The sequence below is a fragment of the Candidatus Thiodiazotropha sp. AKAK3 genome (assembly GCF_058244645.1).
This window is the reverse complement of sequence record NZ_JBSYOQ010000026.1, coordinates 1-95515: the sequence shown is the minus strand read 5'-3', so window position 1 is coordinate 95515 and position 95515 is coordinate 1. Positions and strand designations below refer to the sequence as shown.

Genomic DNA, 95515 nt, shown 5'->3' with positions numbered 1-95515 from the left:
CTTACCAAGGGGTGCAACGCCGCAATCGCGGCTTGAGTGGCTTCCCGCAGGGCGAGGCAGGTGATTTAAACGCAAACTGAGATAGGCCTTGTCTAAATATAGGGTTTATATGACGCACCACACTAGGGTTATCCCCAGTGCTCTAAACGATCAAAATCATATAGTCTCCTAGTAGATCAAGGAAATGAGAGACAGGAGATTTGACCATGAATGGTTCAAGCGTCGCCCCAGGTGGCCAACAGACATCAGCTTCAAGCTATCTGCCTGGTGCATTTCGTACTACTCCTCACAGTTCAAGCCGAAACAATTGCGACGCGACTCAAGAGGTCGCTGATCTATTTAGCCAGGGCAGGCAGGGAGAGGCGGTTGCCCTTCTGAACAGTATGAAAGATGGACAACCCATGGTCATGCAGCAAGCCTTTGATCGGATGGTCAGCGCAAAACTGCAATACTCGATATCAACCTATGATACTCAGGCCATGCAGACCTTAACCCCCTCTCCAGCTGAAGTAGGAACAGCAATTCGACTGATCAACGCGGCGGGCAACAATCCTCCAGAGATGCCAAACACAACCGGCCTGACTGAACAACAGAAGTTTGAAGTCTATTCCAGTATTGTCCAGACTCGTGGTGACACTACCGCCCTGAATGATCTAAAGAGTGGAAACAGTGTGGTTGTTGGTCTACGTTCGGAAAACAGCACCTTGGAAAATAGTGGTAGAGGAGTCTATGACGACCGCATTGCTGTCATCTCCAGAGAAGCCAATGGCACGGTACATGTAGAAGAGTTTTTTCGTGTATCAACAGAACCTACAGCACAATACGATGCTAATTTGGCGAACCATCCTGACAACCGCTACAGGCGAGCAGAAGGTGATGATGTGACAGGGGACGGTGTACCTGATCAAGGCAGACTTGCCTCACCACAAACTATACAGATGTACGAGGACACGCATAGAAATCCAGCCTCTGCAGGAGGCACTGACTTTGCCCTAAGACCGACGCAACAGGCAGTCAGTCAAGGGCAAGGTGGCGTAGAAAGATTCACTGCGGGAAATGGTTATATCGATAATAGCGATCCAGCAGCGATCAGTGATCTGAATCGCACATTCAAGATCCACTCCGGAAGCCGGACCAATACTGACTCGGCAGGTTGCACGACCATACACCCAGATGACTATATGCGTTTTGAAAACAGCGTCACCAGCAATAGCTCACAAGGCACATGGAACTACGTATTAACAGAGGTTTCACCATAATCACACAGCATAAATACACCATCGACGCTCAAAGACTTAAGCATGTGCTTGTCGTGCTGCTCTGCTCTCTACAAGCAACTGCCACCCTGGCAGAAGAGGCCTGGTTACCAGCTTCTGAAACAGATTGTCGGCTTGAGGGCTGGTCAAAGGATACTCATCAGGATGGTTTAGAGGTTCGCTCATCAGCAACTGCCCATGCAGAGGTGCTCGGAACCTTACCCGCCTATGTGAAAAATTTTAGCAGCCACAACTTTGGTATTGAGTTCCAGATTATCGGATCGCACAACGGCTGGATGAAGATTACCGGTGCAAAAGACGATCCGAATCGAAGCAACCTGCCGCTTAGGTCTACCTATAGCGGAACGGGCTGGATTCCTGGAGACAGGGTGGATTTTATCGTGCAGTCAGGTAGTGGTTATCTACTTCCGGATGCTGCGAGTCGAAAAGCACTCGACCTTCATGGTGATTGGTTAACCTCAATGGGGGATATAGAGCTTATTGTGGCCTGCGATGGTGAATGGGTACTGCTCGACTATTCCCTTAAAAAGAGACGCAATCAGCAAACCTTATCACTGAGAAAACTATCTATTGATGAACAGAAGGCCTCTAAAGGCCGCGCTTGGTTTCGTGGTATCTGTGCGAACCAGGAAACCACATGTGAAACTGAGACTGCTCTAGACGCTAAAATCGAGTAACAAGCCAATAAACACCACCATGCCGAACAGATTGTTATTCATAAAGGCTTTAAAGCAGGCCCTGGACTCCCGCTCTCGAGTCAACCACTGTTGATAAATGAACAGGATCGCGGCAGCAGCAATCCCAAGATAGTAGAGTTCACCGCGATCACTCAAAAAACCGATCAGAACCAGTAAGCCGATCATCACAGCCTGCAGCACTCCCATAATAAAATTATCATGCCTGCCAAAGAGTATCGCGCTGGATTTGACTCCGATTTTAAGATCATCATCCCGATCCACCATGGCATACTGGGTATCGTAGATCAGAGCCCATAGGATGGCACTGAGGAACAGTAACCAGGCCAATAGAGGCAGGCTTCCGGTGAGGGCCATAAAAACCATCGGCACTGCCCAGCCAAACGCGGCACCCAGTACCACCTGTGGCAGGTGAGTGAAGCGCTTCATAAATGGATAGAGTGTTGCCAGCCCCAATGCCACAAGAGACATGAAACGGGTGGGCCAATTTAGAAAAATAAGCAGGCTGGCTGCGAGAAGTGAAAGTGCGACAAAAACTGCGATTGCTTCACCAGGTTTCACAAGTCCGGCGGCGATGGGACGGCTCTCAGTTCTGGCCACATGACCATCAAAATCCCGATCTGCATAGTCATTAATTGCGCAGCCCGCAGAGCGCATGATCGCCACCCCCAGACTGAACACCAGAACCATTCCCCAGGGTGGTGAGCCCTCTCCCGCTATCCACAGTGACCACAAGGTTGGCCAAAGCAGTAGTAAAATACCGATAGGTCGATGCAACCTCACTAGCAGAACATAGTTTCTCAAACGTTCTCGCCACTCCCAAGATGGCGACATGGCCATATTCTGAGCACGCCTCGTCATTGTTTGCCACACCTCTGCATCGGCAAATCTGGAAGAAAGAGTTCGTTAATCAAAATCGGCCTGGAATCAACGTAAAATAGAGTTCGCCTGCCCCAGAGTTGCTCTGGCATCTGTTCAAGCTGCGAACTTGCGGCATCAAATAGGGTATGGCCTGGAGTAAGCCGGGCGATCAGTGTAGAACCGCGAGATACTTTCGGGTCAGAGAAGAGCACGGCACCCAGCGGACGCTCTCCGAGCTGCATTAGACGTCTTGCTGACCCTTTCAGGGTCTTTACGGGTATCCAGGTTCTGGCAAATACCCATGGTGCATCCTCGCACAGCAGAACCACATCACGGATCAGCGCCAAACGCCCCTGTCTGATATGTAGCGCCTGGCGTTCGCTGTTTAGCGGTATATCCCACCCCTGCTGAAGCAGACGCACCCTGAACCTGCCTTCTCCACAATGCTCTATAACCCGCTTGGTCAAAGAACCCGTGTCGCGCAACCAGGCCTGAGCATCAATAGGAACACCGCCATAACGACGCTGTGACCAATCGCTCCAATTGGGTTCCCGTTGTGACCTCTTACTGCTTCGCTGATTCAAGCTATGTTCCTTGAAAAATCTAGATTATCGCACAGCAGACGAGCACTTGACGAACATCTCTAAATAGCAGGAGATCCTGGATGGCTCGATTGATTTCAGGCATCTCAAACCCGCCCATAATCAACACGATCACCCAACCACCTTTTGACCAGGTTTGAAGCGCCAGGTGGATCAAGTTTCAACATCATTTCTGCGGCCTCACGTACATCATCCAGAATATCCTGGTCCCTGATCAGATCGGCAATACGCAACTGCATCTCTCCCGTCTGACGGGTACCAAGCACCTCTCCTGGCCCCCGCATTTCCAGATCTTTCTGGGCAATCAGGAAACCATCTCCTGTTTCACGCAGTATCGCCAAGCGCTCCTTCGCCTGGAGAGACAAGGGCGACTGATACATCAGAACACAGTGGCTCTCTGCACTGCCACGCCCTACCCTGCCACGTAATTGATGTAGCTGCGCCAAGCCCAACCTTTCCGGATTTTCAATGATCATCAGGCTTGCGTTGGGTACATCCACGCCGACTTCAATCACGGTCGTAGCTACCAGCAAGTCGAGTTCTCCCGACTTGAAGGCCGCCATCATCCGCTCTTTTTCATCCTGCTTGATACGTCCATGAACCAATCCAACATTGAGATCAGGCAAGGCCTCTGACAATAACTTCTCTGTCTCTTCCGCCGCCTGACACTGCAGGACCTCAGACTCCTCGATCAAAGTGCAGACCCAATAGGCCTGACGACCCTCTGCGCATGCTGCCTGCACACGGGCAACCACTTCATCGCGACGCCCGCTTGAAATCACTGCAGTAGCCACCGGCTTACGACCGGGAGGTAAACCATCGATTACTGAGAGATCGAGATCCGCATAGGCTGTCATCGCCAGCGTACGCGGGATTGGGGTTGCGGTCATAATCAGCTGGTGTGGTATATGGTTTTGTCGCTGACCTTTTTCCCGCAATGCAAGTCGTTGATGAACGCCAAATCGGTGTTGCTCGTCAATAACTATCAATCCAAGGTCACTGAATGTTACATCATCCTGAAACAGGGCTTGAGTTCCGACAACCATCTGCACCTGACCTGAGGCTATGTGTTGCAAAACCTGTTCTCTGGAGCGCCCTTTGAGTCGTCCGGTAAGCCAGGCTATCTCTACCCCCAAGGGCTGTAGCCATTGACTGAAATTGCGCAAATGCTGCTCTGCAAGCAATTCAGTAGGGGCCATCAATGCAACCTGACTCCCGGCACCTATCACCTGAAGCGCTGCCAGTGCACTGACCACTGTTTTACCTGATCCAACATCACCCTGCACCAAACGCTGCATCGGTTTGGCTGAGGCCAGATCCTCTTCTATTTCACCAACAACTTTAACCTGGGCCTCAGTCAGACTAAAGGGCAAAGCCTCTATTAAATCCTGCTGCAGAGGGTTCTTAACGGGGTAAACAGTAGTCTCAATACTTTGGTGCCTGGCGCGGACAATCAAGAGGCTGATCTGATGCGCCAACAGCTCCTCAAATGCGAGCCGTTGCTGGGCTGGGTGTTGACCGGACAACAACAGCTGCAGATCCACATCCGGAGGTGGTCGATGCAGAAAACAGACGGCTTGAAGCAGATTTGGTAACTGAAAACGACCCAGCAGGGTAGCTGGCAGTAATTCAGGCAGAGAGGTGGGCTGCAGCTCTAAAATATCTAGTAGCTGCCGCATCAACCCCCTTAAGGTCAACTGGTGTACGCCTTCTGTTGTCGGGTAGACCGATGTCAACGCTTCATCTACAGCCATCGGTTCACCAACATTGACTGCCTGATACTCAGGATGAACCATCTCCAGGCTGTTAGGGCCGCTACGGACTTCACCGAAGCATCGTAGACGCACACCCCGAGCCAAGGCCTGACGCTGAGCATTACTGAAATAGAAGAATCGTAAAAACAGGCTCCCGGTGCCATCAGACAAATGCACCATCAACGAGCGTCGTCGTCCAAACTTAATCTCCGACAGATCCACCTCACCTTCGATAACCACCTGATCCCCCCGACGCAAACTGCCAATGGGGTGAACCCGGGTACGATCCTGATAGCGCAAAGGGAGATGGAACAGAAGATCCTGAAGCGAACTGATCCCCAGTTTGGCGAGTTTTTCGGCATTCCTTGCCCCGACCCCTTTCAACAGTGTGACAGGCTGATCGGCCAGACTTTTAGACGAAGTATCCTTGATCAATGTCGACTCGTTTTCACTCTTTTAGATGTAAACTACCCTTCCTACTCAGACAGCAGTCAAGGTAGATCGCTCATAATGAAAATCGGCAGCTAGCTATAAGCCTGGGCCAAACATATGTCGGAACATGGCATGATTGACAGGTTGCCTTAATGATTAGCATGCCAGAACAGGCGGGAGTAAAGCAAAAATGGTGTTTCAGGAAACACTAAACATTCAAACACAGGGCAGGAAGACATATGACATTACCCACCAGGTAGCAGAAATAGTCGCGCAATCGGGTATCAGAACCGGTATCTGCCAACTCTTTATACAGCACACCAGTGCCTCATTGATCCTGTGTGAAAATGCTGATCCCGATGTCCGCTCAGACCTGGAAAGATTCATCTCCAGACTGGTACCTGACGGCGATCCGATCTTTGATCATATCCAGGAAGGAGCTGATGATATGCCTGCCCATGTTCGCTCCATCCTGACCCATCTGGATCTAAGCATACCAATTACTAATAGAGATCTTACACTAGGCACCTGGCAAGGGATCTATCTTTGGGAGCATCGAACCCATCCACACAGGCGTCGAATAATGGTGACACTATTTGGAGAAGCGTAAACAGCCGTCTATTCGAAGACTGCAGCTAAGCTACGTGTTAGGTGTTTTCACTTAAGCATGGTGCGGCAGGGCCGCACCCTACATTAGTGAATCCATCCAAACAGTAGTGGCTATTTGCCGCATCTGAAGATGCTTCTATTAATCCAGCTTTACCCGTCCGCCAAACAAGCGACCAACCAGACTTTTTTTGGATTTCCGCACCCACTCTTCCCTTTCACTAAGTAGCATCTTTGAAAGGTTGACCAAGGCTTGAAGGGACTTGGTCTTGGCTATCTGCATCCTTATTTCAGTCTGCTCAGTGGCACTGTTCCAGGGCCCGCCATTGTTTTTACGAATAAAACTGACGACATGCTGATGCAGAGCATTACGTAACTCAGCAACCAGATCTGCTTCTGCTTTTTTCGGATCTCTGCCCACCAATCCCTGAACATATTTCTTGGCTTGTTTCGGAGTCACCAATTTCAATGTCACACAATCATTGGCTAAAAGATGTTCCATTTCAGCACGCCGATCCTTAAGACGTTCCGGCATCGACTTGGCGTCTGGTACATAGCCTGATTCTTTCTTATGATCGCGCTCAGGTTTGGGTTGTTTTTCCTGCTTCTCTTCGCCATCATCAATTGGATTATCGGAGGTTGAGGAAGCCTCGTCTACGGCTGGACCAGCCTCATTCAGCTGGTCAATTTCCCGCTCAAGCCAAGCCGCTTGTTCATTCAGGGCTGCATGAAAATCTGTGATAGAGCTATCATCCGATAGCATTGCCATAGTTGCTTCTTCGAGTATCTGTACATAGTAAGAAATTATACTGGGATCAGAAACACCACGGGATTGGCAGATAACAAAGGCCCTGCCCTTTATATTTACCTGCATCATCTGCTGAAGTTTGTTGCTCATCACGCTCCGATATCTGTTGACATCAAAATGTGGGCTTTTTTACAGCTAACCCATTATGAATCGATTTCCATAACTGCATCCATCTCTACTTCTGCACCTTTTGGAAGTGCGGCCACACCAATAGCTGCCCTTGCCGGGTAGGGTTGTGAAAAGTAATCGGCCATCACCTCATTTACTACAGGAAAATGGACTAAATCGGTAAGAAAAACGTTCAGTTTAACGACATCAGAAAGGTTTCCGCCAGCCGCTCTCGCAACTGCATGCAGGTTATCGAACACCCTTCTGATTTGCTGTTCAATACCACCCTCAACCATCTCCATAGTCTCGGGAACCAAGGGAATCTGACCCGACAAATAGACTGTCTGACCAACTTTAACCGCTTGGGAATAGGTTCCTATAGCTTGCGGAGCCTGGTCAGTTCGGATGATTTCTCGACTCATTATGAAATTCCTCTTTTTTTATTGGACCTGCCATATGATCCTATACTATTTATCTGTCAAAGAGATAAATAAAAGCACATTGCAAGAACTCAAAGCTCAACACTTAGTGACTGAATCCTCTACTTGACTCGATTGATGCGCATCACAGATGGCAACGATCTTACCTGACGCATAATCCTCGCCAGATGACGACGACTCTTCACGGTAATGATGAATACCAATGTTGACGAGAGACCATCCCGCTCTTCTGAGCCAACATGCTCGATGTTGGATTCCTGCTGAGAAATCACCGAAGCCACAGAAGCCAATACCCCACGCTGGTTACCAGACTCAACCCTGATCTTGGTCGCGAATTCACCTTTTACATCGGTTTCCCATTCAGCCTCAATCCACTTATGACCATGCTTCTTGTAGTCTCCCAGGTTGGGGCAGCCCTGACGGTGAATTACGATCCCCTTACCCGGATTGAAGACACCAACAATGGCATCACCTGGTATCGGCCAGCAACACTTTGCGAAGTTGACGACCATGCCTTCAGTGCCCCTGATCGCCAATCCACCCGAAGGCTGCTCTATCTCTTGTGGACTGGTTTCATTCACAGCGGGAGCCATCTCTTCTCCTGCCATACGCCGGGCAATCAACATTGGCATATGATTACCCAGGGCTATGCCGGCAAGCAGCTTATCCAAGCTCTCCAGCCGGAACTCTTCCAATACCTTTTCCACCTGCTCTTTATCTATCTCATCCAACTTCAGTGAAATCAGGTTCAACTCTCTTTCCAGCAATCGCTTACCCAAATTTACCGCTTCCTGATCCTGAAGATTCTTCAGATAGGAGCGGATATTGGCTCTGGCCTTGCCGGTAACGACAAAATTCAGCCAGGCAGGACTGGGGCCAGCAGTTTCAGAATTGATGATTTCCACTGTCTGGCCATTATGCAATCGGGTTCGCAATGGCACCAGGCGGCGATCAACCCGTGCCGCAACACAGGTATTACCAACATCGGTATGGACGCTGTAGGCGAAATCTACAACCGTAGCGCCTTTAGGAAGCACCATGATGCGTCCTCTGGGAGTGAACACATAGACCTCATCAGGGAACAGGTCGACTTTGACGTGCTCCAGAAACTCCATTGAGTCACCAACGCCTTGCTGCATTTCCAGTAGGTTTTGCAGCCAGTCAGAGGCTCTGGACTTAACCCACTGCCCACTGGCCTCGCCGGTTTTATACATCCAATGTGCAGCAATACCGGATTCAGCCAGCTTGTCCATCTCTTCTGTACGGATCTGAATTTCAATCGGGATGCCCTGGGGGCCGAACAACACGGTATGCAAAGATTGATAGCCATTCGCTTTGGGTATCGCGATATAGTCTTTGAACCTGCCAGGCATTGGTTTATAGAGATTGTGCACCACACCGAGTACCCGATAGCAGGTATCAACCCGTTCGACCACGATACGAAAGGCAAATACATCGACGACTTCAGAAAAGCTGAGCTTCTTCTCTACCATTTTTAAATAGATACTGTAGAGATGCTTTTGGCGGCCGTAGACCTGCCCCTGGAAATCCTCTTGCTCGAGACGGGCGCCCAAAGCCTTCTCAACATTCTCCACCAACTCCCTGTGATGCCCTCTGGCATCGGCCACCGCCTTTTTCAGAGCGCGATATCGCATTGGCCAATAGGCGGCAAAACCCAGCTCTTCCAATTCGAGTCGCATGCTGTTGATGCCTAAACGATTGGCAATCGGCGCAAAGATATCCAGTGTCTCCTTGGCGATTCGGCGAGACTTGTCCGGGCGCATAACCCCAAGTGTGCGCATATTGTGCAGTCGATCTGACAGCTTGATAAGGATCACACGAATATCCTTGGTCATCGCCAACAGCATCTTACGCAGACTTGCAGCCTGGGCCTCGGCCTGAGAATTAAAATCGATTTTTGAGAGCTTGCTGACCCCATCCACCAGTTCAGCAATCTCTGAATCAAAGGTATCGGCCAGCTGCTCCTTGGCAGTTGGTGTATCCTCGATCACATCGTGCAGTATGGCAGCCATCAGGCATTTATAGTCCATGCGCATGGTAGCCAGGATGCGGGCCACAGCAACAGGATGATAGATATAGGGTTCGCCTGTCTTCCGATGCTGCCCTACATGAGCTTCAGCCCCAAACAGGTAGGCACGATAGACTTCGCGTATATGATCCGAAGAGAGATACTCTTCCAGGTAGGCGCACAGATCACTGATCAGGAAACGCGGCGTATCCTGATCATTATCTATAAGGCCTAAAGGGTTGCTCATCCGGGCACTCCACAATCGCTGTTATAGCGATTCTGTGCTGATTCAGCCCTATGTTGCAAGTCGATAAGCGGGAAAAATGTTATGCGCGGTCATTTTGACCGCGAATGAAGGGAGCTGGTTATTGATTTGATCCCATTGGGGAGATATCCACATCCATAATTGCCTCATCCGTAACCGATTCCTGGCTAGCTATCTGTGCATCCACATCCTTATGATTGATCAAGCCCTCAGCAATTTCACGTAGTGCCATGACGGTAGGCTTGTCATTTTCCCAGGGTAGCAGCGGCTCAACGCCATTCACCAGCTGGCGGGCACGTTTCGTGGCAAGCAATACCAGATCAAAACGGTTATCAACATATGCCATACAATCTTCAACTGTCACGCGTGCCATGGTTTATCCCCAGAGGAATTGATACTTGATCGGCCCACAAGGCCGGGAAAAGATGGAGATCATAAACTATGTTTACATCAAAGCCAATTTCATGAGGTAAAAATAGCCTTGAAACAACACCATTCAGTTAAAAAACCTCGCAGGAGGGACCCCCAGATTTTGCCGGAACATGGCAATAAATGCACTGGGGCTAGCATATCCAAGCTCGTATGAGACCTCTGTAACTGAAGCACCATTACCAAGCCTGTCTATCGACTCCAAGAGTCGCAGACGTCGTCTCCAGGCCCCGAAGCTCATCCCCAAATGACGCAAAAAGAGTCTCCCAAGGGTGCGCTCACTTGCACCGATCAGTTTTGACCACTCTGCCAGAGTCCTGTTATCTGCTGGATTTTGAAGCATTGCATCTGTCACCTTTGAGACCTTTGGCTCATCGGAAAAAGGCAGATAGAAGTGAAACTGCTCAATTTTTTTCAGCTGATCTATGATCACCAACATTAAGCGGGCTTCGGCAGTATCGGGCAGATACTCATTTCCGATCGCTGTGGCTTCAAGTATTAAAGCCTGCAACAGCGGTGACACCCTCAAAACAGAACACTCCACAGGCAGATCTGTCGTGTGGCTGGGATCGATATAGATCGACCGAAGAGAAACAGCCTGGGCCATTTCAACCTCATGCATTACCCCACCAGGAATCCATACCGCCTGTGATGGCGGTACAAGCCAGGCGCCATCGTCTGTGGTCGCTTTCATCGCTCCGCGAATGGCAAACAGCAACTGCCCCCGAAGATGAGCATGCCTGGATACCTGCTCAGATGCCTTCCGCTCACCGGAAATGGACAACACAGGCCGCTCGGGATCAACGATATATCCCACGTGAACAAGCGAGTCCACTGTCTGTTTTTCACTATTCATTGTCATATTATAGCTATTACGCCAAATAAAAATGGCCGCATAATATATTCATGCCAAACATTCTGACCAAAATTCAACACCGCCCCGAAATTCTGCTGCTTCTGCTGGCGATAGCAGTGCCACTCAGTTTTGCCACCTGGCAGACCCTGTTGAACAATTTCGCGATCGAACGAGCGGTTTTTTCAGGAAGGGAGATGGGCATACTCCAAAGTCTTCGTGAGATACCGGGCTTTCTCGCTTTTGGCGTGGTTTTTCTGCTGCTGTTGGTACGTGAGCAAAAACTGGCCTATATCTCGTTGGCTCTGCTCGGAGTAGGCACTGCGCTGACAGGTTTCTTCCCATCTGCTTTAGGGCTATATATCACTACCGTCATTATGTCTGTCGGTTTCCACTATTACGAAACACTGCAGACTTCCCTGGCCCTGCAGTGGACCGACACATCCAATTCTGCCGAAGTTCTGGGTCGATTGATCGCTGCAGGCTCATTTGCATCGATAATAACCTTCGGACTGATCTGGCTTGGGGATAATCTGCTGCAACTGGATTACCGCTGGATCTATCTGGTTATGGGTAGCCTGACACTGCTGATTGCTCTGGGCGCCTGGTTCATCTTCCCCCTGTTCCCCCAAAAAACAGAGCAGCACAAGCATATGGTATTGCGAAAACGATATTGGCTATTCTATCTGCTGACCTTCATGTCAGGGGCCCGTCGTCAGATCTTTGTGGTATTTGCAGGATTCTTAATGGTGGAGAAGTTCGGATATAGCGTCTCCCAGATTGCCATGCTGTTTCTGATCAATGCTTCAATCAATGTTTTTCTTGCCCCTCGCATCGGACGAATGATTGGCAGAATCGGTGAACACAAGGCACTGCTTATTGAATATGCCGGATTGGTGTTGGTATTTTGTGGCTATGCCCTGGTCGAAAATGTCATCATGGCAGGCGCGCTCTATATTGTTGACCATCTCTTCTTTGCCATGGCAATTGCTCTGAAAACCTACTTTCAGAAAATAGCCGCCAAAGAGGATATTGCCTCGACAGCCGGGGTCAGTTTCTCTATCAACCATATCGCTGCGGTTATCATTCCGGCACTATTCGGCCTGATCTGGCTTAGCTCACCAGCCCTGGTGTTCTATGCTGGCGCGGCTATGGCAGCCATCTCTTTTGCCCTCTCCCTACTGGTTCCTGAAGCACCCACACAAGGCAGAGAGAGTCGTCTTGCCTACTCCACCGCAGTTGGAAATTGACGATAACCAGCTGCGGAATATGCATTTAATCTCATAGGGTTAGGGCTACAGCTCTATGTTGCGGCGCTTGAGCCATAACTTGCGAACCGTGCCTTGTTCTGAGCCACTCTTGTAGACCTGAGTGTCGGGATACTTATCGTCAGGGACTAATAATCCATGGGAGATAGTGCATTTTTACAGAATTTCGAATACCCTCACCGAACTTTGCATCTATCTGCAACCCGGCACTCCAGGGATAATACCCAGGCCTGAGCTTGAATCGCACCACGCGACGCTTCGTCTATGTTGCTAGATATAAACAGACTGGGCATGCCATCCTAATTAGTCTCCTAAGCTGGATATCATTCCCCGAATTAGAAGTTCGATGAAGATAAAAGTCAGTGAATTAATCGTAAGATATTTAGAGCGTTTAGGCGTTGATACAATATTCGGTATGCCCGGCGCTCACGTTCTACCCATCTACGACGCACTCTACGATTCTAAGATTGAAGCCGTACTTGCCAAACACGAGCAGGGTGCAGCCTTCATGGCAGGTGGCTATGCAAAATCATCTGAAAAAGTCTCAGCCTGCATCGCAACGGCCGGACCAGGGGCAACCAACCTGATAACCGGCATTGCCAATGCCTACGCCGACAAACAGCCTGTATTAGTGATCACAGGGGAGGCCCCCACCTATATCTTTGGAAAAGGAGGTCTTCAGGAGAGTTCAGGTGAAGGCGGCAGCCTCGATCAGGTTGCACTATTCAAACATATCACCCGCTACAGCAAATCCATCGAACGAGTCGACTATCTACCGCAGGTTTTAACCCAAACCACCAAGGCGTTGTTGGAGAGTAATCCTGGCCCGGTTCTATTGAGCATCCCGTTCAATGTTCAGAGCGAACTTGTTGATGAAGAGATATTGGACGAGCTCTCATTCAACCTGCCACATGCACCAGTCAGTCTAACCAGTGACTTGGTCAGTAGTATCCTGGAACTATTGAATGAAGCCAATCATCCGGTAATTGTTGCTGGATACGGCACCATTCGATCAGGTGCACAGCAAGCTTTATCAGAGCTCAGTAACTTGTTAAACATCCCTGTCGCCTCAAGCTTAAAGGCCAAAGGGGTGATCAATGAGCGGTCGGATCTCTCCCTGGGAAGCCTCGGCGTAACCTCGAATGGGGTCGCCTATCAATACATTAGGGAGAATGCTGATCTGTTGATTGTACTTGGGGCCAGTTTTAATGAAAGAACAAGTTATGTTTGGGACAAGTCGCTGCTTGGTAATCTGAAAATCATCCAAATTGATCAGGCAGCCCACCAACTGGGAAAAGTCTTAAATACCGACCTTGCAATATGTGGCGATATCAGTCAGATCCTTGAAACATTGCTGAACGTTCTCAAGGATCAGAAAAGCGGACATTCAGGCACTCCAAAGATTGAGCAATCGATCAATCAGTTAAAAAGTACTTCCGATAATGGTTATACCATTTTTAAATCCGGATTCTCCCTGATCGAAACCTTCTACAAAGAGTTGAGCGCACGATTCTCTGATGAAATACGGGTATTTGATGACAATATTATTTTTGCCCAGAACTTCTACGATGTCGCTAACCACCATCACTACCACCCGAACGCAGGTATCTCATCCCTGGGACATGCAATACCTGCTGCGATTGGTGCACAATTCACTGAAATCCTACCGAGCTTTGCGATTCTTGGAGATGGTGGTTTTCAGATGTGCTGCATGGAAATCATGACAGCGGTCAACTACAACAAACCTCTGAATATCGTCATGTTTAATAATGGCACCATGGGTTTAATACGAAAGAACCAACATCAACTTTATGACAAGCGCTTTATAAACTGTGACTTCGTCAACCCTGACTACCACCATTTAGCCCAATCATTCGGTATACAATATAAACAGATAACCAATATTGACCAACTGGCAGATCTGTTCGAAAACCAGGATCTCCGTCAATCCATCAACTTGATAGATATCGCGATTGATAAGAACGCCTTCCCCAACTACTCTTCAAAACGTTGAGTGAATAATGGCACACCTGAAACCAGTGGTGCTCAACCAGCTAATCGATTCTACCAATATCGAAGTAGATAATCAGAGTCTCATTAAGAGACTCAATGAGCACAAACTTAAGCCGGAGAGCCAACTCACAGCAGAAAATCTGCTTGAACTATACAACAGCGCAGCAATAACTTTAGAGAGACGATTATCCGAAAGCGGCTACCCCGATAGCTTACTGAAACAGCAACAGCTTCTTTTCCATGAAATGGAGTCTCAGCTATCCCAGCTTGCTGGTGATGATCGTCATAACTTTATCATTGTTATACCGATCGCAGACAGACCACAACATCTGAAAAACTGCCTGAATTCACTACTGACACTATGCCAACGATTCTACTATGGCGGCAGAGAGGGCGACCGATATAAAAAAATCAATGTTTTGGTCGCAGATGATAGTCAGAGTGAGCAGAATAGAGAGGCTATTAAACTGACTGTTGAGACATTCGATCGCTTAGGATTGTCCAGTACATATTTCGGACTGGAAGAGCAACAGTCACAAATTGCCAAACTTGACCGCCAACAAAGATCAAAGATTAAAAGGATTATAGGTGATCAGCCAACTGATACCTTCTACCATAAAGGCGCCTCCATCACGCGTAACATCTGTTATCTGAAACTGAATGAACTGATCAATAAAAAAAATAATACACTAACCTGGTTCGTAGATAGCGACCAGGAGTTCCAGGTTAACTTTGGAAGCGATAGTAAATCTGTCTATGGAATAAACTACTTCCACCAGATCGACCATATCTTTTCTCATACCAGTACCCAGGTACTTACTGGTAAGGTTGTAGGAGACCCACCCGTCTCTCCAGCTGTAATGGGCGGTAACTTTCTGGACGACGTTGCCGGCTTTATATCCAAAGTTAAAAACCTGGACCCTCACCATGCCTGTGAATTTCACCAGCAAGACTCTCCTACTGTAGAAGATGCGGCATATCATGACATGGCCGACCTTTTTGGCTTCAAAACCAAACATAGCACCTATAACTACTGCTGCACCTTAGATGGCGACCATAGCAACAAGGTGTGTTTAACTGACTTTGCTGCAAAGCTGAACGCCTTCTTTGACGGACAGCACCCAACACGTCAATCCCATTACATCCATTCAGCTTTGCACTCGAGTATCACCCCTGCCCGTACCGTCTACACCGGCAACTACATAATCAATGGTAGTGCGCTTCACCATTTTATACCCTTTGCCACTTTAAGCCTCAGAATGGCTGGCCCAGTACTTGGACGTCTTCTTAAATCTGAATTAGATGGCGCTTTCATCTCAGCAAACCTACCCATGATGCATAAACGCACCCTGATAGAGACCAATGAATCTGAATTCAGATCCGGTGTAGAACGGCAACACAATTGTGTCGACCTTAGTGGTGAATTTGAAAAACAGTTCTTTGGTGACGTGATGTTGTTTACCATACAACGACTGACTGAGCTTGGGTTTCCAAAAACAGTACCCAATGACAAGGTAGTTGAACAAACCATTGCGCACATCACCAAGAATATGCTTGATAAATATTTGCTAAAACAAGACCAGATCAGTAACAAAATTGATGCGCTCAGATCTGCAATAGATCAACCTGACAGGTGGTGGCATACGCTACTCAATTACAATCAAGTAAGTGATAATTTGCACGATTTCCTGAATAACATGGAGAATAATTTTGGTAACCGGTCTAACAGCTATCGTCTGATCAATGACACTGCTCACCGACAATCCAGATGCAATGAAATAAAAGATGCAATTTTCAACTACCCCTTGGATCGAATTAACTGGATTGAGGCACTCGGAAGAGAACCATGAATATTTTTATTCTTAACTCTGGCAGGTGCGGCTCTACAACCTTCATCAGGGCTTGTGAACATATCACCAATTACACAACTGGCCACGAAACAAGAGCCCATCTAACAGGTGATAAACGTATCGACTATCCTGACAACCACATAGAAGCTGACAACCGACTGAGTTGGATTTTAGGGCGGATTGATAATAAATTTGGCGCTGCCGCCCACTATGTTCACCTGAGTCGCAACCGGGAGGACACTATTGCCAGCTTTGTTAAAAGGTCACACTTCGGCATCATGAAGGCTTACAAAGAAGGCATACTTTTAGGTGGCAACAATCAACGACCTGAACAGATCGCAGAGGATTATCTCGATACCATCGAAACCAATATCTCCCTATTTCTAAAAGATAAGCCATTAAAGTCACTATTTAGACTTGAGCATGCTGAAAAAGACTTTATAAATTTTTGGGATCAAATTAATGCGCAAGGAGAGCTGAAAATGGCGCTACAAGAGTGGCAGTTTCACCACAATGCCTCAATCCAGAGTTAGAACTGAACAACCTCGACTGGTTTCAATATATTGATGTTTTAAATCAGGAAACTTTTCGCACCACATGGAAACAATCTCACGCTCCTCCCGACGAGCTGCATCATCGAGATAGACCCTACTTTGAGACCTCAAACTTGAATAGCAGACCGGCAATGCCGGATAGCGGGCATGACTGCAGATAAATCCGGGAGGCCCATCAATAACCAACATATCTATTTTTTCTTCAGGCAGTTTTTCTAGTGAGTACCAGGAATATTCGCTACCATCATGCTTCTGCGCAATGAGTGGCGCAGTAATAACTGTAGCAAACTCTTGTAATTCATATCTTACAATATAACTACGGGTAGCATCAGCATATTCCTCACCATTCTCCAGACTGACCACACGTCCACCACCATTGATCTGACAACAGCGCGCTAACATCAGAGTAGTCAATCCACTACTACACTCAAGCACCAATGCAGGCTTAGCCTCTAGACAGGCATCTACAATTATCTGAAGAAAGTCTGCACCGGCCGTCCAATTTTCTGTATAGGGTATTCCTTGACTAAGTCCCAGCTGTTGCTGAAGTAAGCTGTACTCTTTCATGATTTTACTAACCAGATCACTTATCCATTCAGATCACGATACAGTGCCGCCATCATTTCCAGTCGTCTCTCTGAATCGAAACTCTCTTTGATGCGTTGTTCTGCTCTATCCAGTTTAAGGTGATAATATTCCGGTCTATCCAGGAATGACTTCAAGGTAGAGACCAGTACACTTTCATTTTCAGGGGGAATCAGTGTTGCCACTTCAGAACTGTCTACTATTTCAGATGTTCCACCCACATCAGTTGCAATCACCGGCACTCTCATCAACATCGCTTCGAGGATCACATTCGGCAAGCCTTCAGTGGATGAGGTTTGAATAACCAGGTCAATTTCGCTGTAGACCGGAAGCATATCCTCGATAAATCCCGAAAATATAATGGCATCAGCTATTCCAAGTTGTTCCGACAGCTGGCGTAATCGACTCTCTTCAGGCCCTACACCAATAAATACAATCTTAAAATCATACCCATCTTCGAGCAACTGCGCAGCTGCCTGAATGAGATCCTCCTGCCTCTTCTCTGGACTCAGTCTGCCTATTTTCGCCAGCAGCGGTGTCTCTTTAGGGATATTGAGAGAGCGCCTGAAGGAATCACCTTCAATTTTCTTATAATTCTTGGTATCCAGCGTGTTATGAACAGTCAGCACGCGAGCGGAGGGAAGATAACTATCAAGCCTCTGCTTTGCAGCATTCGATACGGTTATCACCGCATCAAACAGGTATGACAACATCAGATTGCCTAAAACCATAATCGCTTTTCTTTTAAAACTATTTGCAACCCAACCATGCATCGTTGAGATGATGGGTAATTTCAACCTGTGGGCAGCCAACAATCCATATACATTCGATCTCAGATCGTGGGTATGAATGATGGTGAATGGAATCTTTTGATGGAGCGCGACAATCTGATCGACAATTGCAGATTCGAAGGTTTTAGTCTCTCTGATTTCTATACACTCAAGCCCTCTCTCTCTCGCCTTCTTGAGATAGTCCGAATCCGCCGAATTATCGGATACGAAACTGGCGATCGTAATCTCAATACCTTGAGTCTTCAGCCCCGATGCAACTTCAATAATCGTACGTCCGGGTCCGTCATGCCATGGTGAGTCACGAATATCGAGAATTTGAATTGGCTGATCAACACCAGTCGAGGTCATATTTTCAGTAAACTTCTGTTGATGCTCGATTTTTTTTGCAGCTCTTAGATACCACCTATAAAATCCTAATAACGACCTGCACATGATCATTGGTTGCAGCAATAACCTCATACTCCCTCATATAGGCAGAAGCATAGTCCTCTAAAGCCCTGAACTCATCGAGCACGCTATAAAATTCATCAAATATAATGACGCTACCTGGCACGAGATATTGATTCATATAGGTCAACACATAGAGGGTGGCCGAGTAGAGATCCGAATCATTATGGATCACAAGCTGTTTGTCAGGCTTAAACGTCTCAAGGAAGCCTGGCAAACTATCCTGGAACAGTCCCTTTACAAAGCTTACCCTGTCATCGTCTATAGACGGCATATTTCCTTCTGTTGTGAAGGTCTCTTTTTTAACGGTACGGGAGAACTCAATCCAGTCTTCAGGTAGACCCTCGAAGGTATCAAAACCAACGAAACGGGAATCACCCTGCTTATTCAATCCTGAAAAATATTTGATGCTATCGCCCTTGAAAACCCCGAACTCCAGATAATCTATCTCGCAGCCCTTCAAAATCTCATTATTGACGTAGTCATACATTTTAAAACGCTGGTCAAAAAATGGATACTGGCCTGACTTCTTCTTCCAATCTTCCATTACCGGTTTATGAAGCAGGTACCTCAGTCGGCCTGAGTTAGGTATCATGCTCAGGATAAACTTTCGTATCCTGTCACTTGCTGACTTATCCACTTGATCAACTCCGGTTGCAAATAATCTTAAAACTCAATCTATATATAATCAGTCCAGGATACCCTGTTTCAGGCAACGACATGAGCCATAACCGGCAGTAAACCACCCATTTACAGCCCAAGGTAGACCACCTGAACAATCTCTGTAATTACCTGATCTGTATATTGTTTTTTCTGTGGTTCAACTATTTTGGCCTGACAGGTATACCCAGATAGCTTTTGGCTGGGTAAGTCACATCAGAACCGTAAATATAGATCCTGTGATCTTCGTTGCAGAGATAATGACAGTAATCCAAAGTGAACTCAATATTGCATCTCTCTCTTGTGGGCCGCTGGGTTAATCAGACAACTCACAAGCGCCATTGGCCTGATATGCTTCAGATTGTTATGCGGAGTTGATATTCAGAACTCCATTCGATGGGGCGACCAAAATAGATACAGCTCCAGAAATCGGTAATATTTCATAGAGTTATTGAGCAGAACCTCAATAGAGGTACTCGATCTCGTCATTAACGAATGTGTATCGCGGCTGCTTATACCAGCCATATAGAAAGGACCAGCGTGGCTCCTTATGAACCTTGGACTGATAGATTTTTAACATCCCTGTTTTATCATTCATCCAAAAATCAAGATCGTAGAGCTTATCCGGCTCCCCCACCACATGAAAATCGGTACATGCAAAATAGATATCGCTACCGATCTGTCGCACAGGATCGTGGATACGCACAAACTTTAATGCCAGCTCTTCTCCTGTCTTATCATCACGAAGGTGAAATATACCTTCATCATCAACACTATCCTCAATATGTTTAACCATCGTGGACTTTATGTCTTCGACATAATATTTACGACTATCAGTGGGCGCATTACCCGACTCTTGATCCACTCCATAGGCGGTGCCCACTGAGATTGCGATAGTGCTGGACAGTCCGAATATGCCAAGCAGTATTCCAAGGTATCTCGACATTGTGACAAAATCCTATTTTAAAGCTTTTCCTGCATGTTCAGCGGCCTTACCCCCATGCTCTTTCTTCATCTCATCCATTGCTGCCTCTCCCTCTTCTACAGCCTCTTCAGCCTTCTCCTTAACCTCCATTGCCTTACCCCCATGCTCGGCGGATTTTTCAGCAACTGCCTTCTTCTGCATCGCTTTACCACCATGCTCAGCAGCCTTACCTGCATGTTCAGCAGCGATTGAAGTTAAGGGAATTAATAACAAGCTTAAAATCTTTTTCATGTCACTCCTCCTCGGAGTCTTTATCTTTTTGGTGTGAAAATTATCGTTAGTTGTCACTCGGCCAACCCCATATTTCGGCGACTAAAGGGTTCTGTAAGCCATGCACGGAATGAAAATGACAATTCCCGAGCTTCGGGTAATCCAATACTGTCAGTTTGTGCTGAAGTTTCGCCTGGCACCTGGTTGTAACTGCGAAACAGAGGATCCCAAAAGCTGAAAATGGTCGAAAAATTGGCATCGCCAAACGCTCTATCGACCATGTGGTGCGATGTATGAAATCTTGGTGTCACAATAACACGAGACAGTTTTCGCTCAATTGAATCCGGCAGATCGATATTGCTGTGATGAAATTGGGCACAAAGGCTGATCAGACCTTCAAACACAAACCAGGCAATGGCTGTTGGCCCCCACACAAGAACCCACAACGCCTTGGCAAATGATGAAAGAAATAGCTCACCAGGGTGAAAACGCAGGGCAGTGGTTACATCCATTTCGGTATCGGCGTGATGTGCCTTGTGAAACCGCCAGAGAAAAGGGATACGGTGATTCGCGCGATGCCAAAAGTAGTCGAACATATCAAGCATGATAAGAGAGAGTACAATCTCAACCCAGCCGTTAAGACCCAACCAACGTGAAACGCCCCAGCCTTGCTGCTCAACATAGACAACCCAGAGCAAAAAGGGGACATAGATCAAAACCCGTACCAGCACGGTATTGAGGGCTGCTACTGCCGAGTGAAACAGCATGCGATTGAGCCGTTTTCCTCGCCAGCTACGCGCCGGAAACAGTGACTCGATGAGGATAAAAAAAGAGAGCCCGCCTAAAAAAATGACCAAGCGCCCACCATCAAGGTTCAGTTCCATATCATTTCAGCTCTTATGTCTCTGTTCTCAGGTAGTTTGGTCTATGGCCCACTTATCAGTGATCAAATCTTACCTTTTTTAGCAACAGCATTTGCAATAGTGTTAGTGTTGTTTTTGTAAATTATATCGAGATATTTGATTGTAGACTCAGCTTGGGCAGAGAAAAGCATATGATAAACGTTGAAGATGCAGGCAGAAACCTCAAACCATTGAGTTTTATATCTCTTTGTTTACTGATATAACACCATGAATAACAAGCATATTTACAGAATAAACCATTGAATTATCGTCCAGAAAAAGGTTCAGCCAGAATCATTCCCTTATTGATTAACCGAAATCCGCCGTGACCAGGGCGAAAATATCGATTAGTCTGAAGAGTGGCATATTTCGTGGGCTACAAAGGCGGACACGCAAGGCACTCACTCTCTAATGCTGATGAAATATGACCTCTGGCAATTGAGGCGCCTAGAGAAAAAAGCTCCATTTCAGTTCTATAGATACGATCAAGAGCATCCAGGTAACCCTCAAAGAACATTGTGTGCTCCGGTACTGAGATGTCCACTTCAAAGCCTTACAGCTTTATTAACAAGCCCCTTTATCTCGTGATGCATTTTTATACGGTTCACCATGTATTGCCATCAATAATATAAGCCTTGTAGGATGCGTAACCTTCTAAGTTAACTTTTGAACACTTAGAACAAGATAGTTTGAAGTTAACCTCTGTGCCAGGAAATATTTTCTGATCTACCCTCTCAGTACACTCATCAATAAAGTTACCTTCTTTATCAAATAGTTCAGCTTTTACCTTTGCTGAGGTCCATTTAATAACCCCAGAGTTTGTTAGTTTACCTAACAGGATAAAATCTTCCTCATTGATTCTTTCTTTTGTGATCTTTAACTTCAAGCCAGAAGTTTCTTCGCATTGTTTAAAATTACGACACTCATCGCCATCAACTTCACCATAGAACGTTTCGTCTACTTTATTCTCAAAATACAAGGAGCTACCACCGGCAATTGCTATCATAATTATTCCAAAACCAATTCCGTAGGCTAACCCGGTTCCGATTTTTTCTAGAATTTTCTTTAAAAACACCATTTACTCTCCTTTTTCGAATAACTGCTTTATTAACGATTCCCTTTGTCTCGTTATATATTTTTAGACGAATTTTTTTTGTAGCTCTCGAACATTTCTCCACCATGTTCGACTTTGTTCATATTCATCCCAGTCTACTTCTTCAGTTTCTCTGTTATCCTTAGCCAGATAATGGCATCCATAGACGGTGCTTTTTTCTTTCCAGTAAATAAATGCATATGAAGTAGTTTGCATATATTCCAACTTAGAAATAGGTTTTCCCAGAAAACCTGTTTCTATATAGTATTTTATGCAAGCAGCTAATGCACCTTCTGAATATGAATGGACTTTTGTTTCCCATTTACCTTCTTGTTTCGACATCACCTGGCAGTCTCCAACAAAACGTTTCCATATAGGACTTCGTTCGGCCTCCCATAATTTTCCACCTGTTGCGGTAAGCCCAAAAGACTGGGCTTGCTTGCCTCTATAAATAACACCTTCAGCAAATATCAGCCCTTGATTCACAAACCTGTTTAAAACATTACTTAGCTCCTGTGTATTGAAGCCATGTGAATAAGTTGTATTGTGATGAATTGGGAACACGTCATCTTCGAGCATTGGCCGAGGGGCTGGAGTCTCGAACATGAAATCCAAGAGAATGAGCTCTCTATTTGTCAAATCGCTTACACGCGCTCGTTTTGGTAGTTCCATTATTTGCCTAACACCGCCATAATTTGCCACCTGATTGACATAGTTCCAATCTGTATCATCAGAACCAGACTTAACCTCATACTCAAAATTAAAGCAATCATCCGTAAACTTGATAGTATGCTCATTGTAATTATTTTCTGTATTACTTCTATATTTCTTTTAGTATTTATTGATTTACCAATAGCTTTATTAACGAGCCCCACTTGTTGCATTATACATTTATTACAAGACCTCTATCTAACACCTAATTCGACAGAACTTTGATGACTTAGATTTCTACTCTCACGGTATACATTCTCAGCATGTCGTGACGTGGCAAACTATGCTTTTTGGAGGAAGCCAGCCCACTGAAACATGCAGGTCACGCCTGATCAAAAAGCAGGTGCAGGCTGGTATTGCGTAGGTTGTGGGTGAGCGGTGCGAACCCTAATATCTCCACGTCGTCATTTCTTTGTTGGTGTTCGCACCGCTCACCCCAAATACCAACAGCCATTCCATGAAAAGTATTTTTCAGAAAAAACCATTTCAATTTTCTCAGACTTGCTTTTCTCTTCTGATTTCCTAAGCGACTGGTTTTAGTGGATAATCCCAAGCATTCTTCTTTTCTAACGTATTGAGATAATTCTATTTCTAATGGGTAATCCCACACCACACAGGGCCAGAAAAAGGTTTGGCCAGAATTTCCTGCATGATCCAGGCATCATTCAACGTATAGTTCAGAGCATCAATCCTAAACCTGGGGATAATCTGGTTGAGATAGGCCCAGGCCAGGGAGCTATTACCACTGAGCTTCTGCCTCTGGTCAATCAGATGTATGCAATAGAACTTGACCGGGATCTGGTTGAGCCCCTTGCACAGCAGTGCGCCTCACTTGGTGAACTCCTGATCCACAATACAGATGCCCTGAAGTTCGACTTCTCCTCCCTGGCAGAAGCGCAGCGCCCCCTACGGGTGGTGGGCAATCTACCCTACAACATCTCGACTCCACTGCTGTTTCACCTGCTGGACTATTCGCCCTATATCAAGGATATGCACTTCATGCTGCAGAAGGAGGTGGTTGATCGGATGGGTGCAGATCCTGGCTCAAAGAGTTATGGCCGTCTTTCAGTGATGCTACAGGCCAGGGCTGAGGTGACACCGCTGTTCAACATTGGCCCAGGCGCTTTCAATCCACCACCCAAAGTCGATTCTGCCTTTGTGCGTCTCAATCCCTATGATGTCTCCCCATATCATATCGACAACTGGGAGGAGTTCAGCCTTGTGGTCAGAGAGGCCTTTTCACAGCGACGCAAGACGCTGCGCAACTGCCTGAAGAAGAGTTTATCCGCCGAAGCTATCGAGTCTGCTGGCATAGACCCAGGGGCACGAGCCGAAACGCTCTCAATAGAGGATTTCGCTACCCTGACCGGCCAGCTCAAGCATGGTTGAACAACATTGAAATACCTGACCTGATTATTCGTCAGCCTCAATATGTGGAGTGCGCTGACGTAACTGGCTGAATAGACCTATTGAACTAAAAATCAAAGTCTATATAAACACGCTACTCTCCCCAAAAACAGTTCGTGTTGCATATTCCGGTTTTGAGTAATTGCCATTTTATAGAGACCCATAGACGGGACAGGGCATACGATCACTTTTCCATCCCTTTAGGAATGTAGGTTAGGGCCTTGCCCCAACATATATGCTGTAAATTAGTCTGAAGTTGTCAACATTATCACCATTAATCATCCACTATCAGTCTTTTTTAACCCTATTTTGGTGGGGCATGGCCCCACCCTACCTGGGATGGATAACTTGTTTTCAACCTCATCTTGAAACAGGGAGGATGTGTCACAGTAGTAGCAGATATATTTGTTCCATATGACCATAAATCTGTAGTAACAATGAGCAGCAGAATTGAGAAAATCGGGGATATTTGCCTTATGGTGAACATAGACGTTTTCTCTAAGTTGAAAATCTTGGCAGGCATATTACATTGCAAATAAAACAGCAACAGATGAGATAACTAAATAACAGAATATAAAACCCCAGGTCGTCAGTTGGTAGAGATCATCAGATACAAGCCAACCCTTACATAAATGCGAGTTCCAAATAACACCTGAATTTGTTTTTTCAGCATACAGAGCCGGGCAAGCTCTGGATGTTCAGGGAAACCTTATGTTCATCTTCCTACCTGAGTGACTACAATATCAAATAGGTCAGTATGGTGTGATCAAGTTATTAGATATCCCTGAGTGTTAGCAAGGTAAAGACCCAACATGGCAATTAGTAAAATAGACTGCTGCCACTCTACTCGTGGCTTTATATCAAATTTATTGTCTGCACTCTGCCTGATAATTGTGTTCTCCTTCTCTGCCTTAGCCGAGACCGGCTTTGAGGATCCTAACGATCCCGGCTTATTTATCCCCTCCCAAAAACCAAACAGCAGTTGGTTGGAGGCTATCGGTCCAGGACAGGGCCCAGTGCGCCGTAACTCTGTAAATTCAGATGCACATGAAAAGGTTAAATCGTTCTATCACGCTCGTTATTGCCTCAGCTGTCATGAGGGACAGCAGAAAAACCTGCATTATGCTCGCACTAACCTGGTATGCCGGGACTGTCATATTTCGAAACCAGTAGCCGGTATAAACAATCCCAACGCTGCAGCTTATGCTAAACATCGCTATGAGAAAGTGTGCGCTAAATGTCATGAAGGGGCCGGCCCTGGTATGGGTAGCTATGTGATTCATGAGAAGCGCCCGTGGTCAGATCAGACTCGTGAAGACTTTCCTGCCCTCTATTGGTCAACAATGTTGATATTCGCTCTAGCTACAGCGGTATTTCTCTTTTTCATGCCCTATACCTCTGCCTGGGCATGGCGCGAGATCAAACTCTATTTAGAAAGCCGGCGTGAAGAAGATCAACCGCTTGAGAGCTCTTTACTGATTGAGCGTTTCACCCGCGGTGAACGTTGGTTACACACCATTCTAATCATCTGCTTCATGGCTCTTTCGGTGACCGGAGTGTCATGGATGTACATAGAAACCGGACTGGGTAAGGCATTGGCGTGGCCTCTTGGTGGGGCTGAAGGTGCTGTATGGGTGCACCGCTTGTTTGGCTTGATCCTGATGACTGTTTTTGTCGCCCACATTGCCTACCTGATCCGCTCTACACTGAGCGGCAAAGCTGGCCTCCTAAGCGGCCCGGACAGCCTGGTCTGGAGCTGGAATGATTTCAAGGCTGTACACCAGCATATGGCATGGCTGTTTGGACGCAGGGAACACCCGGTGTTCGACCGTTGGTCATGGTGGCAGAAATTCGACTACTGGGCAGTTTGGTGGGGGTTGGTTATCGTTGGCACCACCGGCCTGGTAATGTTCGATTCAGTCGTTACCACGACTATACTGCCGGGGTGGATGATGAATGTGGCCCGCTGGGTGCACAAAGTGGAAGCAATATTGGCCATGGCTCACATCTTCATTGTCCATTTTTTCATCGAGAGTTATCGCCCCAAGGCCTTCCCATTGAACGCCCACATATTCCATGGTGCTGCAGAACTTGAGGCACTGGAGCAAGAACATCCCGCATGGATCGAGCGAATGCGGGCCGAAGGTAGATTAGAGGAGCGTATCATCACTCAACCGCCCCGTAGTGTACAAATCGTCTTCTTCAGCTTTGGCCTTGCAATGGTAAGTCTGGGTCTACTGTTGCTGTTGGGTATGATGCTCTTTGCGCTGGATTTAAGCTTTTAGGGAAGTCCAGGATCATAACTTGGGACAACGGGTAAAAGTGAAGTTGTAGGTTTTATCTTTCCAGGCCCCACCCCAGATACGGGTAAGCTTCATCTCATTCCCATCCAATTGCATTATTTCAGTCACTGGTGACCCCCAACCCCGTACTGTCTTGGCCTCACACTCTGTATAGCCATCATTGCAGGTGAGATCCGCCTCGAAAGTTCGCCCACTGCGACCACCACGGATAAACAGCTTCCCTCTCTTAATGCTGTAGTGGGTGATCATACGCTTCTTCACACGACACCATTCCCCTATGAGATCCGTAGGCACTACGATCGGCTCTGATACAGCAGGCTCCAGCTTAGCGGTTGAGCACCCATGCACTGCAAAAACAGTAACCAGGACCGACAGCCAGGATCGGTGAACCGATGGTTTTTCAAACAGAATCACACCACGCCTCCTGATCAGTAATTTACAGTTGGGCCACCCGTGGTGGGTACTCCCATAAGATGGATAAGGATCATACGCCGTCTCCTCCAGTGGGTAAAATTGGGGTCGGTCAGCAATGCTGCCCCATAAACTTTCAATCTTCTCAGAACAACTCTGAAAGCCCCTCTCCCTTTACGGGAGAGGGGTTGGGGAGAGGGTGTACGCGAAGCGTTTCATGTGGTTGAAAAATAAACCGCACTGATCGTTCATATTTATCTTGCTGATTGTTGGGGAAAATAGGGTGTTTATTCCTGGTATTGGAGTAACATTGCCTGGGCAGAACATAATCTCACTACAGCTCACATATCCTTTCAGCAATTGACTGGAACGGTCTGTTCACACCAATCGGGATCAATGGAACGAATCGTTCAATGCTTTACCCGTAACAGATGCTCATATGCAACTTCTACAATCTCAGCAGAGCAAAAAACATCCAGCTATCCGCTCTTGTAAAACCTTGTGATTCCCCGATATTCCACACTAAGAAGCACTTTGGCGCTGCCGATACACTTGGCTTTATTACTCTCTTCCTCTTTTGGCCTTACACCGGCATAAATATTGCGTTCATATTAGTTTGATCGGAGTCCACATCTCTTTTTTCGATTGGGGTGAATAGTTACCAAAAGAGATCTTTTTCTCTATCTCAACACATTATTGCTTTAGGAGTTTTTAATGAAGAAGTTTGCTCTTGTTGCGTTAGCTGCTGCTCTCGCTCTACCTATAGTTAACGTTCTCGCAATGGATAGCGGTATGGCAGAGGGTGACGCCAAAATGATAAAAAAGATGGTTAAAAGAGGTAAGAAAGTTGCCATCAAACAGTGTTTCGCCTGTCATGACATAACCAAAGAGAAGCAAAACAGAGTCGGACCGCCTTTGTGGGGCGTCTATGGCAGGGCTGCCGGTGTGGTTGAAGGCTATCCATATTCCGAAGCACATTTGAGCAAAGCGGATTCTATCGTTTGGGATGAGGCTACTCTCAACGCCTATCTGCAGGATCCAAAGGCACTCGTTCCCGGTAATAAAATGGCATATCCGGTCGCCGGCCTGCCTGTTATGAGTGAAAAGCAACGTAACAATGTAATCCTATTCTTAAAGTCACTAAAGTAATCATTCCTCATCTATTAACCCGGCAATCGAATAGTTTATTTCAGCCACAGTGAGTCAGCCTGAAGAGAGGAATCATGAACCATTTTAACACCCGGCTTTTTGTAATTGCTTTGCTCACCCTGCTTATGGCCTCGCCGCTATCGGCCGCTGATGGCAGTGTCATTAAAATCGAAGTTAAAAGCTCCGCTACTGAGACCGTGGAAAGCCTGAAAAAGCTGATTACGGAAAAGCGTTTTAAAATAGTTTCTTTACATAATCATGGAGATGAAAAAACTGTAAAGCAGGTCATTTCATTCGAAAAAACAGATCATAATGCGCGCATTATGTGGCATGATCCTGCCGCCATTCTGGAGCTGCCCCTCAAGATTGCTGTTTTTCAGGATGACGTCGGCACTCAAGTGGTCTATCGTAAACCTTCAGCTTTTAGAAACAGCTATAGCTTACAAAACTGTAACCTGTTGGATGAACTTGACCTGGTGATGGCGGAGTTGGCTCAGAATGCAAGCCAGTGACTCGATTTAACCTTCACCTCATCTCCCCCATCCTGCTTGGACTTCTTGCACTTCCGTCGACTGTGGTCTCTGCGCCGCAGTCACCTGAAGTGTGTGAGAGCCGCGCTTTCGATAGCGGTATGTTTCGCGCTTACACCAATCCGAAACCGGTATCAAAACATGCGTTTTCCACCAATGGCGGTCGGCAGATCAAGCTTTCCACTCTTCCCGGCCCTCGTGCACTGCTTGTCAATTTCTGGACTACATGGTGTACGCCCTGTAAAGAGGAGATGCCATCCATGGATCGGCTTCAGGGACGCATTTCTCCTGCCCAGTTATTGATTCTACCTCTGGTTCGGGATGGCAAAGGGTTGTCGGAAGCGAAGCGTTTTTATAAATCCTTTGATATCACCAATCTTCCTGTTGCAGCGGATCGATTTGGAAAGATCTCCTACGACCACAATATTGGTGCACTACCTCAAACTCTCTTTGTCGATCAAGGAGGACTGGTAAAAGGGATTTTGACTGGTGCTGTAGATTGGGAGAGCAAGCCAGTGTTGGAATTATTGGATAGTTGTTTGAATATAAAAATTGAACAAGATACGGCCATATAACAATCTCTGATTAAAAAGGCACTTACCATGTCAGTCGATAGTACAAGTTAGATGCTACACATCAATGGGATCAGATATAGCCAGTCCAGTAAACAGTAACTTCAGCCTACTTTCAGGTCGCCACATTGACTAATGAATAGAAATTTAATATCACCAATCAGCAGACTGCTGAGTGAATTCAACCCATCAAATATTTAAAAATACAAAATGAAATATTTTAGAATTTTTAGCTTGAGTTTATGCCTCCTCCTGCCATCAATACTCCTGGCCGATGATAATGTGGAGGAGACCTACCTCTATCGAACCAACATGATGGAGATCTCTGCTAACCACCTCAAGGCATTGAAAGGTTATGTGAATGGGTCATTGGCAATCAAAAATCATATCCCGACCCACGTGGACGCACTATTGACCCTGAACAATATATACCAGGATCTATTCCCAGAAGGGGAACAGCACCCTGAGTCTGAGGCTATGGGTGTAATCTGGAGTGATCCACGAGGATTTCAGAGCGCCATTCAACATAATCGCAAGAGGATCATGGCCCTCAAACAGGTTGACCCCAATGACATGCAGACAATGAAACGCGCCGTTAACGAAGTTCGCATGAGTTGCGGGGATTGCCACTCTTATTTCAGGGAGCGTTAACAAAAAGGCAGCCATATAAACCAGCTGCGGCTACTCTGCGGCAGCACTCCTGCTGTTACACTTCAGCAGGGTTATCATCTCCTGGTTTTCCAGTTTGCCGGCAAAATCACAGGCATCCACTTCTGTTTTATCCATTTTCAGATAATCTGCCGCCTTCATTGTCTGAGTGGTGTCCGCACCGTTATCAAGAAGCAGTGTAACCAACGGCCTATTCCCGCTATTGATGGCGTACATGAGCGGCGTAAGGTCCTCTTCACTCACCCTGTAGTTGACGTCAGCTCCATTCTCAAGCAAAAGCTTAACCGCTTCGATTTTCTCCTCACTGACAGCCTCTTGCAGCAGTGTTCTACTGAACATAGTCGTGACATTCAGATCCAGCCCGAGTTTAATTGCCTCTTTCAACTGTGCATCCCGATTCTCAACGCCCGGCTCATATAACACATGCTGAAGTAGCTCACCTTTCTCTGTTGCCCCTTTATAGGCTTCACACCCCGCTTCAGAGCCATTGTCGCAGGCAAGCTTAGTATATTTATAAGCTTCAATAACGTCTTTGGAGTTAATACCGAAATTAGGCTCCCCATCGAAATAGGCTGAGGCCAATACGAGGCAGAGCTCGCCGTTCCCCCTTGCAACGCAGTACTCTTTTAACTTTTCACCCGCTTCTTCGAAGCGCTGCTGTGAAACAAGGGAGACAATCTCACTTTGCCAGCCAGACGGATTGCCTGTCGCTGATGATGCGGTAATTAGAACCAATAGCGCAATAAATGCAATAACACCTTCTTTCATGGTTTTCCTTCTCAAACTTTAACTAGGTTGCTATGTAACAAGTCTAAAACACTAACCAATCGGACCACCCATATCATCGGTGCTGTCGTGCATCTCCCCACCCCAATCGATCCACTCCACCAGGGAGCCGTCGTATAGTCGGGCCATTGGATTTTCTAATATCCGATGCAATACAAACCAACCCAAAGCTGCCCAGACACCAGTATCACTGAATGTGGCGACCGCACCTTTGGTGGGAATATCATAACGTTCAAACTCCCGTTGAATGATTTCCGGGGACAAGAACCGCCCTGTGTCACTATCCAACAACCGTTTAGGTGGAATTCCAACACTGTCGTAAATCGTACCGCCTTCTGCCACCTGTGGATCTCGCTTATAACCGTCAAAATAGAGAGTGGGCCGAAAATCAATCACAGGTTTGTTATCACTCAACAACTCTTCCACGCGGCTGGAGTCGGCCAATAGATCATGCTGAAAGCTGATGTTGCATACCTTTGGCTCTATAGATGAAACATCTTTAACCAGGTCATGAGCAATCAGCGACTCAATACCGCCATCCAGCAGAGCGACCTGTTGAAAGCCGGCCACCATCAGACTCCAGAGAACACGAGTCGCTTCTGCAACCTGTTTGGATTCTCTTGCGGAACCGATCACGACAATCGATTCGGAACCCTCTAATCCCAGGCTGCCCAATAACTTTGCCAGTTGTTTCTCGTTCGCCAAATAGCCGGGCAGCCCGTGTCGCTCAACCTGCCAATCAAGTGCTTTAAAACCAGCCCAACGCGCATCCGGCCAGTGACCATGCATGAACTCTGCACGGGATCTGACATCCAAAACAACAACCTGATGACTGTTTTTGGAGAGCCAATCACCATCAACCAATGCAGGGAACAGAGCAGCATAAAGGTGGAAAGGCCAGAGCCCCCCCAGCAGAACCAGGGTACGGAACAGCAAAGACATTACGTACGTTTCATACAGCTATTCAGCTTGGATGCCAAATCGCCAAACCACTTAAAGTAACCTCCCGTGGTAATAGGCATCTCCTGACCGGCAGGATCCAGAACAACACTATTCAAACCGGCTTTATCCAATACAGACTTTAACTGTTGGTCCAATGGTTCCGCAGCAACCACACAATTAGCGCCCCGGGTTTTGGCCTTATCAACTATATCCTGGGCACTTCCACCCGCTGGAACTGTTGTTAGCTTATAGCGCTGCTCAAGGTATTGAAATTCATCCTGTAAGACCACAAATGGATCTTTACTGACATCATGCAACAGCTTGTTAACCCGAATATCCAGTTCCCATAGGGCCTGAACAATCTGATCCGAATTACCCTGGTATGCCCAGTGGTTACGTTGATCCAGCCCCTGAAAAACCATCGTTACAGCCTCCAGGGTTGCCATTGCATTCAAAGGGTCAAGCCAGTAGTAGGTGTCTATCTCCCCTTCGGGTCGAATGGTTTGTACCATGCCATATCCCTTCCCCAAAGACTCCATGTGTGGATCTTCATCTTCATTCGGTCCTCTCCAGTCTACCGGAGTTCGTTTGGCCAACTGGTGTACACCAGCAGCGTCAATCAAGGAAACAGCCGCCTGGCCGGACTCCACCAGCTGTTTCCCGAGTTCGGGCTCTAATGTCCCACCAGTCCAGAAAAGAACTGTAAGATCGTTTGGGATTTGCCAACGCTGCTTCTCATCTTTCGACACCAACAGGACTTCCACTGGGCTTCCCCAAGCCAGAGCAGACGCCAGTGTGAACATCGGGGGCTGTGTAACGCCCACTCGGAATTTAGCTTTTGGCGTCTCCTTTTCAGGCATATCAGCGGCGACTACCGATTGAGTAAACCCCAAACAGAAGAACGCAATACTTAGTACAATCAATCTAGTCATAACCACTCCAAACCAACTGCCCACTATTTGCTCGCCGGGTCAATAGCACTTGCCGCCTGGCTATTTTTTGCCATCTGGCCTTTCACTTTTACCAGCAGCTCTTTGTATGGTCCCAACTCGGCTAACGCGAGGTGGCGAACCCCGCTGTGAGAGTTAAAAGTAAGAACAATTTTGTTTCCACTCTCCATCTGCTGGAGGATGGTCTCTGTGACCTCAGGGCTGATCATCAGGTTATTGCCTTTTGGGGCGGTAATCTCATGACGACTCTGTTTATCAATGCCGATAGAGACTGTCGTTCCTTCTTTGAATCCCAGGTAGGTTGCAACCACAAATCCAACAGCATCGGGGGAGAAAGCTGGCCCCAACTGAACAAAGTTCTTGGTTTTCCACTCGCCAAACTGCTCGATATGAAACATGCGGCAGTAGACCTTGCCATCATCCATCTCGTCGCAAGTCGCTTTCCATGTACCTGCCCGCGCTTCAAACAGATGATCCCGCCTGGTCATCGAGATGGGCATCTGTTGCTGCGCAAGAGCGTCTTGTTGCATCGCTCTCTCATCTGCCTCTTTTGCTAAAGCAGTGGTAACGGCTCCGATCAGAGAAACCAATAGAGCCGAGATAAAAAACGTCCTCATCAATCCGCCTCCGCATCATTGCGTGCACCACGTAACACCCAGTTGCTGACCAGTTGCAACTGCTCTGGACTCAACTTGGTGTAACGGCGCATCTCTTTCAGATTATTTCGCCAATCGAACATGATCCAGTTGTCCCTTGGAAAGGTTTTGTGACAGAGGTTACAGTCCAGACCGTGGAGATCGGTGACATAGTTCCAGAACTTATCTTCATCAGGCCCGAGTGCTGAGCGGGGTACCCAGCCGGTGAGCTTGACATGGTTCCATGTCAGCTCATACTCCGGTTCAAGCTTACTGCCTATCTTTTCCACACGATCCATGCCATCAAAGCTCATCTTGGCTAGAATCACAGCACGGTTGAAATCGATAAAGATCTGACTGCCCTCCTCCCGATCCCAACCTTCGCTGAAAACCTGAACCCACTCTCCTTCCTGTTTGACAACGATTACGGGCGTACCACCATAGACGGTAGCCAGAAGCTCTTCTCCGCCTGGGGTAGCCTTCATTTCCACTTCATTCAGAATCACAACTGCCTTTTCGGCCAGTTGTGCACTAAGGGCGTCAGCCAGATATGCGCTCTCCATCTCCCCATAGAGCTTCTCCATGTCAGGCAGATTATGTGCGATCCCTTTATGACAATTGATGCAGGTGGCCTCCCCACTCATCAAATGTTTGTGCATTTTTTGCGCCTTTGCAGTCTGTTTTTCTGTAACCATAGTCTCGTTGGTATGGCAGTTGCGGCACTCACGGGAATCACTCTCTTCCATGGTGCGCCAGACGTTCTGTGCAAGCTGTAGTCGCTGCGCCTCAAACTCTTCAGGGGTATCAATGGAACCTAAGGCCCAATGGTACAACTCTTTGGTAGCCATGATTTTGCGCATCAATTTTTGAGGCCATGGTTTCGGTACATGGCAGTCTGAACAGATTGCAGGAACCCCCGAGGCATTATGTGCATGAGCCGATTGCTGATACTCCTCTTTCACCACACTCATTTCGTGGCAGGAAGTACAGAATTCATAGCTGTTGGTGTATTCCATAAAGGTATTGAAACCGCCCCAGAGAATAATGCCGGCAACGATACCAACAGCAAGAACCGACCAACTGAAAGCTTTCTTAACCATCACATTCCTACCGATTAAAGGTTTGAGTTTCGTTTGAAGAAAAGAATCATCACTCCATGCCTGATCGATGATTCATTCGGGCAAAATATATCTTGTACAAATAGACCAATTCTCTGACCAGCAGCATGATAGAAGCTGTTCATAATCCTAGAAGCCATATCAAAATCGTTGCGTTCGTTAATTTTGATATGGAGTCTAATAAAAACCAGAGAGGGGTGAAAAAATGGAGCCAGCCCAGAGGACTGGCCCCACACAATCAGGTGATAATCACCTGTTACAATCTGCCCTTACTTCTTCTGTGCAGCAATCGCCTTCAGAGCTTTCTTCATGAACTGCTGGTGTTCAAAGCTATCCATAACGCCAGGTTGGGATACCTTATTCCAGAATTCAGGATTGAAGCGCTCTTCATGACAGCCGAGGCAGACACCAGTCTTCTCAATGGCGTCACGCTTCTCATCAGGCAGAGGACCGGTCAGCGGCCAGTGAGAGCCTACGGAGCTCAACTGCTCACCATCCTCAGTTACGATTGCGGACCAATCGTAGGTCAGGCCGGGAATACCGGGAATCTGAACCTGGGTTCTCTGAGGAATGATATTGCCAGTGGCTGAGTCCTTCAGATCGAGGACGAAGTCCTTGTCAGCCCCCAACAGGAAGCGACCACCTTCAACACCATAGCCCAGGGCCTTGGGGTTGTCGTGACAGGACTCACAGCTACGGGCACTGCGGCCAGCGGTGTGAGGCTGTACGGCTGCGGTGTCGATACCCGGGCCTTCAGGAGTTTCCCAGATCTTGTTGTTAACCAGAGTCTTGCCATCTTTGTCGATAACCGTGGTGGTTACCTGACAACCAGGCATCATAGGGCTAACACGGCCTTCACCGTTGATACCGAGAACCGGAGTCTCCCAACGCAGGTAGGAGCGGGTCTCCATGACTTTACCTGGGCTCTTCATACCATTAGTGCCCGGAGGCGCATCAGGCGTCAAACCGGTCTTGGGATCACGATTGCTGGCATTGACGAGCCAGTCAGTACCCTTATTGTCTTTCGAGTAGTCGACCGTGACGTGACAACCATAGCACTGTGGAACCCAGTCGGCGTGACAAGCGTAACACTCCATATTGTTTTGGTGCTGAGGAATCAGAAACATGGAGACCTTGGCCAGCGTCGACTTGAAGGTACCTTCATCGCCAATACGTTTCAGCAGAGGTGCTTTGAAGTCGAGACCGTTCGCAGAGTGAACAATAACGTCTTTGCCCTTCTTGACTACGTTACCCAGTGGATTGCCGCGTGCAGAGAGCAGGAAACCGTCCTCGGGCTCGTACTGAGTCGCGTCTTTCATATACTCGGGCCACTTATTGGCTAGACCACGTGCTTTGGTGTTGGCGGTCGGCAGACCATCTTTCATCTCACCGAACTCTTCACCACGACCCAAGGGAAGATCCCAGGGTAGCTTGTTGAAGGTACCATGGCAGTCTTCACATTCGACCTCAACCTGAGCCAGGGTGGTGCCGGGGATGTTGCCATCGCCATGAAGGTCGATAGTGGTATGACAGTCCTGACAGAGCATGCCACCCTTCGGGTTACCTGCAAGGGAGTTCATCTCGTGGTGGAGATCCTCTTTGATAAACAGGTAACGCTTGGTGTGCATCTTGGGCTGCTTCTTACCCTTCTCATTGAAAGGAGAGCCGTAAGGCGCTTCCATGATGCCCTGATAACTCACACCAACACGCTTACCGCGGTTGTGACAAGAGACACAGGTTTCAACTGGAATACCAGAGTATTCAACCTCACCAACCTTAACTTTGGTCTTACGGGTGCCCTGCATGCGATGAGTCAGTACATGACCGGCTTCATCCTTCTTGATGGTCGGGTCACCACCTTCGTAAAAGCCATCATTTGAGTAAGGTACGTGACAGGCAGAACAACCGGAACCCCGGTAGTCACCACGCTTATCGCGACCAGTAACACCAACGTGACAACGCTGACAGTCATGACGGGAGTAGGTAAGACCAGCATGGTTGGGATTGTCGGTCAGCTTTTCCAGATCTACCTGAGGCAGCTGTTTCAGACGCTTCGGCATCTGATCAGGATGCTTCTTGACGAAGTCTTTCATGTACTTCTTATAGGCTTTGGTACCGACCAGAGGCACAGGACCATCTTCGTCCATGATGTCATAGTTACCCCAGACAACCTTCATGTCTTTCTGATAGCCCCAGGACCACATGTTACCTTGCAGCTTACCCGCTTCAGTATTCATCAGGGATTTGTTCAAACGATCAAAGTAGCCGGAGTGACACTGACCACAAGCCTGGTCGTTGACAGGCATCGCACCAGGATCTGGTAGGAAGTTTTTGGGACCGCCCTTTTTTGCGAGGTCGGCGGGGGAGCCCATATGAGCCTTCATTTTGTCTGCTTCTTCAGCTGGGTTGCCACCATGGCAGACCACGCAACCTGCGGGATCACCCATTTCAGCTCCCATCTTCTCAATGTCCTCCTGCATGACACCGTCACTAAAGCGCTCAACGCCTTCATGACAAGCCAAGCAAGCTTTACCTTTGGCCTCAGCGATGGGGACGAAAGAGTTTCCTCCGCTCCCCCATGCGACTAACGCCACTACAGCTAGTAGTGCTAGGCGTTTCATTATTTGACTCCCGATTAAGTAAAAAACATCTGCTTCCTAGCGAGTGGAAGCGGCGACAAGGGGCTTTTACCCTTTCAATCTTTTCTAAGTTGAGTACGGACTGCGTGCAAATAACACACACGCTGTAATCGCAAGATCTATACCAATACTTTTTTCAGGGGTTTGGGAGAGTCGGAATCCAACAAAAAAACATCTGAAAAATTGTGCTAAATACAGGGTGGCCGGGGGTCAGAGAAGGACAAAGAATCTACCTATTTAGGGTAAATCGACCTACTTCAAAAGAGAACGATTCGTATCAGGGGAGAGCGTGATTCAAAAACATTGAACGAATCGTTCAACCCCGCATAATATAAGTGAATGAACTGTTCCAGATAATCATCCGATTAACCTGACGGGTAGATGCTGACTGAACTGTATAATTGGGGGATATATCCACTCCCAAAGAGCAATTCCACCTCTGCCCGCTTGCAACCGGCAAATCCGCCCCCATATCAGTTCGATAGCTTTTCTTAATTCAAAAATTAAACGGCTAGTGGGTCGTATGATGATAAATGCGATAACTGCCAGACCAGCCAGACATAGAGTAGGACTAACCAGTAGGTAGCATGATGTCAGAAGAAGAAAACAGTGTAGATGAGGGTGTTGAAGTCATTACCGGCCATACCCTGGCCCGCTCGAATGAAGTATTGCCTAACCTGATCCATATACTGCCCGTATCTGCACGCCCATTCTTTCCTGGCCAGGCAGTTCCCCTGTTGATGGAGCAGGAGCACTGGGAAAGCACCATGGATGAGGTTGCTAACTCATCACACATGCTTCTGGGTGTTGTGCTCTCATCCGCTGACTCAGCGGAGTCGGCCACCCCCGACTCCTTCAAGAAGATCGGTACCGTTTGCCGGGTCCACCGGATTCAGCGCTCTGAAGGGAGACTGCAGGTCCTGGTTGAATGCCTGCAACGCTTCAGATTCGTGAAGATGGTAAAAAAGGGCGCGCCATTCACCGCCCGTATTGAGTATATTCCAGAACCATCCAGCGACAGCAAGGAGATCAAACCCTATGCTGTGGCCATCATCAATACAATCAAAGAGCTTTTACCTCTCAATCCGCTCTATGCCGAGGAACTACGCATGTTCCTCGATAGATTTGGACCGGACGACCCTTCACACCTAACCGATTTTGCGGCCAGCCTGACCACCTCAGATAAGTTTCAACTCCAGGCGGTTCTGGAGACTGTAGAGCTGCTGCCGAGAATGGAGAAAGTACTAGAGTTGCTCCATCGTGAGCTTGAAGTGGTAAAGGCTCAGGCCTCGATTCGTAAAACCGTCGAAGAGCGCATGGAGAAGCAGCAGCGTGAATTCCTGTTACGAGAGCAGCTGAAGGCGATCCAACAGGAACTTGGCATTGAAAAAGATGACCGTACTGCAGAACTCGATAAATTCCATGAACGACTGGAAAAGCTGAATCTCTCTGAACAGGCACAAACCCGTGTCGACGAGGAGATGGACAAACTGGCTGTGCTCGAACCGGGGTCACCGGAATATTCAGTCACCCGAAACTACCTGGACTGGATTACCCTGCTGCCATGGGGCATAGATTCAGAAGATAAACTTGAACTGCAATCTGCACGAAAAACTCTGGATAAAGACCACTATGGATTGGAAGATGTCAAAGAGCGTATTCTCGAGTTTCTCGCACTAGGCATCATGAAGGGTAAGATTGCCGGTTCAATCATTCTGCTGGTTGGTCCACCTGGCGTGGGTAAAACCTCTATCGGACACTCCATAGCAGAAGCTATGGGCAGGAAGTTTTATCGCTTTTCAGTTGGCGGCATACGTGATGAAGCCGAGATCAAAGGCCATCGACGCACCTACATAGGTGCTATGCCTGGTAAGTTCATCCAGGCCATGAAAGACGCTGGAACCGAGAATCCGGTGATCATGCTTGATGAGATCGATAAAATCGGTGCCTCCTACCATGGTGACCCGGCATCAGCCCTGCTTGAAGTTCTCGATCCTGAACAGAACAGTGACTTTCTTGATCACTATCTGGATCTGCGTTTTGACCTTTCCAAGGTGCTCTTCATCTGTACCGCGAATCAACTCGATACTATCCCCCGCCCCTTGCTGGATCGCATGGAGACGATTGCACTTTCTGGCTATATCGCCAGCGAGAAGTTACAGATAGCTCGAAAATATCTGGTACCCCGTCAACTCGAAAGAGCAGGTCTGAAACGTCGCGACATCAAACTCAACAGCCCGGTTCTGCGTGCCATTATAGAGGGCTATGCACGAGATGCTGGAGTTCGAAGACTTGAGAAACAGATCGGGAAAATAGTACGCAAAGCTGTTGTAAAATTTCTTGAAGGGGTCAAAAAGCCAATCGAAGTAACCCTGGAGAACCTCGAAAGTTATCTTGGCGGCCCAGTATTCAAAGATGAACGCAATCTCAGTGGAGCTGGTGTCGTGACTGGCCTTGCATGGACAGCGATGGGTGGTGCGACACTCAATATTGAAGCGGTTGCAACCCACGAATTCAATCGTGGTTTTAAACTTACTGGCCAACTTGGCGATGTGATGCGTGAATCTGCCGAAATAGCTTATGGCTACATCGTCAGCCACGCAGAGGAGTTCGGCGTTGACCAATCCTTCTTCAAAAAGGCCTTTATCCACCTACATGTTCCTGCTGGTGCAACACCAAAGGATGGACCTTCGGCAGGTATCACAATGGCATCCGCACTACTCTCTCTTGCCAAGCAGAAGCCAGTACGCAACATTGCAATGACTGGTGAGTTGACCTTGACGGGACAGGTTTTTCCAGTTGGGGGTATCCGGGAAAAAGTAATTGCTGCAAGACGTGCCGGCATCAAGGAGCTGATCCTTCCTGAAGATAATCGAAGCGACTTTGAAGAGGTGCCTGAACATATACGCAAAGGACTTAAGGTTCACTTCGCCTCAGTCTATGAAGATGTGATACCAAAACTATTTCGCAGCAGTTAGCAATTGTGGTTTAGTCTAAAGTCACATTTCTAATGTAGCGCCATCGCCGTTCAGATACGATCTGTCGGAAAGCGTATCATTAACGGAAAACACTCTATTTCAGGATGGGTTTCTAGCACAATCAGAATCATCACAGATAGAGTCAAAGCGGGTAATTTTGAGCCAACTTTGTATACGACAGGCTATACACTGGCCCAACTCGTTAATCATACTGATCATGATCCCGGTTATGATCAAAGACCAGAAGACGGTATCAATCCATGCATAATGGGTAAGGCCTTCCAGGCCGTAGACCATATATGACATCAGGCCAAAGAACATAGCCAATATCAGTCCAAGAAGTATTGGTAACATGTCAAACTCCATATAAGCAGAAATTAATTAGTATATTAGCAGAGACTAAAATTAATAATATATTCTGATATCAACTACATGGACAAGTTCATGAAAATTTACAATATCCTGGCAATTCAATCAGATAGCTCCTTTCCACTTTGATGTAAACCACTCAGCGGCTTGAGTATCGCAAAGACGCAGCGAACGCTAAAGGAAAAGCATATAGTCCCTTTTGATTATCAGCAAAACCTCAGCAAGCATTTGCAACCGATATGGTTGTTTGGTTTGATTTCTAATCTCAGCTCCGTAAATCAAGCACAGACCATTGAGGTTAATCAGCAAGATAAAACAGCTTTCCTTCACCCAGGTATATTATTGACAAAGTATTACCTGTATACCCACACAAACATCCATCAGCCAAACTATAAATAGAGAAAAACCATTCTCTATTTACTAAAAAATACCTACATAAACAGATCGCCTCACGCAGGCTGTCGAATGCGATGTGACATGTTGAATAAGATTAATGTGCAATATTTCCTATCTCACTTTTTGATCTGCATTTAGATTAATGACCAACACAGTAAGTAGCACTTTTTTGAAGGGTACTGACAAAGGACGATCCAAAAAAAAATTTAAAAATCAGGTAGCAGACAGGATTTCTCTGACTTTCTGAATTATTGAAACAGCGTTGTTATTTTAATACTGATTGGAGATTAACATGATCAAGGGTAAGAACTTATTTTTCAGCATTGTACTACTGAGTATTCTGAATCCATTAACTACTTCAGCACAAGCAGGAGAACTATTTCTCACAATTGAGTTTGACGACGGAAGTATACAAAGAGCAACCATTGATGAATTCAAGCTTGGCCTTGAAGGTGATGAACCAAAGATGGCCCTTCTTTTACCTGCTGTGCAGGCTGCAAGAGAAGCCGCCAGACGCATGGAGGACGCAGTCACAAAGAATGAAAAAATCCCAACAATCATCTTACAGACCACTGCAGAAAATACCCTGTACCAATGGAGACTACAAAATGCAATGGTGAAAAGTTACTCAATTCATGGAAGCAGTTCTGCAGGAAACACAGCGCCAGTTGAAAGCTTTTCATTTTATTATGATAAAGTTGAAGTCTCCTATAACGGCGAATCCAAACACTACGATTGCAGTTCCAAAACCTGCATTCTAGAAAAGAACACAAGTGGTAGAACGATCTATTGATCCTAACTGCTAATCCTAGTGTGGTGCGTCATTTTAGAAACTAATATCGTTCACCATCGAGCATGGATGCTCGATCATCCTCCTTAAGGCGTAGATATTAACCCGTCCCCCCTTTACAGGTAGATTCAACCTAAGGCTTCCTCACCTTTGATATGCATCAAGGCCATTGGCCGTAACTGGCCCTAAGGTTGGACGGACTATCATCACCGGTAATCAACTTGGCCCTCATACCCTTGGGTGAAACCCCCGCACCATCCAAACCACCCCAGGGATTTGTCCCCTTCGCCCTGGGGTTTCGTCCTTTTTTTGCATTGGCTGCAATTTCCGGACTGTTGCTGATGCTACTCTGGCTCTGGTTCAGGTTGAGCACTTCTGCACCGAACTACTACAGCTCTATTGGCTGGCACAGTCATGAGATGTTGTTCGGCTTTAGCATGGCCATAATAGCCGGCTTTTTGCTTACTGCTGTACGCAACTGGACAGGCATCAATACACCAACGGGTAAACCACTGGCCCTGCTTGCACTGTTATGGGTTGCGGGCAGAGTGCTCCCCTTTATCCCATCTTTACCAACCTGGCTGGTTGTTTGTGTCGATTGGTTATTCATCCCTGCACTGATCATCGCCCTCACCAATCCCCTGATAAAAGCTGAAAACCGGGTCAACCGGCTCTTCATTCCTCTGTTGGGCGTAATGGCCATAGCCAACCTGCTATATCATCTGGAGGGTTTGGGGTTTACCCAAACGGGCCAGGATGGTATCTCACTGATGCGCAATATGGTGCTGCTATTATTGATCTTCGTCGGTGGTAGAGTTCTACCATTTTTCACAGAGAAAGCGATTCAGGGCGCTGCACCTCAGTTCAGCAAACAACGGGAACAGATCATCTACACCCTGTTCACCCTCTGGATAGTTGCTGAGTTATTGTTACCGCAAAGCTGGCTTATCGCCCCACTGGCCCTAGGCGTTGCATTCACTCAGGCTTGGCGCCTCTACGACTGGTACCATCCGGGTATATGGCAACAACCGATGCTGTGGGTACTTTTTTGTGGACTGGCCTGGTTGATCCTAGGTTTTCTGCTGAAAGCAATGGCACTATACGATCTCTTTCCGAACAACCTGGCAACACATGCGTTCACTGTTGGCGCCATTGGAATCTTTACCCTGGGCATGATGGCCAGAGTCTCCCTCGGGCATACTGGGCGTAACATTCAAGCCGGTAAATCCATTACCATAGCCTTCATCCTGATCAATATTGCTGTGGCCATACGAGTATTGCTGCCTGTCACTGGCCTACTCAGCTATCAGGCCTGCATCACGTTGTCCGGGTCTATCTGGTCACTCAGCTATCTCTTGTTTGTTATCGGCTACATCCCCTTACTATTGAGACCTCGTATTGATAGTCGCCCCGGTTGAGCCCCTCTAACTAGCTCTAAAACCCTGCCTATAGAGACAGGCTATAAGATTTAATAGCCCGATAGATAATTAGTTGTTGAATATTTAAGTAAATACTAATATTCTTTCGCTCCATGAGTAAGCAGTAACTACTTGTACATTTTTTAAAACTAATTTTTGAGGAATAACTCATGTCCAAAATCGTAAAAATCGCAGCTGCTGCTGCTTTGATCGCCGCTTCTGCTTCTGCTTCTGCTTGGTGGGGCAACCCTTGGAACAACGGCTGGGGCAACAACGGCAACAATGACTTCATGGGCGACGGCTTCGGTGACGGTGATTTCTCTTTCAACATGAGCGGAAATGCTCGTGGCGCTGGCAACGGTTATGGCCGTGGCAACAACAGCTACTACAACCGTCCTTACTACGGTTATGCTCCTTATGGTGCTCCTTATGGCGCTCCTTACGGTGCTCCTTACGGCGCTCCAGTAGCTCCTTATGGCGCTCCAGTAGCTCCAGCTCCTCAGCAGGCTCCTGCTGCTCAGTAATCACTTTCCAGTGATCACTGTGGAGTCCGTATAACCGGACTCACTAGAAAAAGGCGGGCTTGATGCCCGCCTTTTTTACTTTCAAAAGAAGAGTAATTTTAAGATAAAAGCAGATAGCGCAATATAGAGCACACGTCGTATCAGTGTCTCACCATGAGAGATAGTTGTATGAGCACCCAACCAGCCTCCAATCGAGTTACCGATTGCGAGTCCAAGCCCAGTCCACCACAGCAGTTCCAGGTTTGTAGCAAATACGCTTAATGCCACTACGGTATAGACCAGCACAATAAGCACTTTATGCATATTGACCCTAACCAGGTCCAATCCGAGTACCTTGTGCAGAATCGGCATCAGAATAAAACCTACACCGATTTGAATAAATCCTCCCCAAAAACCAGCCCCGACCATCAGGATATGGCCAGCTAGCAGGTTTTTTGCTTTTTCATCACCTCCGCTTGGTTTCACCTTGTCATGACCAGTGGCCATTAGCAGCATGACACCGACCATTACCAAGGCAAGTACGCGATCAAACCAGACACCTTCGAGGTGAACGCCAAGAGAAGCGCCACCAATTGCCCCTACCGAAGCGGCACCCGCAAGACTGAAACCCAACTTGAAATCGGAGTACCCAAGACGCCTGAAGGCCGTCACTGCTGTGATATTCTGGGCTAGAATAGCGATGCGATTGGTACCATTTGCAACGGGCGCTGGAACGCCCATGAACAACATAACCGGAACAGTCAATAGTGACCCGCCACCGGCCATAACATTGAGCCAACCCGCCGCTATGCCTACCAAGGCAAGCACAAGAATCTGCCAGATTTCCAAATCTTCTACCCTACCTGTAATCCTCAATGGGCTATCAGACTAGCAGAGTTGATATTAAAGCGGGTAATGACGGTTAAAAAAGATCTAAATCTGCCGCTACAGTCTAGAGTAGCTACTATTTCCCCTTTTGCAGCTCTGTTAGGGCATTGGTAGATTCAAATGCTCCTTGAATGCCAACAGGATCGATGAGTAAGAGACGCCACCCATTAACAGCTCTTTATCTTATTCTTCTACTGACGATATCTATCGATCTTCGAGGGTGGGTTGCTCTGGCTGACAGTGCTACCCCAGTCACACACTCCAGCCATCTGATTGCTGCAATTCCCAGCTCATTTCCACCTCAATATGCCATTGATGATCAAGGCAAACCTTATGGGTTTGCAATTGATATTATGAATGCAGTCGCCGAAGAGGCCGGTTTGACTGTGGAGTACCGGGTCTATGAATCGTGGCAGGAAGTCCATCAGGCCATAAAAGAGGGTCAGGTTCAGCTGATACCCAACATGGGGATAACCCCTGATCGACAGACATACGTCAACTTTACCTCCCCAGTTGAGACCTTCTCAGTGTCACTTTTTGTACGCGCTGAAACAGAGTCTCTCAATTCAATCCAGGATCTGACAGGACATCATGTAGGGGTGATAAAAGGCAATGTGGCAATAAAATTACTCCAAGACAAACAGCTGAATCTAAAGAAATACAATCAATTATCAGAGGCCCTGATTGAGTTGTTAAGCGGCCAAATTGACGCCCTCGCTTACCCTGATCCAGTGGTCTGGCGCTATACCCAACATCTTGGATTGGACGATCATATTCGCAAACTGCAGCCATCGCTGATAGAGATAAAACGCGCTATTGCTGTAGATAAAGGGGAGATTGATCTACTAAAACGCTTAAACCAGGCTCTCAACTCGGTTATCCAAAGCGACAGGTTTGAAAATATCTATTCTCAGTGGTACGCCACACCTGCTCCCTACTGGAATATACTAAGAACCATCACAGCAATGTCGGTAGTTGTGATGTTGGTCGCCATGGGGATGCTGCTCTGGCGCTATCGCAGTCTGCAGAAGCTCTACCATCGCCTTACCTCTGAAACTGAGATGCGCCGAGAAGCGGAGCATCAACTGCAACGATTGAATGCTGACCTTGAAGAGACAGTGCGCAGACAGACAGAGGATTTAGCAGAGGCCCAACGCATGGGAAAGATGGGCAGCTGGGTATTGGATCTGCAGCAGGATAGTCTTGAGTGGTCTGATGAGACTTTTCGAATCTTCGAGATTGACCCGAAACAGTTTGATGCAACTTACGAAAAATTTCTAGAAACAGTTCATCCAGATGACCGGGAACGAGTCAGCAATGCTTACATGAGTTCACTGGAAGACAAAGAGTTTTACGAGATAGAGCATCGTCTGCTGTTTGCCGATGGCAGAGTAAAATGGGTGAAAGAGCTGTGCGAAACCCAGCTTGACCGCGATGGACTCCCGATGATTTCACGAGGAACGGTTCAGGACATTACAGCGCGCAAAGCCTCGGAACGTCAACTCACTCTGACTCAATATGCTTTAGACCACATCTCCGAAGCTGCCTACCTGATGACAGCGGATGGCCAATTCAAATATGTCAATACTGCAGCTTGCGAAGCACTGGGCTACTCATGTGAAGAGCTGATGACGAAATCTGTGATAGATATCGACCCTTCAGTAACGCCAGAGCAATTTGCTGAAATAGACCAGAAACTTAAGGATGCGGGTTCATTGCGATTTGAAACCAAACATCAGCATCGTGATGGTCACACTATTCCGGTGGAAATCGTAGCCAATCCTATCTTTTTCGAAGACGATGTATTTTCATTTGCAGTAGTGCGAGACATCAGCGATATAAAATCAGCGCAACGGGAGATCCAGCAGCAACATGCCCTGCTGCAACAGGTCATCGATGGTGTTAGTGACCCAATCCTGATGATCGATACGAACTATAACGTCCAACTCATGAACCATGCCGCTAAATCTGCAGCAGCTGTCGAAGCCATTGAGGCCGAACAACCTAAATGTTATGCCATCTCACATCACACGGATCAACCCTGTCAGGGAAATGACCACCCATGCCCCCTGCAAGAAGTGATGAAGACACACAGCACAGTTAAAGTGGTTCACAATCATCCAGGTCAGGATGAAGAGGTGAGTACTTATGAACTGCTTGCAAATCCCCTGTTTGATGAGCAGGGCAACATTACCGGCATCATCGAATCGGGCAGAGACATTACTGACTACCTGAGCGTCGCGGATCAACTGAGGAAAAATCAGAGCCGTCTCGATCACATCGCCCATCACGACCCATTGACCGGCATGCCCAATCGACTGCTGTTTGTAGATCGTCTGCAACAAGCCATTTTTAAAGCCAAACGCAGCGGCACTATGGTTGCCTTACTGTTTATAGATCTGGACAGATTCAAGCAGATCAATGACAGCTTCGGTCATCCTACCGGTGATCTGATATTGAAAGAGGCGGCCGTTCGTCTCAAAAGTATGATTCGCGAAGAGGACACCATCGCCCGAATCGGCGGTGATGAATTTACCGTAATTCTTAACGAAATTGGTCAAACTCAAAACATTGTAAAAATTGCTGAGAAACTGTTGAGTGCATTTACCCAGGGCTTCCAAATTTTGGATAAAGAGCTGTTTCTATCAAGCAGTATAGGCATCAGTATCTATCCCCAAGACAGCGATGAGCCAAACACCCTCATACGAAATGCAGATTCAGCAATGTACAAGGCCAAGGAGATGGGCAGAAACGCATATAGCTTCTATACCTCAGAAATGACTGATAAGGCCTTTGAGAGATTGATGATGGAGAACAGCCTACGCAAAGCTGTGAAACTGGATCAACTGGTTCTGCATTACCAGCCTCAGATTGATATACGTACCGGTAGGGTAGTCGGAGTAGAGGCTTTGGTTCGTTGGCAGCATCCAGAACTGGGCCTTTTACCACCTGCCAAATTCATCCCTCTTGCTGAGGAATCAGGGCTGATCCAATCTATAGGTGAATGGGTTTTACACCAGGCCTGCCAGCAGGCTCATAACTGGTGCGAAATGGGTTTTACCCCTGAACGTATTTCGGTCAACTGCAATCTTTCAGCAAGTCAGTTAAATAGTGAGCGCTTTATTGAGCGCATACTGAATGTTCTTGAGGAGACAAGAATCGATGCTGATCTGTTGGAGCTGGAGATTACAGAAACCACCATCATGGACAATCCGAAGCATATGTCAGATGTTCTGAACCGCCTACGCGATATCGGTATCAAACTGGCCATTGATGACTTTGGAACCGGTTACTCTTCACTCGCTTATCTGAAAGCTCTGCCCATCTCCAAACTCAAGATCGACCAATCTTTTGTGCGGGATATTCCCTCCGACCCGGATGACATGGCTATAACCCGGGCGATCATCGCCTTGGGTGAAAGTCTGCAGATGCAGGTGATCGCTGAAGGCGTGGAGACCGAAGACCAGGCCAGATTCTTAATCAATGAAGGCTGCTTCCTCGCGCAGGGATTTCTCTATGCGAAACCCATGGGATCGGAAGATCTGAATCGTTACCTGGAATTGGCGCACGCCAAAGCCTGACGATAAGGCAAAGCACCCTGCTTCCGCTTCGACATTGCAGCCGACCTGCTTTAGGTCTCCTGAATCCCCCCGCTCTACCCTACATGCCGTAACGAAAAAAAGCCCCTTTAGAAGGGGCTTTCAAGAAGATAGCCAGATATAGAAATCCAACTATTAAATATCCTGTTTAAAACGGTATGTCGTCATCGAAATCATTGTCAGGCACCGATGAAGGGGCCGGGGCCGACTGTGGCCTGGACGCGCCCTGAGATTGCGGCGCATCAAATGAAGCACTCCCACCACGGCTGTCGAGCATCTGCATTTCACTGCCGACAATTTCGGTTGTGTAGCGATCCTGACCATCTTGTCCCTGCCACTTGCGGGTGCGTAGACTCCCTTCGACATAGACCTTGGAACCTTTTTTCAGATACTCCCCTGCGATCTCTCCCAGGCGATTAAAAAATACCACCCTATGCCACTCTGTTCGCTCCTGCTGTTCGCCGGTATTTTTGTCCTTCCAACTCTCAGAGGTTGCCAAGGTGACATTTGTGACCGCCCCACCGCTAGGCATATAGCGCGTCTCAGGGTCCTTACCCAGGTTGCCGATGAGTATTACTTTATTGATTCCTCGAGCCATCTATTTTTTCTCCACAGCAGTTTCAGCCCCTTTCCTTGGAGCCTGTAATAATCCTATAGTGTACCTCACCCTTGTACGGCATATCCATCCAGCAGCGTCTGGTCAACGATTTTCAGATCTACTTTCAGATAGGCGACTCCATCTTCAGCGATGATTACGGCATCGTCCACCCCATCGATGGCCATCAACTGCTCAGCCAGCTTACCCACCTCAGATGCTTCAAGCTGCCCCACAGGGAGCATGTAGTTACTCAGATAGTTAGGATCCGGCATGCCACGAGCGATCAGAAACCATAGCAGAATCATGCCGCTACAGAGGAGGAAGACCCCCTCGTTTTCATAGTGGGTATGAATCCACCCACCCAGCACACCGCCAAGAAATGCACCCAGAAACTGGGAGCTGGAATAGACCCCCATGGCTGTGCCTTTTCGCTCTCCGGGGGCTGCTTTGGCGATCAGGGAGGGTAGTGTCGCTTCCAGTAAGTTAAAGGCAGTAAAGAAAATAAACAGACCCACAACCAATACAAACAACTGCTGACTGAATCCATATAGCAGTAGTGCAGCCAACCCCAATGCGGCAATCGCCCCGAGAAATACAGGACGCATGCGACGTCGACTCTCCGCAATAATCACGAAAGGTACCATCATCACCATCGAAAGCAGCATTACCGGCAGATAGACCTGCCAATGAGCGCTGCTCTCCATACCCAGATCACGCAGTGCCAGAGGATAAGCGAGGAACATTGCCGTCAGAGACATGTGCAATGTCAGGATACCAACATCAAGCCTCAGTAGTTCAGGATCAGCGAGAACCTTGCCAAATTGATCGGGCACCGCCTCTGCATCCCGGTGAAAATGGCTATTCTGGGGGGTAGGTACAATAAATATGACAATACCTATACCCAGTAGCGCCAATATTGCTGTCAGCCAGAAGATCCCAGGAACGCCGATCCAGCTGTTTAAAATAGGTCCCAGAATCAGGGCCACAGCAAAGGCAAATCCGATGCTGATACCGATGATCGCCATCATGCGCAAACGTCTCTGTTCACGGCTGAGATCAGCGGCTGTTGCCATTATCACGGCCGCAATCGCACCACTTCCCTGCAGGGCGCGCCCTACGATGATGCCATAAATGGTATCAGCAGAGGCAGCAACCACACTCCCCAGAGCAAAGATCAACAGACCTCCGACCAATACCGGCTTACGCCCGATTCTGTCTGAGAGCATGCCAAATGGAATCTGCAACACTGCCTGGGTCAGACCATAGATACCGATGGCTATGCCAACCAACTGAGGCGTGACATCCGGTAAACCCTCAGCATAGAGAGAGAAAACAGGCAGAATAAGAAATAACCCCAGCATTCTTAGGGAAAAGAGACCGGAGAGAGAGTAAGCGGCTCGTTTTTCAGTCGCATTCAATCCGGTGGAGGCACCCTGCTTGGTCGTCATCTATCAGTCACTTTGCCAGTTAAATATTAAAGAGTGCGTATAGTATCAGGTTCGCACAATTCTATGCAGTGTAAGAAAAAAACAACCCAGACATAGTGACGAAGCTTAAGGCATTACCACAAAGGTTAAATTATTGAATTCACAACAAACTGCCAACTTGACTTCATTCGGAACCCAGAATAACCAAGTAATTTAAATGCTTTAACCTCTCCAAATCGTATTAGCTCATCAACGAACATCTGTAATCATTTGCGCCCTATCAGTGGGCAAGAAATCACCCCTAACCACCAGGTTTCCCTGCATTCACCTGGAGACTTAAAGTAGAAATGGCATCTCTACATTGAAATTTATCCGATAACTGGTGATTGCTTGTTTTCGCGTTGTTCAGGTTGTTGACATTAAGCCCATGACCGGGAGCAATCCAGCGTGTAAGCTATTCAGATGAGTTTTTGATGCGCCCTAACATCCCACAACTCGAAGAGCGGGAGCCAGCTCACAGAACAGCCGAGACTGGAGAAAATATTGCTAATAGTGTGCACCAACTCAAATTCTAGAATTTTTCACGGCGCAATTTAGCCTGATCAAGTAATCCATGACATGAAATGTGTGGTAGTTACTCACTCTAAGAACAAAATATATTTATAACAATGCGCGTATAACAGACTGAATAACGCTACCACGCTTTTTTTAATATTCTATATGGCCCTGGAAGTAAAAATAATTTCAAAACCCTTTACTGACAATGCCAGAAACGAGCGAGCAGGACATTAGAGGCATATCTAATACTAAAACCATATTGGATTGAACTAAAAGGAATTAGTAATGAATTATCTAAAGGCAAAATACCTAATTATAGTTTTCATGTTCAGCTTGCTATTACCCAACCTGAGCTTTGCCGGTGTTTGGCTAAATCTTGAAGGCCAAAACGGAATTAAGCTACAAACACTTAATAATAAACTGGACTGGCTGGATCAGCAAAACAACCGCAACCAAAACCTGGATCCATGGATTGGAATAAGAGTCTATCTCACATGGGGAGAAATCCCCTATATAGGTAATAAAAGTGACCCCAATACCATTCGGTATGATTTTTCAAATCTTGTAAATATCTTAAATAATACTCATCACAGAGGAAGCAAAAGAAGTTATAAAATCGCCCTGACAATTTCTGATAAACTTTGGGTGTTTCAGCAAAATGGCGGTTATGATTACGCGCCTGGAGCCTTGCCTAGGTTTTTAGCGGAAGATCTAGGAGAAGGTGATTGGATAAACAGTGTAGTCACGCCCAATGGTAGCAATAAAACTATTCTTAAAGATGAAGATGAAGATAATGATGGTGTCTCTGACAACTTAAGATTTGCTGTTGCCAATTCAAAAACAAATAGCAATCCTGCACGAAAGTATAGCGCTGTCCGTTGGAATCCAAAAATAAAAGAATTATGGGGTGAATTTTGGTATCAGCTTGCTAACTACTCCTACACAGAAGATGGTGTTACTAAAAAACTCGGCGACCATCCCGCATTATATTCAATAATCACACAAGAGAGTTCTCTTTCTGGTATTTATCACAATATTGATGAGTTAGATGCTATTGGATACATTGGCCCTCAGCAATACTCAGAAGCGTTGCTTGAGCAGTCAATAGAACTAAGCAGTTACTTCGTTGCAGTGCCTATCCTCAATAACATTAACTGGATATCAGAAAATGTCGCAAATAAATTAGCCCCTTACTATCAACAATACTTAGGCGATCAACTAAGCAGTCTAAATCAAACTTCCAACAGTCACGGTTGGTTTGCACAGGACCTTCGAATTGATGAATACATGGGCATTAGCAGTTATCAGAATATTGTTTACCCCGAGTTTACGAAATTCGATAAATCCATGCGTTACGCCATGATTACTGGTGATACCTATAAAAACAGTCATTTCACAAGCTCAACCAATCAGGGAAAAGCTCAGGAGTTAATTGAATTGGCCTCCCAACTCTCAATTGGCCACCTATTATTTTTAAATCAGAGTCAACAGCAAGGGTCATCCACTAATTCGGAAATTTTTAATCTGATCGCGTCTGCTGATTACGATGATTACAGCTTCCTTCCCGAAGCCATACCAAATCTCCTCAGCGCAGTAGTCAATGAAGGCTCGGATGCAAATAGAATTGTTTTGACCGCTTCCAATAGAGTAAACAACATCTCTTCCAGCGGGTTCTCTATTAAGGTCGACGGGCAGCCAGCAACAATAACTCATATTCAAAGAGACCCTGCAGACCCAACCAAAATCTGGGTAACTTTGTCAGACAGAATCTATAAGGGTGAAATTGTTGAAATCATATACGATGGAAATGAGTTACAGAACAGCCAAATTGCCGCGACAAACAAGTGCACAGTTTCCCCAGACCCAAACCCATCTATGGTGAAGTCTTATGTGTATGAAGGCGCTCACCCAGACAGAATTGCTCTATTTATTTCAGAGCCCGTCAAAAAACATGTCACCAGCACAGGCTTCTCTGTAGCTATTGATGGCCAAGCTGCATCAATCATTAACTTAGTCAGACATCCAACAGAATCTGCCAGGCTCTGGATCACCTTATCCAACAGGATCAATCCAGGCGAAATAGTCCTGATTACATATGCTGGCAATGGCACGATAGAAGATATTTCGGGACACGAACTGGACGCTGGAACCATCCGCGTCACTAATAAAACAACCAATTCGCATTGATACCACATGATGGCCGGTTAACACCTCAAGTCGTGGCATTCAAATTTCCCTCATCCACATGTTCTATGTTTGAGTGTGAGGCATTTAACCAGCCCCCGTTATTCCGGTACCCTCGGGAATGACGGGGCCAGTAGAGCCAAAGGGTACGGTCCTGCCGCACCACAAGGGCGTGAATTCCTAAGAAATCCCGGTTGTTCTTCTCGTAATCACCAGTGTAAGTTGATGTAAGCTGGCTGTTAATCTGCTCATCAGGTGGTTTTCGTCTCAGTTGGGCAGTGTGCGGCAGATAGCACCCTACATTTCACACGTAAAGCCAGCCTCCATCTTGGTTGTCTTTCCAATCTCTCAGGCGTTTTATCAGTTATTCGAAAGATCGCGTATAGTATTGGGTTGGCTCATCTCAAAGCAGTTCAACCACAATAAGATTATGGACACCATCAGCATACGCGGCGCCCGCACCCACAACCTGCAAAATATCGACCTGGATCTACCGCGTGATAAATTGATTGTGTTCACCGGTCTTTCCGGTTCCGGCAAGTCTTCACTGGCCTTTGACACCATCTACGCAGAGGGTCAACGACGTTATGTTGAATCACTCTCTGCTTATGCCAGACAGTTTCTCTCTTTGATGGAGAAACCGGATGTGGACCACATTGAAGGACTCTCCCCGGCCATCTCCATCGAACAGAAGACCACGTCTCACAACCCCCGCTCCACAGTCGGGACAATAACTGAGATTTACGACTATCTGCGTCTGCTGTTCGCCAGGGTTGGTAACCCACGCTGCCCTGAGCATGACACTACCCTGGAAGCGCAAAGCATCAGCCAGATGGTCGACCAGGTAATGGCACTACCGGAAGGAGAGCGGATGATGTTGCTGGCCCCGGTCATACAGGAGCGCAAGGGCGAGCACCACAAACTACTGCAGGAGCTGCATGCTCAGGGATTTATCCGCGCCAGAATCGATGGCGAGGTGTATGAACTCGATGATGCTCCTACCCTGGAACTGCACAAAAAACACACTATTGAAGTGGTGGTGGATCGCTTCAAGGTCCGTGAGGATCTATCAACCCGTCTGGCAGAGTCCTTTGAGACTGCCCTCAATCTGGCAGATGGACTGGTACGGGTAGCCTGGATGGATGGCAGTCAATCTGAATTGGTCTTCTCCTCACGTTTCGCCTGCCCTCACTGTGGCTATAGCCTTTCTGAATTGGAGCCGAGGCTATTCTCTTTCAATAACCCAGTCGGCGCCTGTTCAACCTGCGATGGCCTGGGTATTGAACAATTCTTCGATCCTGAAAAGGTGGTTGCTCACCCTGAACTCTCTCTGGCGGGAGGCTCGGTAAGAAGCTGGGATCGACGGAATGCCTACTATTTCCAGATGATTAAATCATTGGGTCGACATCTGAAGTTCGATCCGGAAACCCCTTGGAACAAACTCACCAAGCGGGTGCAAAAAATCATCCTGCAAGGCAGCGGCAGTGAATCAATCGAATTCAGCTACCACAACGAAAGGGGCCGCTCAGTCAAGAAGAGCCATCCTTTCGAAGGCATCATTCCGAATATGCAGCGCCGCTATCGGGAGACAGATTCCAATGCTGTACGGGAAGAGCTGTCACGCTACATATCCAGCCAATCCTGTCCCGATTGTAAGGGCACCCGGCTCAACCAGGCGGCACGCCACGTATTTATCAATACACATACTTTGCCGGAACTCACGAAGATGCCCATAGGGCAGGTAAAGAAGAGCTTTAAGGCCCTTAAATTACAAGGCAAACGTGGCAAGATCGCCGCTAAAATTCTGAAAGAGATCGACCAACGACTCCATTTTCTGGTCAATGTGGGACTCGACTACCTGACCCTGGATCGCAGCGCTGAAACCCTTTCCGGTGGTGAAGCCCAGAGGATTCGCCTCGCCAGCCAGATCGGTGCAGGGCTGGTCGGTGTCATGTATGTGCTCGATGAACCCTCCATAGGTCTGCACCAAAGGGATAATCAACGCCTGCTGGACACCCTGATCTACCTTAGGGATCTGGGCAACACAGTGATTGTTGTGGAACATGACGAAGAGGCCATTCGTAGTGCCGATCATGTGGTGGATATTGGCCCAGGTGCAGGGGTACACGGCGGAAAAATCATCGCCCAGGGTACGGCTGAACAGATCTCAAAAAGTAAGGGTTCACTTACTGGTGAGTACCTGAGTGGCAAACGTTGTATAGAGACCCCTGAACGAACCACTGAGAGCGACCAACGCACACTTGAACTGTTAGGCGCTACTGGCAACAATCTTAAATCTGTGGATCTGGTGATCCCGGTTGGGAGTTTTTGCTGTATCACCGGGGTTTCCGGCTCTGGAAAATCGACCCTGATCAACGACACTCTCTATCCGATTTGCGCCGCAACACTGAATAAAGCCAACACCACCCCTGCCCCCTACAATGAAGTTGCAGGGCTGGAACATTATGACAAGGTCGTGGATATCGATCAGAGCCCGATCGGCCGAACACCAAGATCCAACCCAGCGACCTACACTGGCCTCTTTACCCCGATAAGAGAACTCTTTTCCGGCACTCATGAAGCACGCTCCAGAGGCTATACACCTGGACGTTTCAGCTTCAATGTCAAAGGGGGACGATGTGAATCCTGCAGTGGCGATGGTGTGATCAAGGTGGAGATGCATTTTCTGCCGGATATCTATGTCCAGTGCGATGTCTGCAAGGGTAAACGCTATAACCGTGAGACCCTCGAGATTCACTATAAAGGCAAAACCATAGACGAAGTTCTGAGCATGACCGTTGAAGAGGCATTACCCTTTTTCGATGCGGTACCCGCCATCAAACGAAAACTTCAGACCTTGATGGATGTCGGCCTCTCCTATATCTCCCTGGGGCAGAATGCCACTACCCTTTCAGGAGGCGAAGCACAACGGGTCAAACTCTCTCGCGAGTTGTCCAAGAGGGACACAGGCAACACCCTATATATTCTTGATGAACCCACCACCGGACTCCACTTTCATGACGTGAGCCATCTGCTGGAAGTGCTACACAGACTGCGAAATCATGGCAACACAGTGGTAGTCATCGAACATAATCTGGATGTCATCAAAACTGCCGACTGGGTTATCGATCTTGGACCTGAAGGGGGCGATAAGGGCGGAGAAATTATTGCTCAAGGCACGCCTGAACAACTGTCAAAAGTGCGCAAATCCTACACCGGGAAATTTCTCAAAAAGTTACTCAGCAGTTGAGCAATGGAAGCAACTCAAGGTGTTTCGTAAGCCCCCAGCAACCTGCAGACGGGTTGCTCTCTTCGATCAGGTTGTTTTCGATCAGCAGCTTGGTGCTATTGTCGTCATGGGCAATCAGTCCGGCACCAACACAGTGCCCATTGGTATCCACAGCAGAATCACTGAGCCAGTTGCCGCAAACAATACTGTCACGCCTCATTTGACTCAGATAGACATTGTGTAGAAACATGCTGGCATTGAGCCAGCCATTATTATGAAAGCGGTTGCGCTCGACTAAGGTACGATTGGTACCCCCCAGCCAACCCATACCCCCATTATCATGCATATAAGAGTCACTGAGGGTGACGTCTCCGCTCTCTAATCCATTGCTGTTGAGATGGACACCAATCCCGAATCCATCCACCTCTACTAATTGCTGAAGCTGTAAATATTGAATATTCACAATAGTTAGCAATTGCCATCTGTAGTTATTCAGTTTGCTTGGTAAACTCTACGCAATTGACCTTCATGAAAGACAAATCATTACACTAGCCAGATCTATTTCATAAGTAACTGATTTTCCATACACTCAATATTCAATTCAGGAGACCATCATGGATTTAACTTCATTACTAATATTTATAGCGATCGGTGCTGTAGCTGGTTGGTTGGCTGGCACCCTGATGAAGGGTGGTGGTTTCGGCCTGCTTGGCAATATTGTAGTTGGTGTTATTGGCGCATTTATTGGCGGCTGGGTGTTTGGTCTCCTTGGACTCTCTATCAACGGATTAATCGGATCGTTGATTACTGCTGTTGCAGGTGCAGCAATCTTACTGTTTGTTGTGGGACTCATTAAAAAATAAAGATCTTCCAAAGATCTTTATGGGGAGAGAAACTCCCCTCTCCCCACGCGGGAGAGGGGGAGAATGAACACCCTACTTCCCCTAACAATCAGCAAGATAAATATGAACGATCAATGCGGTTTTATCTTTCAACCAGATGAAACGCTTCGCGTACACCCTCTCCCCAACCCCTCTCCCGTAAAGGGAGAGGAGCTTTCAGAGTTGTTCTGAGAAGGTTGAAAGTTAATGAGACAGCAGCGGTCTCTTATATAAAAAATAGTCCTCATCAAATCAGCTTGGCTAGTAATGCTGCCAGCATATCAATCGCTACTATCCTCTATCTATTCTTCTTGATGGCTTTTTAGCTGAATAGCACACTCCCTGGATGCAGTCATACATGATTTCGCATGTCGTTTTGTGGTCTGGGACATAAAAAAGCATTACAGAGCAGAGGAGGGAATGAAAAGCACACGAAACAGCCTCCAGACAATCGGACAAACATCACTCAGATGGCTCTATTTGACAGCAAGATATCTACCACTGCCATGCTCAGAAATGCCCAAAAATTGAGCTTTGGGTGAAATCAGCACACAAGGATTGTGTAAAAGTACCTACAGAACTACATATAGCGACGTTATTCTGCTACATATACAGATGTACACCACGCTGTTTAATCAAAAAAAACTCAAATAGTGAAGAGACGGCAAATATAATAATTTCATCAAAAAGGAACCTGGGATGTCATTCACACAAAGCAATAGACAACTAAAAATCAAAACCCCACTAGGTCCTGATGAACTCCTGATTTTGAGCATGGAGGGCAGCGAAGAACTGGGCCGTTTATTTGAATTCACAATTGACCTGCTAAGTGACAACGAGGCTATCTCTCACTATGACTTGCTAGGCAAAAAAATGACTGTCGAAATGGACATGGTGAACACCACTAAACGTTATTTCGATGGTTACGTAAGTGACTTCGCACAGGTGGGTCACCTCGCCTTTTTTGCCCACTACCGGGTTACGCTTCGCCCCTGGTTCTGGCTTATGACCCAGACCTCTGACTGTCGTATATTTCAGAACAAGAAGGTACCTGACATCATCAAAGATGTCTTCAGAGACAATGGCTTCACCGACTTTGAAGAGCGCCTGAGTGGAAGCTACAGAGAGTGGGAATATTGCGTACAGTACCGGGAAACTGACTTTAATTTTGTCAGCAGGCTGTTGGAGCAGGAGGGAATCTACTACTTCTTTAAGCATACCGCAGGCAAGCACATACTTGTCTTATGTGATGATTATGCCTCTCATAACACACTGGAAGCCTATGCTGAAATACCCTATGTTCCCCCCACAGAAACTGGGGCAAGCCGCTGGCAGGATTATATCCACAGCTGGACATTTCGCCGATCCATACGTCCCGGAAACTTTGCCCATACCGACTACGATTTCAAGAAACCTAAGTCAGACGTCTCATCGAATGCGTTGATACCAAGAGGGCACCCTTACTCTGACTATGAGGTCTTCGACTATCCAGGGGAATATGTAGCATCTTCAGAGGGCGAACGCTATGCCAAACATCGGATAGAGGAGTTACAGGCAAAACATGAGGTATTGGAGGGTAAAGCGAATACTCGGGGCTTAACCACCGGTGGTCTGTTCACCATGACAGAACATCCACGGGGTGACCAGAATAAGGAGTATATGGTCACCAGCGCTTACTATTCACTGCAGTCCGATGCCTTCGAGTCAGTACCAGAGATCGCCCAAGGGCCGCTCTATTCCTGTGAATTCACCTGCATGGATCCTAAGACGACCTTTCGCACATCACGTATCACATCAAAACCTATTGTACAGGGCCCTCAGACAGCAGTTGTGGTTGGCCAGGCAGGTGAAGAGATCGATACCGATGAATATGGACGGGTAAAACTGCAGTTTCACTGGGATCGATATGGTAACAGGGATGAGAACAGCTCCTGCTGGGTTCGTGTGGCACAGGTCTGGGCCGGCAAAAACTGGGGCGCAATGCATATCCCCCGTATTGGCCAGGAGGTTATCGTCGATTTCCTCGAGGGAGATCCCGACCGTCCAATCGTCACTGGCCGGGTCTATAACGCTGACCAGATGCCACCCTATGAGTTACCTGCCAACAAAACCCAAAGCGGCATCAAGAGCCGCAGCACGAAGGGAGGCAACAGCAATAACTTCAATGAGATCCGCTTTGAAGATAAAAAAGGCTCTGAGGAGCTCTACATACATGCAGAAAAGAACCATACCAATGTAACAGAAAGCAGTCGTAGCGAGCGGGTTGGTTATAACCGATCCCTGACAGTCGGTCACGACAAGAGTGAACAGGTTAATAACGATAAAACTATCACTATCGCAAAGAATCACAACGAAACCATCGGTCTTAACATGAGCCAGGTGGTTAGTGTGGACAAGAAAGAGACTGTCGGTTCCAATAAATCCACAGTGGTTGGCATCAACCGTTCGGAGACCGTGGGCGCCGCCAAAGAACTGACCATTGGCGGCCTCTATCAGGTCTCAGTTGGTGGTGCAATGAATGAGACCGTGGCAGGCGCAAAAGCTGAGGAGGTCGGTGGCGTCAAACTTGAAACCGTAGCAGGTGATAAGAAGTCCATAGTAGGCGGTGATAGCGGCAACAGTGTTGGTGGCGACCTGTCAGAGGAGGTAGACGGTGAGAAAAAATCCCAGATCAATGGTAACTACACTATCGATACGAATGCTGAGTATAAATTGGAAGCTGCCTCAAAAATCGAATTAAAAACAGGTGCTTCATCCATCAGCATGGATTCGAGTGGAAAGATCGAGGTATCAGGAACTGACGTGACCTTTAAAACAGCCGCAGGCAAAGTACATATTGATGCAGGTGGCATCATCACCATCAAAGGCACCATGGTCAAAATCAACACCTGAATAAGATAACTGACTACTCAGATTGACAAGTGTTAACAGGCCCTAGTATGGATAACCAAACAACAGAGGATATAAGCAATGAGCGGTAAACCTGCAGCCCGCGTCGGTGATACGATTCTCTGCATTCTGCCTCAGATCCTACCGGCAGTACCGCCACCGCCCCATGCGCCCCCCCCCGGCCTTCCCATTATTCCACCAGGTGCGCCCACGGTATTAATTGGGGGACAACCTGCCGCAAGGATGGGCGACTATAGCCTCTGTATCACCCCGGTTCCTGTTCCAAATCCAATTGTTCGCGGCGCATTTCCCGTGCCGATCATGAATATGCCCGCCGCCAGGATGAGTGACTCAGGCACCCATCCTGGATCGATCATCATGCCACCATGCTGTCCGACAGTACTGATCGGCCTGTCAGGCGTTACCGGTAATCCAAGACTTGGCAATCAGGCCTGTCAAAATATGGCGGCAGGGAGAAATCCTCCTCCGGGCTCCACCACTGCCAGCGGAAATCCAATCAGCCCAAACTCTGCCGGACAGAGCTATAACAACTGCGGCGTCGAGTCTTCCAGACAGATTGTACAACTGGCCACTGGTGCAAATCCCGGACAGGAAGCGATGCTAAACACTGCCATCGCAAATAGTAACGCCTCCCAACCCGCCATTGGCAGCGCAGGAAGTGGTGGACCGGTAACAGCACAAAATCAGGCTTTTTACAGTGGTGGCACTACATCAGGGCAGCAAGTTTCAATACTCGGTAATAATGGTGTTCCATCAAGCAGAATTGCCCCTACCTCAAGCGGCCTCCAGCTAGGGCAATTTGAAACAGCGCTATCCCAGGGTAGAGGCGTTATTGCCAATGGTGATGTTGCCGGTCTGCCAGGCTGGGGAACTCAAACAGGTGCTCATGCCGTGTTGGTCACCGGTTATGAATATGACGATGATGGCAACATCACACACGTTATCTACAACGATACAGGCATTGGAGTCTGTAACCAGAGGGCTACAGCAGCCCAATTTCAAAATTTTCTGACAACTGGTGCAAATAATGCGGTTGCAAATGGCTTTGCTATGAGTGGCGCATCTGTCACCAATAATCCGATATTTTGAACAATCATGAGTAGAAAACTATTTTGGCATATCAATATACTTTTTTTGATTTGCGTTAACACGACAGGGGTATTCGCCATGTCCATGAAAGACGCGGTGCAGCAGATAGGTCAGCACGCGAACATGATGCCACTAGAACGCGGTATCACTCTGCCAATGATAAAGGCAGAAGGTAACAGAATTATTGTAACGCGCCTGATCTACTTCACCCGCACCACACCGGAATCAGGGACAGCGATAACAGATCCTCAGTATATTGCTACGTATGACCTGTCCAACGCTCGATTCATTACACTTAAGCGGTTTGAAATGGAGGTTCCGAATCTGCAACCGCCTCCATGGATACACAACCGCCCCTCATTTGAGAATCCAAATGAGATCATTCCTGAATTTGAACGCATCTGGACACTATATGACATCCTGATCCCGGAATACATCAGAGGGAGTATGAATGTCAGCAGTGAAATCAAGCAGGCAGCCAAAGCCTATGTCGGTTATTTCGAGCGACATGCTGAAAAGCCACTCATGCCCTACTACGAACTATTCAGCGGCGAGTTTTTACGCTGGATTGGTCAAATTGCCAACTCTTAAATTGACCGAAGAGGTATCTATCTAATGTCTGATCAGCAATACACTTCGGTCACAACAGCATCGGCAAGAAATCTGATTTCACCATCACTACAGTTCACCAGCTATATGAGTTTACCGATGCCGGTAATCGGCAACAACAGATTATTTTTAGCCTTTCTTGTTGGTAGAGGAGAGGCACTGAATCCTGAGCTTGGTTACCAAATCTGGCCACCGAGCTTACTGGCTCTGTTCGAAACAGAACGTGGTCAGCTTCACGAGTTACGCACCATAACACCAAACTATTTTTCGATTGATCACCCCCCCGATCACCCCATGGGCAAAGGGGTGTCACCACCGGAGAAATCCACTACAGAGTACTTGCAAAACGAACTCCATCTTTTTCAGAGTTGCGATACTCTGCTTATTGCGATAGCTGGCAAACATACCCATCAGGATGAACTACATCGGTTTGACGAGTTATACAAATCCCTTACTGAAGAGGCTTTGTTGCCCTATTGTCAGCGATTGCGATTATCAAAGGTGGAGTAAACACAGATTTAGCACCGAATCATGATAAAGCCATTCTCAATAAATTATTAGGCCATTTCATTGATATTGTAATCTTGGTAGAACAGTGGAAATAATCAGCTCAACACAATTTCAAACCGGTTATACCTTATGCCATGTACACGATGGTCATGAACTTTTGGTAATCATTACGAAGGGCACATTTAATATACCTAAACAGGGAGAGTTCGCTGAGTTAACTGAGAAGCAAAAACCCTTGGTCATTGCTGATCTCTATTCTGGTGAACCTGGCTATTCGTCACCTTTATATGAGCTGGATTATGCCCCTTTCAAACGACATTGCGATGTTCTCTTGCTAGGCAGTGCCTACGCACCAGGAGGAATACCTGTAACCAACGTCGACGTCAATCTCAAACTGAGTACTTTAAATAAATCGTTCAGAGTCACCGGAAGCCGAAATTGGGAAGCGGGCAAATTTGCAATCAGACCTGGCTATCCTGCCATTTTCGACAAAATGCCAATCAGCTACGACCAGGCTTTCGGTGGCATCGACAACCATCATAAAAACATAAACAAACACAGCGCATTCATGAAAAACCCAGTTGGCAGAGGCTACCATCTGCAGTTGAACAAATCGTTCATTGATGGTTCACCAATGCCATCTACCGAACAGTTGAATCAACCCGTGACCATACCAAACGGTCAATATATACCGATGTCATTCGGCCCAGTGGGAAGATACTGGACTCCCCGGCTGGCACTGGCAGGAACCTACGACGAGGCGTGGGTAAATAACAAATACCCATTACCACCTGCAGACTTCGATACAGCCTATTTTCAGGCCGCACCTGTTGATCAACAGATCCCCTATCCACAAGGGGGCGAAACTGTTTTTTTGCAAAACCTGACACCTCAAGGCGAGACCATTTTTAACTTACCTGAAATTGAAATGCCTGTGACTTTCTTTTATAAAGGCGGCAAACAGGTTAAAAAGAGTGCCTTCATTGATACCATCACTTTGGAACCAGATGAAAGCCTGTTTACTATGACATGGCGAACCTATATACCGCTCACTGACTCTATCCTTGAAATACCTCAGGTGGAGATAGGCGATCAAGCCCATCTCCATTGATGTTAGAAAGAGTTTTTACTGACACATCTGCTCGTTCCTTTCCGAATCGATATTTTGCTGATCAGCAGGATCTGGATCGGATACCTTCATCGTCACCAACTCTTCAGAACTGACTGGATGTATGGCAATGGTATTATCTAAATCGGCCTTAGTGGCTCCCATCTTAACTGCCACTGCAAATCCCTGAAGCATCTCATCCACATTGTCACCAATCAGGTGAATACCAACCACTCGTTCTTCTTCACCAACACATATCAACTTCATTGCTGTAGTCACACCATGAGATGAGAGAGCCTGTCGCATAGGTGTGAATTGAGTTTGATAAACGCGAACCTGCTGGTGCTGCTCTCGAGCCTGAGGTTCAGTCAAGCCTACCGTAGCAACCGGAGGATGAGAGAAAACCACACTAGGGATGTTATCGTAATCCACTCTGCTATTGATTTGATTATTGAACAACCGATCAGCCAAGCGTCTTCCGGCAGCTATCGCAACCGGAGTCAATGGTGTACGACCTGTGATATCGCCTATGGCATAGATGCCTGGTACGTTTGTGTTCTGATACTCGTCGGTCGGTATGATACCGTTGCCCTGTTTTTCAATGCCCGCCATCTCCAGGCCCAGTGATGAGGTGTTAGGTGAACGACCTACCGCCCAGATCACTGTATCGAATCCTTCAACACGTTCACCTTCACTTCCATTCAGGGCAATGCCTGCATCGGTTTTTTCCAACCCATTAACCTGAAACGAGAGCTTTTGTATAACACCCTGCTTCTCCATCTCACCCATCAACACTCTGCTGACCATTGGATCAAAAACCTCAAGCAACCGCTCCTCCAATGCAACTATCGTTACTTCAGACCCCAATGCAGACAACATACCTGCCAGCTCTACACCGATATATCCACCGCCTATCACGGCCACTTTTTCCGGCTGCTCACTTAGGGCGAAAAAACCATCTGAGGTAATCCCCAATTCAGCACCCGTTACGCGAGGTACAATTGGTTCACCGCCCGTTGCAACCACAATATGATCTGCTGCATATATCTCACCGTTCACTTCAACTTCACCAGGACCAACGAATCTGGCATATCCATCAATGTGGGTAACACCAAGTTGATCAACGTAACCATCCCAGTAACGGTTGATATTTTCGATGTAGGCGTTACGACCATCAACCAAGCTGGCCCAATCGGTTTTACCACGAGAGGCGGGCACGCCGAACCCGCTCGCATCATCAACAGCATGAGCCAGCTGAGCCGCATACCACATAACCTTTTTCGGTACACAGCCACTATTCACACAGGTACCTCCCATCTTTGAGGGTTCCACTACAGCAACTCTGCGCCCAAGCTGAGCAGCCCTTTCGGCTACCGCCAAGCCACCACTACCACCCCCAATTGAGATCAAATCGAAATGTCTGTTCATGATGATTCCTAATTATACTACCGCGTCGAACTACCCTGATTTCAGCTGTCGCGACTTGTCTTGGATAGAATTACCCTCTCCAGGCAGGAGAGGGTCTATTGAATGACTTAAGCCGCACTTCTGCTCTGCTCAGAAAGATACTGCTCAAGATTGTCTGCGCCACCAACGCGCTCACCATTGATAAAGATCTGAGGCACCATTGAAACCCCGGCAACAGCACGTAGACTGCTCTCGCTGTAGTCCCTGTTCAACACCAACTCTTCAAACTCAATGCCGGCATCTCTCAACATCCCTTTAGCGCGCACACAGAAAGGACAGCCTTCGCGGGTAAAAACGGTAACATCCAGAGGCTTAGGCTGCTGAGGCGCAATATAGGCCAGCATAGTATCGGCATCAGAGACTTCAAAAGGGTCTCCTGGAACATCTGGCTCGATGAACATCTTTTCGATAACCCCATCCTTCACCAGCATGGAGTAACGCCAGGAGCGATCACCAAAACCGAGATCCTCTTTTGAAACCAACATCTCCATACCACGGGTAAAGTCTCCATTGCCGTCAGGCAGGAATGTAATCCGGTCGGCCTTCTGTTCCAGTTGCCACTCATTCATTACAAAGGCATCATTTACAGCGATACAGATCACCTCATCAACACCCTGACTCTTTAAGACCGGGGTTAGTTGGTTATAGCGAGGTACATGGGTAGATGAGCAGGTTGGCGTAAATGCACCAGGCAGTGCAAACACCACTACGGTCTTACCTTTAAATATCTCGTCACTGGTGACATCAACCCACTCATGCTCTCGGCGGGTACGGAAGGTGACATTAGGTACGGTCTGATTTTCACGATTGGTTAACATTATTATCTCCTAAGTTTTTAAAGAGTCTGTAAACTTGGAGGGAACTCTACGCCAACCCTTTTAATTGGTATATTCGTTAATTATGATTGTATTTATTGATTTCTCCTATCAATAAATACAATCAAGAGAAAGGGCTACCCGTAGGGTGCAGCCCTGCCGCACCATGACTGGCAAACGGTAACAGAGGGATTGAGATCCCCACTCAGTCAAATGCAGGCCTTTAGACGAAACTTAATATGGTTTAGGCTTTACTATTAACCTGGCAATTAAATAGGCCATCTTCGGCCTGTCCTTTTAATATCAGAATGTTAGGGGCCATCACCATGACATCGGAAAGCTCTTCAGACAAACTCGATCGCATCGTTGCTGAGGCTCACCGCAACCGGGAGCAGCGAGAAAAGGGGTACCGAGAGCGAGCATTGAAAATGTACCCCTGGGTTTGTGGACGCTGCGCGCGGGAGTTCAGCCGCGAAAATCTCCGTGAACTGACCGTGCACCATCGCGACCACAATCACGACAACAATCCAGCGGATGGCAGCAACTGGGAGTTACTGTGCATCTACTGTCACGACAACGAGCACTCCCGCTACAAAGATTCAGCCTACGGTGATGCCGCAGACAGCAAGCAGACAAACACCACCACCCATAACCCATTCGCCGATCTTGCGGAGATGCTCAAGGAGAAGAAATAAGCCATGCCGATGATTGAATTTTCAAAGGACGAAAAGGAACTTATCGTACATAAGATCAAGCGCTACTTCAGCAAGGAGATGGATCAGGAGATCGGACAGTTCGATGCGGAATTTCTCTTGGATTTCTTTTCCGAAAAGATTGGCCCCTACTACTACAACCGCGGTTTGCATGATGCCCGAGCCGTGCTGGAGAGCCGGTTGGAGAACATAGACGAGGCACTTTATGAGATTGAGAAGCCGACTGAGATGGTCCGCTAACCCTGAATGGTTGAAGATTGAGAAAAATCGATCTGTAGGGGGCGGCCCTGCCGCACCACAAGCGTGTGGATTCTTCAGAAATCACGGATATCTCCCTGGCTACTATCAACGTCAGTAGAAACAAGCTCTCTGTTAACCGGCTCGTCTGTTGGTTTTCGTTTCAGTTGGACATGGTGCGGCAGGGCCGCACCCTACGAAAAAAAACCAACATTGAACAATGCACCTCTTGGCACGCCGTTTTAACACGGGCGAGCAAGGTAGCCTGGATGAAGTGAAACGGAATCCAGGAAGATTGGTGCAGTGTTCTCCCGGATTCCGTTGCACTTCATCCAGGCTACGGGCAGCAGCATTCAACGAGGAAAGTGACTCGCAGGGGGGCTCGTGCTGACTCCCGAATTAAATTGATCTGTAGGGTGAGGCCCTGCCGCACCATGTCCAACTAAAAACCAAAACCACCTAACAAGTCGGTGTAGAGACGCTGGTAATGAACAAACTATCTGGGGTTTTTAGTGAATGCTCACCCAGATGGTGCGGCAGGGCCGCACCCTACGATTCATCATGTCTTTTAGTGGGGCATGGCCCTGCCGCACCCTATTATTTGAGAGATAATTACCAGCAAATAGTCTTACTATTGCATCGCTAATTTAACCTTCTTCAATGCCTCTTCAATCTCTGCACGGCGACCGGCATCTGCAATGGGTCTGCTTTCACGGGCAGGTGCTGCCAATGCGCGCTTTAATACTTCTGCAGCTTCGTTGTACTCCCCTTCCTGCAGTAGAAAGTCACCATAAAAATAGTTCGGATCAATGCCATTTGGATTAACAGCCAATGCCTTCTTCAGATAACTTTTTGCCTTCTCATCACTGCCGAAGCCGATCGGCCATCCGGGCACCTGATAGTAGAGACTGCCAAGTGAGGTATAAACAGAACCATCCAGCACATCAGGATCGAAGGCTTCTGCCCGCTCAAGCAGTTTCTTTGCCTCCTTAACCAGTGACAGTGCACCTAAACCGCCTTTTTCTCCGGCCAGTGTCGAAACGATGATTGCTTGCCATACAATAGGCTCTGCTGCACCAGGATTATCCTTAACCAGGGTTTCCGCCTTTTCACTGAGCATTTCCAGTGCTTCGACCCGCTGATCCGCCGGCATCTGATATTTAATTTCCGCCCAGCTTTCGCTTATAGCTAATACTTCGGGTGACATTTCGGCTGCAGCATTCAGGGCACCCAGGGCAAATAGTATGAGTAAGAACAACTTTTTCATGACACACCTTCTTTCGTAAAAGCCATCATTTTATGATTCTGTTTTTTCAACGCGCCATCCACCACTCTCGGCAACAATGCATTGATACGGACAAACAAGGACTCGGGAAAACCCAGATAGACATCTTTGCTGTCTTTAACGATCGCATCCACAATCTTTGCGGCGACCCACTCTGGTTCATCCATATTCATCTTCACTGCATCAGCCATGCGATAAATTGCTGAAGAGTTAAGTTTGGTTTTAACACCCCGGGGAGCGACATAGGTAACGCCAACGCCTGTACCTTCCAACTCACGTCGTAGTGCCTCTGAAAACCCGCGCAAGCCAAACTTACTGGTTGAGTATGAAGCAAACCAGGCAAAGGCGATAGACCCGAAGGTTGAACCTACATTGACTATCTGCCCACTGCCCTGATCCATCATTCTGTTTACAACCTGCCGGGCCAACTGCATTGGTACCAGGGTATTAAGTTGAATGATACGGTTAATCATCTCCGGATCTTCTTCAGCAAAAGGCCTAAAGCTGAGCAGGCCAGCATTGTTAATTAATATATCAACACCACCCAACTCCTTTATTGACTGGTCGATTGCATTCGAACGCGCCTGAGCATCAAGCAGGTCAACCGGAAACAATAGTAATTTTGAGGATGCCCCCTCAACCTTGTCTACAACTTGCTGCAATGCTGATTCGTCTCTTCCCAACAGTGCCAACCTGGCACCTTGTGCAGCCAACTTCTGAACTACTTCAGAACCGATCCCGCCACCAGCACCGGTTATAATAATTCTTGCACCCTTAAGTTTCATCCTATTCATCCTCCTGAATATTACCATTAGAAGGAAGGGATAAAGCCAGTCGATCTTCATGGCCAGCAGCCAATTCAGACCCCTCCTGCTTGCTTTTCACAAAACGAAAATAGGTTTGATTTGAAAGAAGGAAGTGCAGACCCGCATAGATAACCCCAGTAACCATCAGAATCAATACGGTAATCATTGCCCATTCAAGCCACTCCAGAAGATAGCTTGGATCAATAAACCAGGGCATGACATTTCCGAGCATTATATTATTCATAGATGCCACCTCTAAGCCGCTTCGACAGCGTTGTTTAATACCAGCGGAAGATTGCGGAAAATATCGCCGTATAACTTGTAGAAACGTTTCGCTGTGTGTATCACGAAACGACGGTCATCCTCACTTTCTAGACGATTAACCAGGTTTTGATAAAACTGCATATGGGAGATATCCAGTGAACCGTGGCTGGTCAGGTAGGTGAATGCTTTGTCCGGCAGATTGAGATTAGCCTGGGTTGCCTTGGCCGCTTTGGTTGCAAGTTCAATACTGGTTCCTTCCAACACCAGCACCATACCAAGGAAACCGATTGGATTGCGTCGCTGAACAATATCGTATGCATAGGCACACATCAGTTCGGCAGACATCCCCGGTGTCCCATGACGGACGGCTTCTGGATCACCACCACAGACTTCAATATCATTTAAAATCCACTCCTGATGACCCAGCTCCTCTTCTATGTAGTGCGCCATAGCATCACGCAGCCACTCCATCTGATGAGGCACTTTGGAACCACAGGCCATCAACAGAGGCGTGGTGTGCTTCACATGATGGTAGGCCTCAGTCAGAAAAGCGATATAGCTCTTTAGTGAAAGCTCACCTTTTGCCCCATGTTGGACAAATGGTATTTCAAATAGCGCCGCCCGCTCCTCTTCGGTCTCGGCTAACAACTGGTTAAAAAAATCACTCATGAGACAAGTTCCTCTAGATAGAGTGCATCAATGCGCTCCTGATAATATTGATAAATGGATTCTCTACGGAGTCGGCCGGTACCGGACAGTTGACCGTTCTCTATGCCAAATGGACTATCTGCAATCAGCCATTGTGTAATGCGGGCATAGTCAGGCAACAGCGCATTGACCTGTTCGATTGCTGCCTCGACATCGATATCTCCTGCACTGGCTGATGGGAGGATGACGGCGCAATTCCAGGGTCTTGCTTCACCAAATATTGCAGCTTGTGCAATCGCCGGTTCCATCACCAACTCCCGCTCAACCCACTCAGGGGAGACATTGCGGCCATAGGCCGTTATAAAAACATGCCGACGACGACCTTGCAGATGCAGGAAGCCGTCATCATCGAGAAAACCAATATCCCCGCTATGCCACCAGCGCTTACTTGATTCCTGTTTGGAATCACCCAGATAGCCGGTAAAACAGTTTCCACTGATCAGAACCTCTCCATCATCAGCAATCTTCAGCGCCACATGTTTGAGTGGCTTACCGACAGAGCCCAGACGCTGATCCCCAAGGCGATTCAGGCATACGACAGATGAAAATTCAGATAATCCATATCCCTCATAGACCGGCAACTGTAATTCAAGCGCTTGCTGTAGCAACCGCTTGGATACAGCGGCTCCACCTAAAGCAACGAAACGAAGCTGCTCAGGATAGGGGGCACCGGCATTGAGCGCTGTAACCATGCCCTGCAACATTTGTGGACTGAATATGGCAGTGGTGGCGTCGTAACGCGTCATTGTATTCAACATCTTCTGCGCATCGAGTCCAGCTGCACCCAGCAGACCGGTATCCCTGAGTGAGGGTAGCGCTACACTGGCACCTGACCATAGTGGAATATAGAGACCTGCGATATTCTCAAGCAAAACAGCCATTGGCGTCAGAGCCACGTGTCGGTCACTGGTAGACACATCAACCGCTTCAGCCAGGGATTCAACCACCTGCTCCATATGCATCCACTCGAGCATCACCCCCTTGGGTTCTGCAGTTGTGCCTGATGTGAAGGTGATCTTTGAAATAGTGGACGGCAGGTTCTGTGGTGGAAGAGCAGTCGCCAGGCACGTCAGGGTGTGGCCACATAGTTGCAAATTCTGCACTTCAGAGAGGGAGAGCTGAGGCAGACTTTGCTGCAATCCCTGACCATTATCAGTAATCACCATCTCCACCCCAGCCGCTTTCAAGGCATGCTCAAGCTGCGTATGAGAGAAGAAAGGGGGGAGCGGCACCAGGGTGATACCACAAGAGATGGCAGCCAGGTCGAGCAGTGCCCATGCAGGCCCATTGTCCAGGGCCAGAGCGAGCGTTGAGACCTGCAAGGCCCGCAGCTCAGCTTTCAAACGACTTAAACTCTGTTGTAGCTCTGCATAGGTTATCTGATCCTCACCAGCTACGATTGCGGGTGCATCAGGCTGTTCAAGCGCATATTGTGAGATGCGATCAAACAATTTCATGCCACTTGGCTCCCAGCCTGCTCAGCATTCTGCCACAACTCCAGCATCGGCTGCTCCTGCTCGCAGAGAGACCGCAGCACCTTGTGGCCATGGGCGATATTGCCCGCCATGACTCTTGGCCTCTGCTCGTAGTAGCGGCCCCAACGGAGCTGCTCGTCATCAGGTAGACATTCAGGTTCAGCCTCACCCAACTCTATGAGTTCCAGCCCCAGGCGATTAAAGGCATTAATCAAAGCCGGACCGATCGTGAACAGGGCCCACTCAGCACCTGAATTTGAAAGGTAAGCGGTCAGCGCTGTAATCAGCCACCGCCCTCCCCCTGCTGTAGCGACAGCGAGATTGCCAACCTCGACCAGTCTAGCCCTGTCCACAGGCATCCTTATTTTGGAAGCTAAAACCTGCTCAACCGGTTGATTTAAATAGTTTTCCAAAAACAATGGATCTCTATCTGCATGACAGAAACCAAGCACTGCCATCATCTTATCCTGCTGATCACTGAGACTCATCAGCAACGGCATAAAGTGATGAATATCAGCACCATAGTGCTGCTTGAAACACTCTTTGACGAACAGTTCCGCACTGCTGCGTTTCGCCATACCCGGCTCTAATGTTTCAACAAGCCTGGGATGAGGTCCCATGGTAATCTCATTACGCTTCCTTACGTTGGCCATTTCACTACTCCAGTAATTTAACTTGGCGCCTAGAGTAAAGAGCGAGTCTTAATCGGATCTTAAAGGGGAGGAATTAATTTAGTGAAATGCCAGTGATTCAATAGAGTCAGCCGACAGAATGCACTGAGAACAGTGCTATTATTGTTGCAGCAACTCGTCCTGGTTAGTTATTCAACCTAAACCTACTCGCAATAACCGGGCACTTCATCAAAGACAATGTGTCTCACTCATGACCCGACTCAACCTATACAACTGCATTTCACTAACTCCGAATAACTGGGTCCGTGCTCATAACAGAAGAGGAAACCGATGACCAAACACTATGACTTAATCGCTATTGGCGCAGGTAGCGGCGGACTCTCTGTGGCGGAGCGGGCAGCGAAGTATGGCGCAAAATGCGCAGTCATCGAGGCCAAACGAATCGGCGGCACTTGTGTCAACCTCGGCTGTGTACCGAAGAAGGTGATGTGGTATGGCGCCAGTGTTGCCCATACCCTGCATGATGCAGCAGATTACGGTTTCGATATCGATATCAACTCATTCTCATGGAATACGCTTAAACAGAAACGGGATGAGTACGTTGCAGGCATCAATGGCTGGTACCACACCTATTTGAAAGATTCAGATATTGATGAAATCGACGGCTACGCCCGATTCGTAGATAGCCACACCCTCGATGTCAACGGCAAACGGCTTCATGCCGATCATATTGTTATCGCCCCTGGTACCTACCCCCAAATCCCTTCAGTGCCTGGCGCTGAACATGGCATCACGTCGGATGGTTTTTTTGCCTTGGAGGAGATGCCAAAGAGGGTTGCGGTAGTCGGCAGCGGCTATATAGCCGTTGAAATCGCTGGCTTACTCAACGCTCTGGGCAGTGATGTAACCCTGCTGCTGAGACGTGAGCATCTGCTGCGGCCATTCGATGCCATGCTACGTGAGTGCTTGATGGAAGAGATGATCGATGCAGGCATCAATATCGTTACCTCATCCCAAATTGGTGAAGTAATCAAACAAGAGGATGGAGGTCTTGACCTGATCTGTGCCGACACAGGACAGCTCATTGGCCGATTCGAGCAACTGCTTTGGGCCATTGGACGAGCTCCGGCTTCAAATGGATTAGATCTGGATAACGCAGGGGTAGTCACTGATGAGCATGGATATATCCCAACCGATGAGTGGCAAAATACCAATATATCTGGCCTATACGCTATTGGTGATGTCACCGGCAGAGCCCAACTGACACCTGTTGCTATCGCTGCGGGGCGTCGCCTTGCTGACCGACTCTTCGGTGGAATGAAGGAGCGAAAGCTTGATTATGATTTAATTCCAACAGTGGTCTTCAGCCACCCTCCAATTGCTACTGTCGGACTGACTGAAAGCGAGGCGAGGGAGATTCACGGTGACGCGGTAAAGATCTACCAATCACGATTCACACCGATGTATCACGCCTTTACCAAACACCAAAGCAAAATGGCTATGAAGCTGGTTACTGTTGGCGCCAAAGAGAAAGTAGTGGGCTGTCATGTGATTGGTATGGGGGCTGATGAGATGCTGCAGGGTTTTGCTGTAGCGATGCGGATGGGTGCCACGAAAAAAGATTTTGATGACACCATAGCCATTCATCCAAGTGCCGCGGAAGAGTTGGTAACCATGCGCTGAGAGATATTCGGCAATCTTAACTAGCACATTTTTCATGGAACGAAAATGACTAGGGTTTTACCTCCCGCACTGCTTATTTCAGTAGCTTTTCATCTGCTATTGCTTTGGCTCATAGCCAATAGACTGGAGTTTAATCACGGTGAGTATATTCCAACAAAGCGCTCTCAAATAGAGGTTGCAATAATACATCAGAAGATAGAGCCATTTAACAATCACGAACGAACTGCTTTGCCGAATACTGAAACAACTGAAACTATTACGCCAAAGTCGCAGAGAAAAAAGCGACCAGCACCATTAGAGCATTCAAAGCAAAACAAACATCACAGCAGTTCGCCTGACACATCAAAGCCCAGAGTAACCTCAGCTCAAATTATCTCTTCATCATCAGAGATGATCGACAAACTCTCCAGCGATGTAAGTATTCAAACCACTACGCAAAAGAAGGACTCAGTATCTGCAATTTTAGATCGAGCTTTAAATCCAAAAAGAGAACCCCCAGGCATCACAACCCAAGCCGATGGCACAACAAAAGTGGTCACTGAAAGTGGCTTTACTTACTGCATAAAGCCCTTGGAGGATTGGAGGATAGTCGACCCTGCAGATGACATACGGGCTTCAATGTCCTGCAATTAGGAGTATTAAGACCCCCGAAAATCACTAAAGCGATTTACTTGACGGTATGTAGTAGCATGGTTAATTTTGCCACCTGATTATCGGTGATATCATAAACATGTAGGACGCCCTAACAAAATTAAAATAATATTTCAGGACTCCTTCAAGTTTGGTACATACGATGCCGGATGGCGGGGCGTCAATCTCAACTCGTAACGTGCAGCATGGATACTATGTAGGATGCGGTGAGGTACGAACCGCATCATTGTTGCTTGAGAATCGCTGCATTCTGCTATTGATGCGGTTCGTGCCTCACCGCATCCAACATACTATATGGGAAAGATATTGTAGTGGCGTAGTAAATTTGGCCACCAGATTATAGGTGATATTATAAATATGGAGGACGCCCCAAATAATTTAATAATATTCAGGATCCTTTCAAGTTTTGTTCATACGATACCGGATGGCAGGACGCCCTTCTCAGCAGTCACCCTTCGAAAAGATTATTTAGATTTGACTCGCCCATCTGAATTTTTTTAACTAAAACTGATTTAGACAACCGTTATTACAATTTCATCTCAACAGAACAAAATGGAAGCCGAGAATTTTCTAATAGCCATCACTAATGTTTCTTGTCCTAAAACATAGAACGTTATGACTGAGACTACCCAAAAACAGTTTAATAATAATCTAATATAAAATGCTTATTGGCGACCATTTGTTTTTCCACAAGTTGATTTTTACGCTGATAGCTTGGTCAATTATTTTGCTTGCGGCGCTTGTCATCGATAAGGTTTTTAGATTTAAAGTCGATATATCTAAATCACTATGACTATACGATACCCCCCTTTGATAGAGATAAAATCAACGCGATGTGTATATCGTTAAGTAAAAGATAGTAGTAGCGAATTGTTTATTGATAACTAAGTTAGTATGTACGCGACAATACAGGTATCATGATAGGGATCTGTGTAGCTACATCTTAACTCTACTGTTATGGCTATAATACTACTACTTACCTCCTTGGAACGGGCAATCATATGAGTAATGAGATCAACTACAAAAACAATCCCCTTCACGGTGTAGGCTTGAAGAAGTTGTTGACTGAAATTGTAGATCAGTATGGTTTTCAAATACTCTTTGCCTATTTAAATATCAATTGTTTTAGAAAAAATCCAAGTATTGATTCCAGTATTAAGTTTTTAAAGAAAACAGAATGGGCGCGTGAAAAAGTTGAAAATTTCTATCTATATCAGTTTAAAAGTTTACCTAGAGCATCGACTGAACAATTTTCATTGCCACCAAGAGATCGGATTATTCCAGAAGATCAAACCCCGGGAGATCCCAGGGAACTGAGCTTAGAGGATGCTGAACGGTTGCGCGAAAAGCATACAAACAAGTCAGTTGCACGAGAAAAATCAGCGGGGCAACGCTCGCAAAAGAGTGTAGATCCATGGGCGAATTGGAAAAACAGATCTAAGAAATAATACCACTATAAAATCAGCACCAAAGGTAACCGCTCCCTACATATCAAGGCAGGATACACTTGAATCATCCGTCCTTTCAGTCTCAATCCATTCAACTATGCGTAGTAATAGTCAGTGTGAAACCCCGCTGCTGTATAAACCAGTCCGAAGCAGGTGAGGCCCGCGTAGCAGGCAGCTGATCTGGTGGTGGTATTCTGATGTTTTTTCTTCGCCCTATGTATTGGGGGTAGCCCTTGCCACGCTTGACGTGGCGTCACTTCAACACGGTAGTTACTATTGGGCGCAAATATCCCCTGAAACCGTTCAGGTTCACTCTTGGCTTGGGAAACAGCGCTGTCAGCTTGGTAATGAAATCCAATGGTTCAAATGTGAGATGGGTTGTACCATCACTGTAGGGCGTATTAAGCTAGGTCGCTCCTGCAGATGAGATGCGGGTTTCAATATCCTGCAAGTAGGAGTGTTAAGCCACTTTACTCCTTTTCGGAAAGGGTAACCCGAATATCATCCACCCAGGCAGTACCTGCGTCATTCAATACTGCGGTAACCTGCAAATAAGCCGTATGAGCCGGGACAACGCCTGTGGCTTCAACTCGCTGCCAGTTGTTGCTGCCCGTGATGGCTTCTGTACTGATCTTGCGAATGAATTTTCGATTGGCTTTTCGAAACACCAGATTGAGGTCAAATCCATCCGGACCCAGGTTTTCGCTCTTAACCATAGCGGTCAGTTTGATGGATTTACCCGTGGCACTATCGAGCGGCAACTGCTGCTTGATCATACCCCAGGCTTGAACTTGCTTTCGTTCGATACGGTAGCTGTTTTTACCATCGGTACTGCTGGTGGTATCGATGGATACTGCGTACGCCTGTACTCCCGCATGTTGTGAAAACCCCCAGCCTTGAAGTTGTTGCTCGGATTGTTCGAAACTCGGGTTTTTCAGTGGCAGCGAAATGGCTTGCGATGGCTTGGCATCCTGTTGTTGTGACGAGCTTCGACGCAGTAGTTCACTATCATCGCCACAGGCGACAAGCATTAATTGTGTGGCGACTATCAAAGAAATTGAAAAGGTGTTGTTATTCATGATCGGTTTCCGCTACCTCTACCAAGTATTAAGGCATATCCAAGCAATAAAAGTGTTGTTATATCAAGCAGAATATTCTGTTTTGACTGGCACTCAAGATTCTCTTTTAAAAAGTCAAAATATTAGCTTACCAAGCTGAAGCTCAATAGAGTTTTATTGCCGCTATTGCCTCACGCCAAGCCAATTCATCCCGAGTTGCAATATGCTCAAGATCACCCGGCTTCGCTTCAGATTCATCAACCCATTCCCGAAGCAGACTGGAACCATTGATAAGATCAATAGCGAGGCGATCGAACTCATACTCATAAGGAAAATCACGCCAAAGCGGATAGTCTTGCTGAAGCTGCCGTAGCGCTTTGAAAGCCAGCGCTTGCAGACGCCAGGGTTTAAACTCACTATGTTGGTAGTGGTTAGCTGTTTCCACATGAATCTGCACACCCTGAGAGAGCTGACCAACATGCTTGTGGAAGGTGGGCTCAAACCAGCATGCTCTTAACAGACAGCCATTAAGCCATTGCGGCGCTATCTCATGCATGGTGCGAATTAAGGCCGAAGCATCGATATCAGGCGCACCGAAGAGTTCCAACGGCCTGGTGGTGCCACGCCCCTCCGAGAGGGTTGTTCCTTCAAGCATCACGGTTCCAGGGTAGCATCTGGCCATCGACAGGTTGGGGGCATTTGGACTGGGATTGATCCAGGCACGCTCACCCAATGGCCAACCGTAACCCGGTGGTGATTCAGCTTGCCAACCGGTCATGCTCACCACCTTGCAATCCACATCGATGTTGAAATGATCAACGAACCACAAAGCCATCTCACCAAGGGTTAGTCCGTGTCGCATAGGCATGGGACCGGCGCCAACGAAACTCTCCCAACCCTCACGCAACATTAGACCTTCCACAGGCCTGCCTAGCGGATTGGGACGGTCAAGAATCCATACCGACTTGCCATGCCTGGCCGCGGCTTCGAGCATATAGCGCAGGGTTGTGATAAAGGTATAGATGCGGCACCCAAGATCCTGCAGGTCTATAAGCAGCAGATCAAAGCACGCCATCATCTCATCGGTTGGGCGACGCACCTCCCCATATAAGCTGAAGATAGGGATACCAAGACGAGAGTCATATTCATCCTTTGACTCCACCATATTATCCTGCTTGTCACCACGCAATCCGTGCTGAGGGCCAAAGGCAGCAGTAAGTTTGATCTCTGGCAGCTCAGCCAGGGCGTCCAGACTATGGGTCAGGTCAGTCGTGGTTGAGGCAGGGTGAGCCAACAAGGCAACGCGTTTGCCTATCAGGGGACGCCGTAGCGTGACTTCCTCTATCAGGCGATCAATTCCAAACTTCATACCAGGTCAATCCTTACTCAGCGGTTCAGAGAGATACAGACTGGCGATGTAACCAAGTATATCAACTACAGAGATGGCCAAGTCGATCAGGCGCGCTTTTTTGCCAGCACTAGGGCATCGTACATCATGACTGCCACCCCGAGAGTGATTGCAGAATCGGCAATATTGAATGCCGGCCAGTAGTACTCCTGGTAGTGGAAGTGAAGAAAATCGATCACATGTCCAAACAGAATGCGATCAATAACATTGCCCACAGCCCCCCCGATAATTAACGAGAGAGAGACAGCAACCCACTTCTCCTGCTGTTTCAGCCGCCATAGCCATAGCGTCAAAACAGTAGTCACAATGATCGCCAGAATTGTGAAAAACCACCGTTGCCATCCGCCCTGCTCACTGAGGAAACTGAATGCTGCCCCTTTGTTGTAGAGCAGGGTCAAATCGAACACAGGCATCACATAGACCGACTCATAGAGAGTCAGCATTCTCTCAGCAATCTGCTTCGTCGCCTGATCCAGCACTATCACCAGAACTGAGAGCCACAACCAATTGATCATCACTAAATCCCTTTAGGTAAAGCGCCTTGGCTCACCATCACCGGAGACATTCTCCACACAGCGCCCACAGAGCTCGGGATGCTCGGCATTGGCTCCCACCTCTTCTCGGTGATGCCAGCAGCGGACACACTTTTCATGTGGTGACGGTGCGACATGAATACCAATACCCAGTTCATCATCCAGCACAACCTCTTCCGGTTTTTCATCCAGAGGCAGAATGTTTGCTTCTGAAGTAATCAGCACGAAACGCAGCTCATCCTGCAACTGCTCAAGTACCGACTTCAAATTACCATCACAGTAGATCGACACATCAGCATCCAGGGATGAGTTGCCCGCTGCACGGAAAGACTCCATTCCCTTACTCACTGATTCGCGCACATTTATGATCTGCTGCCAATAGTCAGCATTGAAGCGGTCATCTTTTCCCAGGGGAGTAAGGCCTTGATACCACTCTTCAAGAAAGACACTCTCACTGCGCTCACCGGGAATCGAGCGCCAGATCTCTTCACCGGTAAAACTCAGAATAGGCGCCAACCAGCGCACCATTGCCTCGATGATATGGTACATGGCAGTCTGGCAGGAGCGCCGGGGCAGACTGTCAGCCTGAGTCGTATACTGGCGATCCTTGATAATGTCGAGATAGAAACCACCCATCTCATTGACACAGAAATTATGAATCTTCTGGTAGATAACGTGGAATTGGTAATCCGCAAAGGCCGCAACGATCTCCTGCTGCAATTGCAGGGTACGGTCCACAGCCCAGCGATCCAGCTCAATCATCTGCGCCGGTTCAACCAGGTTCTGCTTTGGGTCGAAACCATTCAGGTTGGAGAGCAGAAAACGGGCGGTGTTACGAATCCGGCGATAAGCATCAGCAGTACGTTTGAGGATTTCGTCAGAGACGGTCATCTCATTGCGATAGTCGGTTGCAGCCACCCAGAGACGGATTATGTCTGCACCCAGATTCTTAATAACCTTCTGAGGAGCTACCACATTTCCCAGGGATTTTGACATCTTGCGCCCCTGGGCATCCACGGTAAACCCATGGGTCAACACAGATTTATAGGGTGCGCAGCCATTCATTGCCACAGAGGTCATCAGTGAAGACTGAAACCAGCCCCGATGTTGATCCGAACCTTCCAGGTAGAGGTCGGCGGGAAAAGTCAGTTGCTCACGGGCATCCAGAACACAATGGTGTGAAACCCCAGAGTCAAACCAGACATCCAGAGTGTCAGTCACCTGCTCATAGTCGGCAGCATCATCTCCCAGGAACTGCTCCTGATCCAGATTGAACCAAGCCTCGAAACCTTGAGCTTCAACCAGTTTGGCCACCTGTTCGATCAGACTTGATGTATCTGGGTGTAGCTGTCCATTCTGTTTATGAATAAACAGGGTGATCGGCACCCCCCAGGTACGCTGACGAGAGATACACCAATCAGGACGATTCTCAACCATCCCCTTGATGCGTGCCTCACCCCAGTCGGGCATCCAGTTAACTTTTTCGATCTCTTTCAGAGCCGATGCCCTTAAACCATTATGATCCATGCTGATGAACCATTGGGGTGTGGCGCGAAAGATAATCGGCGTCTTATGCCGCCAGCAGTGCGGGTAACTATGGCGCAGCCGCTCTTCATGCATCAAGGCCCCCCTCTCCTGCAGCACTTCGATAACCTGCTCGTTGGCAGATAGCACATGAAGGCCTGCAAACAGATCGGTTCCTTCAACGAAACAGCCGTTGCCGCCTACTGGATTGTCCACCGCCAGCTTGTAACGCATGCCGACCAGATAGTCATCCAGGCCATGTCCAGGTGCTGTATGTACCGCACCTGTACCTGCCTCAAGGGTGACATGCTCGCCAAGAATAACCGGCACCTGACGATCATAGAACGGGTGTTGCAGCAGAAGACCTTCAAAAGCCTCCCCTTTGGCGTAGGCCACGACGTGGTAGCGCTCCACACCGTAGCGATCCATGACGTCTTTGAGCATATCATCGGCAATCATCAATCGTCGCTTACCTTGATCATCCTCAAACTCAACCATCGCATATTCAAAAGAGGGGTTGAGTGCCACCGCCTGATTGGCGGGTAGGGTCCAGGGTGTGGTTGTCCAGATCACAAACGAGACCGGCCCCTCACCGCCACCTTCAGGCACATGGTGACAGCGCTCCAGCAGAGCAGCCTCGTCCACCACCCGGAAGGCGACATCAATGGCAAAGGAGTCTTTGTCCTGATACTCAACCTCAGCTTCTGCCAGAGCCGAACCACAATCGGTGCACCAGTGAACCGGTTTATAGCCCTTCTGGATGTGGTCATTGTCCACAATCTTTCCAAGTGAGCGAATAATATCTGCCTCAAACTGGTGATCCATGGTGAGGTAGGGATGATCCCAGTCACCCAACACACCAAGACGGATAAAATCCTGACGCTGGCCATTCACCTGCTTTGTTGCGTATTCACGACACGCCTTGCGGAACTGACCAGTGGTGGTTTTCTTACCCGGCTTGCCGATCTTTTTCTCGACCTGCAGCTCAATCGGCAGACCATGACAGTCCCAACCAGGCACATAGGGCGCATCATACCCATCCAAGGTCCGACTCTTGACGATGATGTCTTTGAGAATCTTATTAACAGCGTGACCAATATGGATATCCCCATTGGCATAGGGGGGGCCGTCATGCAGGAGGAAGGTTTTTCGCCCGGCAGAGACCTGACGGATCTTTTGGTAGAGCTTCAGCTCCTGCCACTTTTTTAATGTCTCCGGCTCACGCTGAGCAAGATTCCCCCGCATAGGAAAATCTGTTTTCGGAAGATTGAGAGTCTGCTTGTAGTCGCTCACTGAGTGCTACCTGTTGGGGATGCAAAAAATGGGATATTGAAACTTAAAAACGCCTCTGGCGCAAAGTTTCAATAGATAATAATTAAACATAAGGTATCACAGTTTGGAAAGGGTTCTGTTCGTTGCTGCGCATGATTGATATTGAGGCCACATCAATCCACAGACACCAAAAGAGCCCGGGCCTGATCAACATCCCGCCAAATCTGTTGACGCAGCAGCTCAAAAGAGTCAAAACGCTGCTGGTCACGCAGCTTGTGTACAAACTCCACCGAGACATGCTCACCATAAACTGAGCGATCAAAATCAAAAAGATAGACCTCAAGCAGATAGCGGGGATCCCCCTCCACCATCGGACGCACACCGATGTTCGCCACCCCCGGCAGGGGTTGAGATTCCAGTCCATCCACCTTCACTGCAAAAACCCCATCCAGAGGGCTGACCTGTCGGTGCAGATCCACATTCATGGTTGGAAAGCCTATGGTTCTTCCCCGCTTGGCCCCATGCCCCACCCGGCCGCAGATGCGGTAGGGACGCCCCAGACACTGAGCTGCACCCTGCAGATCCCCCTGAGTCAAAAGCTCCCGAATAAGTGTGCTGCTGACACGATCTGCATCCAGCCGGAAAGTATTCATGTTTTCCACTTCGAAGCCATGCTGTTCTCCAGCAGCTTTCAGCAGTTCAAAATCCCCTTCCCGGCCATGCCCAAAACGAAAATCATCACCCACTGAGAGAAATCGAACACCCAATCCCTCTACCAACAACTGCTCAACAAAATCCTCTGCCGACATGGAAGCCAGACGCTTGTTGAATTCCAATACAACAACACGCGTTATCCCCGCATCTTCAATTGCTTGCAGCTTCTCTCTCAAACGAGTCAGCCGGGCAGGCGCTTTGTCACCCTGGAAAAACTCGCGAGGCTGAGGTTCGAAGGTAACCACAGTCGTCGGTTGACCCAGTGCTTTACCCTTCTCTATCAGATGATTGAATACCGACTGATGCCCAAGATGTACCCCATCGAAATTACCGATGGTGGCGACACAGCCATGATGGACTGCTTTCAGATTGTGTAGACCGCGAACCAGTTGCATATATTAACCAGGCACCTTAACAGAAACCGCTCAGAATCAAGCAGTCGATTATCCTAAAAAGATCAGTTGGACGGCGTGAAGTGTGCGCTTGTGGCGGTGCAGGGCAAGGCGCAACGACGCGGAATAGCCCGCTATTCCAAGGAGTTGCAACGCCGCCATGTGCCGCCACAAGCGTGCAATTCACTCTGTAGCGTGATTCACCCAACAGGTGACCATGACCTTCGAAGCTATTCTCTATCAAAATCAGAAACCTGCTATTAGAATGGAGCGGTCAACTGATTTTTTTAGGATTATAGGCCCTGCTGCATCTTTGGGCATCCCTATTACACAGATTGAGGGGTTTAGAGGGAAAAAGGTCTGCTCAAGACAGGAAAACAGACCTGTCGAGGCAGACAACACGCAGCTAATGCAATTTACCGGATAACGGTCGAGTTATTATTCTCCGGCATAGCGGTCGTGATTAAACAGCAGATCACCACTCACATACTTAAGGGCACCTCTAATAACTGCTTGTACCCTTAAAATACGAGTCGCAGAGTGAGATGGATTCAGCTTTTTACAGATCGAAAATGGCTCGGGCGGCCACCCAGCAGGAAAAACAGAAGAAAGTAGAGCAGCATAGCAACCGTTATCAATCCGGTAAGACGGCCCGCCCGACCCCAGGCCGTAGCCTCCAGCCATCCATCGATCGCCCCAGCACCCCACCAGAGCAGCAACCCCATTGCCAGAGCAGATAGCGCGATACGTAACAGCAGCACGGGCCAGCCCGGCTGGGGTCGATAGATTCCCTGCTTTATCAGAGCATGATATAGAAGGTAGGCATTGAGCCAGGATGAGAGCGTTGTTGCCAATGCCAGCCCAGCGTGGGCCAGGGGAAAGACCAGCAATAAGTTCAGAGCCATATTGGCGGCCATGGCAATGATACCGATTCTAACTGGCGTCTTGGTATCCTGACGGGCATAAAAACCTGGCGCAAGAATCTTGATCAGCATGATGGCCATCAGACCCGGCGTGTAGGCCATCAAACTCAGGGTAGCCATATCCACATCATGACTACCGAAGGCATCGGAATAGAAAAGCGTCGCCAACATTGGCCCAGCCAACATAAACATTCCTACCGCTGCCGGAATACCCAGAGCAAGATTCAAACGCAATGCCCAATCCAAGGTGTGAGAAAACTCAGTGGGCGATGACTCAGCGTGTTTGCGAGAAAGGTTCGGCAGAATAACCGTACCCAACGCCACACCCAGCACGCCAACAGGAAACTCCATCAAGCGATCTGAATAGTAGAGCCAGGAGATACTGCCACTGATTAAAAACGAAGCGATCAGCGTATCCAGAAGGAGATTGAGCTGGCTGACAGAAACACCAAACAGTGCAGGGATCATCAAGCGCATTACCCTTACCACGCCGGCATCCTTGAACGCTATTCTCGGCCTCGGCAGTAACCTGATCTGCCTCAGAAACGGTATTTGAAAGAGGAACTGAGCGATGCCAGCAATCAGCACCCCCCAGGCAAGGCCGACAACCGGTTCATCCATCATTGGCGATAACCAGACTGCACAACCAATCAGCGACAGGTTAAGTAATACAGGGGTAAAAGCGGGCACCGAAAATCGGTTGTGAGCATTCATGATACTGCCCGCAAAGGCGGTCAATGTAATGAAAAACAGATAGGGAAAAGTGAGATAGAGCATCTCCACAGTCAGCTCATACTTACCCTCGTTTTCATTCCAGAAGCCAGGAGCAAAGATCATTACCAGGATCGGAGCAGCAACCACCCCGATCAGAGAGACCAGCAGCACCACAAGCCCAAGCGTGCCTGCCATATCGTCGATAAAGGTCTTCAGCTCCTTCTGAGAGCGTTGGGTGCGGTATTCGCTGAGCACCGGCACGAAGGCGACAGAGAAGGCGCCCTCAGCAAACAGACGGCGTAAGAAATTGGGGATTTTAAAGGCGACAAAGAACGCATCAGTCGCCGCATTTGCGCCAAACATCCGCGCAAGCACGAGATCCCGCACAAAACCAAGAATGCGCGACAGCATGGTATAGCTGCCAACAGCAGCGAATGAGCGAAAAAAAGAGGCCAGAATCTATTCCTTTCAATCTGTCTTGGTTAAAGGCCCGCCTGTCGAAGACCTGCCGGGCGACCATACCAGTAGAAACAACTTAGATCAAAGATGTTGACAGGGACAATTTTTTTGGAGAGAATGCGCCCCCTTTGAAAAGCTAGTTTCTTCTAGGAGAGAACCTTGGCCAATTCAGCCCAAGCAAGAAAGCGCGCTCGCCAAGCCGACAAAAGTCACAGCCGTAACCAGGCTCAGCGTAGCGAAATGCGTACCCATATCAAGAAGGTTGCCAAAGAGATTGCAGCCGGATCAAAAGAAGGCGCGACAGCAGCTTATAAGCTCGCTGTGCCGGTCATTGACGGCGCCGTCAGCAAGGGACTTATCCATAAGAACAAGGCTGCTCGCCATAAGAGCCGCCTGAATGTTCAAATCAAAGCCCTATAGCTGATTTTGAAAGTCTGGAAATAAAAAAACCGGCCTTTGGCCGGTTTTTTTATAGTCCCGAACAAGTTATTCACCAGGCGGTTAGCTCTCTCGTCTGCTTACCATCCCATGCCCAACCTCTTCTATGTGCAGGGGCACTCTGGCTCACCCTCTCCTCATTGTAACTGCATGCTCCCATCAAGGCACCTGCAGCAGAGCAATCCCTGCTGCATAGAGAAAAACCTCAAGCAGAAGCTCTTCTCTTACGACTCATGGCGATCAGGCCAAACAGACCTGAACCCAGTAGCCAAAAAGCACCAGGCAGGGGCACAGGGGCCGGTGCCTCGACTGAGTCTCCGCTCGCGAAATGCTGAGTCCAATAGGTATATAACGGGAAAGTAAACTCCCCTTCCCCGTCCAGAAAGATCGGGTTACTCGCACTCACAAGGCTATCTGTCGAATCCCAAACATAACCTACGCCCAGGTCATCATACATACCGTTTAGAATGGCATTACGATGGCCACTACTCCCCATCCAGCCTGCAGAACCGTCCTGGGCGACATACCAGTCATCCCAGTCATCTCCATCCAGGCCACTACCCAAATCATCCCAGCCCGCTGCAGTAACATTGGAATTGGTTGTGAAAAAGGCATTTATCTCTTCAAAACTTTCAGTGCCGTACATCACATCATGTGCAGCATCGATAGCCGGCGAGGGGGTGTTGAACTGGGTTGGCGCACGACCCTGTCCCGCAGCGATATTCTCACCCCAGCGGTTATAGTCATATCCTCCATCACTGATACGCTGCGCCGGATTTTGTCCAGCATTAGGCCCTTCCAAAGTGGTATGACTGAAATAGTTGTAATCCGCCATCGACTGGGAAGTTGCCAAGGCAGAATCGTGTAGGCGTTGATCCATTTGAACCGGATCGAGATTATGAAACCCACGTTGCAGGTTTACCAGATCAACAACAAACAGCTCTTCTGGTATCCATGCTGCTGCATTCACACCAAGTGGAGCAATCAGGCTTGCCCCCAACAGCAACCCAGATAACAGTCGTCGACCAATTAAACAGGTTTTATTATCTTTCTTTTCACCACGAACCATCATGATATTTCTCTCCTTGAGTTCCATATATCATGAAATACTTTCTAACTAAGTATTTCCAAATTTTCAACAATGAGTCTGGCATGCAGCGCCGTCAGAAACAAAGACCATGGATCCATATTACGTGATAAACAGCACAGTTCATCTATTCATATCAATATGGACTTAAAAAAACCAAAGCGGGTGACATCCGGCATATCTCATACTGAATCTTTAAAAACACCATTCAGTAATACTAATATGTCAGCTCATATCGCTTTTTTGCTAAAGTAATTTTTCATACTCTTCAAGCTTCTCTTCTGCAATGAGCCGTCTTTGCTCCGCCTCTTCTGCTTTAACGCCATCGGGGTATTGATTGAGATAGCCGTTAATTTCACCCATCACAGCATTAAGGTAACGCGCCTTGAGTGAAAGCTTTTCTGCATTTTCGTACTGTTGCCACTTTTCATCAACATAGGTATAAGCTTGAATATCCTTCTCAGCTTTGGCTGCGGATTTCCAATATTTTGACAGCACCTTGAGTTCGTCATTATCTGGAAACGCGACTCGTGCGTCATCCAGATACTGAGTGACAGCAGTTGCATTCTCCATCTCTTTCTGGCTAAAGAACTTGACCAACTCTGCTTCGGTGTCGCCAAGCATGACAACACCCATTCTATCGAAGTGCAACCAAGACCGTACATGCAGCATAGCACCATCGCTAATTGGTGCATCAGCATGCAACTCGTACATATCAGTTTTATCGAGTGGCTTAACACTGAAACCGATCTTCTCACGTTTGACCACCACATCAAGATGGCGAAGCTCCAACTCAACAGAGTTTGGATCGAACTTCTTAGCATAGACAACAAGTTTCAGAGCATCATCGCCGCGAGCAGCAAAAGGGATCTCATTGGCGTAGTTAAAGTCTACGAAGTCGTAATCATGAGAATACGACTCCACTTTGACATAGCCGTTCGATGTAACAACATAAATACCATAGCTATCAATAGAGTCGATTACTTTTGCCAAAGCGGTTGAGACACTGGCAATCATGAGTAAACCGCCCAACAGATACTTTAAGACCTTAATCACCCAATCACTCCATTTAAATTAAAAAAACAGGTAACGTATGGTAACAAAAAGAGTTCAAACACACCTCTTCAGTAGATATTAAACATTAAATCGACAGCCGGGATCTAAGTAACTGTGACAGATGAATAGCCTTTCTATCTGACACCTCATCAATCTGATGACGACAGGAGAATCCATTCGATACCACCACCGCATCCGGTTGCTGCTGTAAGGCAGGCAGTAGCGCCTGTTCAGCCATCCCTTTGGCCATCTCGGCATGTTCCGCTTCAATGCCAAAACTACCTGCCATACCGCAGCAGGCCACTTCCATCATTTCAAACCTAAGTCCTGGCACCTGCTTCAACACCTTACGCATCGACTTCATTGCACCAACCGCCTTTTGATGACAATGGCCATGTACCAGAATACTCTCATCATCAGAAGACTCACTTCGCCAAGGCAACTGAGCCTTTCCCGAGGTCAACTCTTTTGCCAGATACTCCTCGAATAGTAGCGACTGACTGGCAACTACTTTCGCTGCATTGCCCAGCCCCAACGCACTGTACTCGTCCCGTAGCGTAAGCAGACACGAGGGCTCAAGCCCTATGATGGGCACACCTTCCTCAGCATAGGGCAGCAGCACATCCAGTAACTGTTGAGCCTGTTTGCGCGCCTCATCCACCCGCCCCTGTGATAGGTAGGTTCGACCACAACAGAGAGCGGATGAACCAGCCTCCCCGCCACTCCCACCAATCAACCTCACCTGATTACCAGCAGCATTCAAAACTTCCACTGCTGCGACAACAATCTCTGGGGAGTAGTGCTTGCAGAAGGTGTCCGCAAACAGAACCACCGTTTTGTCACTATCCGCTTTCTGGGTGATCTGATGTAAAGAATAAGCAACTGGTTCAGGTAAGGTTACTTTTGCACTGATCCCCAGAAGACGTTGCATCAGCTTCGCAAACCACTGATGTCGGTTGCGATAGCTGGTCAACCTGGCAAGCGAGGGATAGTTGGCAAGCAGTTTCGGGAGATCTGAAAAAAGACGCGCTCTCAGTGAGAGCCCTTTTGATGCATTGAGCTGTGCCAGGTATTCGATTTTGATGCGGGACATATCCACATTATTTTCACACTCCCGCTTGCACCCCTTGCAGCTGATACAGAGATCCATCGCCTCAACCAATTCTGATTGCAGAAATGCTTCACTACCCAGGTCACCATTCAGTGCCGCTTTGAGTAAGCGCACACGTGCTCCTGTTGAAAGCGCCGAATCCTCATCCAGTCGAAAACTGGGACACATCACACCTCTGCCACTACTCTCGCATTGGCGGCTGTTGATACAAACGGCTACCGCCTTGGCAAAATCACCACCATATTTGGGTATATCAGCATAGGCATCCCCCATACCGGCATCCGTATATTCGGACCAGTCAAGGTAGGTTTTCATATTTGATTTCTCGTCACTCTGCAAATGAGTTAGGGGGGATGCAAGAGAGATACCACCGTACTTTTACTGGGTAAATCAGAGATCCAGCCCTTAATCTGTCAGCTTTACTACAAATAGAGCGCTCTTCACGACAATTCGTTAACGAAGATCGAGCAGCGTTTGCTGGCCTCCAGGCTCAAGATCTTATTTCTTATTCTTGACCAGCGAAAGTACACTTCTTACACCGGCTGACTTATCCTCTCGGTATTGCCACTGCTGTGCCAGGCTTTGAGTGAGAAAGTCGATTCGCTTGGTATCAATAGCGTCTCTCACCACCTCAGCCACCATCTCTCCCACGGGCACATCACTCTCTGTATCCAGAAAATGTTTATGGTAGATGATGGTTATCTTTCCCCAAGCCTGTGGGCTGAGGCTGAGAATGAAATCATTACTGAAAGAGTCAGCTGCGCTGGCCAGACACTCATCCACCAATATCGAAGCATCCCCCAATTCAGGGGCCCAGAGACGGATAGAGGCTGCAGCCTGATCACGAAGTTTATCCAGATTCATAGCCCCCCCATTTGATGCCAGATTAATCTCAGCTTAGCTGAAAATATCGCTCTCTATTTTTTCCCGCAAATGATCCTGGGATCGCCTCTCGAATTTAAAGCGCAGGTAATCTCCAGCTGCAGCAGTAGATGCCCCACCAAACCAACCTTTTCCCAACCTAGTCACTCTACTCTGTGCTAACAGCTGGGGGTCCCACCCCTGAATATAAGAGACATAACCCATCACCAATTGTGAGGAGAACAACCGTGGTATATGCCAACCCCAACACCGAAGGCGCGGTAATCAACTTCAAAGAGACTTACGAAAACTTTATCGGCGGCCAGTGGGTCGCCCCTGTAAAAGGGGAGTACTTCGACAACATATCCCCAGTCAATGGCAGACCCTTCTGTAAAATCGCCCGCTCCACAGAAGAGGATATCGAACTTGCACTGGATGCTGCACATGCTGCCCGCGAAGCCTGGGGCAAGACATCCCCTGCTGCCCGGTCAAATATGCTGTTGAAAATTGCTGACCGTCTGGAAGCCAACCTGGAAGCATTGGCCATCGCTGAGACCTGGGACAACGGCAAAGCAGTACGGGAAACCCTAAATGCCGATATCCCCCTCTGCGTGGACCATTTCCGCTACTTTGCTGGCTGTGTACGTGCCCAGGAAGGGAGTATTGGTGAAATCGACGAACAGACCATTGCCTACCATTTTCATGAACCACTGGGTGTCGTCGGCCAGATCATCCCATGGAACTTCCCAATTCTGATGGCAGCCTGGAAACTGGCGCCAGCCCTGGCTGCAGGTAACTGTGTAGTGTTGAAGCCTGCGGAGCAGACACCCGCATCTATCATGGTACTAGTCGACCTGATCCAGGATATTCTACCGCCAGGTGTACTGAATGTGGTCAACGGCTTCGGTCAGGAAGCAGGTAAGGCTTTGGCAACCAGTACACGTATCGCCAAGATCGCCTTTACCGGCTCTACACCTGTCGGCTCCATGATCATGAAATACGCCGCAGATAACATCATCCCCTCAACCGTTGAACTGGGCGGTAAATCGCCCAACATCTACTTTGAGGACGTGCTTGACCAGGAAGATGACTTTGTCAGTAAGTGTGTGGAAGGCGCAGTACTGGCTTTCTTCAACCAGGGAGAGGTCTGTACCTGCCCTTCACGCCTATTGGTGCAAGAGTCGATCTATGAGAAGTTCATTGAAATGGTGATTGAGCGAACCAATCAGATCACCCGAGGCAATCCACTGGATACCGATGTCATGGTAGGCGCCCAAGCCTCCGAGGAGCAGTACAATAAGATCCTCGACTACATTCGCATCGGTCGGGATGAGGGTGCCCAAGTCCTCATTGGTGGTGACACTGAGTCTATGGATGAAGCACATAGCTCTGGCTACTACATTCAGCCTACCCTGCTCAAAGGCAGTAATGAGATGCGCGTCTTCCAGGAGGAGATCTTTGGCCCGGTGGTCTCCGTCACCACATTTAAAGATGAGGCTGAAGCACTGGCCATCGCCAACGACACCGAATTCGGACTCGGTGCTGGGGTATGGACCCGGGATATGAATCAAGCCTACCGAATGGGCCGTGGTATCGAGGCAGGTCGCGTCTGGACCAACTGCTACCACCACTACCCAGCCCATGCCGCCTTTGGTGGCTACAAGAAATCCGGTGTAGGCCGGGAGACCCACAAGATGATGCTCGACCATTATCAACAGACCAAGAACATGCTGGTCAGCTATGATGTGAACCCATTGGGTTTCTTTTAAACCTTAGTTGCTCAATATTTCTGCAGTAAAGGTGGGGCATGGCCCGAATGGCACTTACTTAAGCCGTTTTGGTGGGGCAGGGCCCCACCCTACCGTTCAATTCAGGGCGTAGGGTGGGGCCCTGCCCCACCAAAACAGCTTGGTTACCTCAGAAAATTCTCGTTCTACGTAACAAATCCCCTTAAGTAAGTGCCATTCGGGCATGGCCTCTCCTTCACCGCAGAAATAGCTGCTAATCAGCAGCAGCTTAACGCTCAAACCTGATTTGCTGACATAATCTCATAGAGACGTTCTCGCACAAGCTCACTACCTGATGTACTGCGACAAAGCTTGTCCATCAGCATCGTGGGATCCTGACAATTACCAAGCGCCTGACTCATCACCGCATCAATACAGTGCCGCCACTCCTCCAACTCTGGTGATGCAGAATCTGGCAACAAGGCGCCACGATAGAGAGAGAATGCCTCACCACTACTCTTCCTTCGTAATGCTTGCCAGATCTCAATAAAGTCACCCCATACTGATATTTGTAAACGGTAGGGACGTGAACCAATTTTGCCATCCAGCAGACGACGCAGATGCGACAGTTCGGCTTTCAAGGTCGACAATGAAACCGCCGTATCGCCATAGAGCGCGGCATGAAATGTTTCCAGACTCAATCCTCTGGCATTCAGCGCCAACAGACAAAGAATCTCTATCTGCCTCAGCGGCAGTCGAAGCTCTCTGCCACGAAACAGAACTTTGGGTTGCCCTAACGCATAGATCTCAAGTTCAGCTTTGGGTTGGTTGTCAGACAGTTCCCCAGCAATAGATCGTGCCAGCTCTGCAACTGCCGCCTCTCCCAAGGGGGTGTGTTGTTGCCACAGAGTTGAGATCGACAGAACGCCAGCACACTCCCCTCCGTTCGGGTAGCTGATTGGCGCCGCATAGGAGACCCAGTCGTGCGCAAAAGGCTGAAAGTGCTCAGAAGAAAACACTGTAGTGGGACGACACAACGCCAAACAGAGCCCGATTGCATTGGTCCCCATGGCCTGTTCATGCCAGTGACTGCCTACATTGAAGTTGATTCGATCTGCCCGCTGCCGGATTCGCTCACCAGCATGTAGCCAGATCAATCGCCCATTCGGATCGGCAATTGATGCAACCAGATCACCCTCCTCAGCCATCTCCACGATAGCGCTTAAAGAAGACTCCGCAGCTCGACCTATAAAGGATTCCTGCCAATAGCGCTCTGCACAGGCCCGGTCATCTCCAGGGGCGTGCAATTGAAATGTCTCTACATCACCTACGCTACGCTCCCAGGAAGCGAGGATATCCTCTTGCAAGCCATGCGGTTCAGCCAGTGGCTGGCGATTTCGGAATCGACGCCATTGAACAGCGGTCGCATCCCTGCGTCTGGCAAGGCTCTCACTAGGAGTGCTGTTGTGCTCAGTGAACCGATGATTTTCATAGCCATCAGATCTCTCCACTGCTGTAGCAGGGTTAGTCATACAATCCTCCGTTTATCATTTTATATCGATAGACTGCTGGCATACGGAATGGCAGTTTTCATGCCAGGCAAATGGAGGAGGAGCCTGCTTATTGGTATTTAATGTAGATAAATCAATTAGTTATAAGTCTACTGGGCGAATTTCACCAGAACGTCTACACTCATAGCTCACTTAATTGACAACCCAAGCCAAGTGATCTGTCGCAAAATGCGACACCCTTGCTGTCGCGCCACACAGCGCAGATGCGGAGAAACAATGACAAAGCACAAAGCCCTTGGAGCCGACACCACTACCGCACGTCAGCTCTTTTTCGAAAAGGGCCAGAACCCTGCAGGCTTGGTGCCTGAAGTTATTGCACGCTCATGGCAACGATGCGCACAACGACTGGATAACAGCCAAACTTCCCCCCCATTGCGAATCGACAGTAACCAGCTCAATGAACGTCGGGAAAAAATGGCGCGATTACGGGATGTTGCCCAACCCGAAATGGACGCCCTGGCTGAACTGGTCTCCGATAGCGATAGCCTGGTACTGCTGGCGAATGATGAGGGGCTGATCCTGGATGCCGCTGGTGGGCTCAATTTTTTGCGTAAAGCCCAGCAAGTTTACCTCCAGCCAGGGGTACACTGGACTGAACCCGATCGAGGAACCAACGCCATTGGTACCGCACTGATCGAAAAAAATCCTGTGCTGGTTCAGGGCGGTCAGCACTTTCTCGATGCCAATACCATTTTGAGTTGTGCCGCTGCGCCAATCATATCGCCACAAGGGGAGCTGCTGGGTGTACTTGATGTCTCAGGTGATTCTGAACACATGCACCGTCAAGCCCTCGGTATGGTGCGACTTGCCATCCAGATCATCGAGCACAGATTAAGCAGCAGCAATGCAGCTCCGGGTAGCCTGCTTCGGTTTCACCATCGACAAGACCTGCTGGGCACACATCGAGAAGGCATACTGATTCTGGATGACAACAAGGTTGTCGGCGCAAATCGAATTGCCCTGCAGTTACTCGATGCCGACTGGCAGAGACTGATCGGCAGCAACGCTGGACAATGGTTGCAGCTTCCTAGTTACAAGGAGAGCATCTCCAGCCAAGGGATGAAATCCCCAAGAGGGCAGATCTTCCACAGCAAAATAAACCATCGTCAAACACTACAGGTAGCCACCAACAGCCCCAAAGCGGCATCGAAGGATCAGCACTACTTCGATGCAACCACATCAGATCTTCTGCATAAGGCACGGCGAGTTCTGGATGCCGGAATCCCGGTACTGATCCAAGGTGAGACAGGGGTTGGCAAAGAGGTTTTTGCCCGTCGCCTGCATGCCAGCAGCCAACGTCAAAGCGGGGCATTCGTAGCAGTCAATTGCGCCGCCCTACCGGAAACCCTGATCGAATCAGAGCTGTTCGGTTACACCAGTGGTGCATTTACCGGCGCCCAACGTAGCGGTATGCCTGGCCGTGTAAGGGAAGCTGATGGCGGCATTCTTTTTCTCGACGAAATAGGCGACATGCCCCTCAACCTTCAAGCCCGTCTACTGAGGGTGTTACAGGAACGCCAGGTCACACCTCTGGGTGGAGGACAACCGATTACAGTCGACTTTGCCCTTCTCTGCGCCACCAACCGCGACCTACCTATGCTTGTGGATAAAGGCGAGTTCCGTGCAGACCTCTACTACCGAATTCAGGACTTCACCCTTCAGCTGCCCCCCTTGCGTGTAAGGGAGGACTGTAAGCAGATAATTGAAGAGATGATGCGCATGCTTGGGGGTAGTGAAAAAGAGCTGACCTTCAGTGAAACAGCATTGGCCGCCCTGGTAAATTATGATTGGCCAGGCAATCTTCGCCAAGTAACCAGCACACTGCGCACATTGATTGTGCTCTGCGATCCGAAACAGACCATTGACCTGAGCCAATTGCCGGGTGAGATACAAAAGCCCCGCATTAACACTCGGACAGATAAAACCGACCTCAAGCAACTTACCCGTCAGGCCATCGAAAAGGCACTCTCAGAGAATGGAAACAATGTCAGCGCCACAGCACGTCAGCTTGGCATCCATCGCAGCACACTCTACCGACAAATGGCAAATTACAACGACCAGACTTAAGCCCATGGAAAGCAATATATTTTTTGCACGAAACAATTTTAAATTCACTCCCACACGGCTATCTCAATAGAGAACAATCTAAAGGAAAGGTTACGCAGGCCGAAAAGCTCAACAGTTAACAGCTGTTAACAATGGATATCTTATAATTACAAAGCGGGGCTTGTTATGGGGCGAATCAACGTCGGCACCAAAATCGCAGCCGGATTCGTTACTTTGGTCCTGGTTTTACTGGTTACCGGTGGCACCAGCTACTGGATCATCAATTCCCTTTCGATATCCCTTGCCAATATCACCGGCCCGGTATGGGATGCCATGGCAACCACTGAAGCAGGCATCCGTGCCGTTCAAAAGGAGCTGATCGCTGTAGACTCTGTATTATTGGGAAACGCTAGCGATCACACAAAAATTGAACAAGCCAAAGATGAAGCTCAGGTAGCATTAGATAATCTGATCGCCAGCAAGCAGGTTGAAGCAGGTGTTATCAACGACCTGAAGACCCGAATGCAAAACTTCTCCGCTACCCAGGGCCAGCTCATAAAACTTCATCATGACTATCTGCAAAGAGAACAGGCACTAACTCAAAACAGTTCAAGTTTTCTTGATTTCCTGGTCGATGTGGAACGCATCTCCAGTGAAGAGATGATGCGACAGGATATGAATGCCGAGAGTGGCTCTGAAACTGATGCCGATGCAGTAGATGAACAAGAGAGATGGGCTTCGATCAATGCAGCTGGAGAGTCAAAACTTGCGCTTCTGAGCCGCCTCGAACTCTATCGCCGTTTCAAGGAAGAGAGTGACACAAGCGACATCATCTCCCGTATCAATCTACTCCATGAAGATTTGGCCTACGCCATTGAGACCATTGGCGAAGATCCCCTATTCGAGCAACAGGTCAAAAACGGAAAATTCGACGGAAAGCCATTCAAGCAAGCACTGGTTAGCCTGACGCAGGAGCATAAGGCACTTTTACAAGCAGTGATGGAAGATCACAAGAAGATGAAGACGGCCCGTCAAGCCTATTCAATCGCGGCTG

82 protein-coding genes and 1 pseudogene are annotated in these 95515 nt (G+C 48.0%); 35 read left to right on the top strand and 48 right to left on the bottom strand.

Translation table 11 applies throughout. From position 1 onward, the window contains the following. Nucleotides 1-206: 206 nt before the first annotated feature. Nucleotides 207-1259: a hypothetical protein gene (locus AC4IE7_RS04940; RefSeq protein WP_490775700.1), complete on the top strand. Its 1053-nt coding sequence runs from the start codon at nucleotides 207-209 to the stop codon at nucleotides 1257-1259. Next, entirely contained in the window at nucleotides 1226-1954 is a 729-nt protein-coding gene (locus AC4IE7_RS04935) for an SH3 domain-containing protein (RefSeq protein WP_490775699.1), read from the top strand. The genes AC4IE7_RS04940 and AC4IE7_RS04935 overlap by 34 nt, the downstream gene beginning before the upstream one ends. Here the strand turns inward: AC4IE7_RS04935 and ubiA are convergent. From ubiA to recG, 3 genes are all read right to left on the bottom strand, one after another. Continuing rightward, on the bottom strand, nucleotides 1934-2833 hold the full coding sequence (gene ubiA, locus AC4IE7_RS04930; protein ID WP_490775698.1) for a 4-hydroxybenzoate octaprenyltransferase: 900 nt from the start codon (nucleotides 2831-2833) through the stop codon (nucleotides 1934-1936). The two genes, AC4IE7_RS04935 and ubiA, sit on opposite strands and share 21 nt — an antisense overlap. Further along, nucleotides 2830-3417 (bottom strand): chorismate--pyruvate lyase family protein, encoded by a 588-nt coding sequence (locus AC4IE7_RS04925; RefSeq protein WP_490775697.1) that lies wholly within the window; start codon nucleotides 3415-3417, stop codon nucleotides 2830-2832. Before AC4IE7_RS04925 ends, ubiA begins: the two co-directional genes overlap by 4 nt. Before the next feature lie 104 nt (nucleotides 3418-3521). Continuing rightward, the gene (gene recG / locus AC4IE7_RS04920) at nucleotides 3522-5624 is read right to left on the bottom strand and encodes an ATP-dependent DNA helicase RecG (RefSeq protein WP_490775696.1); all 2103 of its coding nucleotides are present in this window, start codon (nucleotides 5622-5624) and stop codon (nucleotides 3522-3524) included. Nucleotides 5625-5811: 187 nt separating this feature from the next. Here recG and AC4IE7_RS04915 point away from each other — a divergent pair, with 187 nt between their 5' ends. Further along, complete coding sequence (locus AC4IE7_RS04915; RefSeq protein ID WP_490775695.1) at nucleotides 5812-6231, top strand: secondary thiamine-phosphate synthase enzyme YjbQ; 420 nt, start codon at nucleotides 5812-5814, stop codon at nucleotides 6229-6231. A 138-nt stretch (nucleotides 6232-6369) separates the two neighbouring features. Here AC4IE7_RS04915 and AC4IE7_RS04910 read toward each other — a convergent pair whose 3' ends face one another. The 5 genes from AC4IE7_RS04910 to AC4IE7_RS04890 all read right to left on the bottom strand — a co-directional run bounded on the left by AC4IE7_RS04910 (nucleotide 6370) and on the right by AC4IE7_RS04890 (nucleotide 11168). Then, nucleotides 6370-7125, bottom strand: coding sequence for a hypothetical protein (locus tag AC4IE7_RS04910; protein ID WP_490775694.1), 756 nt, complete (start codon nucleotides 7123-7125; stop codon nucleotides 6370-6372). A gap of 53 nt (nucleotides 7126-7178) precedes the next feature. Continuing rightward, nucleotides 7179-7565, bottom strand: a complete 387-nt coding sequence (locus tag AC4IE7_RS04905; protein WP_490775693.1) for a RidA family protein — start codon at nucleotides 7563-7565, stop codon at nucleotides 7179-7181. Nucleotides 7566-7684: 119 nt separating this feature from the next. After that, entirely contained in the window at nucleotides 7685-9859 is a 2175-nt protein-coding gene (gene spoT, locus AC4IE7_RS04900) for a bifunctional GTP diphosphokinase/guanosine-3',5'-bis pyrophosphate 3'-pyrophosphohydrolase (RefSeq protein WP_490775692.1), read from the bottom strand. A 118-nt stretch (nucleotides 9860-9977) separates the two neighbouring features. Further along, on the bottom strand, nucleotides 9978-10250 hold the full coding sequence (gene rpoZ, locus AC4IE7_RS04895) for a DNA-directed RNA polymerase subunit omega (protein ID WP_490775691.1): 273 nt from the start codon (nucleotides 10248-10250) through the stop codon (nucleotides 9978-9980). Between the two features lie 123 nt (nucleotides 10251-10373). Further along, a complete protein-coding gene (locus tag AC4IE7_RS04890) occupies nucleotides 10374-11168 on the bottom strand; it encodes an AraC family transcriptional regulator (protein ID WP_490775690.1) in 795 nt (264 codons plus the stop codon). Between the two features lie 44 nt (nucleotides 11169-11212). Between AC4IE7_RS04890 and AC4IE7_RS04885 the strand changes: the two genes are divergently transcribed. The 4 genes from AC4IE7_RS04885 (at nucleotide 11213) to AC4IE7_RS04870 (ending at nucleotide 16823) form a co-directional block, all read left to right on the top strand. Beyond that, entirely contained in the window at nucleotides 11213-12409 is a 1197-nt protein-coding gene (locus AC4IE7_RS04885; RefSeq protein ID WP_490775689.1) for an MFS transporter, read from the top strand. Between the two features lie 364 nt (nucleotides 12410-12773). Next, nucleotides 12774-14441 carry a thiamine pyrophosphate-binding protein gene (locus AC4IE7_RS04880; protein WP_490775688.1) on the top strand — a complete coding sequence of 556 codons (1668 nt, stop codon included), beginning with the start codon at nucleotides 12774-12776 and terminating at the stop codon, nucleotides 14439-14441. A 7-nt stretch (nucleotides 14442-14448) separates the two neighbouring features. Next, nucleotides 14449-16290 carry a hypothetical protein gene (locus AC4IE7_RS04875; RefSeq protein WP_490775687.1) on the top strand — a complete coding sequence of 614 codons (1842 nt, stop codon included), beginning with the start codon at nucleotides 14449-14451 and terminating at the stop codon, nucleotides 16288-16290. Continuing rightward, nucleotides 16287-16823, top strand: coding sequence for a hypothetical protein (locus AC4IE7_RS04870; protein ID WP_490775686.1), 537 nt, complete (start codon nucleotides 16287-16289; stop codon nucleotides 16821-16823). The genes AC4IE7_RS04875 and AC4IE7_RS04870 overlap by 4 nt, the downstream gene beginning before the upstream one ends. Here AC4IE7_RS04870 and AC4IE7_RS04865 read toward each other — a convergent pair. The 8 genes from AC4IE7_RS04865 to AC4IE7_RS04830 form a co-directional block, all read right to left on the bottom strand. Then, nucleotides 16809-17411: a class I SAM-dependent methyltransferase gene (locus tag AC4IE7_RS04865; protein ID WP_490775685.1), complete on the bottom strand. Its 603-nt coding sequence runs from the start codon at nucleotides 17409-17411 to the stop codon at nucleotides 16809-16811. The genes AC4IE7_RS04870 and AC4IE7_RS04865 overlap by 15 nt on opposite strands. A 20-nt stretch (nucleotides 17412-17431) precedes the next feature. Next, nucleotides 17432-18568 carry a glycosyltransferase family 4 protein gene (locus AC4IE7_RS04860; protein ID WP_490775684.1) on the bottom strand — a complete coding sequence of 379 codons (1137 nt, stop codon included), beginning with the start codon at nucleotides 18566-18568 and terminating at the stop codon, nucleotides 17432-17434. Between the two features lie 55 nt (nucleotides 18569-18623). Next, on the bottom strand, nucleotides 18624-19307 hold the full coding sequence (locus AC4IE7_RS04855; RefSeq protein WP_490775683.1) for a TylF/MycF/NovP-related O-methyltransferase: 684 nt from the start codon (nucleotides 19305-19307) through the stop codon (nucleotides 18624-18626). Nucleotides 19308-19790: 483 nt separating this feature from the next. Then, nucleotides 19791-20273, bottom strand: a complete 483-nt coding sequence (locus tag AC4IE7_RS04850; RefSeq protein ID WP_490775682.1) for a hypothetical protein — start codon at nucleotides 20271-20273, stop codon at nucleotides 19791-19793. Between the two features lie 12 nt (nucleotides 20274-20285). Then, nucleotides 20286-20543, bottom strand: a complete 258-nt coding sequence (locus AC4IE7_RS04845) for a hypothetical protein (protein WP_490775681.1) — start codon at nucleotides 20541-20543, stop codon at nucleotides 20286-20288. Between the two features lie 53 nt (nucleotides 20544-20596). Then, nucleotides 20597-21406, bottom strand: a complete 810-nt coding sequence (locus AC4IE7_RS04840; protein WP_490775680.1) for a sterol desaturase family protein — start codon at nucleotides 21404-21406, stop codon at nucleotides 20597-20599. A gap of 622 nt (nucleotides 21407-22028) precedes the next feature. Then, on the bottom strand, nucleotides 22029-22502 hold the full coding sequence (locus AC4IE7_RS04835) for an FxLYD domain-containing protein (protein WP_490775679.1): 474 nt from the start codon (nucleotides 22500-22502) through the stop codon (nucleotides 22029-22031). A gap of 60 nt (nucleotides 22503-22562) precedes the next feature. Beyond that, nucleotides 22563-23189: a hypothetical protein gene (locus AC4IE7_RS04830; protein WP_490775678.1), complete on the bottom strand. Its 627-nt coding sequence runs from the start codon at nucleotides 23187-23189 to the stop codon at nucleotides 22563-22565. A gap of 633 nt (nucleotides 23190-23822) precedes the next feature. Between AC4IE7_RS04830 and rsmA the strand changes: the two genes are divergently transcribed. Then, nucleotides 23823-24617, top strand: a complete 795-nt coding sequence (rsmA, locus tag AC4IE7_RS04825; RefSeq protein WP_490775677.1) for a 16S rRNA (adenine(1518)-N(6)/adenine(1519)-N(6))-dimethyltransferase RsmA — start codon at nucleotides 23823-23825, stop codon at nucleotides 24615-24617. A gap of 830 nt (nucleotides 24618-25447) precedes the next feature. Further along, entirely contained in the window at nucleotides 25448-26920 is a 1473-nt protein-coding gene (locus AC4IE7_RS04820; RefSeq protein ID WP_490775676.1) for a formate dehydrogenase subunit gamma, read from the top strand. 12 nt (nucleotides 26921-26932) lie between these two features. On the opposite strand, the gene AC4IE7_RS04815 is transcribed toward AC4IE7_RS04820, so the two are convergent. Further along, nucleotides 26933-27352, bottom strand: a complete 420-nt coding sequence (locus AC4IE7_RS04815; RefSeq protein ID WP_490775675.1) for a hypothetical protein — start codon at nucleotides 27350-27352, stop codon at nucleotides 26933-26935. A 711-nt stretch (nucleotides 27353-28063) separates the two neighbouring features. On the opposite strand from AC4IE7_RS04815, the gene AC4IE7_RS04810 reads away from it, so the two are divergent. The 4 genes from AC4IE7_RS04810 (at nucleotide 28064) to AC4IE7_RS04795 (ending at nucleotide 30251) form a co-directional block, all read left to right on the top strand. Continuing rightward, nucleotides 28064-28498, top strand: a complete 435-nt coding sequence (locus AC4IE7_RS04810; RefSeq protein ID WP_490775674.1) for a c-type cytochrome — start codon at nucleotides 28064-28066, stop codon at nucleotides 28496-28498. A gap of 74 nt (nucleotides 28499-28572) precedes the next feature. Then, nucleotides 28573-29010 carry a DUF302 domain-containing protein gene (locus AC4IE7_RS04805; protein WP_490775673.1) on the top strand — a complete coding sequence of 146 codons (438 nt, stop codon included), beginning with the start codon at nucleotides 28573-28575 and terminating at the stop codon, nucleotides 29008-29010. After that, a complete protein-coding gene (locus AC4IE7_RS04800) occupies nucleotides 29007-29603 on the top strand; it encodes a TlpA disulfide reductase family protein (RefSeq protein ID WP_490775672.1) in 597 nt (198 codons plus the stop codon). Before AC4IE7_RS04805 ends, AC4IE7_RS04800 begins: the two co-directional genes overlap by 4 nt. Before the next feature lie 231 nt (nucleotides 29604-29834). Further along, entirely contained in the window at nucleotides 29835-30251 is a 417-nt protein-coding gene (locus AC4IE7_RS04795) for a c-type cytochrome (RefSeq protein WP_490775671.1), read from the top strand. Between the two features lie 30 nt (nucleotides 30252-30281). Here AC4IE7_RS04795 and AC4IE7_RS04790 read toward each other — a convergent pair whose 3' ends face one another. The 6 genes from AC4IE7_RS04790 to AC4IE7_RS04765 form a co-directional block, all read right to left on the bottom strand. Then, nucleotides 30282-31037 carry an ankyrin repeat domain-containing protein gene (locus tag AC4IE7_RS04790; RefSeq protein ID WP_490775670.1) on the bottom strand — a complete coding sequence of 252 codons (756 nt, stop codon included), beginning with the start codon at nucleotides 31035-31037 and terminating at the stop codon, nucleotides 30282-30284. A gap of 51 nt (nucleotides 31038-31088) precedes the next feature. After that, nucleotides 31089-31997 carry a sulfurtransferase gene (locus tag AC4IE7_RS04785; RefSeq protein ID WP_490775669.1) on the bottom strand — a complete coding sequence of 303 codons (909 nt, stop codon included), beginning with the start codon at nucleotides 31995-31997 and terminating at the stop codon, nucleotides 31089-31091. Beyond that, entirely contained in the window at nucleotides 31997-32929 is a 933-nt protein-coding gene (locus tag AC4IE7_RS04780) for a metal ABC transporter solute-binding protein, Zn/Mn family (protein WP_490775668.1), read from the bottom strand. Before AC4IE7_RS04780 ends, AC4IE7_RS04785 begins: the two co-directional genes overlap by 1 nt. A gap of 23 nt (nucleotides 32930-32952) precedes the next feature. Then, complete coding sequence (locus AC4IE7_RS04775) at nucleotides 32953-33564, bottom strand: hypothetical protein (protein WP_490775667.1); 612 nt, start codon at nucleotides 33562-33564, stop codon at nucleotides 32953-32955. Continuing rightward, nucleotides 33564-34682 carry a NapC/NirT family cytochrome c gene (locus AC4IE7_RS04770; protein ID WP_490775666.1) on the bottom strand — a complete coding sequence of 373 codons (1119 nt, stop codon included), beginning with the start codon at nucleotides 34680-34682 and terminating at the stop codon, nucleotides 33564-33566. The genes AC4IE7_RS04775 and AC4IE7_RS04770 overlap by 1 nt, the downstream gene beginning before the upstream one ends. Before the next feature lie 287 nt (nucleotides 34683-34969). After that, nucleotides 34970-37321 (bottom strand): multiheme c-type cytochrome, encoded by a 2352-nt coding sequence (locus AC4IE7_RS04765; RefSeq protein WP_490775665.1) that lies wholly within the window; start codon nucleotides 37319-37321, stop codon nucleotides 34970-34972. A gap of 608 nt (nucleotides 37322-37929) precedes the next feature. Between AC4IE7_RS04765 and lon the strand changes: the two genes are divergently transcribed. After that, nucleotides 37930-40317, top strand: a complete 2388-nt coding sequence (gene lon, locus AC4IE7_RS04760) for an endopeptidase La (RefSeq protein WP_490775703.1) — start codon at nucleotides 37930-37932, stop codon at nucleotides 40315-40317. 99 nt (nucleotides 40318-40416) lie between these two features. On the opposite strand, the gene AC4IE7_RS04755 is transcribed toward lon, so the two are convergent. Next, nucleotides 40417-40671, bottom strand: a complete 255-nt coding sequence (locus tag AC4IE7_RS04755; protein WP_490775664.1) for a hypothetical protein — start codon at nucleotides 40669-40671, stop codon at nucleotides 40417-40419. A 703-nt stretch (nucleotides 40672-41374) separates the two neighbouring features. Between AC4IE7_RS04755 and AC4IE7_RS04750 the strand changes: the two genes are divergently transcribed. The 3 genes from AC4IE7_RS04750 (at nucleotide 41375) to AC4IE7_RS04740 (ending at nucleotide 43814) form a co-directional block, all read left to right on the top strand. Then, nucleotides 41375-41875 (top strand): type VI secretion system tube protein Hcp, encoded by a 501-nt coding sequence (locus AC4IE7_RS04750; RefSeq protein ID WP_490775663.1) that lies wholly within the window; start codon nucleotides 41375-41377, stop codon nucleotides 41873-41875. 218 nt (nucleotides 41876-42093) lie between these two features. After that, nucleotides 42094-43290, top strand: coding sequence for an NnrS family protein (locus AC4IE7_RS04745; RefSeq protein WP_490775662.1), 1197 nt, complete (start codon nucleotides 42094-42096; stop codon nucleotides 43288-43290). A gap of 170 nt (nucleotides 43291-43460) precedes the next feature. Continuing rightward, entirely contained in the window at nucleotides 43461-43814 is a 354-nt protein-coding gene (locus AC4IE7_RS04740) for a sulfur globule family protein (RefSeq protein WP_490775661.1), read from the top strand. A gap of 81 nt (nucleotides 43815-43895) precedes the next feature. On the opposite strand, the gene AC4IE7_RS04735 is transcribed toward AC4IE7_RS04740, so the two are convergent. Further along, entirely contained in the window at nucleotides 43896-44642 is a 747-nt protein-coding gene (locus tag AC4IE7_RS04735) for a sulfite exporter TauE/SafE family protein (protein ID WP_490775660.1), read from the bottom strand. A 185-nt stretch (nucleotides 44643-44827) separates the two neighbouring features. Between AC4IE7_RS04735 and AC4IE7_RS04730 the strand changes: the two genes are divergently transcribed. Beyond that, the gene (locus tag AC4IE7_RS04730) at nucleotides 44828-48262 is read left to right on the top strand and encodes an EAL domain-containing protein (protein ID WP_490775659.1); all 3435 of its coding nucleotides are present in this window, start codon (nucleotides 44828-44830) and stop codon (nucleotides 48260-48262) included. A gap of 166 nt (nucleotides 48263-48428) precedes the next feature. Here the strand turns inward: AC4IE7_RS04730 and ssb are convergent, their stop codons facing one another. Together ssb and AC4IE7_RS04720 are read right to left on the bottom strand one after the other, a co-directional pair. Then, nucleotides 48429-48878, bottom strand: coding sequence for a single-stranded DNA-binding protein (gene ssb, locus AC4IE7_RS04725; protein ID WP_490775658.1), 450 nt, complete (start codon nucleotides 48876-48878; stop codon nucleotides 48429-48431). Between the two features lie 65 nt (nucleotides 48879-48943). Further along, a complete protein-coding gene (locus AC4IE7_RS04720) occupies nucleotides 48944-50326 on the bottom strand; it encodes an MFS transporter (protein WP_490775657.1) in 1383 nt (460 codons plus the stop codon). 822 nt (nucleotides 50327-51148) lie between these two features. Here AC4IE7_RS04720 and AC4IE7_RS04715 point away from each other — a divergent pair. Together AC4IE7_RS04715 and uvrA are read left to right on the top strand one after the other, a co-directional pair. After that, nucleotides 51149-53050 carry a hypothetical protein gene (locus AC4IE7_RS04715; RefSeq protein ID WP_490775656.1) on the top strand — a complete coding sequence of 634 codons (1902 nt, stop codon included), beginning with the start codon at nucleotides 51149-51151 and terminating at the stop codon, nucleotides 53048-53050. Between the two features lie 427 nt (nucleotides 53051-53477). After that, nucleotides 53478-56297 (top strand): excinuclease ABC subunit UvrA, encoded by a 2820-nt coding sequence (uvrA, locus tag AC4IE7_RS04710; protein WP_490775655.1) that lies wholly within the window; start codon nucleotides 53478-53480, stop codon nucleotides 56295-56297. On the opposite strand, the gene AC4IE7_RS04705 is transcribed toward uvrA, so the two are convergent. Next, nucleotides 56287-56739: a right-handed parallel beta-helix repeat-containing protein gene (locus tag AC4IE7_RS04705; protein ID WP_490775654.1), complete on the bottom strand. Its 453-nt coding sequence runs from the start codon at nucleotides 56737-56739 to the stop codon at nucleotides 56287-56289. The two genes, uvrA and AC4IE7_RS04705, sit on opposite strands and share 11 nt — an antisense overlap. Nucleotides 56740-56890: 151 nt before the next feature. On the opposite strand from AC4IE7_RS04705, the gene AC4IE7_RS04700 reads away from it, so the two are divergent. The 6 genes from AC4IE7_RS04700 (at nucleotide 56891) to AC4IE7_RS04675 (ending at nucleotide 63386) form a co-directional block, all read left to right on the top strand. Beyond that, on the top strand, nucleotides 56891-57139 hold the full coding sequence (locus AC4IE7_RS04700) for a GlsB/YeaQ/YmgE family stress response membrane protein (protein WP_490775653.1): 249 nt from the start codon (nucleotides 56891-56893) through the stop codon (nucleotides 57137-57139). Nucleotides 57140-57856: 717 nt separating this feature from the next. Then, nucleotides 57857-60049 (top strand): type VI secretion system Vgr family protein, encoded by a 2193-nt coding sequence (locus tag AC4IE7_RS04695; RefSeq protein WP_490775652.1) that lies wholly within the window; start codon nucleotides 57857-57859, stop codon nucleotides 60047-60049. 78 nt (nucleotides 60050-60127) lie between these two features. After that, the gene (locus tag AC4IE7_RS04690) at nucleotides 60128-61156 is read left to right on the top strand and encodes a PAAR domain-containing protein (RefSeq protein ID WP_490775651.1); all 1029 of its coding nucleotides are present in this window, start codon (nucleotides 60128-60130) and stop codon (nucleotides 61154-61156) included. Nucleotides 61157-61234: 78 nt separating this feature from the next. Next, entirely contained in the window at nucleotides 61235-61747 is a 513-nt protein-coding gene (locus AC4IE7_RS04685) for a hypothetical protein (protein ID WP_490775650.1), read from the top strand. A gap of 24 nt (nucleotides 61748-61771) precedes the next feature. After that, nucleotides 61772-62275, top strand: a complete 504-nt coding sequence (locus AC4IE7_RS04680) for a hypothetical protein (RefSeq protein WP_490775649.1) — start codon at nucleotides 61772-61774, stop codon at nucleotides 62273-62275. Nucleotides 62276-62360: 85 nt separating this feature from the next. Further along, nucleotides 62361-63386, top strand: a complete 1026-nt coding sequence (locus tag AC4IE7_RS04675) for a DUF2169 family type VI secretion system accessory protein (protein ID WP_490775648.1) — start codon at nucleotides 62361-62363, stop codon at nucleotides 63384-63386. A gap of 15 nt (nucleotides 63387-63401) precedes the next feature. Here AC4IE7_RS04675 and gorA (AC4IE7_RS04670) read toward each other — a convergent pair whose 3' ends face one another. Next, nucleotides 63402-64811 carry a glutathione-disulfide reductase gene (gorA, locus tag AC4IE7_RS04670; protein ID WP_490775647.1) on the bottom strand — a complete coding sequence of 470 codons (1410 nt, stop codon included), beginning with the start codon at nucleotides 64809-64811 and terminating at the stop codon, nucleotides 63402-63404. 107 nt (nucleotides 64812-64918) lie between these two features. Next, complete coding sequence (locus tag AC4IE7_RS04665) at nucleotides 64919-65671, bottom strand: glutathione peroxidase (protein WP_490775702.1); 753 nt, start codon at nucleotides 65669-65671, stop codon at nucleotides 64919-64921. Between the two features lie 320 nt (nucleotides 65672-65991). Between AC4IE7_RS04665 and AC4IE7_RS04660 the strand changes: the two genes are divergently transcribed. Together AC4IE7_RS04660 and AC4IE7_RS04655 are read left to right on the top strand one after the other, a co-directional pair. Beyond that, on the top strand, nucleotides 65992-66360 hold the full coding sequence (locus AC4IE7_RS04660; protein ID WP_490775646.1) for a YajD family HNH nuclease: 369 nt from the start codon (nucleotides 65992-65994) through the stop codon (nucleotides 66358-66360). Between the two features lie 3 nt (nucleotides 66361-66363). Then, the gene (locus AC4IE7_RS04655; protein WP_490775645.1) at nucleotides 66364-66618 is read left to right on the top strand and encodes a DUF2164 domain-containing protein; all 255 of its coding nucleotides are present in this window, start codon (nucleotides 66364-66366) and stop codon (nucleotides 66616-66618) included. Nucleotides 66619-67246: 628 nt separating this feature from the next. On the opposite strand, the gene AC4IE7_RS04650 is transcribed toward AC4IE7_RS04655, so the two are convergent. The 6 genes from AC4IE7_RS04650 to AC4IE7_RS04625 are packed head-to-tail and all read right to left on the bottom strand — an operon-like array spanning nucleotide 67247 to nucleotide 71806. Then, complete coding sequence (locus AC4IE7_RS04650) at nucleotides 67247-67882, bottom strand: tetratricopeptide repeat protein (RefSeq protein WP_490775644.1); 636 nt, start codon at nucleotides 67880-67882, stop codon at nucleotides 67247-67249. Next, nucleotides 67879-68685 carry an SDR family oxidoreductase gene (locus AC4IE7_RS04645; protein WP_490775643.1) on the bottom strand — a complete coding sequence of 269 codons (807 nt, stop codon included), beginning with the start codon at nucleotides 68683-68685 and terminating at the stop codon, nucleotides 67879-67881. Before AC4IE7_RS04645 ends, AC4IE7_RS04650 begins: the two co-directional genes overlap by 4 nt. 1 nt (nucleotide 68686) lies before the next feature. Next, nucleotides 68687-68950, bottom strand: a complete 264-nt coding sequence (locus AC4IE7_RS04640) for a hypothetical protein (RefSeq protein ID WP_490775642.1) — start codon at nucleotides 68948-68950, stop codon at nucleotides 68687-68689. 11 nt (nucleotides 68951-68961) lie between these two features. Next, nucleotides 68962-69639, bottom strand: coding sequence for an iron-containing redox enzyme family protein (locus AC4IE7_RS04635; RefSeq protein WP_490775641.1), 678 nt, complete (start codon nucleotides 69637-69639; stop codon nucleotides 68962-68964). Beyond that, nucleotides 69636-71135, bottom strand: coding sequence for an AMP-binding protein (locus tag AC4IE7_RS04630; RefSeq protein ID WP_490775640.1), 1500 nt, complete (start codon nucleotides 71133-71135; stop codon nucleotides 69636-69638). Before AC4IE7_RS04630 ends, AC4IE7_RS04635 begins: the two co-directional genes overlap by 4 nt. After that, nucleotides 71132-71806 (bottom strand): thermostable hemolysin, encoded by a 675-nt coding sequence (locus AC4IE7_RS04625; protein ID WP_490775639.1) that lies wholly within the window; start codon nucleotides 71804-71806, stop codon nucleotides 71132-71134. The genes AC4IE7_RS04630 and AC4IE7_RS04625 overlap by 4 nt, the downstream gene beginning before the upstream one ends. A 309-nt stretch (nucleotides 71807-72115) precedes the next feature. On the opposite strand from AC4IE7_RS04625, the gene gorA (AC4IE7_RS04620) reads away from it, so the two are divergent. The 3 genes from gorA (AC4IE7_RS04620) (at nucleotide 72116) to AC4IE7_RS04610 (ending at nucleotide 75567) form a co-directional block, all read left to right on the top strand. Beyond that, complete coding sequence (gene gorA / locus AC4IE7_RS04620; protein ID WP_490775638.1) at nucleotides 72116-73468, top strand: glutathione-disulfide reductase; 1353 nt, start codon at nucleotides 72116-72118, stop codon at nucleotides 73466-73468. Nucleotides 73469-73513: 45 nt separating this feature from the next. Next, complete coding sequence (locus tag AC4IE7_RS04615; RefSeq protein WP_490775637.1) at nucleotides 73514-74101, top strand: hypothetical protein; 588 nt, start codon at nucleotides 73514-73516, stop codon at nucleotides 74099-74101. Nucleotides 74102-75120: 1019 nt separating this feature from the next. Further along, entirely contained in the window at nucleotides 75121-75567 is a 447-nt protein-coding gene (locus tag AC4IE7_RS04610) for a VF530 family protein (protein ID WP_490775636.1), read from the top strand. A 229-nt stretch (nucleotides 75568-75796) separates the two neighbouring features. Here AC4IE7_RS04610 and AC4IE7_RS04605 read toward each other — a convergent pair. The 7 genes and pseudogenes from AC4IE7_RS04605 to murJ all read right to left on the bottom strand — a co-directional run. After that, nucleotides 75797-75973 (bottom strand): annotated as a pseudogene (locus tag AC4IE7_RS04605) (transposase); the annotation flags it as partial. 64 nt (nucleotides 75974-76037) lie between these two features. Then, complete coding sequence (locus AC4IE7_RS04600) at nucleotides 76038-76646, bottom strand: hypothetical protein (RefSeq protein ID WP_490775635.1); 609 nt, start codon at nucleotides 76644-76646, stop codon at nucleotides 76038-76040. Nucleotides 76647-76788: 142 nt separating this feature from the next. Beyond that, nucleotides 76789-77994 carry an exo-beta-N-acetylmuramidase NamZ family protein gene (locus AC4IE7_RS04595; RefSeq protein ID WP_490775634.1) on the bottom strand — a complete coding sequence of 402 codons (1206 nt, stop codon included), beginning with the start codon at nucleotides 77992-77994 and terminating at the stop codon, nucleotides 76789-76791. Between the two features lie 86 nt (nucleotides 77995-78080). Further along, complete coding sequence (lspA, locus tag AC4IE7_RS04590; protein WP_490775633.1) at nucleotides 78081-78548, bottom strand: signal peptidase II; 468 nt, start codon at nucleotides 78546-78548, stop codon at nucleotides 78081-78083. A gap of 12 nt (nucleotides 78549-78560) precedes the next feature. Then, nucleotides 78561-81383: an isoleucine--tRNA ligase gene (gene ileS / locus AC4IE7_RS04585; RefSeq protein WP_490775632.1), complete on the bottom strand. Its 2823-nt coding sequence runs from the start codon at nucleotides 81381-81383 to the stop codon at nucleotides 78561-78563. Between the two features lie 152 nt (nucleotides 81384-81535). Next, nucleotides 81536-82471, bottom strand: a complete 936-nt coding sequence (ribF, locus tag AC4IE7_RS04580; protein WP_490775631.1) for a bifunctional riboflavin kinase/FAD synthetase — start codon at nucleotides 82469-82471, stop codon at nucleotides 81536-81538. A gap of 548 nt (nucleotides 82472-83019) precedes the next feature. Beyond that, complete coding sequence (murJ, locus tag AC4IE7_RS04575; RefSeq protein WP_490775701.1) at nucleotides 83020-84561, bottom strand: murein biosynthesis integral membrane protein MurJ; 1542 nt, start codon at nucleotides 84559-84561, stop codon at nucleotides 83020-83022. Nucleotides 84562-84723: 162 nt separating this feature from the next. Between murJ and rpsT the strand changes: the two genes are divergently transcribed. Next, nucleotides 84724-84984 (top strand): 30S ribosomal protein S20, encoded by a 261-nt coding sequence (gene rpsT / locus AC4IE7_RS04570; RefSeq protein WP_490775630.1) that lies wholly within the window; start codon nucleotides 84724-84726, stop codon nucleotides 84982-84984. A 223-nt stretch (nucleotides 84985-85207) separates the two neighbouring features. On the opposite strand, the gene AC4IE7_RS04565 is transcribed toward rpsT, so the two are convergent. From AC4IE7_RS04565 to AC4IE7_RS04550, 4 genes are all read right to left on the bottom strand, one after another. Then, on the bottom strand, nucleotides 85208-86074 hold the full coding sequence (locus tag AC4IE7_RS04565) for a CAP domain-containing protein (RefSeq protein WP_490775629.1): 867 nt from the start codon (nucleotides 86072-86074) through the stop codon (nucleotides 85208-85210). Nucleotides 86075-86335: 261 nt separating this feature from the next. After that, a complete protein-coding gene (locus AC4IE7_RS04560; protein ID WP_490775628.1) occupies nucleotides 86336-87145 on the bottom strand; it encodes a hypothetical protein in 810 nt (269 codons plus the stop codon). 85 nt (nucleotides 87146-87230) lie between these two features. After that, complete coding sequence (locus tag AC4IE7_RS04555) at nucleotides 87231-88571, bottom strand: (Fe-S)-binding protein (RefSeq protein WP_490775627.1); 1341 nt, start codon at nucleotides 88569-88571, stop codon at nucleotides 87231-87233. A 183-nt stretch (nucleotides 88572-88754) separates the two neighbouring features. After that, nucleotides 88755-89120 (bottom strand): hypothetical protein, encoded by a 366-nt coding sequence (locus AC4IE7_RS04550; protein ID WP_490775626.1) that lies wholly within the window; start codon nucleotides 89118-89120, stop codon nucleotides 88755-88757. A 245-nt stretch (nucleotides 89121-89365) separates the two neighbouring features. On the opposite strand from AC4IE7_RS04550, the gene exaC reads away from it, so the two are divergent. Beyond that, a complete protein-coding gene (gene exaC / locus AC4IE7_RS04545) occupies nucleotides 89366-90886 on the top strand; it encodes an acetaldehyde dehydrogenase ExaC (protein WP_490775625.1) in 1521 nt (506 codons plus the stop codon). Nucleotides 90887-91140: 254 nt separating this feature from the next. Here the strand turns inward: exaC and AC4IE7_RS04540 are convergent, their stop codons facing one another. After that, complete coding sequence (locus tag AC4IE7_RS04540; RefSeq protein ID WP_490775624.1) at nucleotides 91141-92376, bottom strand: helix-turn-helix domain-containing protein; 1236 nt, start codon at nucleotides 92374-92376, stop codon at nucleotides 91141-91143. Between the two features lie 255 nt (nucleotides 92377-92631). On the opposite strand from AC4IE7_RS04540, the gene AC4IE7_RS04535 reads away from it, so the two are divergent. Both AC4IE7_RS04535 and AC4IE7_RS04530 read left to right on the top strand, forming a co-directional pair. After that, nucleotides 92632-94482 carry a sigma-54-dependent Fis family transcriptional regulator gene (locus AC4IE7_RS04535; RefSeq protein ID WP_490775623.1) on the top strand — a complete coding sequence of 617 codons (1851 nt, stop codon included), beginning with the start codon at nucleotides 92632-92634 and terminating at the stop codon, nucleotides 94480-94482. A gap of 165 nt (nucleotides 94483-94647) precedes the next feature. Further along, the coding region (locus AC4IE7_RS04530) for a hypothetical protein (protein WP_490775622.1) at nucleotides 94648-95515 on the top strand (868 nt) is incomplete at its 3' end.

Bases quoted from the DNA above. Each gene is read 5' to 3' on its own strand.
- AC4IE7_RS04940 (WP_490775700.1), top strand. From the start codon at position 207: ATGAATGGTTCAAGCGTCGCCCCAGGTGGCCAACAGACATCAGCTTCA.
- AC4IE7_RS04935 (WP_490775699.1), top strand. From the start codon at position 1,226: ATGGAACTACGTATTAACAGAGGTTTCACCATAATCACACAGCATAAA.
- ubiA (WP_490775698.1), bottom strand. From the start codon at position 2,833: ATGACGAGGCGTGCTCAGAATATGGCCATGTCGCCATCTTGGGAGTGG.
- AC4IE7_RS04915 (WP_490775695.1), top strand. From the start codon at position 5,812: ATGGTGTTTCAGGAAACACTAAACATTCAAACACAGGGCAGGAAGACA.
- AC4IE7_RS04910 (WP_490775694.1), bottom strand. From the start codon at position 7,125: ATGAGCAACAAACTTCAGCAGATGATGCAGGTAAATATAAAGGGCAGG.
- AC4IE7_RS04905 (WP_490775693.1), bottom strand. From the start codon at position 7,565: ATGAGTCGAGAAATCATCCGAACTGACCAGGCTCCGCAAGCTATAGGA.
- spoT (WP_490775692.1), bottom strand. From the start codon at position 9,859: ATGAGCAACCCTTTAGGCCTTATAGATAATGATCAGGATACGCCGCGT.
- rpoZ (WP_490775691.1), bottom strand. From the start codon at position 10,250: ATGGCACGCGTGACAGTTGAAGATTGTATGGCATATGTTGATAACCGT.
- AC4IE7_RS04890 (WP_490775690.1), bottom strand. From the start codon at position 11,168: ATGACAATGAATAGTGAAAAACAGACAGTGGACTCGCTTGTTCACGTG.
- AC4IE7_RS04885 (WP_490775689.1), top strand. From the start codon at position 11,213: ATGCCAAACATTCTGACCAAAATTCAACACCGCCCCGAAATTCTGCTG.
- AC4IE7_RS04880 (WP_490775688.1), top strand. From the start codon at position 12,774: ATGAAGATAAAAGTCAGTGAATTAATCGTAAGATATTTAGAGCGTTTA.
- AC4IE7_RS04875 (WP_490775687.1), top strand. From the start codon at position 14,449: ATGGCACACCTGAAACCAGTGGTGCTCAACCAGCTAATCGATTCTACC.
- AC4IE7_RS04870 (WP_490775686.1), top strand. From the start codon at position 16,287: ATGAATATTTTTATTCTTAACTCTGGCAGGTGCGGCTCTACAACCTTC.
- AC4IE7_RS04865 (WP_490775685.1), bottom strand. From the start codon at position 17,411: ATGAAAGAGTACAGCTTACTTCAGCAACAGCTGGGACTTAGTCAAGGA.
- AC4IE7_RS04860 (WP_490775684.1), bottom strand. From the start codon at position 18,568: ATGACCTCGACTGGTGTTGATCAGCCAATTCAAATTCTCGATATTCGT.
- AC4IE7_RS04850 (WP_490775682.1), bottom strand. From the start codon at position 20,273: ATGTCGAGATACCTTGGAATACTGCTTGGCATATTCGGACTGTCCAGC.
- AC4IE7_RS04845 (WP_490775681.1), bottom strand. From the start codon at position 20,543: ATGAAAAAGATTTTAAGCTTGTTATTAATTCCCTTAACTTCAATCGCT.
- AC4IE7_RS04840 (WP_490775680.1), bottom strand. From the start codon at position 21,406: ATGGAACTGAACCTTGATGGTGGGCGCTTGGTCATTTTTTTAGGCGGG.
- AC4IE7_RS04835 (WP_490775679.1), bottom strand. From the start codon at position 22,502: ATGGTGTTTTTAAAGAAAATTCTAGAAAAAATCGGAACCGGGTTAGCC.
- AC4IE7_RS04830 (WP_490775678.1), bottom strand. From the start codon at position 23,189: ATGGAACTACCAAAACGAGCGCGTGTAAGCGATTTGACAAATAGAGAG.
- rsmA (WP_490775677.1), top strand. From the start codon at position 23,823: ATGGGTAATCCCACACCACACAGGGCCAGAAAAAGGTTTGGCCAGAAT.
- AC4IE7_RS04820 (WP_490775676.1), top strand. From the start codon at position 25,448: ATGGCAATTAGTAAAATAGACTGCTGCCACTCTACTCGTGGCTTTATA.
- AC4IE7_RS04810 (WP_490775674.1), top strand. From the start codon at position 28,064: ATGAAGAAGTTTGCTCTTGTTGCGTTAGCTGCTGCTCTCGCTCTACCT.
- AC4IE7_RS04805 (WP_490775673.1), top strand. From the start codon at position 28,573: ATGAACCATTTTAACACCCGGCTTTTTGTAATTGCTTTGCTCACCCTG.
- AC4IE7_RS04790 (WP_490775670.1), bottom strand. From the start codon at position 31,037: ATGAAAGAAGGTGTTATTGCATTTATTGCGCTATTGGTTCTAATTACC.
- AC4IE7_RS04785 (WP_490775669.1), bottom strand. From the start codon at position 31,997: ATGTCTTTGCTGTTCCGTACCCTGGTTCTGCTGGGGGGGCTCTGGCCT.
- AC4IE7_RS04780 (WP_490775668.1), bottom strand. From the start codon at position 32,929: ATGACTAGATTGATTGTACTAAGTATTGCGTTCTTCTGTTTGGGGTTT.
- AC4IE7_RS04775 (WP_490775667.1), bottom strand. From the start codon at position 33,564: ATGAGGACGTTTTTTATCTCGGCTCTATTGGTTTCTCTGATCGGAGCC.
- AC4IE7_RS04770 (WP_490775666.1), bottom strand. From the start codon at position 34,682: ATGGTTAAGAAAGCTTTCAGTTGGTCGGTTCTTGCTGTTGGTATCGTT.
- AC4IE7_RS04765 (WP_490775665.1), bottom strand. From the start codon at position 37,321: ATGAAACGCCTAGCACTACTAGCTGTAGTGGCGTTAGTCGCATGGGGG.
- lon (WP_490775703.1), top strand. From the start codon at position 37,930: ATGTCAGAAGAAGAAAACAGTGTAGATGAGGGTGTTGAAGTCATTACC.
- AC4IE7_RS04755 (WP_490775664.1), bottom strand. From the start codon at position 40,671: ATGTTACCAATACTTCTTGGACTGATATTGGCTATGTTCTTTGGCCTG.
- AC4IE7_RS04750 (WP_490775663.1), top strand. From the start codon at position 41,375: ATGATCAAGGGTAAGAACTTATTTTTCAGCATTGTACTACTGAGTATT.
- AC4IE7_RS04740 (WP_490775661.1), top strand. From the start codon at position 43,461: ATGTCCAAAATCGTAAAAATCGCAGCTGCTGCTGCTTTGATCGCCGCT.
- AC4IE7_RS04730 (WP_490775659.1), top strand. From the start codon at position 44,828: ATGAGTAAGAGACGCCACCCATTAACAGCTCTTTATCTTATTCTTCTA.
- ssb (WP_490775658.1), bottom strand. From the start codon at position 48,878: ATGGCTCGAGGAATCAATAAAGTAATACTCATCGGCAACCTGGGTAAG.
- AC4IE7_RS04720 (WP_490775657.1), bottom strand. From the start codon at position 50,326: ATGACGACCAAGCAGGGTGCCTCCACCGGATTGAATGCGACTGAAAAA.
- AC4IE7_RS04715 (WP_490775656.1), top strand. From the start codon at position 51,149: ATGAATTATCTAAAGGCAAAATACCTAATTATAGTTTTCATGTTCAGC.
- uvrA (WP_490775655.1), top strand. From the start codon at position 53,478: ATGGACACCATCAGCATACGCGGCGCCCGCACCCACAACCTGCAAAAT.
- AC4IE7_RS04700 (WP_490775653.1), top strand. From the start codon at position 56,891: ATGGATTTAACTTCATTACTAATATTTATAGCGATCGGTGCTGTAGCT.
- AC4IE7_RS04695 (WP_490775652.1), top strand. From the start codon at position 57,857: ATGTCATTCACACAAAGCAATAGACAACTAAAAATCAAAACCCCACTA.
- AC4IE7_RS04690 (WP_490775651.1), top strand. From the start codon at position 60,128: ATGAGCGGTAAACCTGCAGCCCGCGTCGGTGATACGATTCTCTGCATT.
- AC4IE7_RS04685 (WP_490775650.1), top strand. From the start codon at position 61,235: ATGTCCATGAAAGACGCGGTGCAGCAGATAGGTCAGCACGCGAACATG.
- AC4IE7_RS04680 (WP_490775649.1), top strand. From the start codon at position 61,772: ATGTCTGATCAGCAATACACTTCGGTCACAACAGCATCGGCAAGAAAT.
- gorA (WP_490775647.1), bottom strand. From the start codon at position 64,811: ATGAACAGACATTTCGATTTGATCTCAATTGGGGGTGGTAGTGGTGGC.
- AC4IE7_RS04660 (WP_490775646.1), top strand. From the start codon at position 65,992: ATGACATCGGAAAGCTCTTCAGACAAACTCGATCGCATCGTTGCTGAG.
- AC4IE7_RS04655 (WP_490775645.1), top strand. From the start codon at position 66,364: ATGCCGATGATTGAATTTTCAAAGGACGAAAAGGAACTTATCGTACAT.
- AC4IE7_RS04650 (WP_490775644.1), bottom strand. From the start codon at position 67,882: ATGAAAAAGTTGTTCTTACTCATACTATTTGCCCTGGGTGCCCTGAAT.
- AC4IE7_RS04645 (WP_490775643.1), bottom strand. From the start codon at position 68,685: ATGAAACTTAAGGGTGCAAGAATTATTATAACCGGTGCTGGTGGCGGG.
- AC4IE7_RS04640 (WP_490775642.1), bottom strand. From the start codon at position 68,950: ATGAATAATATAATGCTCGGAAATGTCATGCCCTGGTTTATTGATCCA.
- AC4IE7_RS04635 (WP_490775641.1), bottom strand. From the start codon at position 69,639: ATGAGTGATTTTTTTAACCAGTTGTTAGCCGAGACCGAAGAGGAGCGG.
- AC4IE7_RS04630 (WP_490775640.1), bottom strand. From the start codon at position 71,135: ATGAAATTGTTTGATCGCATCTCACAATATGCGCTTGAACAGCCTGAT.
- AC4IE7_RS04625 (WP_490775639.1), bottom strand. From the start codon at position 71,806: ATGGCCAACGTAAGGAAGCGTAATGAGATTACCATGGGACCTCATCCC.
- gorA (WP_490775638.1), top strand. From the start codon at position 72,116: ATGACCAAACACTATGACTTAATCGCTATTGGCGCAGGTAGCGGCGGA.
- AC4IE7_RS04615 (WP_490775637.1), top strand. From the start codon at position 73,514: ATGACTAGGGTTTTACCTCCCGCACTGCTTATTTCAGTAGCTTTTCAT.
- AC4IE7_RS04610 (WP_490775636.1), top strand. From the start codon at position 75,121: ATGAGTAATGAGATCAACTACAAAAACAATCCCCTTCACGGTGTAGGC.
- AC4IE7_RS04600 (WP_490775635.1), bottom strand. From the start codon at position 76,646: ATGAATAACAACACCTTTTCAATTTCTTTGATAGTCGCCACACAATTA.
- AC4IE7_RS04595 (WP_490775634.1), bottom strand. From the start codon at position 77,994: ATGAAGTTTGGAATTGATCGCCTGATAGAGGAAGTCACGCTACGGCGT.
- lspA (WP_490775633.1), bottom strand. From the start codon at position 78,548: ATGATCAATTGGTTGTGGCTCTCAGTTCTGGTGATAGTGCTGGATCAG.
- ribF (WP_490775631.1), bottom strand. From the start codon at position 82,471: ATGCAACTGGTTCGCGGTCTACACAATCTGAAAGCAGTCCATCATGGC.
- AC4IE7_RS04565 (WP_490775629.1), bottom strand. From the start codon at position 86,074: ATGATGGTTCGTGGTGAAAAGAAAGATAATAAAACCTGTTTAATTGGT.
- AC4IE7_RS04555 (WP_490775627.1), bottom strand. From the start codon at position 88,571: ATGAAAACCTACCTTGACTGGTCCGAATATACGGATGCCGGTATGGGG.
- AC4IE7_RS04550 (WP_490775626.1), bottom strand. From the start codon at position 89,120: ATGAATCTGGATAAACTTCGTGATCAGGCTGCAGCCTCTATCCGTCTC.
- AC4IE7_RS04540 (WP_490775624.1), bottom strand. From the start codon at position 92,376: ATGACTAACCCTGCTACAGCAGTGGAGAGATCTGATGGCTATGAAAAT.
- AC4IE7_RS04535 (WP_490775623.1), top strand. From the start codon at position 92,632: ATGACAAAGCACAAAGCCCTTGGAGCCGACACCACTACCGCACGTCAG.